Annotated in this window: 89 protein-coding genes, 1 tRNA gene and 1 pseudogene; 33 read left to right on the forward strand and 58 right to left on the reverse strand. The window is 68.6% G+C overall.

All coding sequences use genetic code 11. The features are described 5' to 3' along the window. Positions 1–736 (forward strand): MATE family efflux transporter (locus NBRGI_RS29190; RefSeq protein WP_036561401.1); only part of this gene is annotated, 736 nt, incomplete at its 5' end. Positions 737–806: 70 nt separating this feature from the next. Here the strand turns inward: NBRGI_RS29190 and NBRGI_RS29195 are convergent. From NBRGI_RS29195 to NBRGI_RS29205, 3 genes are all read right to left on the reverse strand, one after another. Further along, positions 807–1,382 carry a TerD family protein gene (locus NBRGI_RS29195; protein WP_014988179.1) on the reverse strand — a complete coding sequence of 192 codons (576 nt, stop codon included), beginning with the start codon at positions 1,380–1,382 and terminating at the stop codon, positions 807–809. Between the two features lie 50 nt (positions 1,383–1,432). Then, on the reverse strand, positions 1,433–1,924 hold the full coding sequence (locus tag NBRGI_RS29200; RefSeq protein WP_029900414.1) for a pyridoxamine 5'-phosphate oxidase family protein: 492 nt from the start codon (positions 1,922–1,924) through the stop codon (positions 1,433–1,435). A gap of 122 nt (positions 1,925–2,046) precedes the next feature. Next, positions 2,047–2,499, reverse strand: a complete 453-nt coding sequence (locus NBRGI_RS29205) for a flavodoxin domain-containing protein (protein ID WP_029900415.1) — start codon at positions 2,497–2,499, stop codon at positions 2,047–2,049. A gap of 637 nt (positions 2,500–3,136) precedes the next feature. Here NBRGI_RS29205 and NBRGI_RS29210 point away from each other — a divergent pair. Further along, on the forward strand, positions 3,137–4,600 hold the full coding sequence (locus NBRGI_RS29210; RefSeq protein ID WP_029900416.1) for a stealth family protein: 1,464 nt from the start codon (positions 3,137–3,139) through the stop codon (positions 4,598–4,600). Here NBRGI_RS29210 and NBRGI_RS29215 read toward each other — a convergent pair. The 6 genes from NBRGI_RS29215 to NBRGI_RS29240 form a co-directional block, all read right to left on the reverse strand. Next, positions 4,548–5,501, reverse strand: coding sequence for a phosphodiesterase (locus NBRGI_RS29215; RefSeq protein ID WP_200882241.1), 954 nt, complete (start codon positions 5,499–5,501; stop codon positions 4,548–4,550). The genes NBRGI_RS29210 and NBRGI_RS29215 overlap by 53 nt on opposite strands. A gap of 183 nt (positions 5,502–5,684) precedes the next feature. Continuing rightward, the gene (locus NBRGI_RS29220; RefSeq protein ID WP_029900418.1) at positions 5,685–6,776 is read right to left on the reverse strand and encodes a glycerol dehydrogenase; all 1,092 of its coding nucleotides are present in this window, start codon (positions 6,774–6,776) and stop codon (positions 5,685–5,687) included. Positions 6,777–6,906: 130 nt separating this feature from the next. Beyond that, a complete protein-coding gene (locus NBRGI_RS29225) occupies positions 6,907–7,677 on the reverse strand; it encodes a MazG family protein (RefSeq protein ID WP_029900419.1) in 771 nt (256 codons plus the stop codon). Further along, the gene (gene mfd, locus NBRGI_RS29230; RefSeq protein WP_029900420.1) at positions 7,674–11,288 is read right to left on the reverse strand and encodes a transcription-repair coupling factor; all 3,615 of its coding nucleotides are present in this window, start codon (positions 11,286–11,288) and stop codon (positions 7,674–7,676) included. Before mfd ends, NBRGI_RS29225 begins: the two co-directional genes overlap by 4 nt. Positions 11,289–11,491: 203 nt before the next feature. Continuing rightward, on the reverse strand, positions 11,492–12,139 hold the full coding sequence (locus NBRGI_RS29235; protein ID WP_014988187.1) for a TetR/AcrR family transcriptional regulator: 648 nt from the start codon (positions 12,137–12,139) through the stop codon (positions 11,492–11,494). A 233-nt stretch (positions 12,140–12,372) separates the two neighbouring features. Further along, positions 12,373–12,987, reverse strand: coding sequence for a TetR/AcrR family transcriptional regulator (locus NBRGI_RS29240; protein WP_036561438.1), 615 nt, complete (start codon positions 12,985–12,987; stop codon positions 12,373–12,375). Positions 12,988–13,317: 330 nt separating this feature from the next. Between NBRGI_RS29240 and NBRGI_RS29245 the strand changes: the two genes are divergently transcribed. From NBRGI_RS29245 to NBRGI_RS29280, 6 genes are all read left to right on the forward strand, one after another. Beyond that, positions 13,318–13,388, forward strand: a tRNA-Gln gene (locus NBRGI_RS29245). Between the two features lie 125 nt (positions 13,389–13,513). After that, positions 13,514–15,004 carry a bifunctional UDP-N-acetylglucosamine diphosphorylase/glucosamine-1-phosphate N-acetyltransferase GlmU gene (glmU, locus tag NBRGI_RS29250; RefSeq protein WP_029900422.1) on the forward strand — a complete coding sequence of 497 codons (1,491 nt, stop codon included), beginning with the start codon at positions 13,514–13,516 and terminating at the stop codon, positions 15,002–15,004. Further along, positions 15,001–15,981 carry a ribose-phosphate diphosphokinase gene (locus tag NBRGI_RS29255; RefSeq protein ID WP_014988190.1) on the forward strand — a complete coding sequence of 327 codons (981 nt, stop codon included), beginning with the start codon at positions 15,001–15,003 and terminating at the stop codon, positions 15,979–15,981. Before glmU ends, NBRGI_RS29255 begins: the two co-directional genes overlap by 4 nt. Before the next feature lie 227 nt (positions 15,982–16,208). Beyond that, positions 16,209–16,469, forward strand: coding sequence for a hypothetical protein (locus tag NBRGI_RS29260; RefSeq protein WP_029900423.1), 261 nt, complete (start codon positions 16,209–16,211; stop codon positions 16,467–16,469). A gap of 349 nt (positions 16,470–16,818) precedes the next feature. Then, positions 16,819–17,478, forward strand: a complete 660-nt coding sequence (locus NBRGI_RS29275) for a DUF4190 domain-containing protein (RefSeq protein ID WP_029900424.1) — start codon at positions 16,819–16,821, stop codon at positions 17,476–17,478. 27 nt (positions 17,479–17,505) lie between these two features. Continuing rightward, positions 17,506–18,168, forward strand: coding sequence for a DUF2461 domain-containing protein (locus tag NBRGI_RS29280; RefSeq protein WP_029900425.1), 663 nt, complete (start codon positions 17,506–17,508; stop codon positions 18,166–18,168). On the opposite strand, the gene egtD is transcribed toward NBRGI_RS29280, so the two are convergent. The 4 genes from egtD to egtA form a co-directional block, all read right to left on the reverse strand. Then, positions 18,169–19,140 (reverse strand): L-histidine N(alpha)-methyltransferase, encoded by a 972-nt coding sequence (egtD, locus tag NBRGI_RS29285; RefSeq protein WP_029900426.1) that lies wholly within the window; start codon positions 19,138–19,140, stop codon positions 18,169–18,171. Further along, positions 19,137–19,970 carry an ergothioneine biosynthesis protein EgtC gene (gene egtC / locus NBRGI_RS29290; RefSeq protein WP_029900427.1) on the reverse strand — a complete coding sequence of 278 codons (834 nt, stop codon included), beginning with the start codon at positions 19,968–19,970 and terminating at the stop codon, positions 19,137–19,139. Before egtC ends, egtD begins: the two co-directional genes overlap by 4 nt. 31 nt (positions 19,971–20,001) lie before the next feature. After that, positions 20,002–21,348, reverse strand: a complete 1,347-nt coding sequence (gene egtB, locus NBRGI_RS29295; protein ID WP_051728119.1) for an ergothioneine biosynthesis protein EgtB — start codon at positions 21,346–21,348, stop codon at positions 20,002–20,004. A gap of 166 nt (positions 21,349–21,514) precedes the next feature. After that, a complete protein-coding gene (gene egtA / locus NBRGI_RS29300) occupies positions 21,515–22,867 on the reverse strand; it encodes an ergothioneine biosynthesis glutamate--cysteine ligase EgtA (protein ID WP_029900429.1) in 1,353 nt (450 codons plus the stop codon). A gap of 190 nt (positions 22,868–23,057) precedes the next feature. Here egtA and NBRGI_RS29305 point away from each other — a divergent pair, with 190 nt between their 5' ends. Continuing rightward, the gene (locus NBRGI_RS29305) at positions 23,058–24,242 is read left to right on the forward strand and encodes an aminotransferase class V-fold PLP-dependent enzyme (RefSeq protein ID WP_029900430.1); all 1,185 of its coding nucleotides are present in this window, start codon (positions 23,058–23,060) and stop codon (positions 24,240–24,242) included. Positions 24,243–24,276: 34 nt separating this feature from the next. On the opposite strand, the gene NBRGI_RS29310 is transcribed toward NBRGI_RS29305, so the two are convergent. Beyond that, positions 24,277–24,840 carry a TetR/AcrR family transcriptional regulator gene (locus NBRGI_RS29310; RefSeq protein WP_029900431.1) on the reverse strand — a complete coding sequence of 188 codons (564 nt, stop codon included), beginning with the start codon at positions 24,838–24,840 and terminating at the stop codon, positions 24,277–24,279. A gap of 104 nt (positions 24,841–24,944) precedes the next feature. Between NBRGI_RS29310 and NBRGI_RS29315 the strand changes: the two genes are divergently transcribed. Together NBRGI_RS29315 and NBRGI_RS29320 are read left to right on the forward strand one after the other, a co-directional pair. Continuing rightward, positions 24,945–25,598, forward strand: coding sequence for a lysophospholipid acyltransferase family protein (locus tag NBRGI_RS29315; protein ID WP_029900432.1), 654 nt, complete (start codon positions 24,945–24,947; stop codon positions 25,596–25,598). 129 nt (positions 25,599–25,727) lie between these two features. Then, positions 25,728–27,374, forward strand: a complete 1,647-nt coding sequence (locus NBRGI_RS29320) for a fatty acyl-AMP ligase (protein ID WP_029900433.1) — start codon at positions 25,728–25,730, stop codon at positions 27,372–27,374. Positions 27,375–27,425: 51 nt separating this feature from the next. Here the strand turns inward: NBRGI_RS29320 and pth are convergent, their stop codons facing one another. Both pth and NBRGI_RS29330 read right to left on the reverse strand, forming a co-directional pair. After that, complete coding sequence (gene pth / locus NBRGI_RS29325) at positions 27,426–28,007, reverse strand: aminoacyl-tRNA hydrolase (protein ID WP_014988202.1); 582 nt, start codon at positions 28,005–28,007, stop codon at positions 27,426–27,428. Positions 28,008–28,030: 23 nt separating this feature from the next. Beyond that, on the reverse strand, positions 28,031–28,630 hold the full coding sequence (locus NBRGI_RS29330) for a 50S ribosomal protein L25/general stress protein Ctc (protein ID WP_029900434.1): 600 nt from the start codon (positions 28,628–28,630) through the stop codon (positions 28,031–28,033). A 323-nt stretch (positions 28,631–28,953) separates the two neighbouring features. On the opposite strand from NBRGI_RS29330, the gene NBRGI_RS29335 reads away from it, so the two are divergent. Further along, positions 28,954–30,573: a peptide chain release factor 3 gene (locus NBRGI_RS29335; RefSeq protein ID WP_029900435.1), complete on the forward strand. Its 1,620-nt coding sequence runs from the start codon at positions 28,954–28,956 to the stop codon at positions 30,571–30,573. Positions 30,574–30,583: 10 nt separating this feature from the next. Here the strand turns inward: NBRGI_RS29335 and NBRGI_RS29340 are convergent, their stop codons facing one another. Both NBRGI_RS29340 and NBRGI_RS49295 read right to left on the reverse strand, forming a co-directional pair. After that, positions 30,584–31,105, reverse strand: coding sequence for a nuclear transport factor 2 family protein (locus NBRGI_RS29340; protein WP_036561410.1), 522 nt, complete (start codon positions 31,103–31,105; stop codon positions 30,584–30,586). Positions 31,106–31,365: 260 nt separating this feature from the next. Continuing rightward, entirely contained in the window at positions 31,366–32,259 is an 894-nt protein-coding gene (locus tag NBRGI_RS49295) for an Abi-alpha family protein (RefSeq protein WP_081878284.1), read from the reverse strand. A 193-nt stretch (positions 32,260–32,452) separates the two neighbouring features. On the opposite strand from NBRGI_RS49295, the gene NBRGI_RS29350 reads away from it, so the two are divergent. Both NBRGI_RS29350 and NBRGI_RS29355 read left to right on the forward strand, forming a co-directional pair. Continuing rightward, positions 32,453–33,844, forward strand: a complete 1,392-nt coding sequence (locus NBRGI_RS29350; protein ID WP_228835797.1) for a hypothetical protein — start codon at positions 32,453–32,455, stop codon at positions 33,842–33,844. Further along, entirely contained in the window at positions 33,835–34,719 is an 885-nt protein-coding gene (locus tag NBRGI_RS29355; RefSeq protein ID WP_029900438.1) for an Abi-alpha family protein, read from the forward strand. The genes NBRGI_RS29350 and NBRGI_RS29355 overlap by 10 nt, the downstream gene beginning before the upstream one ends. A 44-nt stretch (positions 34,720–34,763) precedes the next feature. Here the strand turns inward: NBRGI_RS29355 and NBRGI_RS29360 are convergent, their stop codons facing one another. After that, positions 34,764–36,563 carry an ABC-F family ATP-binding cassette domain-containing protein gene (locus NBRGI_RS29360; RefSeq protein WP_029900439.1) on the reverse strand — a complete coding sequence of 600 codons (1,800 nt, stop codon included), beginning with the start codon at positions 36,561–36,563 and terminating at the stop codon, positions 34,764–34,766. Between the two features lie 278 nt (positions 36,564–36,841). Here NBRGI_RS29360 and NBRGI_RS29365 point away from each other — a divergent pair, with 278 nt between their 5' ends. Next, on the forward strand, positions 36,842–37,690 hold the full coding sequence (locus NBRGI_RS29365; protein ID WP_029900440.1) for an LLM class flavin-dependent oxidoreductase: 849 nt from the start codon (positions 36,842–36,844) through the stop codon (positions 37,688–37,690). On the opposite strand, the gene NBRGI_RS29370 is transcribed toward NBRGI_RS29365, so the two are convergent. Beyond that, positions 37,691–38,626: a 4-(cytidine 5'-diphospho)-2-C-methyl-D-erythritol kinase gene (locus tag NBRGI_RS29370; protein WP_029900441.1), complete on the reverse strand. Its 936-nt coding sequence runs from the start codon at positions 38,624–38,626 to the stop codon at positions 37,691–37,693. It lies immediately after the preceding gene. A 239-nt stretch (positions 38,627–38,865) separates the two neighbouring features. Here NBRGI_RS29370 and NBRGI_RS29375 point away from each other — a divergent pair, with 239 nt between their 5' ends. Next, positions 38,866–39,072 (forward strand): heavy-metal-associated domain-containing protein, encoded by a 207-nt coding sequence (locus NBRGI_RS29375; protein ID WP_029900442.1) that lies wholly within the window; start codon positions 38,866–38,868, stop codon positions 39,070–39,072. A gap of 388 nt (positions 39,073–39,460) precedes the next feature. On the opposite strand, the gene rsmA is transcribed toward NBRGI_RS29375, so the two are convergent. From rsmA to NBRGI_RS29395, 4 genes are all read right to left on the reverse strand, one after another. Next, positions 39,461–40,342 (reverse strand): 16S rRNA (adenine(1518)-N(6)/adenine(1519)-N(6))-dimethyltransferase RsmA, encoded by an 882-nt coding sequence (gene rsmA, locus NBRGI_RS29380; protein WP_029900443.1) that lies wholly within the window; start codon positions 40,340–40,342, stop codon positions 39,461–39,463. Between the two features lie 32 nt (positions 40,343–40,374). Beyond that, positions 40,375–41,526 carry a lipase family protein gene (locus NBRGI_RS29385; RefSeq protein WP_029900444.1) on the reverse strand — a complete coding sequence of 384 codons (1,152 nt, stop codon included), beginning with the start codon at positions 41,524–41,526 and terminating at the stop codon, positions 40,375–40,377. Between the two features lie 155 nt (positions 41,527–41,681). After that, positions 41,682–42,809 (reverse strand): resuscitation-promoting factor, encoded by a 1,128-nt coding sequence (locus tag NBRGI_RS29390; RefSeq protein ID WP_029900445.1) that lies wholly within the window; start codon positions 42,807–42,809, stop codon positions 41,682–41,684. A gap of 245 nt (positions 42,810–43,054) precedes the next feature. After that, positions 43,055–43,882: a TatD family hydrolase gene (locus tag NBRGI_RS29395; RefSeq protein WP_029900446.1), complete on the reverse strand. Its 828-nt coding sequence runs from the start codon at positions 43,880–43,882 to the stop codon at positions 43,055–43,057. Positions 43,883–43,914: 32 nt separating this feature from the next. On the opposite strand from NBRGI_RS29395, the gene metG reads away from it, so the two are divergent. Beyond that, complete coding sequence (gene metG / locus NBRGI_RS29400) at positions 43,915–45,525, forward strand: methionine--tRNA ligase (RefSeq protein WP_268808440.1); 1,611 nt, start codon at positions 43,915–43,917, stop codon at positions 45,523–45,525. A 106-nt stretch (positions 45,526–45,631) separates the two neighbouring features. After that, entirely contained in the window at positions 45,632–46,315 is a 684-nt protein-coding gene (locus NBRGI_RS29405; protein WP_029900448.1) for a TetR/AcrR family transcriptional regulator, read from the forward strand. A 98-nt stretch (positions 46,316–46,413) separates the two neighbouring features. Here the strand turns inward: NBRGI_RS29405 and NBRGI_RS29410 are convergent, their stop codons facing one another. From NBRGI_RS29410 to rsmI, 3 genes are all read right to left on the reverse strand, one after another. Continuing rightward, positions 46,414–47,166 carry an isocitrate lyase/PEP mutase family protein gene (locus tag NBRGI_RS29410; protein WP_029900449.1) on the reverse strand — a complete coding sequence of 251 codons (753 nt, stop codon included), beginning with the start codon at positions 47,164–47,166 and terminating at the stop codon, positions 46,414–46,416. A 14-nt stretch (positions 47,167–47,180) separates the two neighbouring features. Next, a complete protein-coding gene (locus NBRGI_RS29415) occupies positions 47,181–48,113 on the reverse strand; it encodes an SMP-30/gluconolactonase/LRE family protein (RefSeq protein ID WP_051728120.1) in 933 nt (310 codons plus the stop codon). A gap of 139 nt (positions 48,114–48,252) precedes the next feature. After that, positions 48,253–49,113 carry a 16S rRNA (cytidine(1402)-2'-O)-methyltransferase gene (gene rsmI, locus NBRGI_RS29420; protein WP_029900451.1) on the reverse strand — a complete coding sequence of 287 codons (861 nt, stop codon included), beginning with the start codon at positions 49,111–49,113 and terminating at the stop codon, positions 48,253–48,255. A gap of 195 nt (positions 49,114–49,308) precedes the next feature. On the opposite strand from rsmI, the gene NBRGI_RS29425 reads away from it, so the two are divergent. After that, complete coding sequence (locus NBRGI_RS29425; protein ID WP_029900452.1) at positions 49,309–50,934, forward strand: dolichyl-phosphate-mannose--protein mannosyltransferase; 1,626 nt, start codon at positions 49,309–49,311, stop codon at positions 50,932–50,934. Positions 50,935–50,949: 15 nt separating this feature from the next. Here the strand turns inward: NBRGI_RS29425 and NBRGI_RS29430 are convergent, their stop codons facing one another. Together NBRGI_RS29430 and arcA are read right to left on the reverse strand one after the other, a co-directional pair. Beyond that, positions 50,950–51,309, reverse strand: coding sequence for a GntR family transcriptional regulator (locus NBRGI_RS29430; protein ID WP_029900453.1), 360 nt, complete (start codon positions 51,307–51,309; stop codon positions 50,950–50,952). 7 nt (positions 51,310–51,316) lie between these two features. Next, the gene (gene arcA / locus NBRGI_RS29435; RefSeq protein WP_235211142.1) at positions 51,317–52,615 is read right to left on the reverse strand and encodes an arginine deiminase; all 1,299 of its coding nucleotides are present in this window, start codon (positions 52,613–52,615) and stop codon (positions 51,317–51,319) included. 240 nt (positions 52,616–52,855) lie between these two features. Here arcA and soxR point away from each other — a divergent pair, with 240 nt between their 5' ends. Continuing rightward, positions 52,856–53,341: a redox-sensitive transcriptional activator SoxR gene (gene soxR, locus NBRGI_RS29440; protein WP_029900455.1), complete on the forward strand. Its 486-nt coding sequence runs from the start codon at positions 52,856–52,858 to the stop codon at positions 53,339–53,341. Here soxR and NBRGI_RS29445 read toward each other — a convergent pair. The 6 genes from NBRGI_RS29445 to NBRGI_RS29470 form a co-directional block, all read right to left on the reverse strand. Next, the gene (locus NBRGI_RS29445; RefSeq protein WP_029900456.1) at positions 53,310–54,173 is read right to left on the reverse strand and encodes an SDR family oxidoreductase; all 864 of its coding nucleotides are present in this window, start codon (positions 54,171–54,173) and stop codon (positions 53,310–53,312) included. The genes soxR and NBRGI_RS29445 overlap by 32 nt on opposite strands. 70 nt (positions 54,174–54,243) lie before the next feature. Continuing rightward, the gene (locus tag NBRGI_RS29450) at positions 54,244–55,371 is read right to left on the reverse strand and encodes a glycosyltransferase (RefSeq protein WP_029900457.1); all 1,128 of its coding nucleotides are present in this window, start codon (positions 55,369–55,371) and stop codon (positions 54,244–54,246) included. An 83-nt stretch (positions 55,372–55,454) separates the two neighbouring features. Further along, positions 55,455–56,468 carry a GAF domain-containing protein gene (locus NBRGI_RS29455; protein ID WP_029900458.1) on the reverse strand — a complete coding sequence of 338 codons (1,014 nt, stop codon included), beginning with the start codon at positions 56,466–56,468 and terminating at the stop codon, positions 55,455–55,457. Then, the gene (locus NBRGI_RS29460) at positions 56,465–58,282 is read right to left on the reverse strand and encodes a putative bifunctional diguanylate cyclase/phosphodiesterase (protein ID WP_042258020.1); all 1,818 of its coding nucleotides are present in this window, start codon (positions 58,280–58,282) and stop codon (positions 56,465–56,467) included. Before NBRGI_RS29460 ends, NBRGI_RS29455 begins: the two co-directional genes overlap by 4 nt. A gap of 778 nt (positions 58,283–59,060) precedes the next feature. Then, positions 59,061–59,495: an effector binding domain-containing protein gene (locus tag NBRGI_RS29465; RefSeq protein WP_029900459.1), complete on the reverse strand. Its 435-nt coding sequence runs from the start codon at positions 59,493–59,495 to the stop codon at positions 59,061–59,063. Between the two features lie 34 nt (positions 59,496–59,529). Continuing rightward, positions 59,530–59,973 (reverse strand): GyrI-like domain-containing protein, encoded by a 444-nt coding sequence (locus NBRGI_RS29470; protein WP_029900460.1) that lies wholly within the window; start codon positions 59,971–59,973, stop codon positions 59,530–59,532. A gap of 375 nt (positions 59,974–60,348) precedes the next feature. On the opposite strand from NBRGI_RS29470, the gene NBRGI_RS29475 reads away from it, so the two are divergent. The 5 genes from NBRGI_RS29475 (at position 60,349) to NBRGI_RS29495 (ending at position 63,856) form a co-directional block, all read left to right on the forward strand. Continuing rightward, complete coding sequence (locus NBRGI_RS29475) at positions 60,349–61,068, forward strand: uracil-DNA glycosylase (protein WP_029900461.1); 720 nt, start codon at positions 60,349–60,351, stop codon at positions 61,066–61,068. A gap of 70 nt (positions 61,069–61,138) precedes the next feature. Then, on the forward strand, positions 61,139–61,504 hold the full coding sequence (locus NBRGI_RS29480; protein ID WP_029900462.1) for a type II toxin-antitoxin system RelE/ParE family toxin: 366 nt from the start codon (positions 61,139–61,141) through the stop codon (positions 61,502–61,504). After that, positions 61,501–61,818 carry a helix-turn-helix domain-containing protein gene (locus tag NBRGI_RS29485; protein ID WP_029900463.1) on the forward strand — a complete coding sequence of 106 codons (318 nt, stop codon included), beginning with the start codon at positions 61,501–61,503 and terminating at the stop codon, positions 61,816–61,818. Before NBRGI_RS29480 ends, NBRGI_RS29485 begins: the two co-directional genes overlap by 4 nt. Before the next feature lie 116 nt (positions 61,819–61,934). Beyond that, the gene (locus tag NBRGI_RS29490; RefSeq protein WP_029900464.1) at positions 61,935–63,170 is read left to right on the forward strand and encodes a cation:proton antiporter; all 1,236 of its coding nucleotides are present in this window, start codon (positions 61,935–61,937) and stop codon (positions 63,168–63,170) included. Beyond that, positions 63,167–63,856 (forward strand): HAD family hydrolase, encoded by a 690-nt coding sequence (locus NBRGI_RS29495; RefSeq protein ID WP_081878281.1) that lies wholly within the window; start codon positions 63,167–63,169, stop codon positions 63,854–63,856. The genes NBRGI_RS29490 and NBRGI_RS29495 overlap by 4 nt, the downstream gene beginning before the upstream one ends. A 28-nt stretch (positions 63,857–63,884) precedes the next feature. Here NBRGI_RS29495 and NBRGI_RS29500 read toward each other — a convergent pair whose 3' ends face one another. Together NBRGI_RS29500 and NBRGI_RS29505 are read right to left on the reverse strand one after the other, a co-directional pair. After that, the gene (locus tag NBRGI_RS29500; RefSeq protein WP_029900466.1) at positions 63,885–65,111 is read right to left on the reverse strand and encodes an epoxide hydrolase family protein; all 1,227 of its coding nucleotides are present in this window, start codon (positions 65,109–65,111) and stop codon (positions 63,885–63,887) included. 31 nt (positions 65,112–65,142) lie between these two features. Beyond that, entirely contained in the window at positions 65,143–65,577 is a 435-nt protein-coding gene (locus NBRGI_RS29505) for a MarR family winged helix-turn-helix transcriptional regulator (protein ID WP_029900467.1), read from the reverse strand. A 109-nt stretch (positions 65,578–65,686) separates the two neighbouring features. Between NBRGI_RS29505 and NBRGI_RS29510 the strand changes: the two genes are divergently transcribed. Both NBRGI_RS29510 and NBRGI_RS29515 read left to right on the forward strand, forming a co-directional pair. Beyond that, positions 65,687–66,742, forward strand: a complete 1,056-nt coding sequence (locus NBRGI_RS29510) for a membrane protein (protein ID WP_029900468.1) — start codon at positions 65,687–65,689, stop codon at positions 66,740–66,742. A gap of 37 nt (positions 66,743–66,779) precedes the next feature. Beyond that, entirely contained in the window at positions 66,780–67,430 is a 651-nt protein-coding gene (locus tag NBRGI_RS29515; RefSeq protein WP_029900469.1) for a TetR/AcrR family transcriptional regulator, read from the forward strand. 6 nt (positions 67,431–67,436) lie between these two features. On the opposite strand, the gene NBRGI_RS29520 is transcribed toward NBRGI_RS29515, so the two are convergent. The 4 genes from NBRGI_RS29520 to NBRGI_RS29535 form a co-directional block, all read right to left on the reverse strand. Beyond that, positions 67,437–69,476: a CocE/NonD family hydrolase gene (locus tag NBRGI_RS29520; protein ID WP_029900470.1), complete on the reverse strand. Its 2,040-nt coding sequence runs from the start codon at positions 69,474–69,476 to the stop codon at positions 67,437–67,439. 185 nt (positions 69,477–69,661) lie between these two features. After that, positions 69,662–70,831 carry an alpha/beta hydrolase gene (locus NBRGI_RS29525; RefSeq protein ID WP_029900471.1) on the reverse strand — a complete coding sequence of 390 codons (1,170 nt, stop codon included), beginning with the start codon at positions 70,829–70,831 and terminating at the stop codon, positions 69,662–69,664. Positions 70,832–70,903: 72 nt separating this feature from the next. Next, positions 70,904–71,299 (reverse strand): hypothetical protein, encoded by a 396-nt coding sequence (locus NBRGI_RS29530; protein ID WP_029900472.1) that lies wholly within the window; start codon positions 71,297–71,299, stop codon positions 70,904–70,906. A 221-nt stretch (positions 71,300–71,520) separates the two neighbouring features. Continuing rightward, positions 71,521–72,366: a GNAT family N-acetyltransferase gene (locus NBRGI_RS29535; protein ID WP_029900473.1), complete on the reverse strand. Its 846-nt coding sequence runs from the start codon at positions 72,364–72,366 to the stop codon at positions 71,521–71,523. Between the two features lie 197 nt (positions 72,367–72,563). Between NBRGI_RS29535 and NBRGI_RS29540 the strand changes: the two genes are divergently transcribed. Further along, positions 72,564–72,968 (forward strand): nuclear transport factor 2 family protein, encoded by a 405-nt coding sequence (locus NBRGI_RS29540; RefSeq protein ID WP_029900474.1) that lies wholly within the window; start codon positions 72,564–72,566, stop codon positions 72,966–72,968. A 132-nt stretch (positions 72,969–73,100) separates the two neighbouring features. Here NBRGI_RS29540 and NBRGI_RS29545 read toward each other — a convergent pair whose 3' ends face one another. After that, on the reverse strand, positions 73,101–74,357 hold the full coding sequence (locus NBRGI_RS29545; RefSeq protein ID WP_029900475.1) for a cytochrome P450: 1,257 nt from the start codon (positions 74,355–74,357) through the stop codon (positions 73,101–73,103). A 311-nt stretch (positions 74,358–74,668) separates the two neighbouring features. On the opposite strand from NBRGI_RS29545, the gene NBRGI_RS29550 reads away from it, so the two are divergent. Then, entirely contained in the window at positions 74,669–75,589 is a 921-nt protein-coding gene (locus tag NBRGI_RS29550) for an esterase/lipase family protein (protein WP_036561422.1), read from the forward strand. A 168-nt stretch (positions 75,590–75,757) separates the two neighbouring features. Then, the gene (locus NBRGI_RS29555) at positions 75,758–76,297 is read left to right on the forward strand and encodes a hypothetical protein (RefSeq protein WP_029900477.1); all 540 of its coding nucleotides are present in this window, start codon (positions 75,758–75,760) and stop codon (positions 76,295–76,297) included. Positions 76,298–76,351: 54 nt separating this feature from the next. Here the strand turns inward: NBRGI_RS29555 and NBRGI_RS29560 are convergent, their stop codons facing one another. From NBRGI_RS29560 to NBRGI_RS29570, 3 genes are read right to left on the reverse strand one after another with little or no spacing between them, the layout of a single operon-like run. Then, complete coding sequence (locus NBRGI_RS29560) at positions 76,352–76,942, reverse strand: hypothetical protein (RefSeq protein WP_226887161.1); 591 nt, start codon at positions 76,940–76,942, stop codon at positions 76,352–76,354. 9 nt (positions 76,943–76,951) lie between these two features. Then, positions 76,952–77,806: an NAD(P)H-binding protein gene (locus NBRGI_RS29565; RefSeq protein WP_029900478.1), complete on the reverse strand. Its 855-nt coding sequence runs from the start codon at positions 77,804–77,806 to the stop codon at positions 76,952–76,954. Then, positions 77,799–78,239: a nuclear transport factor 2 family protein gene (locus NBRGI_RS29570; protein ID WP_029900479.1), complete on the reverse strand. Its 441-nt coding sequence runs from the start codon at positions 78,237–78,239 to the stop codon at positions 77,799–77,801. The genes NBRGI_RS29565 and NBRGI_RS29570 overlap by 8 nt, the downstream gene beginning before the upstream one ends. A gap of 85 nt (positions 78,240–78,324) precedes the next feature. Between NBRGI_RS29570 and NBRGI_RS29575 the strand changes: the two genes are divergently transcribed. Then, a complete protein-coding gene (locus NBRGI_RS29575) occupies positions 78,325–78,918 on the forward strand; it encodes a TetR/AcrR family transcriptional regulator (RefSeq protein WP_029900480.1) in 594 nt (197 codons plus the stop codon). Between the two features lies 1 nt (position 78,919). On the opposite strand, the gene NBRGI_RS29580 is transcribed toward NBRGI_RS29575, so the two are convergent. Continuing rightward, the gene (locus tag NBRGI_RS29580; protein WP_029900481.1) at positions 78,920–80,857 is read right to left on the reverse strand and encodes a potassium transporter Kup; all 1,938 of its coding nucleotides are present in this window, start codon (positions 80,855–80,857) and stop codon (positions 78,920–78,922) included. A 214-nt stretch (positions 80,858–81,071) separates the two neighbouring features. Here NBRGI_RS29580 and NBRGI_RS29585 point away from each other — a divergent pair, with 214 nt between their 5' ends. Then, entirely contained in the window at positions 81,072–81,728 is a 657-nt protein-coding gene (locus NBRGI_RS29585) for a maleylpyruvate isomerase N-terminal domain-containing protein (RefSeq protein ID WP_029900482.1), read from the forward strand. Between the two features lie 258 nt (positions 81,729–81,986). On the opposite strand, the gene NBRGI_RS29595 is transcribed toward NBRGI_RS29585, so the two are convergent. From NBRGI_RS29595 to NBRGI_RS29645, 12 genes and pseudogenes are all read right to left on the reverse strand, one after another. Further along, a complete protein-coding gene (locus NBRGI_RS29595) occupies positions 81,987–82,994 on the reverse strand; it encodes a sugar phosphate isomerase/epimerase family protein (protein ID WP_029900483.1) in 1,008 nt (335 codons plus the stop codon). Next, on the reverse strand, positions 82,991–84,172 hold the full coding sequence (locus tag NBRGI_RS49710; protein WP_036561426.1) for a Gfo/Idh/MocA family protein: 1,182 nt from the start codon (positions 84,170–84,172) through the stop codon (positions 82,991–82,993). The genes NBRGI_RS29595 and NBRGI_RS49710 overlap by 4 nt, the downstream gene beginning before the upstream one ends. Before the next feature lie 22 nt (positions 84,173–84,194). After that, complete coding sequence (locus tag NBRGI_RS29605; RefSeq protein WP_029900485.1) at positions 84,195–85,241, reverse strand: substrate-binding domain-containing protein; 1,047 nt, start codon at positions 85,239–85,241, stop codon at positions 84,195–84,197. Between the two features lie 27 nt (positions 85,242–85,268). Continuing rightward, positions 85,269–86,282: an ABC transporter permease gene (locus NBRGI_RS29610; RefSeq protein WP_081878283.1), complete on the reverse strand. Its 1,014-nt coding sequence runs from the start codon at positions 86,280–86,282 to the stop codon at positions 85,269–85,271. 38 nt (positions 86,283–86,320) lie between these two features. Further along, the gene (locus NBRGI_RS29615) at positions 86,321–87,823 is read right to left on the reverse strand and encodes a sugar ABC transporter ATP-binding protein (RefSeq protein WP_029900487.1); all 1,503 of its coding nucleotides are present in this window, start codon (positions 87,821–87,823) and stop codon (positions 86,321–86,323) included. Positions 87,824–87,850: 27 nt separating this feature from the next. After that, positions 87,851–87,979: a hypothetical protein gene (locus NBRGI_RS49715; RefSeq protein ID WP_268808441.1), complete on the reverse strand. Its 129-nt coding sequence runs from the start codon at positions 87,977–87,979 to the stop codon at positions 87,851–87,853. A 97-nt stretch (positions 87,980–88,076) separates the two neighbouring features. Next, positions 88,077–89,045, reverse strand: a pseudogene (locus NBRGI_RS49985) (ROK family protein); the annotation flags it as partial. Between the two features lie 164 nt (positions 89,046–89,209). After that, positions 89,210–89,815, reverse strand: a complete 606-nt coding sequence (locus NBRGI_RS29625) for a dihydrofolate reductase family protein (RefSeq protein WP_029900488.1) — start codon at positions 89,813–89,815, stop codon at positions 89,210–89,212. Between the two features lie 235 nt (positions 89,816–90,050). Then, positions 90,051–92,633, reverse strand: a complete 2,583-nt coding sequence (locus NBRGI_RS48265; protein ID WP_036561428.1) for a WXG100-like domain-containing protein — start codon at positions 92,631–92,633, stop codon at positions 90,051–90,053. Between the two features lie 23 nt (positions 92,634–92,656). Continuing rightward, positions 92,657–92,953, reverse strand: coding sequence for a WXG100 family type VII secretion target (locus NBRGI_RS29635; protein ID WP_029900489.1), 297 nt, complete (start codon positions 92,951–92,953; stop codon positions 92,657–92,659). Between the two features lie 115 nt (positions 92,954–93,068). Next, positions 93,069–93,908 (reverse strand): DUF6585 family protein, encoded by an 840-nt coding sequence (locus NBRGI_RS29640; RefSeq protein ID WP_148310986.1) that lies wholly within the window; start codon positions 93,906–93,908, stop codon positions 93,069–93,071. Between the two features lie 118 nt (positions 93,909–94,026). After that, positions 94,027–94,230: a cold-shock protein gene (locus NBRGI_RS29645; protein WP_014988265.1), complete on the reverse strand. Its 204-nt coding sequence runs from the start codon at positions 94,228–94,230 to the stop codon at positions 94,027–94,029. 197 nt (positions 94,231–94,427) lie between these two features. On the opposite strand from NBRGI_RS29645, the gene NBRGI_RS29650 reads away from it, so the two are divergent. After that, positions 94,428–95,009 (forward strand): TVP38/TMEM64 family protein (locus NBRGI_RS29650; protein WP_029900491.1); only part of this gene is annotated, 582 nt, incomplete at its 3' end.

Below are 95,009 nucleotides of genomic sequence, written 5' to 3' on the forward strand. Positions count from 1 at the left end.
TGCCACGCTGCCACTTCGGCCGTGGCCGGTGCGGCGCTCGACCGTGCTGGCCGAGTTGAAGCTCGGTACGCCGATCGCGCTCACCTACGGTTCGGAAGCGGGGATGTTCTCCGTGCTCGCCCTGGTGATGGGCAGCATCGGACCGGCGGCATTGGCCGCGCACAACGTCGTGTACCAGATCATCTACATCGTGTTCCAGGTCGCCATCGGTGTCTCGCATGGCGCCTCGATCCTGGTCAGTCACGCCGTGACCCGGGACGAGTACCCGCACGCGCGCGCCCTGGCCTGGCTCGCGCTGCGGCACGTCGCGGTCGTCGCGGTGCTCACCGGAGCGGTCTACGTGATCGCGCCCGACTTCGTGCTGCGGCCCTTCCTCAGTTCCGAGGACACCGGCACCGTGCAGATCGCGCACACGCTGCTGCTGATCGGCATCGTGCTGCAATTCTTCGACGCGGCGCAGAACATCGGCACCGGGCTGCTGCGCGGACTCAAGGAGACCAACGCGGGCTTCCGGCTCTCGCTGATCGGCTACTGGGGCGTGGGCCTGCCGGTGGCACTGCTGCTGGCCTACCCGGCCGGGCTCGGCGCCGCAGGCGTCTGGTGGGGCCTCACCGCGGGCCTGGCCACCACCGCGATCCTGATGCTGCGCCGCTATTTCGCACTGCTCGACGGGCGCGAGCGCGACCGTCGTCAGGTGGTGCCGGAGGCCACCGAACGGCTCAGCAGCCCTAGCTGAGACCCGGCTCGGATCCGGTGCCCGTGGCAGATCGCGCCGCGCGCACCGGGTCCGAGCGCAGTGCGCGACTTCAGATGTTGACGCCGTAGTCGCGGGCGATACCCGCGAGGCCCGAGGCGTACCCCTGGCCGATGGCGCGGAACTTCCACTCGTTGCCGTGGCGATACAGCTCGCCGAAGACCATCGCGGTCTCGGTCGAGGCGTCCTCGGTCAGGTCGTAGCGCGCGAGCTCGATACCGGTCGCCGCGTCCACCACGCGAATGAACGCGTTGCGGATCTGGCCGAACGACTGGCCGCGCGCGTCGGCGTCGTGGATCGACACCGGGAAGAAGATATTGGTGATGGTCGGCGGGGTCGCGCTCAGATCGACGTTGATCACCTCGTCGTCGCCCTCACCCTCGCCGGTGAGGTTGTCGCCGGTGTGCTCGATCGAGCCCTCGGGCGAGCGCAGGTTGTTGTAGAACACGAAGTGCTGATCGGACAGCACCTTCAGATTCTGCCCGGTGGCCAGCGCGCTCGCGTCCAGGTCGTAGTCCGCACCGGTGGTGGTGCGCACATCCCACCCCAGACCCACGGCTACCTTGCTGAGGTTGGCTGCCTGCTTGGACAGCGAAACGTTGCCGCCCTTCGCCAGTGTGACGCTCATTCAACCGCCTTCGTTCTCGACTGTGAATACCCGGAACCGGTTGGGCCGGTTCAGTTCTGGTTGTCCGCCCAGGCGCGCAACGTGGACACCCGGCCTTCCAGGGCATGCAGTTCGCTCGGATCGAGCACGTTGCGCTGGATGCCCTTGTCGACCTCGAAGGCCGACTGCCGATGGTCGTCGATCGCGTCGACGTCGATGCGCACCGCCGCGTAGTCCGCGGCATCGGGCATCTGCTCCGCGACCACCTTCGCGGTGCCTCTGGCACACAGCGCGACATTACCGCCGCCGAGGATCAGCAGCGCCACCTGCGGGCGTTCCCGCAGCCGGGCCAGCGACCCGCGATCGAACTTGAGGCTGATCAGAATTCGCCGGTCGCCGGCGCGGACCGGCCAGGACACGGGGATCGCGTGCGGCGCCGGATCGGTGGTCACCAGCACGGCGATAGTTTCTCTCGGCCACTGGGGTAGCACGTCCAACTCGGGATGATCAGCGTGATCGGTCGAGTGGTCTTGACGTTGCACAGGGCTCGCTCCGGCCGCCATCTTCGTCACCTCATGGATCGTCACGCGCGACGGGCTGTGCCGCGCTTGCCTAGCCAGTCTAAAGTGCTGGGCCACTTGCTCGCTGGCGCTGCCCCCGATGTCCGAAGGATCTCAGCGGACTATCAGGCCGAGGTGAGGGTAGGTATCGCTAACCCGGACGCCCATGCGCGCGCCATCTCTTTCGCCCGGATATCGGTGGACGCGTCGTGCCGCGCGTGCGCACCGAACTGGGTCGCGCCGCGCGCGATCAGCCGCTGCGCGGCGATCTCACCGCCGCGGTTGAAGGTGTCACCGTAGACGCTGTCACCGAGGCCGAACACCGCGAAGCGCAGGCCGGTCAGATCCGGCGCGCTCGCGTCGAGCTGGTCGAAGAACGGTTCCGCGCCCGTCGGCAGATCACCGTCGCCGTAGGTGGAGCACACGATGATGTGCGCATCGCGCGCGTCCAGATCCTCGACCGCGAACTCGGCCATGTCGTACACGGATACGTCGTACGACGAGAGCTCGTCGGCGACGCTGTCCGCGACGGCCTCGGCCGTGCCCATCTCGGATCCGAACAGAATGACGACGCGCACCGGGCGTGCTCCCTTCCCACAGATTTCAAGGTTGGTGAGGCTATCCTAATTAAGCTCGGCTACAGGCGCCAGCCCTTCGCCACCCGAGTCGGCCCGGCATGACGACGATCACGGTCAGCGCGCCCCGGCAGCCATCGGAAATCGCGCTGTCGGCGCGAAATCGGTACCTGTGCCGCAACATCGCGGCAGCGCGGGCGGTCAGTGGCAGCGGAACGGCAGCAGGTGGGACGGGATGTCCCGATTGACGAAATGTCACCTTGGATGCATCATTCGTACAGCTCCCATTGTTGTCTGGGACATCTTTCTCGCCGGCCGATGACTGTCCGGCCCAGCGTGCTGTATCCCGTGCGCACGCTCGGTCGTTCTCACCGCAGCGGCACGGATCCAGCGCATCCATCTGTAACGCTTTGCGTTCTGCCGTGAGTGAGGTGAAAACGAAATGGTTTACCGCTCGTCTACATACCGCGTGATCAATTCGTCCCTGCGCTACGGCCTGGTCCCCCACTTCTGAATGCGACCGCGCCCGGGCGCGGTACTCCCCCAGCCGAAGTCACGATTTCGGCGGGGACGCCGCTCGGTTCCGGCGCGGTGCCCAGCTGACGAACTCAGGCAGTGCAGCAAGAAGTGGAGAAAACTGATGATGGACATGGGGGCAGTGAATTCCGGAGCGATCGAGATGGCGACCCTGCCGATGGCGGGCAATCTCGTCGTATCCGAGGCGATGATCGAGGATCTGGGCTACCTGCGCTCGGAACTCGCGGCGGCCGAGGTGCCGTTCCTGCTGGTCCGCGACCGCGGGCACCGGCTGATCCTGGCCGCGGACGCGGCGCACCACCTGATGGTGCGGCGGGTGACGGCGGCCGCGATGGCCGCCGGGTTCACCTGTGCCGAGTTGCAGCACAACGTTTTCCGGCTCGGCCGCGACGGCGACCCGGCCCATCACGTCGAACTGGAGCTGTGGGACTACCACGGGGACACGGTCGAGTGCCCGCGCCCGAACGCGTTGACCCGCACCGTCTTCGACCTCGCAGACGTCGAGCAGACGCAGGTGCTGCTGTTCGACCGCACCTGGCCGACTCTGGTCGACATGTTCGCCGCGCAGGCGGACGACGTGAATTTCGACATCGACCTGGTGTTCTCCTGGGTCGACGGCTCCGACCCGGAGTTCCGGGCCCGGCGCGCCGGCCTGCTCGCGCAGGTCGTCGTCGGTGAGGGCGACGACGCGGACGCGCGCATCCGCCAGATCGATGAACTGAAATACGCACTGCGGTCGGTATACAAGAACGCGCCGTGGATCCGGCGGATCTTCATCGCCACCGATTCCGCTGTGCCGCAATGGCTGAGCGATCATCCGAAGGTGACGATCGTCCGTGCGCTGGACCACTTTTCGGACACGAGCGGACTGCCCGTCTTCAATTCCCATGCGGTGGAATGCCAGTTGCAGCACATCGAGGGACTCAGCGAGCACTTCCTGTACTCCAACGACGATATGTTCTTCGCGCGTCCGGTCCGGCCGTCGATGTTCTTCACCGCGGGCGGGGTGAGCCGATTCATCGAGGCGGACACCAGAATCGGGCCCGGCCGCAACAACGAGCGGCGCAGCGGTTTCGAGAATGCCGCACGGGTGAACCGGGAACTGCTCGCGGCACGCTTCGGCCACGTGATCACCCGGCACCTGGAACACACACCGGTTCCGTTGCGGCGCAGCGTATTACTGGAAATGGAGGCGGAGTTCGGCGCGGATTTCGCGCGCACCAGGGCCAGCCGGTTCCGCGCCGCCACCGATATCTCGGTGACCAACTCGCTCTACCACTACTACGCGCTGCTCACCGGGCGCGCGGTGCCGCAGGAAACGGCGCGGATGCGCTACGTCGACACCACGAGCCAGCAGGGACTCGCGCTGCTGGACGGGATCGAACGCCGACGCGATGTCGACTTCTTCTGCCTCAACGACGGCAGCTTCCCCGAGATCAGCGAGGCCGAGCGGGTGCGTGCGGTTTCGGAATTCCTGAACCGGTACTTCCCGGACCCCGCGCCGTGGGAACGGCTCAGCGCACCGTCTCGTCATCCGATTCCGGAGTCGTCGCCCGGCGCCGCATGACGTGCGGAATGCGCGCGGCGGGCGGGATCACGATGCCCTGCGCCGCGAGCGTCGCCCTGGCCTCGTCCGCGCTCGACGGTGACCCCACCGTCGGGCCGCGGTCGATCGGCACCACCGAGTGCACCACGGTGTCCGGGTAGATGTGCACGTAGTTGAAGGCCTGCGCGCCGTCGCGACCGCGCAGGCCGCCCTGCTCCACGCCCAGATCCTGGCTGTAGCAGGTCGAGGACGCCACCGAGACCGGGATGCCCGCGAACGTGGCGCTGGTGGAGAAGTGCAGGTGACCCGCCAGGATCGCGCGTACGTCGCTGCCGTCCAGCACGTCGGCCAGCCGGCGCTGGTCGCGCAACTCCACGGTGACGGCGAGGTCGAGCACGCACGGAACGGGCGGGTGGTGCATCGCCAGGATGGTGCCGAACGGCGCGGGCTCGGCCAGCACCGAACGCAGCCAGACCAGCTGATCGTCGGTGATCTCGCCGTAGTGGTGCCCCGGCACCGAGGTGTCCAGGGCGATGATGCGCAGGCCGTCGATCACGTGCACGCGATCCAGCGGAGCGGTGGAAGGTCGTTCCCCCAGCAGCTTGCGGCGCAGCGTGCCCCGGTCGTCGTGGTTGCCGGTCACCCACACGATGGGCGCGGGCAAACTTCGCGCGAACGGTTCGACCAGCGCCTTGAGCTTGTCGTACGCGCCGGGCTCGCCGCGATCGGTGAGGTCGCCGGTGAACACGATCGCGGTCGGCCGGATCCGGCTGGCCGCGGCCTGCTCGAGCAACTGGCGTAACCGCACGTCGGCGTCGACGTCGCCGTACAAATCGCCGTCGCCGGCGATCAAATGGGTGTCGCTGAAATGGAACAACACATGATCGGGTCGCGGGTGCTCCGCGACTCTGCTGATGTGCACCGGACCGAACGTCCTCCCCGGCGGTTTGCCCGCCATTGGCTTCGGATTCCACCGCCACAATAGCGAAGGCCTACCGACAGGTTTCCCGCCGGACGGTGACGACATGCTTGCGGGAAGGTGAGAATTTCGTGTCGAATCCCGTCGCAAGCGCCTACCAACCATTCGCGGACGCGGGGGTCCGCGTTATCGCCGGCCGAGCGCGTCGGCGGCACGCATGGCGTCCAGGACCATCGCGGCATCGACCTCGAACGGCTCGTTGTGCATCGTCTCGCCAGGGGCCGTGGCCCGCGTCGCGATCGCGGACAGCGTGCTCACCTGGGCGTCGGCCAAACCGACCGCGGCCAGGGTGGTCGGCAGGCCGACTTCGGCGCAGAAGTCGAGCACCGTGTCGATCTCGCCGCTCGGCGCGCCCTCCAGCACCAACTGGGTGAGCACGCCGAAGGCGACCTTCTCACCGTGCAGGTACGCATGGGTCTGCGGGGCGGCGGTCAGTCCGTTGTGCACGGCGTGGGCTGCGGCCAGCCCCGAGGACTCGAAACCCAGACCGGACAGCAAGGTATTGGCCTCGACGATCCGTTCCAGCGCCGGCGTGACGGCATGCTCGCGCACCGCCGCCAGGGCTTGGCGGCCATCGGCGAGCAGCGTCTGGTAGCAGAGCTCGGCCAGCGCGGTGGCGCTGCGGGTGGAGGCACCGCCACGCATGTTGCGCACCCGGGCCGCGGTACAGGTCCGGGCCTCGAACCAGGTGGCGAGTGCGTCGCCCATGCCGGCGGCGAGCAGCCGCGCTGGCGCCTGCGCGATGACCGAGGTGTCCACCAGCACCAATGCCGGATTGCGCCGCACCAGCTGGTAGGTCTCGACTTCGCCTGCGGCGGTGTAGATCACCGACAGCGCGCTGCACGGCGCGTCACTGGAGGCGGTGGTGGGGCAGCTGATCATCGGCAGGCGCAGATCGTCGGCCACGGCCCGCGCCGAATCCAGCACCTTGCCGCCGCCGGCCCCGAGCACGACGGTGCAGCCGCTCTCGCGCACCGCCGCGGTGATCTGCGTGATCTCCGCCCTGGTGCAGTCACCGCTCGAAACATGCACGGAATAGGCGATTTTCGCGTCCGTCAGCGATTGCTCCCAGGTGCCGGCCAGCAGCCGGCGCGCGCTGGCGCCCGCCACGATCAGCACCGGCCCGTCGAGCCCCAGCCTCGTCATCTCCGCCCCCAGTGCGGCGGTCGCGTCGCGTCCCTGCACGTAATGCCCGGGTGAAGAGAACACACTCAGCATCTGTCGACCTCCCGTTCATCGGGCACACCGCCCTCCTGCGGGACCCGCTGGGCCAACGCTACGCCGATCCCGGGAGAGTCCCCGGGGCCGCTACACCGGCAGCGAGGCCTGTTTTCCGGGCTGCCGGGCGCTAACCGGTCCAGTACTTGCGCCAGTCGGCCGCCGTGAGCGGAGCGCGTTCGTCGCGGGCGAGTTCGGCGGCGTCCTCGGTGGCGCGGATGGCGGCGGCGAAGTCGAGGGTGGCTTTGCGCAGGCGCTCTTCGGCGCTGTCGGGGCCGCCCAGATGCACGACGGTGAGCTCGGCCGGGACGAGATCTTCGGGCAGACCGGCTCTGGTGCTGCGACCGCGCACCTTTTCGGCGAGCGCGAGGGCGGGCTGGGCCAGCGCGATGCCGTCGAGGCAGGAGCGCCGGGCCTTCTCCGCGGATTTGCGTTCCTCCCACGCCGATTCCTGGGCGGCGATCTTCTCTTCGAGCGTGGTGTCGGCGGCGAACTCGGGCTCACGGAGCGAGGGGCTGCGATTGACGAGCTTGGCGACCAGCGCCGCGGCCACGTCGTCGACCGTGAATTCGCCTGCGGCCTCGGCGATCCGGGAGTGGAACAGCACCTGGAGCAGCAGGTCGCCCAGCTCCTCCTTGATGGTCTCGGCGTCGCCGTGCTGGATGGCGTCGAGCAGTTCGTAGGTCTCCTCGAGCAGGTACGGACGCAGCGAATCGTGGGTCTGGGTGACCTCCCAACCACCGAAATGCCAGAGCCGATCCATCACCTCGACCGCGCCGGACAAGCCCGCGGCGATCACCGCGGTGTCCTCGCGCGGGGACTCGTCCGGCTCGATGCCGGGCGGCCTGCTGGCGGCGGCATGCCGCGCGGCCCGCAGCACGGCCTCGTCGCGGTCGGTCATCGGGCGGCCGATGCCTCGGTGGCGGTGGTGAGATCGACTGCGCCCTGGGCCTTTCCGTCCAAGGCGAGCAGCAGGTCTGCGACGTACTGGAGCAGCACGACATCGCGCACCCGGTCGGCGCCGACACTGTCCTCGACCCGCGGCAGCGGTAGCGAGATCACCCCGCTCGCCGCGCGATACCCGGCGCTCGGATAGATCCGCTTGAGGCGCATCTGCTTGGAATCGGGCAGATGCAGCGGCGAGATCTTCAAGGTGGTTCCGGTGACCGCGATTTCGGTGACCTCGTACTCGCGGGCCAGCAGCCGCAGCTTCGCCACCGAGACCAGGCGGCCGACCTCCACCGGCAGCGGGCCGTACCGGTCGACGAGTTCCTCGACGACCGAGGCCAGGGTCGAATCATCCTGTGCCGAGGCGAGTTTGCGGTACGCCTCGAGCCGCAGGCGGTCGCTGGCGATGTAGTCCGGCGGAATGTGCGCGTCGACGGGCAGGTCGATCCGGACTTCCTTCGGCTCCTCGGTGACGATCGGCTTGCCGTCCGCCGCGGCCCGGTATGCCTCGACCGCCTCGCCGACCAGGCGGACGTACAGGTCGAAGCCGACGCCCGCGACGTGACCCGACTGCTCGGCGCCGAGCACGTTGCCCGCGCCCCGGATCTCGAGGTCCTTCATCGCGACCGCCATGCCCGCGCCGAGGTCGGAATTCTGCGCGATGGTGGCCAACCGGTCGTAGGCGGTTTCGGTGAGCGGCTTCTCCGGCGGATACAGGAAGTAGGCGTAGCCGCGTTCCCGGCTGCGCCCGACCCGGCCGCGCAGCTGATGCAGCTGCGAAAGGCCCAGTGCGTCGGCGCGTTCCACGATCAGGGTGTTGGCGTTGGAGATGTCCAGGCCGGTCTCGATGATGGTGGTGCAGATGAGCACGTCGAATTCGCGCTCCCAGAAACCGGCGACGGTGGATTCGAGCGCGTCCTCGTTCATCTGACCGTGCGCGACCGCGACCCGCGCCTCCGGCACCAGATCCCGAATCCGCTTGGCCGCCTTGTCGATCGAGGACACGCGGTTGTGCACGTAGAAGACCTGGCCGTCCCGCAGCAACTCGCGCCGGATCGCGGCGGTCACCTGCTTGTCGTTGTACGCGCCGACATAGGTGAGCACCGGGTGCCGTTCCTCGGGCGGGGTGAGGATGGTCGACATCTCACGGATGCCCGCCAGACTCATCTCCAGGGTGCGCGGAATCGGCGTCGCGGACATGGTGAGCACGTCGACGTGGGTGCGCAGGGCCTTGATGTGCTCCTTGTGCTCGACGCCGAACCGCTGTTCCTCGTCGACCACCACCAGCCCGAGGTCCTTCCAGCGCACGCCGGTCTGGAGCAGGCGGTGCGTACCCACCACGATGTCGACGCTGCCGTCGGCCATACCCTCCAGCACCGCGCGGGCATCGGCCGGGTCGGTGAAGCGGGACAGGCCCTTCACGGTGATCGGGAAGCCCGCGACACGCTCGGTGAAGGTTTGCAGATGTTGTTGCGCCAGCAGCGTTGTCGGCACCAGCACGACGACCTGCTTGCCGTCCTGTACCGCCTTGAACGCGGCGCGCACCGCGATCTCGGTCTTGCCGTAGCCGACGTCGCCGCACACCACCCGGTCCATCGGAACCGGCTTCTCCATATCCGATTTGACCTCGGCGATGGCGGTCATCTGATCGACGGTCTCGGTGAACGCGAACGCGTCCTCCATCTCCTGCTGCCACGGGGTATCGGGCCCGAAGGCGTGCCCCGGCGCGGCCTGGCGGGCCGCGTAGAGCTGCACCAGCTCACCGGCGATCTCGCGAACCGCCTTGCGCGCCTTGCGTTTCGTGTTCGCCCAGTCCGAGCCGCCCAGCTTGGACAGGCTCGGCATCTCGCCGCCGACATAGCGGGAGAGCTGATCGAGCGACTCCATCGGCACGAACAGCCGGTCGCCCGGCTGGCCGCGCTTGCCCGGCGCGTACTCGATGACGAGGTACTCCCGCCGGGCGCCGCCGACGGTGCGCTCGATCATCTCGACGAACCGGCCGATGCCGTGCTGGTCGTGCACCACCATGTCGCCCGCGTTCAACGCCAGCGGGTCGACCTGGTTGCGCCGCTTGGCGGGCAACCGCTTGCCTTCGCCGGGCGCGGTGACCCGATTGCCGGTGAGATCGGACTCGGCCACCACGACGAGTCCGGCGTCGTCGAAGATCAAACCGTCGTGCAACGAACCGCACAGCACACCGACCAGCCCGGGCGCGGGCTCGGCGCCGGGGTCCAGCGCCGCGGCGGGCACGTCGGCGTCGGCGAGGCGTTCCAGAATGCGTTGCGCCGTACCGTGTCCGGCCACCACGACCACCGCGCGGCCGCCGGTGGACACGTGCGCGCGCAACGAGGCGAAGATGGTCGCGACGAGTTCGTCGGAGCCGCGCGCGGCGGGCCCGGCCAGCACCGGCAGCACCACCTCGGCGGGGTCGCCGGAGGTGAGCGGGGTGAGCGTCCACCACGGCAGGCCCTGCTGATCGGCACTCTCGTGCACGGTGGACAGCGGGCGGTAACCGGAGGCGGCCAGATCGAGGCCGTGCGCGCCCAACGGCGCGGCCGCCCCGAACGACGCCGCGGTCCACGACGCTTCCAGGAACTCCTCGCCGGTCCGCACCAGATCGGCGGCGCGGGTGCGCACCTTCTCCGGATCGCACAGCAGGACATGGGTTCCCGCGGGCAGCAACTCGGTGAGCAAGCACAGCTCGCCGGGTTGCAGCACCGGGAGCAACGCCTCCATGCCGTCCACCGGGACGCCCTGGGCCAGCTTCTCGAGCATCTCGACCAGCGCGGCGTCGGCCGCGTTGGCGACCGCGACCTCGGCCGCCCGCGCGCGCACCGCGTCGGTGAGCAGCAGCTCGCGACACGGCGGCGCGACGACGACCTCGACCGACACCTCGCTCAGCGAGCGCTGGTCGGCGACCGCGAACGGGCGCAGCTCGGTGATCTCGTCGCCCCAGAACTCCACGCGCACCGGATGATCCGCGGTCGGCGGGAAGAGATCGAGGATGCCGCCGCGCACCGCGAACTCGCCGCGCTTGCCGACCATGTCGACCCGGCTGTACGCGAATTCGACCAGGCGCGTGAGCAATTCGTCGAAGTCCAGTTCGGCGCCGACGCGCAGCACGACCGGTTCGATATCGCCGAGTCCGCCGGCCATCGGCTGCATCAGCGAGCGCACGGTGGTCACCACCACGCGCAGCGGCTCGGGGAAGATCGGGTCGTCGGGGTGGGCCAACCTGCGCAGCACCTCGAGCCTGCGCCCGACCGTGTCCGCGCCGGGCGAGAGCCGCTCGTGCGGCAGGGTTTCCCAGGAGGGGAACTGCGCGACCGTATCGCCCAGCATCTCGGCCAGCTCCACGGTCAGATCATCGGCCTCGCGCCCGTTCGCGGTGACCACCACCAGCGGCCGTTTCGCCGCGATCGTCGCGGCGACGAACGGGCGTACCGCAGACGGGGCCACCAACTCGACCGACGACTTGCCGACCAGCTCGGTGACGGTCTGCAACGCGGCATCCGCACCGGCGACCGCCGCCAGTCCGGCCAGCGGTGGACGATGGGTCGACATGAACAACTCCTGAGCTCAAGCTGCGGTTTCGAGCGGCCAGGGCAAAGTTTAGCTGCCCGCCTCTGCGCGAATTCAGGCCAGACCCAGGTGCTACGACCGCGACGTCGGCGGCCGGCGGGTGGTTGGCCGCCGAGTCGGCCCGTACCCGGTGAGTTACCATGCACTCGCCAGATCAGTCGTCCTGGCGGGCAAGCCGTCGAAGTCTAGGGCACGTAGCGGCGCAGGCGCCTGGCGGCGAACTCGCGGAAGTAGGCGAGCTTTTCGGCCGGGACGATCGAGGGAAGCAGGAAGTACCAGACGCGTTCCATGCGGGTCGCCATCTGGTCGATGGACTCGGTGCCGACGGCGATGATGTGCACGCCCGCGGTCATCTCCTGCAACAGCATGCCGATCACCTCGGCGTCGAGCTCCGGCTGCAAATCGCCCTGGGCGATAGCTCTTTCGGAGAGGACGCGGTAGGTGTCGCCCCACGTCTTGGCGATGTTGTCGCCCTGGGCGCCGCGGTAGTCACCGATCTGATGGGTCAGCTTGAGCATCGCGCCGACCATCGGATCGTTCATCGACAGATCCGCGACCACGTAGGTGATCCCGATGCACGCCTCCAGCGCGGGCACCCGGGGATCGAAGAAACCCTGGCACGAGCTGACCAGCCGCTCGTTGCCCTGGTCGACCACCGCACGCGCCAGCTCTTCCTTCGAGCCGAAGTGAAAGTACAAGGCGCCCTTTGTCACATTGGACTGCGCGATGATCTCGCTCAGACTCGCGTTCGCGTAACCCAAGCGCAGAAAGACATCGGCAGCGCCCGCAAGAACGGAGTCGCGGGTGATCTCCGCGCGCGCTTGCCTAGCCATCAGATCCGCCTGTCATCCTAAAAACCAGCCATCCTGAAGTAGACCGACATCACGAAGTAGACCGACTTACCGCCCGAACAGCACCCAAAGGATGGGTGAACCGTACCACCAGCCGGGCCCTCGGCAGTCAATTCGAGCATTCGACCGGACCCGCTTCGCAATTCGCTGGTTAACAACCCGCGCTCACCCACCCCGCAGGCTCCGCAAGCTCCACCTGCTGCCATCCCCGTGAGTCACTCCTCGATACCGGTGCGCCACTCCGAGCTGAGATGCGGGTCGGCCTCCAGATGGCTCAGCCCGTTCCAGCACAGATTCACCAAATGCACGGCGACAACCTCTTTGGAGGGTTTGCGCTCGTCCAACCACCAGGTGGCCGCGGTGGCCACCTGCCCGACCAGCGCCTGGGCGTAGAGCGTGGCCAGGCTGGTGTCGAAGCCGCGGCGCTCGAAATCGCCGGCGAGGATGTGCGCCACCTGGTTCACCGCCTCGTTGAGCAGGCTGGAGTAGCGGCCCTCGGCATTGCCCGCGGGCTGATCGCGCACCAGGATCCGGAAACCGTCGGTGCGTTCCTCGATGTAGGTCAGCAGCGCGAGCGCGACCTGTTCGAGACGGACCCGCGACCGATTCTGGGTGAGCGAGGACACGATCATGTCCAGCAGCATGGACATCTCACGATCCACCACGACGGCGTACAACCCCTCTTTGCCGCCGAAGTGTTCGTACACCACGGGTTTGGAGACCTGCGCGCGCTGCGCGATCTCCTCGATCGAGGTGGCGTCGTAACCGCGTTCGGCGAACAGCGCGCGACCGATCTCGATCAGCTGCTGCCTGCGCTGGGTACCTGTCATCCGCGGACGCGGCGCCCGCTGCGTCTCGCTCCCCGACATCGCCACTCCGCCTCCCTTCGCTGCCGAACTCCGCCTGACCTAACTGTTCCAGACAGCTCGCCGCTTCGCCCGCTCTCCCCCGCAACTGCGCGTTTCGCGTGCACACTCGAGCTGAATGCGCCTGGTGGGTAACCTCGATCCGGGAGAGCTCGCCGGCCGCGCCGGATGATCCTCGCCCGACTCGGCGTCCGGCGTCGAACTCGGCATTCGCCGAGATGCGGAACAATATGCGAGGATCTTCCTCGTGCCGTGGTACAGCGGCGGGTGTTTCCCGATCCGCCGATGTGACAATCCGCCGTGGTGTAATGGCAGCACCTCTGATTTTGGTTCAGATAGTTCAGGTTCGAGTCCTGGCGGCGGAGCTCGGCAGCACGATGACTATCGTTGGCCCCGCCCATCAGCGCCCAGCGCAGCAGATCCCAGCACGATGAGCGCCCTAGCACGATGAGCAGAGCCCAGCACGATGACAGGCAGCGTAGGGAGATCCATGCCACAGCAGACCGCCGTCGTCGTTCTCGCAGCCGGTGCCGGGACACGAATGCGGTCGAAGACCCCCAAGGTGCTGCATTCGCTGGCCGGTCGGAGCATGCTCGCGCACGCGCTGCATGCGGCGAACGAGATCGACCCCGCATACCTGATCACCGTGGTCGGCCACGATCGTGAACAGGTGGGCGCCGCGGTGGCCGCGGTCGCCGACGATCTCGGTCGCGAGATCACCCCCGCCATCCAGGAGCAGCAGCTCGGCACCGGGCACGCGGTGCAGTGCGCGCTGGCCGCATTGCCCGTCGGCTTCACCGGCGACCTGCTCGTCACCTCCGCCGACGTACCGCTGCTGGACGGGCACACCCTGTCCGCGCTGCTCGACGAGCACCGCAGCTACGCCGAGCGTTCCGCGGTCACCGTGCTGACCTTCGTGCCGGACGACCCGAACGGCTACGGCCGCATCGTCCGCGACAGCAACGGTCAGGTCGTCGAGATCGTCGAACACGCCGACGCCACCCCGGAGCAGGCCGCGATCACCGAGGTCAACTCCGGCGTCTACGCCTTCGACGCGGCGGTGCTGCGCACCATGATCAGCCGGTTGTCCACCGCGAACGCCCAGCACGAGCTCTACCTGACCGACGTGCTGCGGCTGGCCCGCGAGGCCGGTCATCCGGTGCACGGCGCTCGCCTGGTCGACGCCGCCAAGGTGACCGGCGTCAACGACCGGGTCCAGCTGGCGGGTGCGACGAGCACGCTCAACCGCTACATCCTCGAACGGCACATGCGCGCCGGCGTCACCATCGTCGATCCCAACTCGACCTGGGTGGACGCGAACGTGCGGATCGGCCGTGACGCCATCCTGCGCCCCGGCGTGCAACTGCTCGGCGACACCGTGATCGGCGAAGACGCCGAGATCGGCCCGGACAGCACCCTCACCGACGTGGTGGTGGGCGACGGCGCCCGGGTCGTGCGCACGCACGGGGAGGGCGCGATGATCGGCCCCGGTGCGGCCATCGGCCCGTTCAGCTACCTGCGCCCGGGCACCGTGGTGGGCAACGCGGGCAAGCTCGGCGCCTTCGTGGAGACCAAGAACGCCTCGATCGGCGCGCACTCGAAGGTGCCGCATCTGACCTACGTCGGGGACGCCACCATCGGGGAACACAGCAACATCGGCGCGTCCAGCGTGTTCGTCAACTACGACGGAGTGAGCAAGCATCACACCACGGTCGGGTCGCATGTGCGAACGGGAAGTGACACGATGTTCGTCGCCCCGGTAACGGTGGGTGACGGCGCGTATACGGCGGCGGGTACTGTACTGCGCAGAAGCGTTCCGCCCGGCGCACTCGCGATATCCGGCGGGCCGCAGAAGAACATCGAGGGCTGGGTGCAACGGCACCGTCCCGGGACGGCCGCGGCGCGCGCGGCGGCAGAAGCCAACGCCGCCACAGACAATTCCGGTCAGGCAATCGAGCAAAAGGATGGCAAACAGCAGTGACCGCGTCATGGATCGACAACCAGAAGAACCTGATGCTCTTCTCGGGACGCGCTCATCCTGAGCTGGCCGAGCAGGTCGCCAAGGAACTCGACGTCCACGTCACCCCGCAGACCGCCCGCGACTTCGCCAACGGTGAGATCTTCGTCCGCTTCGAGGAGTCGGTGCGCGGCTCCGACGCGTTCGTGCTGCAGAGCTTCCCCGCGCCGCTCAACCAGTGGTTGATGGAACAGCTCATCATGATCGACGCGCTCAAGCGCGGTTCGGCCAAGCGGATCACCGCGGTGCTGCCGTTCTACCCGTACGCCCGCCAGGACAAGAAGCACCGCGGCCGCGAACCGATCTCGGCTCGCCTGGTCGCCGACCTGCTCAAGACCGCGGGCGCGGACCGCATCATCACCGTCGACCTGCACACCGACCAGATCCAGGGCTTCTTCGACGGCCCGGTCGATCACATGCACGCGCAGCTGCAGCTCGCCGAGTACGTGCGCACGAACTACTCGCTCGACAACATCACCGTGGTCTCGCCCGACTCCGGCCGTGTCCGCGTCGCGGAGAAGTGGGCCGACTCGCTCGGCGGCTCGCCGCTGGCGTTCATCCACAAGACCCGCGACCCGCTGGTGCCGAACCAGGTGAAGTCGAACCGCGTGGTCGGTGAGGTCGAGGGCCGCACCTGCATCCTGATCGACGACATGATCGACACCGGTGGCACCATCGCGGGCGCGGTGAAGGTGCTCAAGGACGCGGGCGCCGGTGACGTCGTCATCGCCGCGACGCACGGCGTGCTGAGCAACCCGGCCGCAGAGCGCCTCGCCTCCTGCGGTGCCAAGGAAGTCGTGGTCACCAACACGCTGCCGATCACCGAAGAGAAGAAGTTCCCGCAGCTGACCGTGCTGTCCATCGCCCCGCTGCTGGCCCGCACCATCCGTGAGGTCTTCGAAAACGGCTCGGTCACCGGCCTTTTCAACGGAAACGCTTGACCGCCTCTCCGCGTATTCAGGCCAGATCCAGGCGCTGCATCGGTACCGTCGGCGACCGGCGGTGACGTGGTCGATTCGTTGGCCCGTGCCCGACGAGTTACCCATGTGGGCTCGAGATCAGTCAGTACGCAAGTAGGTCGAAAAGGTGGCCCCGGCGGATGCCCCCGGGGCCACCTTTGTTTGTCGGCTTCGGCGGATCGAACCGATCCGCGAGGATACTGGTTGGTATGGACCGTGAACCGTTGGATACCGATATGGGCGATGACGACCAGGCCGACGAGATCCGCGAGTACGAGCGCAATATCGAGGATCCGCCGAACGACCTGCGGATTCGTTACCGCGAGAACGATGACGACGGCAGGCTCGGGATCGGCGAGGAGCTGAGCCAGGAGTGGACCGCACGCGGGCAACGCGCCGCGGACGCGGCTGAAGACGACCGGCCCGGCGAGGTGGCGGCCGTGGAAATCGTCGACGACGCCGACCTTTGACCGGCGAGTACGTGACCGAGCGGCCCGCGACGCGCGGGCACCGCTCGGCGCAATCGGCGATGACCGTCGGTCGGTCGTGGTACGCATAACGGAGTATTCGGACCACCCGCCCGCTGACCGCGCGTAGCCGAAGCGTTCACGACGGCACGCGAAAGGCGGCGACCGGAAGTTACGAGGAGGGCGCGATGAGCACGCCACACGATCCGAAACCGACCGGCGCCACCCCGGAACCAGCCGATGCCTCGCCCGACGCGCCCGCGTCGAACGCGACGGGTCCGGCTGCGGCGAGTGCCGTACCCCGAAGGACGCCGATCCGGCGCAATCGTCGAGCGGGGCTTCGTCCCCGAGTTTGTCGAAAGATGTTGGCACGCCGGAACCTTCGGCGCAACCGTACACCCCGCCGATATCGCAGCCCGGTGAATGGTGGCAGCCGACCGACGCGCCTGCCGGGCCGCTGGGCGGGCAACCCGGTGGATCGGCACCAGCCGATCAACAGTCCTGGGGCGGCAACCAACCGCCGCCCGGTGGTGGGCAACAGCCTGCCGGGGGCCCGCCGCCCGGCGGGCAATCGTGGAGCCCACCGCCGAACGAGCAGCAGCAGTGGAGCGCACCGCAGCAGCCGTATCCGGCGTACCCGGGCAGCGGAGCACCGCAAGACGCGACGGGCGGCCCGCCGCAGTACCCGCAGGGCGGCATCTACAACTACCCACAATCCGGCGGGCCGCAGCCGGGCGGTTACGGCAACTACCCGCAGCAGGGCTACCAGCCCTATGGCACCCCGCCGCCGCGGTCCGGGTCGCAGGTGTTTTCCATCGTCGGATTCGTCTGCGCGGTCATCTCGGTGTTGTTCTGCCCCATCCTGTTCGGACCGGCCGGCATCATTCTCGGCATCATCGGTCACACCAAGGGTGAGCCGCTGGGCAAATGGGCGGCGATCGCGGCGGGCGTCGGCATGGTCATCGGCTTCCTGGTGGGGTTCCTGCTCTTCAACGGAGACCTGACCACGTAAATTGCTCTGCATGAGCGAGGCGCGGTCATGAGCGGATTCAGCGGGTTCCCTTTGGCGGGCCTGGATTTCTACGAGGACCTGGAGGCCGACAATTCCAAGGCCTTCTGGAATGCGCGCAAAGAGGTGTACGAGACGTCGGTGAAGGCGCCGATGCTGGCGCTGACCACCGAGTTGGAGCCGGCTTTCGGTGCGGCCAAGATCTTCCGTCCCTACCGGGACGTGCGCTTCGCGAAGGACAAGACCCCGTACAAGAACCATCAGGGCGCGTACGTGTCCGTGGCGCCGAGCACCGGCTGGTACGTGCAGATCGGCGCCGCGGGACTGTACGTCGCGGGCGGCTTCTATGGCGGCTCGTCCGAACAGGTCGCCCAGTTGCGCAGCACCATCGATCACGAGGTCCGCGGCCCGGAGCTGGAGAAGATCCTGGCGAAGCTGGTCAGGGCCGGTTACACGATCGGCGGCGAGCAGCTCAAGACGAAGCCGAAGGGTTACGACGCCGACCATCCGCGCATCGGCCTGCTCCGGCACAAAGCCCTGATCTGCCACCGCGAGTTCGGCGCGCCACCGTGGCTGGACAAGCCGCGCGCGGCCAAGGAGATCCGCACCGCCTGGGAGACGATGCGGCCCCTGGTCGACTGGCTCGGCGCGGTGGTGTCCGGCGCGACTACCCGGTCCCCGTTGCTGTCCTGATCACTCGCGGGCCGCGAGGAACAGCGCGAAACGATCGTCCGGGTCGGTCCACACCTGTTCGGTGGCGAACCCGGCGCTGCCCAGTTCCGCGGTGAGCCCGTCGATGCGGAACTTCGCCGAGATCTCGGTGCGCAGTTGCTCGCCCGCGGCGAAACGCACGGTGAGATCCAGGTCGCGGACCGTGACCGTCATGTCTTCGGTGGCGGCCAAACGCATTTCGATCCATTCCCGTTCGGCATCCCACAGCGCGACGTGCTCGAACTTCTCCGGCGCGAAGTCGGCATCGAGCCGGGAGTTCAACACGTGCAGCACGTTCCGATTGAAGGCGGCGGTGACACCGGCCGCATCGTCGTAGGCCGGGACCAGCACGGCCGGATCGATGACGAGACCGGCGCCGAGCAGGAGTTGCTCCCCCGGTTCGAGCACCTCGTAGATGCTGCGGAGGAATTCGGCACGCTCGGCCGGGATCAGGTTACCGATGGTGCCGCCGAGGAAGGCGATCATCCGGCGGCCGCCGCCGGGCAGGTTGTGCAGCGTATCGGTGAAATCGCTGACTACGCCGTGCACGGCGAGGCCGGGGAAATCCGCCGCGATCTCGTCGGCCGCGCCGCGCAACGCCGCGGCCGAGACATCCTGTGGCACATACGTCTTCAACGGGCCCTCGGTGGTCAACGCGGTGAGCAGCAGCCGGGTCTTGGCGGCCGAGCCCGCGCCCAGTTCGACCAGCACCTCGGCCTGGGCCACCCTGGCGATCTCGCCGACCACCCGCTCCAGCAGCGCGCGTTCGGTGCGCGTGGGGTAGTACTCCGGCAGTTCGGTGATCTGCTCGAACAGTTCACTACCGCGGGCGTCGTAGAACCACTTGGGCGGCAACCACTTCGGGTCGGCGGTGAGCCCGAGCCGGGCATCGGTGCGCAACGCGGTGGTGAGGTCGTCGTCGGATAGGTGGATCTCCAGCGTCGGTGCGGTCATCGCGAAAGGCCTTTCGTGCCGTCGAGCAGGGGGGTGATGGACAGGTGGCCCGGACGCGCGGTCACCAGGCTGTGGTCGGGGATCGGCTGCCACCGCGGGTCGTCGTCGTACGGTTCGGAGGACAGCACCGCCTCGGTGTCGGTCACCAAGGCGGACAGGGAGTGGTAGACCGTACTGGCCCATAGGGTTTCGCCGTCGGAGAGCAACAGGTTGAGCCGAGCGTCCGGCACGTGCTTGCGCACCGCGGTCACCAGCAGGCCGAGCGCTGCTTGCGGCGTCTCGGCGAATCCACCGGGCTGTGTCCCGGCGAGCAACTGCTGCAACAACACCCAGAGTGTCGCCGCGTCGGTGGGCGCTTCCGCGTCGAGCAGGCGGATCGTCTCGAACAGCCGGGTCGCGCCGAACCGCGTGGCAGCGACGTCCAGATCGGAGGACACCGCGCTGAGCGCGCGCCGCCAGTCCGCCACTTTGCCGTTGTGACTGAACGCCCACCGGTCCCAGGTGAACGGCGCGCAGGCCGCCCGCTCGATCGGCATGCCGACCGTCGCGGACCGGATCGAGCCGAGCACCGCGGTCGATTGCAGTTGCGGCAGCACCTCTTCCACGGCGGGGTCGGTCCAGATCGGCGCGGCATTGCGGTACCGGCTGACGATCGGCGCCCCGTTTTCGACGGCCCGCCACCACGCGACACCGAACCCGTCGGCGTTGATCGCACCGCCACCGCGCATCTCGCGCGGGGCCCACGCCTGCGTGCGCAGCGAATGGCTACCGCGCGTGAGCATTTCGCCGACGCTGACCACCGGGCCGAGGTAGCCGAGATGGCGGCACATCAGCGACCACCGCCCGCAGGCCGTGACACGCTCACGCTCCTTCCTCGGCGCGCAGATCGCGGGCCAGCCGGAAGCCTGCGAAGATCTGCCGCCGGATCGGGTGATCCCAATTACGGAAGGTGCTGCGGCAGGCCACCGGATCGGTGCCGAACGAGCCGCCGCGCAGCACCCGGTAGTCACCGCCGAAGAAGACCTCGGAGTACTCCCGGTAGGGGAACGCGCGGAAACCCGGATACGGGTCGAAGCCCGAGGACGTCCATTCCCACACGTCACCGATCAGCTGGTGCACCCCGGCGGGCGTCGCGCCCGCGGGATAGGCGCCGACATCGGCCGGTTCCAGGTGGCGCTGACCGAGATTCGCGGTGTGCTCGTCGGGTTCGGTATCGCCCCAGGGGAATCGGCGTTCCGCGCCGGTGGCCGGGTCGTATCGGGCGGCCTTCTCCCATTCCGCCTCGGTCGGCAGGCGTTTGCCCGCCCAGTTCGCGTAGGCCTCGGCCTCGAACCAGCAGACGTGCACCACCGGCTGATGCGGTCGCAACGGCGTCATCACGCCGAACACGCGCCGCCACCAGTGCCCGGCCGGATCACGCTCCCAGAACTGCGGCGCGGTCAATTCCGCTTCCTGGCGATGGGCCCAGCCCCGTTCCGACCACAGCTCGCGACGGTCGTAACCGCCGTCGTCGAGGAAGGCGAGGTACTGCTCGTTGGTCACCGGGGCCGCATCGATCGCGAAGCCGGGCAGCCGAATCCGGTGCGCGGGACGCTCATTGTCCAGCGCCCACGGGTCGGTATCGGTGCCCATGGTGAATTCGCCTGCGGGCACGACGACTTCACCGCCGACGGGGGCGGCGACGGTGGGCACCGCACGCGCCCGCAGCACCGGCTCGCCGGTGCGCAGCTGATGGGTGGCCAGCATGGTCTCGTCGTGCTGCTGCTCGTGCTGGGCGATCATGCCGAACGCGAAGCCGCCGTCCACCAGCGGCGAACCGCGTAAGTCGCTGCGGTCCAGCACATCCCACACCTTGTCACGCACGGTGCCGACGTAGTCGCGCGCCTGCGCCGGGTCCAGCAGCGGCAGTGTGGGGCGGTTCGCCCTGGCGTGCTTGAACGCGTCGTAGAGCTCGTCGATATCGGCGCGGACGGCGTCCCGACCGCCGACATCGCGGACCAGCCACAGTTCTTCCTGGTTGCCGATGTGCGCCAGGTCCCACACCAGCGGGCTCATCAATCGCGAATGCTGTGCCACCAGTTCGGCTTCGTCGATGCAGTCGGTCAGGGTGAGGGTGCGGCGCCGGGCCCGGGCGAGCACCTCGGCGATTCGATCGCGTAGTCGTTCGGTGCCGGAATTGTCGGCGGAGGGCAGGTAATGGACGGTCACGGTAGGTCTCCGGGGTTGGTTCCTTGCGGCTGCGCGCAGGCAGCGGTGCGGCCGGGCGCGCGCATGCGCGGGGCCCCGCGGGCCCCGCTCTGGTCGGGAGTCGGGTGCGTGGGGGCGGGCGGCGGCAGACCGCCCACCGGGCCGCCGTGTCGCGGACACGTCCGGATCACCGGGGTGCTCCTCGACCGCCTACCTCTGTGCTGACCGCGGCGTCCGCCGCGGTGGGTGGGCGGCCGCTGCGACATCGTCGCGCGGCGAGTTCGATCAGCCGGGCGGCCTCGGCGCTGCGCGCGTTGGCCGCGGCAAGAGTGAGCAGTTCGACGGCCACCGCTCGGATGTCGGGATCGGCCAAACCGTATCGGGCCGCGTCGAGCCAATGTCCGGCCAGCGGCGCGGCGACCGCGGTCGCCGCCGCCACCACGGTTTCGGCGGACATCAGCGCGTCGACGACGTGGATCGGCACGGCCCAGGCGTCACCGGGCTGCGCGTCGAGGTAGCGGATCTCCAGATAACCGGAGGCGCGGACCGGCGGGAAGAGCGTGGTGAGGTGATAGTCGAGATCGTCGCGGCCGGGTCTGCGGCCCACCTCGTCGTCCAAGGCGCCGGAGAGCCAGTCGGCGAAGGTCGCGCCGGGCGGCGGCAGCCAGCCGGTGTCGGTGCGGTGGCCGTCGGCGGGGGGCACGTCGTCGTCGGGTCTTCGGACGCACAGCAGCGGCACGTCCAGCGCCCATCTGCTGTAGCCGCGGATCGGATCGGCCCAATCCATCAGCGGGGGCCGGGTCCTGCCGTTGTCCAGGCGCAGCCAGGCCCGCATGCGCTGCGAGGCCCAGTCACCCGGCGGCGCACCGCGCAACGTGGGCGAGCAGGCGAAGGCGGCCAGCAGCGCCGGACCGACGGCATACAGTGCCGTCCAGCGGGCGGCGATCTCCGCCCGATCGGCGCCGGCGTCCACCGCGACCTGGGTCGCCGCGGTATTGCACATCATGAGTTTGCCGTAGGGGCCGATCCCGCTGAACGTCTGTTCCATGGCGCGATAGCGCGGCAGCTGGAGTAGGCGCTTGGGTCTGCGGTCCGCGTCGGCGGCAACGGAAACCGTCCGGATGGACCGGGATTCGAGGAGTTCCCGCAATCGGCGGGCATCGTCGCGGAGCGAAAGACACAGCTGCGCGGCATCAGCGAACGGTGCGCTGGACAATTCGATCTGACCACCGGGTTCGATGGTGACCCGGCTGCCCCCTGGCAACGCTAGCGCCGGAGAATCGGGGGCGATGGACCGTGGTGCGTAGGGTCCGAGGGCATCCGCAAGGGCAGTCAGCTGCGGACGCGGGGCGGCCGAGGGGCCTGACGTCGAACACTCACCCTGCACGGTGAGCCATTCCAGTTCGGCGCCGATCAGCGTGGGTGGTCCCTGCTTGAAGCAGACACCGCCGATATAGGCCTCGGCGGCGGCTCGCGAACCGAGCTCCGGATCGTGGCTTACGCGGCTGACCAGCTCCGAGTGTTCCAGCGTGACCGCCATACCAACCTCCAGTGTGGATCCGAGCGCTGTGGTTTCGTGTCCGCCGTTGTGCTGTTATCGCGACGTTGTGGTGTCGTGCCCCGCGCGTTGCGATCTCTCCAGAGTAGCGAGGGGCACCGACAAGAATCTGACGGAAATCTGAATACGGCGCCCACCAGGCCACCCGGTCACGCCAACTACTGTCGCAGGCATGCTGGATCACGATCGCGTCCGAGCCGATACACCCGGTTGTGCCACCGGCGCCGAACCGGGGCAGGTCTTCCTCGACAGTGCCGGCTCGTCGCTGCCGCCGCGGGTCGTCCTGGACACCGTCATCGCCCATCTCCGGCGCGAATCCGAGATCGGTGGCTACCGCGCGGCGAACGAGCGGCTCGACGATCTCGCGGACGTGAAAACCGCGATCGGCGCGCTCATCAACGCCGCGCCGACCAGCATCGCGTTGAGCGACAGCGCATCTCGGTCGTGGGCCGACTTCTTCTATTCGATCCCGCTGGCCCCGGGCGATCGCATCCTGATCTCGGAGGCCGACTACGCGAGCAACGCCATCGCGGCGTTGCAGCGCGCCCGCGCGAGCGGGGCGACGGTGGAGACGATTTCCAGCGACCACACCGGGCAGATCGATCTCGACGCGCTGACCGCGCTGGTGGACGAGCGGGTGCGGCTGGTCTCACTGCTGCACGTGCCCACCAACGGCGGTCTGGTCAACCCGGTCGCCGAGGCCACCCGGATCGCGCGTTCGGTGGGTGCACTGGTGCTGCTGGACGCCTGCCAGTCGACCGGACAGTTGCCGATCGACGTCACCGCGTGGGACGTGGACGCGCTCTCGGCCACCGGACGCAAATGGCTGCGCGGCCCGCGCGGCACCGGATTCCTTTATGTCCGACCGGAATTGGCCACCACCCTGGAACCTCAGCGGCTCGACCTGCACAGCGCGCAGTGGACCGGCCCGGACGAATACCGGCTCGCACCCGACGCGAGCCGTTTCGAGTTCTGGGAGTGCGATGTCGCCGCGCGGCTCGGCCTCGGCGCCGCCGTGCGCTATCTGCTCGAACTCGGCCCCGAGAACGTGTACGCGGCCGTCGCCGAACGCTCTGCGTATCTGCGTAAGGCGTTGCCGGAGATTCCCGGAGTCACGGTGCGCGACATCGGCATTCGGCACAGCGGCACGGTGTCGTTCACGGTCGACGGTCACGAGCCGATCGCCGTGCGCGACCGGCTCGCCGAGCGCGACATCACCGTGACGGTGAGCCACGCCGGTTCCACCCTGCTGGACATGACCGCGCGCGGACTGACCTCCGTTGTCCGCGCGTCCCCGCACTACTTCGTCGGCTTCGCGGAACTGGACCGGTTCGTCGCCGCGGTCGCCGAACTGTAGTCGGCAGCTCGGCGAGCTTGCGCCGCAAGGTCGTTCAGGAAAGGTGCAGATCCAGCGCCCGGTCGACCAGTGCGCGCAGGTCGACCGTCGGACCCACCAGCGCCAGACTGCGATTGGCCCGCAGCGCGGCGATCCCGTGCAGGTTGGTCCACAGCGCGATCGCTCGCTGCGCCGGATCGGCCGCACCGGGCCCGGCCGCACCGACCAGCGCCGCGAACCGCCCGTACAGCGGCAGCGTGGTGCCGCGCAGGTTCTCCCCGGAGCCCTCGAGCAGGTCGTGCCGGAACATCAGGGTGAACATCTCCGGCCGCTCGCCCGCGAACTCGACGTAGGCCACGCTCATCCGCGCCAGCCGCTCGCGCGGGGGCGCGGCGGCCACGTCCACGGCCGCGAAGCGGTCGATGAGATCGGCGAAGCCGCGGGCCGCGACGGCCGCCAGCAGTGCGCGGTGAGTCGGGAAATGCCGACGCGGTGCCCCATGTGAGACACCGGCGGCCCGCGTGATCGCCCGAAGTCCCAATTGCGCCGCACCCACCTCTTCGAGCAGGTCCACACCCGCGTCGACCAGGCGTTCACGCAGCGGTTGAGTCTCGACCATGCAGACATTGTCTACGGATCGCATCAATTCTCCTCACTTCGGGCGTAGACACTGTCTACTATCGTGCGGTAGACAATGTCTACCAAGTCTTCCAGGAGGTCTCCGTGTGGTACTGGCTCTTCAAGTACGTCTTGCTCGGCCCCGTATTGCGGGTGCTGGGCAGACCCGAAATCGAAGGGCTGGACCAGGTTCCGCGCACCGGGCCGGTGATCATCGCGGCCAACCATCTCGCGGTGATCGACTCGCTGTACCTGGCGCTCGTGCTGCCGCGGCGCGCCACCTTCCTGGCCAAGCAGGAGTACTTCACCGGCACCGGCCTGCGCGGGCGCTTCCAGCGCTGGTTCTTCTCGGTCTCCGGGCAGGTGCCGGTGAACCGGACCGGCGGCAGCGCCGCGGCCGACGCGCTGGCCGCGGCGACCCGGATCCTGGAATCCGGCGGCGTCTGGGCGATCCACCCCGAGGGCACCCGCTCCCCGGACGGGCGCGTCTACCGCGGTCGCACCGGCACCCTGCGGGTCGCGATGGCGACCGGCGCGCCGGTGATCCCGGTCGTGCTCTCCGGCACCGATCGCGTCAACCCCCGTGGCACGCGGCTCCCCCGCTTCGGCAAGGTGCGGATCAGCTTCGGCGCCCCGCGCTACTACCTGCCCGCCGACCAGCACCGCGCCGCGCGTACCGCGACCGACGAGTTGATGCGGGAGATGGCCGCACGCTCCGGCCGGCACTACGTCGACCGGTACGCCGCCACCTTCCGCTGATCCCGCACGCCGACCCGCGACACTCCAGCAACCGCCGACACGCTGGAAAAGGGTTAACGCCACGCGGGAATGGCGGGATAGTGGAGTGCAGGCCGGCAGGCGGCCGGAGCCGGTGATGAGGAGTAGACGTTGAGCAGGTTCACCGACGAGATGTATGCGACGGCGCAGGCGTCGAGCCGGGGGTTGGTGACCGGTGAACCGGAGGCACCGCTGCGCCGGAGCTGGGGCGAGATCCACCGGATCGCCAGACGGATGGCCGGCGGCCTCGCGGCGGCGGGCATCGGGCACGGGGACGCGGTCGGCGTGCTCGCGGGCATGCCGGTCGACATCGCCCCCGCCTGCCAGGCGATCTGGATGCGCGGCGCGTCGATCACCATGCTGCATCAGCCGACCCCGCGCACCGATCTGGTCGTCTGGGCCCGCGACACCGAAACGGTGCTGACCATGATCGAGGCGCGCGCGGTGGTGCTCGGCGCGCCGTTCGAGGCGGCCGAGCCGATCCTGCGCGAGCGCGGCATCACCGTGGTGCGCATCGATCAACTGCACGACGGCACCGACACCGATCCGGTGCCGACCGCCGAGGACGATATCGCGTTGCAGCAGTTGACCTCCGGTTCCACCGGATCGCCCAAGGCGGTGCGGATCACGCACGGCAACTTCTTCGTGAACGCCTACGCCATGTTCGACCGGGTGAAGTTCCAGCTCGACGAAGACGTGATGATCAGCTGGCTGCCGCTGTTCCACGATATGGGCATGGTCGGATTCCTCAGCGTCCCCATGCAGATCGGCGCCGAGGTGGTCTGCGTGACGCCGATCGACTTCCTCAAGCGTCCGCTGCTGTGGGCCGAGCTGATCACCAAGTACCGCGGGACGGTCACCGCCGCACCGAATTTCGCGTACTCGTTACTCGCGCGCCGGCTCAAGCAGGCCGACGACGGCGGGCTCGATCTCAGCAGTGTGCGCTACATGTGGAACGGCGCGGAACCGGTCGACCCGGACACGATGGAGGCGCTGGCCGCCGCCGGTAAACGCTTCGGGCTCAACCCGATGGCGCTCACCCCGGTGTACGGCATGGCGGAAACCACACTCGCCGTGTCGATTCCGGATCCGGGCCTGGGGCAGGTCGTCGACGTCATCGACGCCGATCTGCTGGAGGCACTCGGCAAAGCGGTTCCGGTGCCCGACGAACACTCCCATCACGGGAACGTGCGCAGGCTGCCGACGCTGGGCTACCTGGTCGATCATCTGGAGGGCCGGGTGGTCGACGCCGAACGTCAGCCGCTGCCGTCCCGCTCCGTCGGCGTCATCGAATTACGGGGCCCGGCAGTCACTTCCGGCTATGTCACAGTCGACGGCTTCCGGCCCGCGCAGGACGCCGCGGGCTGGCTGGACACCGGCGACATCGGTTACTTCACCGACGAGGGCCTGATCGTGGTGTGCGGCCGGATCAAGGACGTCGTCATCATGGGCGGGCGCAACATCTACCCCACCGATATCGAACGCGCCGCCACCCGGGTGGCCGGTGTGCGTCCGGGCAACGCGGTGGCGGTGCGCTTGGACGCGGGGCAGAAGCGGGAGAGCTTCGCCGTGGTGGTGGAGAGCAACGACTACCAGAATGCCGAAGAGGTCAAGCGGATCGAGCGCGAGATCGTGCACGCGGTGTTCTCCGAGGTCGGCGCCCGCCCGCGCACCGTCGCCGTGCTCGGCCCCGGCGCACTGCCCAAGACGTCGTCGGGCAAGCTGCGCCGCGCCGCGACCGCGGTCCATCTGCGCTGAGCAGCGCTACCCGAACAGTGTTGGCGGCGCGGTGAATTCGCGCCGCCGACCTCAGTGCACGCGGTTCTGCGCGGCCTCCAGGCCGACCCGGAGCAACAGCTCGACGGCGTCGGCGGCCTGCTCGACGATCACCGGAATCTCCTTGCGCTCCGGTGTCGCGAACGGCTTGAGCACGTAATCGGCGGGATCCTGGCGCCCCGGCGGCCGGCCGATGCCGATCCGCGTGCGCAGGTAGTCCTTGGTGGTCAGCGCGCTGGAGACGGAACGAAGGCCGTTGTGGCCGCCCTCGCCACCGCCGCGCTTGAGCCGGATCTCGCCGAACGGGAGGTCGAGCTCGTCGTGCACGACGATCACCTCGGTAGGCGGCACGGAAAAGAACTTCGCCAGCGCCGCGACCGGGCGGCCGGACAGATTCATGAAGGTTCGCGGCTTGGCGATGAGCACCTGGCGGCCGTCGAGCCGGGCCTGCAACAGGTCTGCGCCGGACTTCTTGTGCACACCGAAACGGCCGCCGACGCGCTCCGCGAGCACGTCGGCGACCAGGAACCCCACGTTGTGCCGGGTGCGCTCGTATTCGGTTCCGGGGTTACCCAGTCCGACCACGAGCGCGGGCCCGGTCACGGAGTCGGTCATCGAATGACCTGATCCAGCAGTACTTACTCGGCGCTCGCGGCTTCGCCCTCGGCCTCGTCGCCTTCCTCGGCCTCGGCCTGCGGCGCGGCGATGACGTTCACGATGAGGGTCTCGGCGTCCACGTTCAGGGTGACGCCCTTGGGCAGCGTGAGCTCGCCCGCGTTGATCTGCGTGCCCGCCTCGACACCCTCGACCGAGACCTCGATGGACTCGGGGATGTTCAGCGCGTCGGCCTCGATGGAGATGGTGGTGGCGTCCTGGGTGACCAGGGTGCCGGAGGCGGCGTTACCGGTGATGACGACGTTGACGTCGGCGCTGACCTTCTCGCCCTTCTTGACGATGAGCAGGTCGGCGTGCTCGATGTAGCGGCGGATCGGGTGCACCACAACGGATTTGGTCAGCGCGAGCTGCTTCTTGCCGTCGATCACCAGGTTCAGCACCGCGTTGGTGCCGTGCTCGCGCAGGATCGCGGAGAAGGCCTGGGCGTTGACCGACAGGTGCTGCGGGTCGGCCTGGTGGCCGTACAGCACGGCGGGCACGTTGCCGGCCCGGCGGGTACGGCGGGCCGCGCCCTTGCCGAACTCGGTACGGACGGCGGCTTCGAGAAGGTTGGCGTCGGACATGACTGGATCTACTCCCTACGGCGGTTCCGGGCTGTCAACAGTGCGCCAGGGACTGTTCTCCGCCCTGGCTTGGTTGGTCTACTCGTCGGGGCAAGAAGATGCGAACGAGGACGGCCGGAAGCCGCGCCGCGTCGATCACGGTGAACGCAAAATCAGGTCTGCGGTCACCCTCGCCGAGACAACCCGAACACCATACCGCAAGGGTTATGCACAGACGGAATCGGGTGACCCGGGCGGTTCCGGGACGCGGGTCGCGTCGCGGCCGATCCGATCGCGTAGATTGGACCGGTTGCCGATCAGGTCGTCTGTGAAAGGTTGTTCCGTTGACCGCCTCCCCCGAGGGTCTCCCCGCCGAGGTTTCCCGACGGCGCACGTTCGCGGTGATCTCGCACCCCGACGCCGGTAAGTCGACGCTCACCGAAGCGCTCGCGCTACACGCCAGGATGATTTCCGAGGCGGGCGCGATCCACGGCAAGGCGGGCCGCCGCTCCACGGTCTCGGACTGGATGGAGATGGAGAAGGCGCGCGGCATCTCGGTCAGTTCGACCGCGCTGCAGTTCAACTACCGCGCCGAGGGCGCCGACGAGGACAGTGTGATCAACCTCGTCGACACCCCCGGCCACTCCGACTTCTCCGAGGACACCTACCGGGTGCTCACCGCCGTCGACGCCGCGGTGATGCTGATCGACGCCGCGAAGGGCTTGGAGCCGCAGACGCTCAAGCTGTTCCAGGTGTGCCGCCACCGCGGCATCCCGGTCATCACCGTGATCAACAAGTGGGACCGCCCCGGCCAGGCGCCGCTGGAACTGCTCGACGAGATCAACGAGCGGATCGGGCTCACCCCGACGCCCCTGTTCCTCCCGGTCGGCATCGCGGGCGACTTCCGCGGGCTGCTGCGCCGCGGCGAAGAAGGCGCGCCGCTCGAATACATCCACTTCACCCGCACCGCGGGCGGCGCGACCATCGCGCCGGAGGAGTCGCTGACCCCGGCCCAGGCCGAGGCCCGCGAAGGCGAAGCGTGGACGACCGCGGTCGAGGAGAGCGAACTGCTCTCGGCCACCGGCCAAGACCACGATCAGGAGCTGTTCCTCGCCGGCCAGACCTCCCCGGTCATCTACGCCTCGGCGATGTTGAACTTCGGCGTGCGCCAACTGCTGGAGACGCTGGTCTCGCTGGCGCCCGCCCCCGGCGCGCGCGCCGATGTGAACGGCAAGGAACGCGAGACCACCGAACCGTTCAGCGCGGTGGTGTTCAAGGTGCAGGCCGGCATGGATGCCGCGCACCGGGACCGGCTCGCCTTCATGCGCATCGTGTCGGGTGAATTCGAGCGCGGCATGGTGGTGACGCACGCGCAGACCGGCCGCCCGTTCGCGACCAAATACGCGTTGACCGTGTTCGGCCGGGAACGCACGACCGTCGACACCGCCTACCCTGGCGACGTGGTCGGCCTGGTGAATGCGACCGCCCTCGCTCCCGGCCACACGCTGTTCGTGGACAAGAAGGTGGAGTTCCCGCCGATCCCGTCCTTCGCGCCGGAGCATTTCGCCGTGCTGCGGGCGCAGAGCGCGGGCAAGTACAAGCAGTTCCGCAAGGCCATCGACCAGCTCGACTCCGAGGGCGTCGTACAGGTGCTGCGCAACGATATTCGCGGCGACGCCGCACCGGTGCTCGCGGCGGTCGGCCCGATGCAGTTCGAGGTGGTCACCGCCCGGATGACGACCGAGTTCAGCGTCGAGACCCGGATGGAGAACCTGCCCTACACACTGGCCCGGCGCACCGACGCCGCCTCCGCGGACGAACTCGGCAGGCAGCGCGGGGTCGAGGTGTTCACCCGCAGCGACGGTGCGCTGCTCGCGCTGTTCAGCGACAAGTGGCGGCTGCAGTACATCGAGAAGGAATTCCCGAAGCTGACGCTGGAGCCGCTGGTCGCGACCGCGGACTGAGCGCGGTCGGTCAGCCTGCCTCGGGTTCGGGCGTCGCCCCCGGATCGCGCTCCACCGCGGAGATGACGCCTTCTTCCCTGGAGATGAGTCCCCACCGGCTCGACGTGAGGCGCAGGCTCGGCAGATCGCTCAGCGACAGCACCACCTCGTAGGTGCGCTCGTAGCCGGTGTGCGAGATGCGCCAGCGGCCGTCGGCGCAGCGCACGTATTCGTCCGAATAGAAGGCCGCACCGCGCAGCAGCATGTTGTGCCCGGGGATGAGCACGGTGTCGGCGAGATACCAGGTGCCGGTGGCGGTGTCGCCGTCGACGTCGATCTCGGGGTGATCGCAGCGATGCTCGGTGATGACGTGTGGACCGAGGGTGTTGCGCATGAAGGCCAGGAACGCGTCGCGCGATTCGAATTGCAGATATTCGCTGTAGGTGGCGGTCGCCTCGGGAATCATGGTGTCCGCGAACTCATCCCAAGATTTCGTGTCGAGGGTGCGTAGATAGCGGAACTTCAATCTGTTGATCGCGGCGATGTCGTCCATTACCGCCCCGCCTGTTCCGGGAGCGCTCGGCTCCCGCCCGTCTGCCACGCCCGCCCCCGGGTCGCCGCGGCCCTGCCCGTCGGTTCCCTGCTCCATCCCTCAACAATCCCATCCGAAGCCGAACGACTTCACGATTTGAAGGATTTGTACCATCCGCGTCTACATTCCGGAGCGCGGCGCGGCCGACCCCCCATTGCGCTCGTGGTCGGACAATCCGACGTACTTTCGCCGTTCTGGGCTGCCGGTAGGGATCCGCAGGATCAGTTCGCGATGGTGAAGCAGGTGCGGCAGAAGTCCTCGCCGAATTCGGTGAGCCGCAAACTCTTGCGCACGATCTTGGGCGCGCGGCCCGCTTTCTTCAGCGCGGCCTCCACCACCGGCTGCACCTCGAGCACCATGTATCGGCTCAGCACGACCGGATCCTCGGAGATCAGGGTCAGGCCCAGCCGGTTGAGGTTGATCAGATAGGGGCGGGAACGATCCGGGTAGCGCACGCCCGCCTGCTCCGGCACCGAGGTCAGATCGCCCTGCACCAGTTCCGAGCCGATGCCGAGCGGCCGGTTGGTGCGCACATCGACCGAGGGCTGCGGGCCGTTCTGCGCCATGAAACGCAGGATGCGCGCCTCGTCGGGCGCCAGTTCGTCCAGGATTCGGTCGTAGGCCGGGTGCACATCCTCGGTGAAGTAGACGTCCGCGGAGCGGGCGAGCAGCGCGTCGCCGCGCCGGCGCAGTTCGTCGGTGCTCGCCGAGCGCAGGTAGGAACCGACGGCGAGGGCTTGCTGCTGCGTGCCGCTGTGATTGCCCGGCCCGTTCGGCGTCGGCACATAGCTGACGATCTCGCGCACCGAACCCTCGGTGACACCGAGCGCGCTACGAGCTATGGAGCGCAACGCATTTCCGGTCCGCTCGGCGATATCGGCGGAGGATTCGCCGTCCAGCGCGGCCTGGGTGATCTCCTTGGTGACCTCGTAGGTGGTGCCGACCGCCCACTGCCCGCCGCGCACCACGGTGCCCGCCGCCAGGCCCGCGGCCCGGAACACCCCGCGAATCAGCCGGGCCTCGTTGCTGATCTGCCGCTGTTCGACATCAGAGCTGCGCTCCACAGCGCGGGAACCGGCTCGAGCGATGTCCTGTCCGGTCCTGTCGTTTGCCACGTCATACTCCGATATCGCCAGGTGAACGAATCCGCCCCACAGATTACTGCCCCCTGTGTCGTTGGTCATTGTCGCGGTAGGACCGAGCAGGCGTGGCATTGCCGACAAACACTGTGACCGATATCTCGACACGGTCCACTGCGGAGCCACCCGCGCGAGCGGATCCGGTCGGTCTCGCCACAATAGAGTCCCGATGCCGACAGGGTGCTACTTTGATGTTCCGGTGAGGCGGCGGTCACCGGAGTGTCGGCAGGAGGGTGTCGTGTTAGAGAGCGTGTTCGGAATCCACCCGACAATCCTGCTCGAGCTATTGACGATCCCACTTTTCACCGGGGTCATCGGGTACATAACCAACTGGACCGGCGTGCTGATGCTGTTCCGGCCGATCGCGTTCCATGGGGTGCGACTACCCGGACTTCGCGCGTTGTACCCCTTCCTGCCCAAACGAATTCAGGTGCTGCCGCTGCTGAGTTATGACGGGCGATTCGGCTGGCAGGGCATCGTGCCCTCGCGTGCGGACAAGATGGCGAGCATCGCCGTCGACAAGGGCCTGGCCAAACTGGGCAGCGTCGCCGACTTCTACCGCGAACTGGAGCCGGACAAGCTCGCCGAACATCTCGCGAGCATCGCCGACGAACAGATCCAGGACATCGTCGAAGAAATTCTCAAACGGGAACATCCACAGCTCTGGTACAACCTGCCGACCCAAGTCCGCGAGATGGTGCACGCGCGGGTCAAGCAGCAACTGCCGGATATTCTGCGTGAGCTCACAGATGAATTGGGCGCGAATATTGATCAACTGCTCGATGTGAAGCAGATGGTGATTCGCTACTTCCAGGCCCGGCCGCAACTGCTCAACACGCTGTTCCAGGTACTCGGCGCAAAAGAGCTGCGGTTCATGATCAACTTCGGCTTTTTCTTCGGCGCGCCGATGGGTGCGATCGTGGTCGCCGTGCTGCACCTGACCGGATGGCCGACCCTGGTCGTGTTGCCGATCGGCGGCGTGATCATCGGCTGGGTGGTCAACTGGGTCGGCATCAATATGATCTTCGCGCCCGCGTACCCGAAGTGGTGGTGCCCATGGCGGCAGGGGCTGCTGATCAAGCGCCAGTCCGAGATCACCGACGGCTACGCCGAATTGGTGTCCAGTCAGGTGATGACCGTCGCCAACATCGGCGACGAACTGCTCAACGGCCCGCGCTCGGACCGGACCATGCAGATGCTCGAGGACACGCTGCGCCCCGCTGCGGACCGCGCGCTCGGCCCTGCCCGGCCCGCCGTCAAGTTCATGCTCGGCAGCCGCGAATACGATGCGCTGCAGTCCACGCTGACCACCGAGGCCATGACCATCGCCCCGATCGCGTTCGCCGATCCGGAGTTCAACGTGCGCCAGGGCAGGCATATCAACCAGTACATCGCCAAACAGATGGCGGCGCTGAAACCGCCGGACTTCGTGGACATGCTGCGCTCGGCCATCAAACAAGATGAGTGGCTGCTTTTTCTGCATGGCGGCGTGTTGGGACTCTTCGCCGGATACGCTCATATCCTGATCTTCGGAACAGGAGTGGCGACCACATGGCTGTAGCGAAACCCGCACCCGGCGACGATGCCGGGGCCGTCGAGCACCATCCCGAGGTCGCCCCGGCGTCCACGGAACTCGCGCGACGGCCGGACAGCGAGGTCTTACGCCGCGACGAATCCCCTTCGCGCGTCTCCTATCCCGTGGCCACCGCACGTGCGGCCACCGGCGTCGCACGGGTCACCTGGAGCGCGCTGACCGGCGTGACCGCCTGGAGCGTCGGCACCGCGGTCGGTGTCGGCGCGACCGTCGTCCAGCGCAGCATTCAGGGCGTGCCGCCGCGAGAAGTGCTGGCCGAGGCCGAATCCGAGGTGCGCGACCGGGTGCGCCGGGCGCTCGGTCTGCCGGAGGCGCCGAACGAGCCTGCCGGACAACCCGTTCCGACGCTGCGCGAGCAGGGCGCGGCGCTGCTGCGCCTGTCGGCGAGCACGCACGGCGAGGACGAGAACCACCCGGCCTTCGCGGGCATGCTCGCCGAGCTGACCCCCGACGAGGCCCGTATCCTGCGCTTCCTGCACATGGACGGCCCGCAACCGTCGATCGACATCCGCACCGGCCGCCCGCGGCTGGGCGGAGAACGGCTCGGCTCCATGCTGACGCTGGTCGGCGAGCAGGCCGGACTGCGCTTCCCGAACCGGATCCAGCAGTACCTGACCAACCTGCGCAGGCTCGGCCTGGTAGAGCACACCCGCGAGCCGGTCGGCAATCCGAACCGCTATCAACTGCTGGAAGCCCAGGCGCCGGTGCGAGAGCTGTTGAAGCGCTCCGGATTCGGCACCAAGGTGAGCTACCGCAGCGTCGCGCTCACCGGTTTCGGCGCGGACTTCGTCCGCACCTGCATTCCGGTCGTCGTGTCCGACGATCGCGCCGCCGGCCACTAGCCGCTCACAAACCCAGGCACCGCCGCGAGGTCTGTGCCGCTGAGCTAAACGTCCTCCGCCAACTCCATCCAGCGTTCCTCGGCGGCCTCCTTGTCCGCCACCACCTGCTTGAGTTCGGCGTTGAGCGTGACGAGCTTGTCCGGGTCGGTGGCGGCTTCGGCGAGCGCGGCGTGCAGGCGCTGCTCACGTTCGTCGAATTTCTCGATGGCGCGCTCCAGCCGGGACAGTTCCTTGCGGGCGGCGCGCGCAGCGGCGGCGTCGGTTACCGGCGCGGGCGACTTGTCGGCCGCCCGCGTGGCGCTCTGCCCTTGTGCCGCACGCTTTTTCAGATACTCGTCGATGCCGCCGGGCAGGTTGGTGAGCTTGCCGTCGCCGAACAGCGCCCAGGTCGTGTCGCAGATGCGCTCGATCAGATAGCGGTCGTGACTGATCACCACGAGGGTGCCTGCCCAGTTGTCGAGCAGGTCTTCCAGCTGCTGCAGGGTGTCGATGTCCAGGTCGTTGGTCGGCTCGTCGAGCAGCAGCACGTTCGGCTCGGCCATCAGGATGCGGGTCAATTGCAGCCTGCGTCGCTCACCACCGGAGAGGTCCCCGACCGGAGTGCGCTGGCGGGCCGGGCTGAAGCCGAGTCGCTCGGCCAGCTGACCGGCCGAGATCTCCTTGTCGCCGAGCATGATTCGCTGCGCGACCTGCTGCACCGCTTCCAGCACCCGCATATCGGTCGGCAGATCGTCGAGTTCCTGCCGCAACCAGCCGATCTGCACCGTCTGGCCCTGAATCCGCTTGCCCGCGGCCGGTTCGGTGTCCCCGGCCAGGGTGCGCAGCAGCGTCGTCTTGCCGGAACCGTTCACCCCGACCAGACCGACCCGCTCGCCCGGCGCGAGTCGCCAGGTCAAGTCGCGCACCAACTCCCGGCCGTCCGGCGTGGTGAGGGTGGTGTCCTCGAGCTCGATGACGACGCGACCGAGGCGCTTGCGCGCGAACGCGGCCAGCGAGACGCTGTCGCGCGGCGGCGGCACATCGGCGATCAGCGCCTCGGCGGCCTCCACCCGGTAGCGCGGCTTCGAGGTCCGGGCCTTTGCGCCGCGGCGCAGCCAGGCCAGTTCCTTGCGCGCCAGATTGCTGCGCCGCGCCTCGCTGGCGTCGGCCTGCCTGGCCCGTTCGGCGCGAGCGAAGATCCAGTCGCCGTAGCCGCCCTCATAGCTTTCGACCTTGCCGCCGACCACCTCCCAGGTGTCGGTGGCCACGGTGTCGAGGAACCAGCGATCGTGGGTCACCACGACCAGCGCGCTGCGTCGTTCGAGTAGATGCGCGGCCAGCCACTGCACGCCCTCGACGTCGAGGTGGTTGGTCGGTTCGTCGAGCACGAGCAGGTCGAGATCTCGAACCAGGGCGGCGGCCAGCGCGACGCGACGCCGCTCACCCCCGGACAGGTTGTCGATCGAGGTCTGCAGGCCGAGCCCCGCGATGCCGATGCCTTCCAGCACCGAGCGGATGCGTGGATTCGCGGCCCACTCGTGTTCGGCCACCTCGTCCGGACTGCCCGAGATCCCGTTCAAATCGTCGGCCAGCCCCGCCAGCACGACCGACCCGACCGTCGCGCCCGCGGGCAGCACGCCGCGCTGCGTCACCACCGCGAGCCGCAGCCCGCCGACCCGACTGACCCGGCCGCTGTCCGGCGGCTCGAGGCCGGTGAGCACCTCGAGCAGGGTGGTCTTGCCACCTCCGTTCAGACCGACGACCCCGATGCGCTCGCCCGCGTGCACGCCGAGTGACACGTTGTCGAGCAGCGGGGTGATCCCGAAGCTCTTGGAGACTTGCTCGAGGTTGATCAGGTTGGACATGGATCCTTCCGGGCTGCGCGGGGGCGGGACCGATACTCGCCCTGAGCCAGGGTACTGAGCGCGTCCACACGGACCTCGACCAGCTGAGCGGTCCGCAGGGGTTGCGTAACGAACGGCGTTCGCCTAAATTCAATGACACGAACAGCGTTCGTCACGAACGAAGTTAGTTCAGTTAGGGCTCCCCGGAAGTACAGCCGCAGATGGGAGCCCCGCGCTCGCCCCGGCGAGGTGCGCGACGGCGGCTCGATCCATTCGCGTTCCCTCCTGGAGGTTCTCCCATGCATGTCGGTCTCGGCCTGCCCATTTCCGATCCCGCGGCACTGCTCGACTGGGCCAGGCGCGCCGACGCCGGCCCGTTCAGCACGCTCGGCCTGCTCGATCGACTCGTCTACGACAATCCGGAACCACTCGTCGCGCTGGCCGCACTCGCTGGCGCCACCAGCCGCATCAAGCTGCAGACCGAGGTGCTCATCGCGCCGCTGCGCGAGCCCGCGCTGCTCGCCAAACAAGCGGCCACCCTCGATCGCATGTCCGGCGGCCGCTTCGTGCTCGGCCTCGGCGTCGGCGGTCGCGCGGACGACCACCTCGCCTCGGGCACCGACCTGCGTACGCGCGGGCGCCGCCTGGACGAACAGCTGGATGTGCTGCGCCGCGTCTGGTCCGGCGCCCCCTACGGCGCCGACTGCGGCCCGATCGGTCCCGCCCCGTCGCGTCCCGACGGACCCGAACTGCTCTTCGGCGGCTTCCAGCCGGCCGCGCTCGACCGCGTAGGCCGTTGGGGCGGCGGACTTCTCGCCGCCGCCGCGCCGTCCTGGGCCGGTGGCCTCTTCGACACCGCCCGGCGCTCCTGGACCGAGCACGGCCGCCCCGGTGCGCCGCGCATCGTCGCCCAGGTCAACGTCGCACTCGGCGATCGGCACCTGATCGAGGCCGCCCGTACCGCCATGGGCGCCTACTACGAATTCAGCGGTCGCGCCTCCTACATGGTCGACGGCATGCTCACCACTGCCGACGACATCCGCTCGACCCTCGCGCAATTCGCGGATCTGGGGGCCGACGAGGTCATGCTCTACTGCTACGGCGACGACGCCGACCAGATCGACCGGCTCGCCGACGTGATCGCCTGATCAGTGCTTTCCGGGCGGCTCACTGTTGAGCACCCGGGCGCCCGCGACCGGCCCACTGGCGGTGCGCACGCTGCGGCACACGCCCGCGCCGGCCAGTTCGGCCGCCACCGCCACCGCGGATTCCTCACTCGCACAAAGGAATGCGCAGGTAGGTCCAGAACCGGAGACCAAGCCCGCCAGCGCGCCGGCGTCGACGCCGGCGCGCAGCGTACGCCGCAACTCCGGCTGCAACGACAGCGCGGCCGCCTGCAGGTCGTTACCCAGCAGCGGAGCCAGCTGTTTCGGATCGCCGAAGGCCAAGGCCTGCATCAACTGCTGGGGTTCACCGAGCCGCGGCGGAGTGCCGTTGGCGCGCAGCCGGTCCAGTTCGGCGAACACCGCGGGCGTGGACAGGCCGACCTTGGCCAAGGCGAGCACCCAGTGAAACGTGTTGCGGGACAGCACCGGAAGCAGGCGCTCGCCGCGTCCGGTGCCGAGCGCGGTACCACCGTGCAGTGCGAACGGGACGTCGCTGCCGAGTTCGGCGGCGATCGCGGCCAGTTCCTCGCGGCCCAGCCCGAGATCCCACAGCTCGTTGAGGCCGACCAGGGTCGCGGCGGCGTCGGCGCTGCCACCCGCCATGCCGCCGGCCACCGGAATGCCCTTGGCGATGGCGATTTCCACCAGCGGCGCCCGGCCCGCCAGATGCGCGAGCCGAACCGCCGCTTTCCACACCAGGTTGGTGCGGTCGGTCGGCACCTGCGCGGCGCCCTCGCCGGACACCCGCACCGCGAGCGAGGCCGCGGGGGCGATCTCCAGATCATCGCTGAGCGACAGCGCCTGGAAGACCGTCGTCAGATCGTGAAAGCCGTCCGCGCGCAGGTCACCGACGCCGAGATGGAGGTTCACCTTGGACGGTGCCCGCACGGTGATGGGACTGGGGACAACTGACAGCACGATGCCCTAGCGTAACGGGTGGGCTCGGCGGTTGCTCGCGTCGATATGCGCCTTTCACCCGATGTGAATCTTTCGGTTACGGCAACCTGCCGCCGGGACCGTCGATCCAGCGATCAATGCTTCGGCAACCCTCGGTCACAGCACGGAACAAAGCCTTGCCACCAATACCCCTTGGGGGTATGTTCGAACTGCCGGGGTACCCCCGGCCCGTATGATCGACCTAAGCGAAGGAGTCGGAGATGCCCAGTTCCACCTACACCGTCACGGGGATGACCTGCGGGCATTGCGTGAGCTCCGTCAAGACGGAAATCGGCAAGATCGACGGCGTCACGAGCGTCGACGTGGACCTCGCCAGCGGCGCGGTCACGGTCGCGAGCACCGCGCCGATCGCGGACACCGATATCGCGGCCGCTGTGGACGAGGCCGGTTACGAAGTCGCCGTCTGACCGCGCGATCGGCCGAAACCGGCCGGTCCCCTGGGTTTTCGGACAACGCGAGCCGGACGGCGCCCCGCCGTCCGGCCGCTGCGTGCAGGCACTGGCATGGCGTATTCCGTAGTGTGCCCACGCGAATCATCCACAGGCTCATCCACATCCGGCGAAGGGTCGCGCCGGTGCCGCGGCCACCTCTCGGCAGACCATCGGCCCAGATCCGCCCACACCCGCACTGAGCTGCAGTTCTCGCGTTACGCGGATCGTCAGGGCAGCCAATCGAATCGGCCGTGAGTCCGCGCCGCAACCCCGGGCTCATACGGTGTCGACCCCGAGTTATCCACAATCCACATCGCCGAATGGGCCGACGGCACAGGATAAACCGACCGGTCCGGCGCGCGGGTCAGGACTGCGCGGCCAGCCGGACGAAAGCCGCGGTGTCCAACGTCTCACCTCGCGCCGTAGGCGCGATGCCCGCGGCGATCAAGCGCCGCTCGGCTTCGGCGGGCGAGCCCGCCCAGCCGGAAAGGGCCGCGCGCAGCGTTTTTCGCCGCTGGGCGAAAGCGGCGTCGACCACCTCGAACACGCGACGACGATGCTCGGCATCGATCGGCCACGGCGGTTCGGCGTAGCGCTCGACCCGCACCAGGCCCGAATCGACCCGCGGCACCGGCCAGAAAACCTGCGTGCCGACCGCTCCCGCACGCCGGACCTTGCCGAAGAAGCCCGCCTTCACACTGGGCACGCCGTAGACCCGGCTGCCCGGCTCGGCGGCGAGCCGGTCGGCCACCTCCGCCTGCACCATCACCAAAGAGACCGCGATGCTGGGCAATTCGGCCAGCAGATGCAGCAGCACCGGCACCGCGACGTTGTACGGCAGGTTCGCCACCAGCGCGGTCGGCGTCGCGGGCAGATCCGCGGCCGCGACGCGCAACGCGTCCGCCTGCACCACCGACAGCCGGTCGGCCAGGGCCGGCGCCCGGTCGGCGACGGTCACCGGCAGGTGCCGCGCGAGCACCGGATCGATCTCGACCGCGACCACCGAATCCACCACATCGAGCAAGGCCAGCGTCAGCGAACCCAGTCCGGGCCCGACCTCGAGCACCACGTCGTCGCGCCCGACCCCGGCCGCCGTGACGATGCGCCGCACGGTGTTCGCGTCGTGCACGAAGTTCTGCCCGAGCTGCTTGGTCGGCCGCACGCCGAGCCGCTCGGCCAGCACCCGCACCTCGGCGGGGCCCAGCAGGGCGGCACTCCCACGACCAGCAATTTCGGCTTCGGACACCCAGAGAACCTATCAACCTCGCCGCTGCGTTCCTACCGCTCGGCCGGGCTCGCCTTGATGCGGTCGAGGAATGCGTCGACAGCGGTCTGCATGGCGGGGCTGATCTGGGTGTGCCTGCCGGTGCCGAGGACGGTCTGGAAGTCGACGCCGTTGGCGGCGAACTGCGCGGCCAGCGCGCCGTGCAGCGGGGCGGGCACGACGGTGTCGGTGACGTTGAGCAGCAACAGGATCGGCGCGTTGTATCCGGTGGTGGGCACGGTCAGGTACTCGTTCAGCGCGGAACGGATGGGCTCGGTGGCGAGCGACTCGTCGAGCAGATCGGCGACGCCGAGCCCGCGCACCCGGTCCCCGATGCGGTCCAGGCACAGGGTGCCGACGCTGTCCAGCACGACCCGGCCCTGCGGGGTGAGGTATTGATCGACGCGCACGTCAGGGTGCGCGGCACGCAGGCCCGCCAGGATGCTGACGAAGAAGCTCATCGCGCCGTCGGCGTCGGGCAGCGGGGGGACCAGCGGACCGGCGAGCGGCAGCACCTTCTCCACGTCGGATTCGGGGTCGATCGCCACGGTGCCGCGGAAATCGAGATCCGGCGCGTAGGTCACCTGCCGGTGCGCGGTGGCCAGCGCGGCCTGGCCGCCCTGTGAGCCGCCGAAAACCGCCCAGGTGCGGGAGAGTTCGGGATGGGCCGCGCGGGCGGCGTGCAGCAGGTCGAGCGTGGCCGTCGCCTCGGTGCTGGTCTCGAGATAGGGATGCGGGCCGGTGTTGAACCGGCCCAGCCCCAGGTAATCCGGCGCGACCACCGCGAAGCCGCGAGACAGGAAGCCCTGGATCAGCGCGTCCTCTTTGGCCCGGCTCTCCGGGTACGGCCGACCGGCCGGATCCGACTGACCGCCGCAGCCCATGCCGAGTCCGGTGGTGCCGTGGTCGTAGGCGATGATCGGCCAGCCCGCGGCGGGGGCGGTGCCGCGCGGCACGAAGAGCGCGCCGCTGGCCGGCCGCGGCGTCCCGTCCGAGCCGCGCATCCAGTACTCGACGACCGAACCGCCCGAGGTGCCACGCCAACCGTCCGGCTGCGCGATCTCCGAGATCAGCGAGCCGGGGGCGGCCGCATGGGCGGGCGCGATCTGCACGAACAGCGCGGCACTCGCCGACAACATCGTCACCGCGACTGCTCGCTTGCACATCTGGACAACTCGCACCGCACACCTCACAACCCGACCCACACCGTCAGCAAACCTGGACGAGTGTATAGATCAATCGGATAGTGCCAGGCCGGCGTGGCGCGGCCGCGAATCAAAGACGAATTCGCGGATCAGGCGAGGGTGACCGGTGTCACCGGTCAGCTGATGCCGAGCCGGCTGGTGCAGGCGGGCCACGCCCCCCAACCCTGGCGGGCGCGAGTGACTTCGGCGATGGCGATCTGTTCCTCACGGGTGGCGAGGTCGGCGCGCGGCGCGTACTTCAAACCGCCCTGACGTTCCCAAGTGCCCTGGTCGAATTGGATGCCGCCGTAGTAACCGTTGCCGTTGTTGATGCTCCAGTTGCCGGTGGACTCGCAGCGGGCCAGCGCGTCCCAGATCGCGCCGTCGCGCACCGGCGGCACCTCGGTGCCGGGCTTGGCGCCCTTGCGCACGGTTTTCGGCTGGGCCGTGACCGTCACCGTCGAGTTGATCGGCTTTCGGTCCACCTCGACGCCGTTGACCATGGTGACCGCGAACGTGACGTCCTGCACCCCGGGCGCGCCGGCGGTCTCTACCACCGACCGGCTCATGTTCATGGTCGGGTCTTCGATCACGTGCTCCGGCGGATCGAGCGGCAGCGTCTCGGTCCGATTCTCGGTTCGCTTGCGCGTCACCGTGATTCGCTGCCCCTCGGTGAGCGGCGTGGACGCCGCGGGCTCGACCGTGTCCTGCTCGAGCAGCGGAACGCCGGCCACCGCGAGGAATTCGCCGACCGTCGGCGCCGCGAGGCGGACATCGACGAAGGAGCCGGCGCCGTCGCGCAGCGCGACCGACCGAGGCGTCGCGACCTGCAGCGCGGCGCCCTCCAGTGGGAGCTTCTCGTTGCGTGCGGGGGAAACGTAGACCTCACGCGGCAGATCGAGCTGTTCGAGCGCCTCACCGGCGGTCAGACCGGTGGTCCACACCTTGCGCGCCTGACCGTCGACCTGCAGTTCGACCTCGCGGGCCCGATTGAGCGTGATGGTCGCGCCGTCACCGATCCGCGCGGCCAGTGCGGGGGCCACCTTGTCGCGCTCGGTGACGGCGAAACCCGCCGCCCGCAGCACGCCGCGCACATCGGTGGACATCGTGGTCTCGAACAGCTTCTCGCCGTCCACGACCACGGTCACCGTCTTACGATTCACGATCGCCAGGCCGGCCCCGACGATCAACGTCATCAGCAGCGCCGCCACGGCCGCGTACAGCAGCGGTGAGCGGGACTGGTTGATCCGCGTGATCGGCCACAGCATCGCAGAGCGATCCAGTGGGACGTGGCGGTCGGGCGACGGATGGGCCATGGTCACAGCACGATAACGAAGGGGTCGGGGGCCGACAACCTAAAGTTGCTTCAGCTGGGGCTTTCAATATCACGGAGCGATATCGACACCGCAGGTTAATCACGAAACGGGGCCAGCACAGTGACGTAGGACACACTTCGCATATCCAGGCCCCTTGCGGGTATGCACGCGCCTGGCGAAATCCGGCGTGTCGGTCAAATGCCGTAGACGCGGCGCGCGTTGGCGGTGCTGATCTTCGCGAGTTCCGCCGGATCCTGTCCCCGAATTTCCGCGAGCGCGCGCACGGTGTACGGCAGACAGTACGGCTCATTGGGCGCGCCTCGAAATGGATGCGGGGTCAGATAAGGCGCGTCCGTTTCGACCAGAATTTGCTCGTCGGGCACGACCTTCGCGGCCTCACGCAACTCGTGCGCATTCTTGAAACTCACCGTGCCGGAGAAACTCAGCACATAGCCCTCGGCCACGCAGGACAGCGCCATATTCGTATCCGACGAAAAACAGTGGAAGATCACGGTGTCGGGCGCGCCCTCGTCCAGCAGCACGGTCAGCAGATCGTGATCGGCCTCGCGATTGTGGATCATCAGCGGTTTGCGCAGCCGCTTCGCCAGATCGATGTGCCAGCGGAAACCCTCGATCTGCGTCTCGATATCGGCGCAGCCGTCCAGTTTGCCCGGCCAGTAGTAGTCCAGGCCGGTCTCGCCGATCGCCACCACCCTGGGGTTCGCGCCGAGCCGTGCCAACTCCGCCTTCGCCGCGTCGTCGAGCGCGTTCGCGCGGGTCGGATGCAAGGCGACCGCGGCGTACACGCGCGAATCCCAGTGCGCGGCTTGCACAGCCCACTGCGCCGCCGCCAGATCGTCGGCGACGGTCACCACCTGCCCGACGCCGACCGAGGCCGCCCGATCCACGATCGCCGCGGTCGAGGCCGCGTCGGTGGCGCCGCAGGCATCGAGGTGGGTGTGCGCGTCGATGATCGGCGCGAGCGGCTCGGGCAGGTCCGGAGCTGGGCGCTTGCCGCTCATCGGACGCTCCCGGCGACCCCGGTGACGGTGCAGTGGATGTTCACGCGAACGAGGAAGACCACGCGGATTACAGTAGACGCACCATGAGCGACGTCGACCGCCCCGCCTTCTACATCACCACGGCCATCGCGTACCCCAACGGTGCGCCGCATATCGGGCATGCGTACGAGTACATCTCGGCCGATGCCATCGCCCGGTTCAAACGTCTCGACGGGTACGACGTCTTCTTCATGACGGGCACCGACGAGCACGGCCAGAAGATGCAGCAGACGGCCGTCGCCGAGGGCATCCCGGTGCAGGAGCTCGCGGCGCGCAACTCCGATGTGTTCGAGGCGATGGACAAGACGCTCGACATCTCCTTCGACCGGTTCATCCGCACCACCGACGAGGATCACCGCGCGGCCAGCGTGGCGATCTGGGAGCGGATGCTCGCCAACGGCGACATCTACCTCGGCAACTACTCGGGCTGGTACTCGGTGCGCGACGAGGCGTTCTACACCGAGGAAGAGACCACGCTGCTCGACGACGGCACCCGGATCTCCACCGAGTCGAAGACGCCGGTCACCTGGACCGAGGAGTCGAACTACTTCTTCCGGCTCTCCGCCTACCAGGACAAACTGCTCGCCCTGTACGAAGAGCATCCCGAATTCATCGCGCCCGCAACGCGACGCAACGAGATCGTCAGCTACGTCAAGGCGGGGCTGAAGGATCTGTCCATCTCGCGCACCACCTTCGACTGGGGTGTGCCGGTGCCGGGTCATCCCGATCACGTGATGTACGTGTGGGTGGACGCGCTCACCAACTACCTCACCGGCGTCGGCTTCCCGGACACCGAATCCGCTGCGTTCCAGCGGTTCTGGCCCGCCGACGTGCACATCATCGGCAAGGACATCACGCGGTTCCACACCGTCTACTGGCCCGCGTTCCTGCTCTCGGCCGGGGTGCAGCTGCCGAAACGCGTTTACGTGCACGGGTTCCTGTACAACAAGGGCGAGAAGATGTCCAAGTCGGTCGGCAATGTGGTCGACCCGCTCGCGCTGGTGGAGAGCTACGGCCTGGACGCGGTGCGCTTCTTCCTGCTCCGCGAGATCTCCTACGGCCAGGACGGCAGCTACAGCCACGAGGCGATCGTCGGCCGGATCAACACGGATCTGGCCAACGAATTCGGCAATCTCGTGCAGCGCAGCACCAAGCTGGTGGCGCGGGACTGCGGCGCCGTGGTGCCGACGCCCGGCGAGTTCACCGCCGACGACCGCGCGCTGCTCGACCTCGCCAACGGGCTGCTCGACCGCTGCCGCACCGAATTCGACACTCAGCAGCTGCATCTCGCGCTGGAGGCGATCTGGCTGACGCTCGGCGAGACCAACCGGTACTTCTCCGCGCAGGCGCCGTGGGCGCTGGCCAAGGCGGGTACGCCGGAGGATCTGGCGCGCGAGGCGACCGTGCTGTACGTGACGCTCGAGGTGCTGCGCATCGTCGCGATCCTCGTGCAGCCGGTGATGCCGGGTTCGGCAGGCAAGATCCTCGATCAGCTCGGCCAGTCCGAGCGCACGTTCGCCGATATCGCGACCCCGATCGTGCCCGGCGTCGCGCTGCCCGCACCGGAGCCGGTGTACCCCAAGTACATCGAGCCCAAGGAGTAATCGCACTCTCGACGGCCGACCCCCTACCGGTGCGTAATCGCCTGGCGCGCATTGGGATAATGCCGGGTTACGGTTGCTCATGGTCGGCCGACGAGGGAGGGCAGTTATGCGCCGGGAGTTAGCGACAGAGGCGACAGCGCGGGTGACGGGCGGCACCGCGGGACCGAGTTCCGGCTTCGCCGACCGGCATCGGGCGGCCCGCGACGCCGTGCTGGTATCGCAGCGCGGACGCCTGATCGAGGCGATGGTCGAATGCGTGGACTGCAAGGGCTATTCGGCCACGACGCTTACCGATATCGTTGCCCGGGCCCGGGTTTCCCGCAGCACGTTCTACGAGCACTTCGCCAACAAGGAGCAGTGTTTCGTCGAGGCAGTGCACACCGGCGTCGATATCGTGGCGAGCCGGATCGCCGAGGAACTGGCGCAGCTGGCGCCGGACGCCGACGCCGCGGCACGGATCGAGTCGATCGTCGTCACCTTCTGCGAAACCGTGGCCACCGAACCGGATTTCGCACGGCTGATCCTCGTCGAATCGTTCAAGGTGAACCAGCAGGCCGTCGACTACCGCGATCTCGCGGTGGATCGCTTCGCCGAGCTGTACCGGATCTTCTACCATCAAGCGCGCCAAGCAGATCCGGCGCTGCCCGCGCTGTCCGACGAGTTGATCGCGCTCATCCCGGACGCCATCGGCGAGCGCACCCGTCGCGTCATCATCGCCCAGGGCCCCGCGCACGTGCCCGCGCTGGCCCCCTTGTTCATCGAGTTCGTCACCACCACGCTGGCGCTCTAGGGCCCTGCCTCGACCGTGGCGGCGCCGGACGGGACTTCGAGACAGGGCCCTGGCCCCGCCCGCCGACGAGTGGCGCGCGGCCACCCGTCGGCGACAGTTCACTTCCAGCGGGCGAGCAGCCGCTCGATCTCGGCGGTGAGGGCGCGCTGCAGGAACGGGCCGAAGCTGATCCGGGCCACACCCTGATCGGCGAGCACCGCCTTGTCCGACTTGTCGGGCAGCCCGACCATGCTGATCGGCAACGGCAATTCGCCGGTCAGCCTGCGCACGTCGGCGTCTTCGCGCGCGCCGGCCGGGAAGAGCACGTCGGCGCCCGCGGCGGCGGCCAGGCGCAGGCGTTCGATCGCCCGGTCCACCCGGTCGGCCTCGTCGCCGTCGGCCCGGATGAACAAGTCGGTCCTGGCGTTCACCACGACGTGCACACCGGCCGCGTCGGCGTATTGCCGCAGGCCGTGCACGAGGTCGGCGTGCTCCTGCGGCGCGCGCAGCCGTCCGCCCTCGCTGTGCACCGTGTCCTCGATGTTGAGCCCGACGGCACCAGCCTCGAGCAGGCCATCGATCAGCTGGGCGGGTTCGAGACCGTAGCCCGATTCCAGGTCCACCGATACCGGCACCTCGACGGCCTCGGTGATCTGGCGGACGCGAGTGAGCGACTCGGCGAAGGTCATGCCTTCGCCATCGCTGCGACCGAGCGAGTCGGCGACCGGGTGGCTGCCCACGGTGAGCGCGGAAAATCCTGCGGCCACAGCGGCTTTCGCGGACCACGCATCCCAGACGGTGGGCAGGACGGCCGGATCGCCGGGGCGGTGCAGCGCGAGAAATTCCTTGGCCTTGTTTTCCAGTGAAGTCATGGGACCATCTTCGCTCAGGGCGGGGTCAAGCGGGTGATCGCGCCGGTGAAGCTGGTGACGTACAGCGCACCAGGATCCCAGCCGGGACCCGCGCCGAAGCGGGCCGAGGTGGCGAACGGGATGCCGTCGGCGACCACACAGGTCCGTGCGCTGTCGGGATCGATGCGCAGGACCCGTCCCGCCGCGTTCAAGGCCAGATACACCGCGCCGTCAGGACCGACGGTCAGATCGTCGGCGGCATTGAGCGGACCGAAGCCGGGCACGGTGATCCGGGCGGGCGCCGCATCCGGCTGGGCCAGGTCGATCGCGGCCAGCGTGGTGACGGGCTCGAAGGTGGTGGAGACGAAGAGTTTGCGCCGGGTGCCGTCGTAAGCGAGGCCGTTCGTCGATGTCAGCTCGGTGACGAACGGACGCGCGCCGACGCCGTCCGCGTCGATTCTGGTGAGCGTGTTCGGCGAGCCGAGGTCCCGGCTCACCACGAAGCCGCCATCGGGCAGCACGGCCAGGCCGTTGGGCGCCGTCAGCCCGCGGGCCACGGTCGCGACGGTGCCCCGATCCAGGTCCAGCGCCTCGATCGTGCCGTCGGCTCGCCCGGCGAAACCGCTGCTCAACGAGCCGCCGGTAGTGAAATACGCGGTGGCGCCGGACACTACGATGCCGCCCGGGGAACTCGCCTGCGCCAGCTCCGTGCGCGACCCGTCCGAGCCCAGTCGGCGCAGCGCGCCGCCCACGCCGGACGCGGGCACCTCGGACAGCAGCATCCCGCCGCGTCCGTCGAACGCCAGGTTCTCGAGAATGCCGTACCCGGCCGCCACGGTCGACGACGCCCACCGCGCACACCCTTCGACCGAGCCGTCCTGGGCGACCACCGAGCCCGTCCCTGCGACCGTGGTGAGCGCGACGCCCACCGCGAGCACGCTGCCGACCAGAACACGGCGCATCGCCATCGAATCGTCCTCCCCCGCAATACCGTCCGTTCGCGGCCCAACCTAGCGGCCGGTGGGCGGGCAGGCAGCAGAATCCGATCCCTTTGTCAGGCTGCCGATTTCCGCGGCCGAGACCTGTCGGGGCGCACAACCGCGCCGGTCAGTCCGCGTCGTCGCGACGCGCGGTCAGCACGGCGTCGTAGAGTTCGTTGCGAGAAACGTTGTGGTCGGCGGCGATTCGGGCGCAGGCCGCCTTGAGGCGCAGACCGTCCGCGGTCAGTGCTTCGACCTCGGCGACCAGATCGGCGGGGTCGGCCGATTTCGGTTGCGCGCCCGCGAGCACGACGGTGATCTCACCGCGCGCGCCGTCGACGGCCCAGGCGGCGAGTTCGGCGAGGGTGCCCCGAACGACCTGTTCGTAGGTCTTGGTCAATTCCCGGCAGACGGCGGCGCGGCGGTCCGGGCCGAGCACTTCGACCGCGTCGGCCAGGCAGTCGGCGAGGCGATGCGGCGCCTCGAAGAAGACACAGGCCCGCGATTCGGCAGCCAAGGTGCGCAACCACTCTCGCCGCTGCCCGGACTTGCGCGGCGCGAAACCGTCGAAGCAGAACCGCTCCACCGGCAGCGCGGACAGGGCCAGGGCCGTGGTGACCGCCGATGGACCGGGTAGGCAGGTCACCGGTAGGTCGCGTTCGGCGCAGGCCGCGACCAGTCGATAGCCGGGATCGCTGACCGACGGCATGCCCGCGTCGGTGACCAGCAGCACGGTACGCCCCGCCGCGATATCGCCGAGCAGCGCCGGAATCCGTGCGGTCTCCACATGGTCGTAGAAGCTCACCACTCGGCCGGCGATCTCCACCCCGAGCGCCTTGGCCAGCGACTTGGTTCGCCTGGTGTCCTCCGCTGCGACGATGTCGGCCGACCCGAGCGCATCGCGCAGGCGCTGCGACGCGTCCCCGATATCGCCCATCGGCGTCGCCGCGAGCACCAGCCTGCCCGACCCACTCGCCTCGTCCGCCACCGTTCTCCCGTCTCACGCGCCGAACACCGAACCCGAGCAGCCTAGCCACCCGTGGCCTGCCCGGCGACCACGCCGACCCCGGCCGTTCGGTATGTGATCGTGACCACGCGCCGGTTACCCGCGTGCTATGTGACCAACACAGCGGCGGGCTCACCGATGCGCGACCTCGCGGGGTGCACAGCATACGATCGGGGCGTGACACAGGTGACCGACCAGCGCGCGACCGCACCGTTCGGGCCCGTGCCCTCCTGGTCGAGCCCCGCGCCACGGCGGCCGTCCCCCGATTTCGGGCCGACCGACACGCTGCGCGGCTGGCTGGTCACCGCGTTCCTCACCGCGATCGCCGCGGTCACCCGGTTCACCATGCTGAACTACCCGACCGATGCGGGCACCCCGGTCTTCGACGAGAAGCACTACGCGCCGCAGGGCTGGCAGATGCTGACCGGCGGATGGGTCGAGGACAACCCCGGGTACGGGCTGGTGGTGCATCCGCCGATCGGCAAGCAGCTCATCGCGATCGGCGAGGCGATATTCGGCTACAACGGCTGGGGTTGGCGTTTCGCCGCCGCGGTCGCGGGCACCGTGCTCGTGCTGCTGGTGATCCGCATCGTCCGGCGGATGGCCAGATCGACGCTGATCGGCGCGATCGCGGGCATCCTGCTGATCGCCGACGGGCTCACCTTCGTCTCCTCGCGCATCGGCATGCTGGACATCTTCCTGGCGCTGTTCGTCACCGCGGCCTTCGGCTGTCTGATCGTCGACCGCGACGAGGTGCGGGCCCGGCTGGCCCGGGCCGACGCGGAAGGACGGATCGGGGTGACCCGGTGGGGTCCCCGGCTCGGCGTGCGCTGGTGGCGCTTCGGCGCGGGTGTCATGCTCGGCCTGGCCTGCGGGACGAAATGGTCCGGCGTCTATTTCATCGTGGCGTTCGGACTGCTCAGCGTCTGCTTCGATCTGACCGCCCGGCGCGCGTACGGCGTGCGTAGCCCCTGGTACGGCACCGCGATCCGGGATATCGGACCCGCGCTGTACGCGCTGGTGCTGGTGCCGCTGGGGCTGTACCTGGCGAGCTACTGGGCCTGGTTCGCCAGCGAGACCGGTATCGATCGCTATATGGCGGGTAACCCGTCCGCGCCGGCGGATCCGATCGGCACCGGCGGTTTCTGGTCGCATATCGTGCCCGATGCCCTGCGCTCGCTGTGGTACTTCAACGCCAGGGCCCTGGAATTCCATGAGGGCCTGACCAATTCGGCGGGCAATCACCACCCCTGGGAATCGAAGCCGTGGACCTGGCCGATGGGCCTGCGCCCGATGCTCTACTACTACGCCGACAACGGCGTCAGCGGCTGCGGGCAGACCCAGTGCGTCAAGGCGGTGATGCTCATCGGCACCCCCGCGATCTGGTGGCTCGCGCTCCCCATGCTCGCGTGGCTGCTGTGGCGCAGCGTGGTACGCCGGGACTGGCGCTACGCGGCGGTGCTCGTCGGTTACGGCGCGGCGCTGCTGCCCTGGTTCCTGACTTTGGACCGGCAGATGTACTACTTCTACGCGGTCGCCCTCGCGCCGTTCCTGGTGATGGGCATGGCCCTGGTGCTCGGCGACGTGCTGGGTTCGTCGCGGCGAATACCGGTGCCGCGCAGCCCCGTCGGCACCTACCTACCGGTGGCGCCCGACGAACGGCACGCGCTCGGACTGCTCGCCGTCTGCCTGTACCTGGGCCTGGTGATCGCGAACTTCATCTGGCTGTGGCCGATCCTCACCGCGCTGCCGATCACGCCGGGCAACTGGCACGACCACCTGTGGCTACCCAGCTGGCGCTAGTGCCTGGACGCGGCACTAGCCCTCCAGCGCGGCCTGCACATAGCGCAGCGCCGCCGTGTCGTCGAGGCCGAGCCGGCGGACGGTGGCGACATAGGCCGTCGCCGCGCGGCCCGCGACATCGCGCGTCGGGTCGCCCGAGGAGGCGATGAAAGAACCTTGCCTGCCCCGGGTTTCGACGACACCGTCGGCCTCGAGCTCGCGGTAGGCGCGCGCGACCGTGTTCGGCGCCAGGCCGAGTTGCGCGGCCAGCGCCCGGACGGTGGGGATCTTCGTGCCCGCGGTCAGCACGCCCGAGCGCACCTGGGCGATGATTCCCATGCGCAATTGCTCGTACGGCGCGACCGCCGACTCATGTGACACCGTGATATTGAACATCGCTCACTCACAAGTCATCCCGGGAAAGTGGACAGGACAGGCAGCGGGGTCCGCCGCGGCCGGAACCCAATTCGGAGCCGGGGATACGCAGTACCTCGATGCCCGCGTCCTCCAGCCGCGCGTTGGTCATCTCGTTGCGCTCGTAGGCGGCCACCACGCCCGGCGCCAGCGCGAGCGTGTTGTTGCCGTCGTCCCACTGTTCGCGCTCCGCGGTGACGCCGTCCAACCCGGTATCGATCACCCGGAGTTTGTCGATGCCCATCGCTTTGGCCGCCGCGACCAGGAACGGATCGGGCCCGCTCATGCTGACCCGGCCGTCGCCGTTGCGCGCGCTGTAGTCCTCGTCGCGTTGAATGGTGAACGCGCACAACGAGTCACGCACTGCGGGGTACATCACCAGAGCATCCTGGTCGACCATCGTGCAGACGGTGTCCAGATGCATGGTCGCCCGATTCTGCGCGATCGGGACGACCAGCACCGTATGCGCGAGATCGTCGTCGAACAGGCTGCGCGCCAGCGCTTCCGCGCCCGCGGGCGTGGTGCGCTCGCCGACGCCGACCGCGACCACGCCGGGCCCGAGCAGCAGCACGTCGCCGCCTTCGATGGGCGCGGTGTGCGATTCGTAGGCGCGACGCACACCGAGGAAGCGGGGGTGGAACGCGTAGATCAGGTCGGTCAGCGAGGTCTCCCGGATCCGGGCGGGCAGCGCGAGCGAGGTGATCGCGACGCGCGGACCGACCCAGAACGACGAGTCCCTGGTGAACAGCAGGTTGGGCAGCGGATCGATGACGAAGTCGGCGCCGTGGTGCATCCGCCGGACCAGCGAGGTGGCGTCCGGGCCGAACGGCAGTTCGTCGAAGGTCATGCCGGCCATCAGAATATTGGCGAGGCCCCTGGCCGGTACGCCGCGCAGAAAGGCGGCGAGCTGATCGGCCAGCGAGTGGCCCAGCCTGCGCGCGTCCACCGCGGCGGAGATGCCCTGGATCCGCGCGGCGCCGCTCACCGCGAGGGTTTCGGCGAGCAGGTCGGCCAGCAGCAGCACCTCGACCCCGCGTTCGCGCAGCACCCCGGTGAACGCGTCGTGCTCCTGCTGCGCGCGCTCCACCCAGGGGATGCCGTCGAACAGCAGCTGATCGTTGTTGCGCGGGGTGAGCCTGCGCAATTCGTCGCCGGGCCGGTGCAGCAGCACCGTGCGCAGCGTGCCGACCTCGGAGGTCACCCTCAATCGCGAGCCGGGACCGTCCGGATCCAGCCCGTCCGCGTCCGAACCCTCTCCGTGCCGCGCGGGCACAGCGTCTGCTCCCATGCTCAGACCGTAGTTCGCCGCGGCCACAAGAGCACGTAATTCCGGCCTTCGTTGCGGTCTTGCCGCGTCCACAGCTAACCGGAGCCCTCGACCACCGCCGCCGGCATTAGTTGACGTATCCCCCTTATGACCAGGCCAGAAGCGGTTCGGACCAGGCGAACGGGAGGACATGCCGTTGTCCCGATTTCGCCCCAGGCACCCCTAACCTCAAGTATTGTTCAGGGGAATGGAGGAGCGTGAATGTCGACAGCCGATTGGCGTGCGAAGGAGCTGACCCCCGGGCAGCTTTCCGAGCGTAGCGGAGTAGCAGTGTCCGCGTTGCACTTCTACGAACGCGAAGGACTCATCAGCAGCCGCCGGACCAGCGGTAATCAACGCAGATACGCCCGTGAGACGCTGCGGCGCGTCGCCTTCATCCGCATTTCCCAACGGGTCGGCATCCCGCTCAGCGAAATTCGCGACGCCCTCGATCAGCTGCCGGAAGGTCGCAACCCCACCCGCCGGGACTGGGAGACCCTGTCCACCAACTGGCGCGCCGATCTCGACGACCGCATCACTCAGCTGATTCGCTTGCGCGACAACCTCACCGGCTGCATCGGTTGCGGCTGCCTGTCGCTCGGCAGTTGCAAATTGGTCAACGAACACGACCGGCTCGGCACCGAGGGCCCCGGCGCCCGCGTGCTCGACGTGCAGCTCAACTGCGCTGCGCGGCCAGCAACCGGGTGAATCGGGCACTCGCGCGCCGCATCACGAATTCGTAGGGGTACGCGAATTTCCGCGCCCACCAATAGCCGAACCGGATGTCGAAGGACGTGTAGATCAGGAACCGGTTGCGCGCCATACCGCGCAGGATCGCCTTGGCCACATGCTCGGGCGCGACCGCGTGCTTGGTGAACGACGCGGTGAGGCGCTGGATGCGCGGCTCCTCCCGGTCGACGCCGACCAGTTCGACGCTGTGCACCAGCGGAGTGTCCACCGCGCCGGGCACCACCAGGTGCACCGCGATGCCGTGCTGATCCAGATCGAAGCGCAGCACCTCCGAGACGCCGCGGATGCCGTACTTGCCCGCGCTGTAGGCCGCGTGCCAGGGCAGCGCGAGCAGACCGGCCGCCGAGGACACGTTCACCAGCGCCCCGCCCTTGGCCGCGCGCACCATGGGCGGCACGAAGTTCTCGATCACGTGGATCGGGCCCATCAGATTGACCTCGACCATGCGCCGCCAGTGCTGGTGTTCGAGGTTCTCCACGGTTCCCCAGGCCGAGGTGCCCGCGATGTTCATCACGATGTCGAGGCTGCCGTGCTCGGCGTGCACCTGTTCGGCGAAGGCGGTGACGGCGTCGTAGTCGGTGATGTCGAAGGCCTTCGCGACCAGCACGACCCCGCCGTCGCGCCGGATATCGGCCACCGTCGTGTCAAGCCCGCCTGCATCGATATCGGTGAGCACCAGCTGTCCGCCCGCCGCCGCGACGGCCTGCGCGGTGGCCCGGCCGATCCCGCTGGCAGCGCCCGTGATCAGCACTTTTGCGTCCCGCACCGTCCTGCGGCCCGATCGCCCCATACCTCGCACCACTGCGCATCCCCATCTCGAATTGCTCGAACCGGCTCACCGCAGGGTACTTGGACCGGGCTCAGCGGCCCAGTACGGCGAGCATTCCGGCCACCGCGCGCGGCCAGGTGTACTGCTCGGCGCGACTGCGCGCCGCCCTTCTGCGCCCCGCGGCCGGCATCGCCAGCACCTCGGTGACCGCCTGCGCGAACGCCGCGCCGCGGTCGGCCGCCACCGCGCCGCACTCGGCGGTCACGATATCGGCCAGCGCCGACGAGCGGCTCGCCACCACCGGTGTGCCCGCCGCGAGCGCCTCCAGCGCGGCCAGGCCGAACGTCTCGTGCGGCCCCGGCGCCAGCGAGACATCCGCGGTGGCAAGCAGTTTCGCGACCTCGGCACGTTCGGAGATGAACCCGGTGAAGTGCACGGCGGGTAACCCGCAGGCCAGGGTGGGTAGCGCCCGCGCCCGGCGTTCCAGGGCCTCCCGGCGCGGCCCGTCACCCGCGACCACCAGCCGCACCTCGGTACCCGTCGCGCGCAGCGCCGCGACCGCCTCGATGCTGCGCTCCACCCGCTTCTCCACCGACAATCTGCCGCAGTGCACGAGCAGCGGATGCTCCGGCACGCCGAGGTCGGCGCGCAGCCTGCCGTCGTGCCGGCGCGGGCTGAACAGCTCCAGATCCACACCGAGCGGCACCAGTTCGACATTGCGCGCCCCGATCCGCAAGAACTCCTCGCGGGCGAATGCGGTGGTGCAGACCACGATGTCGTAATCGGCGGCGGTGCGGCCGTTCGCCACGTCGGCGCAGCGCCGGGCCGCCGCGCGCGGCAGCACCTGGCCGAGCAGCCGGTCGAGCCGTTCGTGCGAGATCATCACCCCCGCCACGTCCCGGCGCCGGGCCCAGCGGCCGAAGCCGCGCAGGGTCAGCCGGTCCGACACCTCGAGCACATCGGGGCGCAGCCCGGTCAGTACGTCGGCCACGCGCCGCGGATCGGCCGCCCGGTAGCCGCCGGTCCACGGAATAGCCAAGGCGGGCAACGTTATCCGGACCACGCCGGTGGGCAGCAGCTCTTCCGAGCGACGTGCGCCCGGCACGATGAGCACCACCTCGTGGCCCGCCGCGACGTAGCCCTCACCGAGGTGATGCAACGCAGTGCGCAACCCACCCGAGCGCGGGCCGTAGAAGTTCGCAAGCTGAACTATGCGCACCTCGCTGATGGTGCAACCAGTCGGGTTACCTTCGGAACCGATGCGCCCAACGCGGCATGAACAGCCGTGGAAGACCCGGCGACCTAATTCGCCGATTGGTGCCAGACCCGGATCAGACCGTGCCCGAGCTGGACGGGCGGTACCGGCCAGAGTTCGGCCCGCACCGCGATCCAGTCGGTGCCGTCGAAACGCACCCGTAACTGCAACGCGGTGGCGTCGTCGGCCGTGGACTCGGTCAGTGCGGCGCACGCGGCCCGGAATCGCACGCTGTCGTCCGGATGCAGGCTCGGGCGTTCGATCGCCCAGCGGTCCAGCGGCGGCGCCGGCGCCGTGGTCCATTCGTAGATGAGGCCGGAGGACAGCGAGACGAAGCCCACGCCATCGCCCGCGCGCCGCGACACCGCTCGCAACATGGACATGTCGACATCGGGCCGGGCGGGCTCGGCATCGGTGAATTCGTGCATCACCGCACGGATCCGGCGGGCCTCCGGATCGGCCCGCGTGACCATCTGGAACGTGCGCACACAGCCGTCGTCACCGATCATGTCGACCTCGCTCTGGTGCCGGCCGCGCAGCGCACTCACCATCTCGAAGTAGTCGATCCGTCCCGCGAAACGCACCATACGACCGAAGGCTTCGGGCGGCGTCCGGATCACCCGCACGTCGGCGGGCGCCCGCGCGAAGACCAATTCCTCCAAACCCGGCCCGTGGTGGGCCAATTCGGTGTCGGCCTGCCAGTCCCACGCGGCGACCCGCGGCTGTTCGGCCGGGCGCACGTCTTGCGGCGCCGCCCACACCTGCACGCCGTGCACCTCGTCGAACGCGCAGCGGATGGGCACCCCCAGCACGAGCAGGCCCTCCGCGCAACGGGTTACGGCAACCGCGGTGTCGACGCACTCCTGCACCACCTCGGTGATGAGCTGCGGGGCAAGGGCATGCAGCTCCCGCCGGATCCGCAGCAGGCTCCCCCAGTCCTTGACCTTCGCACCGTCGGCGACCAGCGTCGGTACCTCGAGCGCACCGTCGGCCGTGCGTCCCAGGGTCTCGATCAGCAGCCAATCATGTTCAGGGCGTTGGTGGTCGGGGTCGCCGGTCATATGCCGGCCGCACCCCGGCTCGCTCGCGGCAGATCCAGATCGAGCGGGATGCGCCCCATCGCCAGATGCGCCTCCACCTCGTCGGCGGGCATCGGCCGCGCGATCAGAAAGCCTTGCGCCCGATAGCAACCGAGGCCGACCAGGGTGCGCGCGGCCACAGCCGTCTCGACCCCCTCGCCGACCACGCCGAGCCCGAACGAACCCGCAAGCCCGATAATGGATTTCACGATAGCGAGGTCGTCGGTGCTGGCGCCGAGCCGCTGCACGAAACCGCGATCGATCTTCACCGCGTCGACCGGCAGCGCCTTCAGGTGCGAGAGCGAGCTGTAGCCGGTGCCGAAATCGTCGATCGCGATCTGCACGCCCATACGCTTGAGCCCGCGCAACGTCACCTGGGTGCGGGCCAGATCCTGCACGACCACGTGCTCGGTGATCTCGAGGCAGATCGAGCTGCCGTCGATGCCGAACAGCCGCAGGATGTCCTCGATCCGTTCCACGAAGTCGAGGCTCACCAGCTGCACCGGCGAAACATTGATCCGCATCACGACATTCGCGGCCAAGCCGCGGCGGCGCCACTCGGCGAACTGCGCGCACGCCGACCTGATCACCCAGCGGCCGAGCTCACCGGCCAGGTTGGTCGCCTCCGCCACGGTGACGAAGGCAGCGGGCGGCAACAGGCCCCTGGTCGGATGCATCCAGCGGACCAGGGCCTCGAGCGCGACCACCCGGCCGGTCCGCAGATCGACCTCGGGCTGATAGTGCAGCAGCAGGGAGCCGTCGGACACCGCGCCGCGCAGATTCAGCTCGACGTCGTCCTGCAGCTCGAACTGGGCGCGCATGGCGTCGGTGAAGACCGCGACGCCGTTGCCGCCGCCCGATTTCGCCGACAGCAGGGCGTGATCGGCGCGCCGCAGCACGTCGGCGACGGTCGTCTCCCCCGGAATGCCGACAGCCACACCGATACTCGCCGCGCGGCTCACCGATTCCCCGCCCACGGTCACCCGCCGCCCGATGAGCTGCTGGATCCGGGTGCCCTCCTCCTCGGCGGCGACCGCGTCCATCGGCTTGGCCGGCACGATGACGAACTCGTCGCCGCCGAGGCGCGCGATCATGTCATCCGGGTCGAGGTGCTCGCGCAGTCGCGAGGAGAGCGTGCGGATGAAGTTGTCGCCCGCGGTGTGGCCGAGAAAATCGTTGAGGGCCTTGAGCCGGTCCAGATCGAGGAAGAACGCCGCCACCGGCCCCGGACTGCCGGGCCGCAGGCGCTCGTCCATGTGCTCGAGCAGCGCACGCCGGTTCGCGAGACCGGTCAGGTCGTCGTGCAGCGCGATGTAGCGCAGCCGCTCCTCGGCCACCACCCGGGCCTGCAATTGCGCGAACAGGGCGGCGATCGCCTTGAGCACGTTGAGTTCCCGGGTGCTCCACTCCCGATCGCCGGTCTTGATGAAACCGAGTACGCCGGTCGACTCACCACGGGAGAGCAGCGGGACGGCTGCGGTGGTGACTACGGGGATGCCGGAGGCCCGCCGCATCGTCTCCTGATAGTCGGCGAACTCCGGCGTCGGCCGCGCGATCATCGGCTCGGTCGCGTGCTCGAACGCGCGGAACACCGGATCGGCGCCCTCGAAGTAGACGACCTCGAGCGGATCCGGGTCGGGCACCTGCGGCCGATGCGGCCACTCCGCGATCAGCACCGAGGCTCGGCGCTCGCGGTCGGTGTGCCGGACGTAGCTGAAGTCCACGTCGAAATACTCGACGAGTTGCGCGAGGACCCGTTCGGTCGCCTCGGCCATGGTCGTGGCGTCGACACCCATCAGCTCGGAGGCGACCTGGGTCACCAATGAGTCGAGCGTCCGCCGAGGCACCTTGTCTCCGATCACGCTATCCACGGGTGTCCACGCCCGGCACCGGACGCCGCCTGCTGTTCGCCGGGGCAGCGGCCGGATCGCTCAGGCATTGCACCAACGCCATGGTCTCATGCTCAGGTACTTCGAGTAGATCCGAGAAACGAAGCGACGCCAGTGTATCCACGGTATGCGGGAAACTCGTGGCCGATACGCTGGGGAGTCGCGCTTTTCGGCTGCTGTGTGCACCCATCGGCTCACCCCACCGTTCCGGGGGCGGCATCCCACGCTCCGCGACCACGCCGCCCGGCTCGTATCGGCGCACCTTGCAATCCATCGGCAACCGCCCGACCAGCTCGATTATCCCACCAGATCGGATCGACCCGGCGGTGATCTTCCGAATCGAGACCCTGCGGGAAATGGCGTGCAATCCCCCCGCTGAGACCGCCAGCAACCCGGGCCCGCGCGTGCGCGGCGCTCGCCTCGACAGCCATACCGTTCCTACTCCGTTGCTCCGCATCCGCACGCGGTCGTCGAACCGGGGTCGACATCTTCACCCGTAATTCTGCTTCTCGGACGAGTTTGCCTAGGGCAGTATCCGTCATCCGACCAGAATTGACCAGATGTCTGGTTAATCTTCCGAAAACTGGGCGCGAGCCCGTAAATCAGCCCTGGTCAGAACCCATCTCGCGATCGAGCAGCATAGCGTGTCGACCGGTCGGTTCTAGCGCAGCTAACTATCAGCAAGTTAAACCAGGATCGAGATGAACAGCTCCACCGAATCGGGGCCCTGCCAGATCTCGATCTCTTCCCGATAGGCGCGGGTGATCTCGGCCGAGGCCGTCGCGTCGTCGACCTGGGCCCACACGTCCTCGACCGGATCGTGGTAATCGCCGTTCGGCGCGAAGCGGGCGTAGACGCCCTTCGGCACCCGGACCAGCACGTCGCCGATCGGCACCGCCTCGGGTTCGCGGTAGTCGAAGCACACCACGGCGTTGTAGTTGCCCGCCGGATCCGGCACGTACACCGTGTACATCGGCCGATCGGCACCCTTACGGTCGCGCAGCCGATCCTTCAAGAACTCGATCAGGTCGCTGTTGCTGACCTTGAAGCTCGGGCGCACCCGCGGCACCACCAGGCCGCCGTAGATCGCCTCACCACGCACCGCGATCGCGTAGGTCATGACCGCGCCTCGCCTGAACACATAATCGCCTCGATCATCGCGCGTCGACCGCCAGGTACAGCTCGATCTTGTACGCGTGCGGGTAACACTCGAAATCGCCGGTGTAGGTCCGTTTGATCTGGTTGTGTTCCTCGGCGTACGCGATCTGGGTCCAGAGGTCGGTCATCACCTGCGGGAAGTTACCGACCGAGGAGAACCGCGCATAGGTGCCGCGCGGCAACCGGGCCACCAGATGACCACGGGTGACCTCGCCGAACGAGGCGCACTGGTAGCCGACGATCTGCGTGTTGTACGTGCCGAGCTCACCGGTGTAGTCGGTGTACGCGCTGGCCAGCGGCCCACCGAGCTCCTGGTGCAGCACGGCCGCCCAGGCGGCCTCGAGATCGTGATCCCGCAGTTCTCCGAGCGCACGCTTGGGGCTGCGCACCGGCAACCCGGCAACCCACGTTTCGTCCCGCTCGACGATTTCAAACTGCATGGAAAGACTCTTTCGAGGTGAATCCGGGGGCGAAGCCCGCATCCGGTCGGTCAGAAAGGCCATGCTATCAACACAGACCGCGTGGTAACGATCACATGTCCGGGTCGTTATCCGTCCTCACCAACCCGCTGAACTGGACAGATGACCGGACAAAGCCGGAATCGAGGCCTTGGTTCGCCGTTGCGAATAAACGCGGAACTTCCGGCGTGCCGCCAGGTCGCGGGCCGCGTCCTGATGCCGGAGACCTCTCCGGCGCTCGGCTTCAGAATTCATCGGCGACTACGGTGGACGGTATGTCACGTCGGGAGTGCAGGACGTCGAGCCGGCAGACAACAGGCCGCCCGTGCCCCGTGGCGCCATGGTCCAGGTGATCGGGTGACCGACGCCTATCGCAGCATCGCCGAACTGGACGCCGCGGTCGCCGACTGCTTCGCCTGCCCGCGGCTGGTGGCTTGGCGCGAAGAGGTGGCGCAGACCAAGCGGGCCGCGTTCCGGAACGAAACCTATTGGGGCCGGCCGGTTCCCGGCTTCGGCCCGGACGACGCCCGGCTACTGCTGGTCGGTCTCGCGCCCGCCGCGCACGGCGGCAATCGGACCGGGCGGATGTTCACCGGTGACCGCAGCGGTGACGTGCTGTTCGCGGCGTTGCACGCGGTGGGCCTGGCCAATCAGCCGACGGCGATCCACCCGGACGACGGCCTGCGCCTGTCCGGTGTCCGCGTCACCGCGCCCGTGCACTGCGCGCCGCCGGACAACAAGCCGACCCCGGACGAGCGAGACCGCTGCCGGCACTGGCTCGCCACCGAATTCGCCCTGCTCGCACCGACCGTCCGCGCCGTCGTCGTCCTCGGCGGCTTCGGCTGGCAGGCCCTGCTCCCCGTCCTCGCCGAAGCCGGCTGGACCATCCCCCGCCCCCGCCCCAAATTCGGCCACGGCGCCCACTACCTCCTCGCCCCCGCAACCCCCGCCCGCGCCCCCCTCCACCTCTTCGGCTGCTACCACGTAAGCCAGCAGAACACCTTCACCGGCCGCCTCACCCCCACCATGGTCGAAGAAGTCCTCACCGCCGCCGAATCCGCCGCCGACCTCGAATAAACCTTCGCGCACCCCACCGGGCGTGCCGAAAACCCATCGAGAAAGTATAGTTATTCCTATACTCGTCGAGGTGACAGATTCGAGCTGGGACGTCTACGTGGTCGACGAGGTTCGCGATTGGATCACACAGTTGGACGAACCCGAATACAGCAGAGTGGTACAAGCCATCGACATACTGGCCGACTTCGGACCCGGACTCGGGCGTCCGCTCGTTGACACCCTGACCGGCTCGAAGTTGCCGAATTTGAAGGAACTTCGAACCGGCACCACCCGCATCCTGTTCGCTTTCGATCCGTGGCGATCGTCGGTGCTCTTGGTCGCCGGAGACAAGGACCGTCAGTGGAAGTCGTGGTATCGGTCAGCGATTCCGTTGGCCGAGTATCGCTATGAGACCTATCTGAAAGAACGCCGAGAGGAAAGGGAGGGTTCGTTGTGACCGGATACGCACGCTGGCAGGACATTCGGAGCGAGTTCGTCGAACGCGCGGGGGGCGAAGAGGCGGTCACAGCGGGCAAGGAAGAACTGCTCGCGGAGATGATCGGGCATCGGCTGGCCGAGATCCGCCGCTCCCGCGGGTTGACCCAGCAGCAGATCGCCGCACGCATGGGGGTCACGAAGGGCCGGATCTCGCAGATCGAACGCGGCCATATCGCCGGGTACGAGCTGCTCGCCCGGTACGCGGGAGCGCTCGGGGGGCGGTTGCGGCAGTCGATTCAATTCGATGACGGGGAAGAAGCCGCTATCGCCTGATGCGGGGGGCGGGCGTTTATGGTGTAGGCGGGGAGTCCGCGGTTGGTCGGGGGTTTGCTCGGGCGGCTTGGACGGAGGAGGGGGCGGCGTAGGCGCCCGGAGTGGACGGAGCGGGCATGCCCAGTGATCAGATGGTGTTTCTGCTGGTGGATCTGGTGCTCATCGCGGTGGCGGCGCGGGTGCTCGGGCGGTTGGCCGAGCGGTTGGGGCAGCCCGCGGTGATCGGTGAGATCACGGCGGGAATCATCGCCGGGCCGACGATTCTCGGGGCGCACCTGTCCGGAATCGTGTTTCCGCACGATACCCGTTCCTACATAGCCGCTTTCGCGAACGTCGGCGTCATGATCTTCATGTTCCTGGCCGGGTTGGAGATCGACCGCGGGTCGTTCGACGGCAACCGGCGCGTGGTGGCGAGCGTGTCGCTGTCGGCCTACTTCGTGCCGTTCCTGCTGGGATGCGCTGTCGCGCTTGCGGTTCTGCCCCGCCACCACGACGGCAGCCAGCTGGTGTTCGCACTGTTCATCGGCTGCGCGCTCGCGGTCACCGCGTTCCCCGTGCTGGCCCGCATCCTGTTCGACCGGGGCATGATGGGCACCCGCATCGGGCAGCTCAGCCTGGCCAGTGCGGCGATCGACGACATCCTGGCGTGGACGGTGCTGGCGTTCGTCATCGGCATGGCCAAACCGGGCGCCGGGCAGCAGTGGCGGCTGCTGCTGTTCATCCCGCTGGTCGCCGCGATCTGGTGGATCGTGCGACCGCTGCTGGCCCGGGTCTCGAATTCCAGTGCGGCGAACCGCAACAACATGATGGTGTTCCTCGCCGTCTCCGGCGCACTGCTCTTCGGCGCGGCCACCGAATGGATCGGCCTGCACCTGATCTTCGGCGCCTTCCTCTTCGGCGTGATCTTCCCGCGCACGCACCGGCCCGTCGTGGAATCGGGTGCACAACTGTTGAGTTCGGTTTTTCTGCCCGCCTTCTTCGTCATCGCGGGACTCCAGGTGGATCTGGGCTCGCTCGACCAGGCGGGCCTCGCCGAACTGCTGGTCGTCCTGCTCGCCGCACTGGCCGGGAAGCTCGGCGGCACCTACGCAGCCGCCCGGTTCACCGGAATCGACAGGCGTTCGGCCGCCGGGCTGGCCAGCCTGATGAACACCAGGGGGCTCACCGAATTGATCATTCTCACCATCGGATTGAGCACCGGGCTCATCGGCGTGCAGCTGTATTCGATCCTCGTGGTGATGGCGCTGGTGACGACCGCGATGACCGCCCCACTGCTGCGCTTGTTCGGCGTGACCGGTAGGCCGGCCGAGCCCGCGCCGGCGACCGGGGATGGGGTACCGTCCGCGTCATGACCGGTCGACCATCGGAAACCACGGCACCACAGGACATCTCGGCGACCCCGGTGCCCGCCGCCTTCGTCGACGTGGACGAAACCCTGGTCCGCGAGATCACCTTCCTCTCCCTGTTCACTTTCGACGCCGAGCGCCGAACCGATGTCGACGGCCCCGCCACGCTCCGTGAGTTCTTCGCACTGCGCGAGCAGGGCATGGGCCGCGCCGAATCCCATCGCTGGTTCTACCGGCTCTGGGCGGGACGTTCGGTCGCAGAGGTCCATGACATCGGCCGAGAGTGGTTCGCCGCGCGGCTCACGACCTCCGAATTCTTCAATCCCGCAGTGCGGCAACGCCTTCAGCTGCTGGCCGGCACCGGCACCCGAATCGTTCTGGTATCCGGCTCGTTCGACGCCGCCCTGCGCCCGATCGCGGCGGCGATCAGCGCCGAGGAGATCCTGTGCACCACCCTGGCCGTCGAGAACGGTTGCTACACCGGTGAAGTCACCGCCACCATGGTCGGCGACGACAAATCGGCCGCGCTGCACGCCTATGCGGCACGCGCGCAGATCGACCTGTCGGCCTGCGCCGCCTTCGGCGATCACCATTCCGACACCGCCATGTTCGACCTGGTCGCCCACCCGGTGATCGTCGGCGACCGGGACCGCTCGCTCGATGACTATCCGGCCGAGCGACTGCCCGGCTGAACAGTTCTCCAGCGGAACGACTTCGGACTCAGCGCCGGTCGCGGAAGGTGCGGCGCAGATCCGCGACCCACGCGTCCGGCACCTCCCACGGGATGAAGTGCCCGCCCTCGTCGTGCGCGGTGAGGTTGACATGGTTGTACCACTCGGCCCGATCGCTGGCGAGCCAGCTCTGTACCCGCTGCTCGGCCGTGGTGACGCCGGGCGGGTTCTCGTGCCCGACGAAGGTGATGCCGGTGGGGGCCTCGATGACCGGAACGCGGTCGTGGTCGGGTTCCCACGGGTAGCGATTCGCGTTGGCGTAGTAGCGGATCGAGGTGCCGATGGCATTGTTCACCCAGAAGATCATGGCGTGGGTGAGCAGGTCGTCCTTGCTGAAGACCGCTTCCACGTCGCCGTCGTTGGCACTCCAGGTGACCCAGCGTTGCAGGATCCAGGCGAGCAGACCGGCGGGGGAATCGGTGAGGCCGTAGGCGAGCGTGCTCGGTTGCAGTAGATGAGCCGCGAGGTGCACCGCGAAACGACGCTCCAGCGAGAGCAACTGCCGGTAGGCCGGCTCGGACAGCCCCTCCGGAATCGGTTGCCCGCCACTGAGATCCCAGGCTCGGTCGCCGCTGAACAGGGTGAGCTTCTGCCCGGAGCCGATATGGATGCCGTGCAGTTCGGCGGCGTACTTGTGGCCGAGCTGGCCGGTGACGAGCGCGCCGACATCACACCCCGCCGCCGCGTACTTCCGGTGGCCGAGCGTCTCGGTCATCAGGGTGTGCCAGAGATCGGCCACCTTCCAGAAGTTCATGTCGGGATGCTTCGGCAGCGGCGTGGAGAAGCCGAAGCCGGGCAGCGACGGCACGATGACGTCGAACGCGTCGGCCGGATCGCCGCCGAACGCCGCGGGATCGGCCAGCGGATCGATCACTTTGGCCCAGTGCCAGAAGGTCCAGGGCCAGCCGTGGGTGAGAATCAGCGGCGTCGGCGCGGGACCGACGCCGGGCTTGCGCAGGAAATGGACCGGCACGCCGTCGATCTCGACTCGATAGTGCCGGTAGGCGTTGATCGCGGCTTCGGCTTTGCGCCAGTCGTATTCGTCGATCCAGTACTCGACGAGTTCCTGGAGGTAGCGGCGGCTGACGCCGTAGCTCCAGTCGTCGTTGTTCACGTCGTCGGGCCAGCGGGTGAGCCGCAGCCGAGTTTCGAGATCGGCCAGTACGTCGTCGGCGACGTGGATCGGCGTGGGGGTCAGCGGGAACGGTTCGGTCATGAGATTCCTTCCGGGACGCCCGCAGCGGCGATCACTGCGCGTCCATGAGCACGGCCAGCCGTTCGAGCGCGGGCAGCGCGGCGGCGATGGCGCGACATTCTTCCGCGGACAGGGCCTCGGCCAGTTCGGCGAGACGACGGACGCGTTCCTGATGCCGGGTCTGCACGATCCGCGCGCCGTCGGCGGTGACTGCCACGAGGGTCGCCCGGCCGTCCGCCGGGTCCGGTGACCGCCGCACCAGCCCGTCTCGTTCCAGCCGCTGCACGAGCTGGGTGATGGCGGGCTGGGTGATCTGCTCGGTCTCTTTCAACGCGGTCAGCCGCAGCGGCCCCCTGTGCACCAGCGTGTGCAGCACCGACAGCGTGGTGAACGTGTGTTGCTCCGCCGTGGGCAACCGGATGGACCGGCGGGTGAACTCGCCCATCACGCGGGCGAGGTTGTCGGCCAGTTCCATCAGGGCACCCATACCAGGAAATGTATCACTGGTTTATTTAAATCACTTATGCAATACCAGATGACTTGCCGACACTCGCAGGGTCGACAGCCTCGCCGCCTGCGCGACCTACTGTGCAGGAATGGCTAACCAGCACGGCCAGCACGAGCGGCGGCGAACGGCGAGCGAGTGGTGGGCGATGGTGCGCGCCTCGCCCTTCCTGCCCGCGATCGTGCTGGTGTTGCTGGTCGGGGCCGCGGCCGGACTCTTCGCCGGGTCCTACACCTACGCGCTGGCCAACCCCACGCCCCGATACATCCCGATCGCCGTGGTCGGTTCCCAGCAGGACGCGCCGATGCGCGAATTCCTCGCCGAGTTGCAGCGCGCCGTGGACGATTCGCTGGACCCGCACAGCTACGCCACCGTCGCGGCGGCCCGCTGGGATGTCGAGGAGCAGCAGGTCTTCGGCGTCGTCACGACGCGGCCCGGCGGCCTCGCGCTCGAGGTCTCGGGCGCCTCGGGGCAGTCGGTGGCGCAGCTGCTGAGCGAGGCGGCGGCGGGCGCGGGCGCCGCAGCACGGGTTCCGGTCGACGTGACCGATATCGTGCCGCTGCAGCGGGGCGATCCGCGCGGGCTGGCCATCTTCTACATCTCCCTCGCCGCGGTGATCATCGGGTTCATCGGCGCGACGCAGTTCAGCGTGCACGCCGCCGCGCTCACCCCCGCCGAACGGATCGGCTTCACCGCCGCCTACTCGCTCGTCGGCGGCTTCGCCATCGCGGCGATCGTGGACTGGGTGCTCGGCGCGGTCCGGCTGCCGTTCTTGGCGTCCTGCGGCATTCTCTCGTTGACGATGTTCACCTCGGGGATGGTGTTCACCATGTTCAACACCCTGGTCGGCCGCTGGGCGATCCTGCCGACCTGGGGCCTGATGGTGCTGCTCGGCAATCCGTCCTCCGGCGGCGCGGTCTCCTGGCCGCTGCTGCCCTCGCTGCTCGGCCATATCGGCCGCTGGCTGCCGCCCGGCGCCTCGGTGAACGCCCAGCACACCGCGGTGTATTTCCGTGCGCACCAGCATCTTTTCCCGTTCCTGGTGCTAGCGGGCTGGGCTTTCGTCGCGTGCGCGGTGTTCTGGATCTGGCGTGGACGCCACCCCGGCGGCCGTTCCCTGGTCAGTGCGCACACCGCCGGAAAATAGCTGCCCGTCCGGCCACCGTGGCAGAATTGAACCCACTATGACTGTCCTGACCAGCGCTGTTCCCGATCGGCTACCGCGCGGCCCGCACCGGCTGAGCCGTGACGAGGTGGTCACCTCGCAGCGGGATCGGTTGTGCGTCGCCGCGTTGGAGGCGATCGCGGAACAGGGCTACGGACCGACCACGATCGCCGATATCGTGCGCCGCGCCAAGGTGGCCCGGCGCACGTTCTACGGTCTGTTCGACAGCAAAGAGGAATGCTTCACCGCCGCATTCGATTTCGTCGTCGAGGTGGTGGCGCGCGAACTCGACCGGGTGGTCGCCGAGTCCGGCGCCCGTGGCTTCCGCGACCTGGTGCGCAGCACCCTCGCCGCCTACCTCGACTTCCTCGCGGCCGAGCCCGCGGCGGCCCGCGCGTTGCATGTCGAGACCCTGGCCGCGGGCCCGGGACTCACCGCGCATCGGGCGGGTGTGCAGCGGCTGTTCGCGCACCGCATGCTCGCCGCGGCGCGGATCGGCGTGCGCGACGGCGACCTCGCGACCGCGCCCGACCCGCAACTGGTCGACGTGCTGACCGGCGGGATCGACGATCGGGTGCGCGCCACCCTCATCGAGTCCGGCCCGCAGGCTCTCCCCGCGCTGGCGCCGGTCCTGAACCGAGCGGCCTTGGCGCTGCTGGGATCCGGCTGAGCACGCTCACCAGCCGGTGTCGCCCGCCACCGGAATGTTCACCCAGCTGGGCTCGTTCGGGTCGAGTTGCAGGTGCTGCGGCTTCAGTTCGCTCTCGTTGAGCAACGGGCGCAACGGAATACTGCTCGGGAAGTTGCCCGCGAACACGTCGACGCGCAGCCGGTGACCCGGTTGCAGCACACCGTCGGTGGCGAAGACACCGAGGTCGACCACGGTCGGTTGCCCGGGCACGATCGGCAGGCGGCTGTCCAGGGTGAGGATCGGATACGGGTCGGTGTAGTCGCCGTTGGGCGAGCGAGTGGACTTCGCCTCGTCCACCGCGCGCAACGACGCGGTGCGCTGGCCGGTGCTCCACACCGTCGAACGACCATCGGGCGCAACGTCGTTCACCGTCACCGTCCAGTAGCCGTCGGTGGCGTCGAGCACCGTGTTGAGGTGCACGGCGATCGGTCCGGAGATCTGCGTCGCCTGACGCACGGGCGCGGTCGTGAACGTCAGCGCGTTCGTTTCGCTGATCCGCGCGTCTTTCGTGCAGATGTCGAAGGCGGCGATGATGCCCGCCGTGCCGTGCGCCGCGTCGCGGGAGCACAGGGTGGACAGGCCGGGCGCGATGGTCACGCGCGCGGGTCCGCCCGGCGCGGCGGTGAGGCTGCCGTCGAAGGCGCTGCCGGGTGCGGTGCCCGAGGACGCCGCGTCCAGATACATACGGCGGTAATCCATTCCGGGACGCGGGAACGACGGCGCGGTGGTCCAGCCGCCGCCCTGCTGCCACAGATGCACCTGGTCGTATCCGTCGATGCCGTTGTCGATGCCCTTGAGCCACTTGTCGAACCAGGCCCGCTGCAGCACGTCCAACGCCGGCGGTGCACCCGCAAGACCAAGGCCCGCACCGGTGGTCACGTGGTAGGTGTCCCCCATGACGAGCTTCTTCTGGTCGTCCGGCACGTTCACCGCGTTGAAGATGCGTGGCGAGGAGTAGGTGAAGATGTCGTGCCAGCCGCCGTAGACGAAGGTCGGCACGGTGATCCGCTCCGGATGCCCGATCCAGGCGGTGCGCAGCGCACTGTCCTCGTCGAGGATGGCCCGCATCTCCGGCTTGATCTGATCGATGCTCGGTGTCGCCAGCGCTTCGATGATGAGGTTGAAGAAGGTGAACGGGTCGCGGACCCGATCGGCCAGCCAGGTCCAGTCGAACTTGCCGCCGATGATGGAGACCAGGTCGGGAATCAGCTTGGTGCCGTCGACCGCGAGCAGCCATTCGGGGATGAACCCGATGCCGAGCGCCCCACCGGGCGCGGCGACATCGCGGATGAGGTCGCTGCCGGGCACGATCGGGAAGATCGCCCGCAGGGCCGCCGGTTGCCGCGCGGCCGTGTGCAATTGGTTGATCGCGGAGTACGAGATGCCGCTCATGCCGATCTTGCCGTTGGACCACGGCTGGGCGGCGGCCCAGTCCACCACCTCGGCACCGTCCTGCTGCTCCCGATCCCCGAAGACCTGCCACACGCCCTGGGAGAAGCCGGTCCCGCGTACGTCGACGACCACCTGGGTGTAGCCGCTCTGCACGAGCTTGCGGTCGACGCCGAACGTCCGCGCGGCGCCGCCGGGCAACGCCCGCATGAGATCGCTGAGACCGCTCATACCGTAGGCCGAGAGGTCGAAACCCTGCAGCATGCGCAGCAGCGGTTCGCCGAGACCGGGTACCGCCAGCGCCGAATCCGCGATATTCGCAATAAGTTTCGTGTACGGCGTGAGATTGACAATGGTCGGCATCGGTTCGGCCACCGGCTGCCCCGACGCGTCCGCGGGCCGGTACACATTGCCTTTCAGAACGGTGCCGTCGCTCATGGTGATCGGCACGTCCCAGTCGATATAGACGTTCGGATATTGCTGCGGGCCTTGATGAGTCGCGATGAATCGCGCGTCGAGCGAATCGCTTTCCGCGACCGCCGGCCCGGAGGTGAGCGATACGGCCGCCCCCGCGATCACCGTGCCTGCGGTGACAATGGCGGCCAGGAACCTCATCGGACGTCGGCGTCTGATCATCCTTCGCGAACCCTCCCACAGTGGGGAACTACTTCGTTCCCCTCAACGAGGGGTTACAGTAACCTCCGTCACTGCGACGCACAATGGTGACCGGGGGCACTTCCCGACATGTGGACACACGCTCCGAAGTTCAACTCGCCGACCCCAATTCCACACCCATGTCGGCTATTTCCGGACGCTTGCGCTCAGGGTGCCGCGAAATACTCGGCCAGGAATGCGGCGAAGGTGTGCCGGGAAATCTGCGAACCCCAATCGCCCCAGCGGAAATCGAAGATGTGCTCGCCATAAGGCACTGCGATCAAACGATTTTCGACGCCGACCCGGCGCAACCGCTCGGCCAGTTCGGCCGATCCCCGGTACGGCGCAACGTGATCCCTGGTGCCGTGCACGATCAGCGTCGGCGGCACATTGGGCCGCACGTAGGTGACGGGCGAGGCCGCCCGGTACCGATCCGGGAATTGCTCCGGGGTGCCGCCGGTGTAGTCCTCGAGGAAGGTGTGCATCCGCGCGGGCAGCCCGCTGTCGCGCCACGCCTGCACCAGGTCCGGAATCGGATAGAAGACCGCGACCGCCTCGACCGCGGTATCGGTCACCGCGCAGCTGGGCGGCACCCGGTCGTCGGCGTAGGCGCCCATCAATGCCAGGTTGCCGCCCGCCGAGCCGCCCGCGATCATGACGCGCTGCGGGTCGATGCCGTAAGTCTGCGCCTGCTGTTTGATCCAGCCCACGGCGCACTTCACGTCCGCGGGCGCCTGATTCCAGGTGGCCGGCGGCGCCAGCCGGTAGTCGATGGCGAAGACGGCATAACCCTTGTCGTTGAGCCATCGGTGCCATTTCGGCGCCTCGCCGCGATCCCCGTGCGCCCAGCCACCACCGTGCACCCAGACCACGGCGGGCCGCGGTCGCGCCGGTGTCCCGGCGGGCAACTTCACGTCGAGTTTCAGATCCTGGCCGTCGATGGTGTGGAAGACGGTGCTCAGTTCGTCCACGGGCGCGCCGACGTTCGCGCCCCCGGTGAAGTACTCGCCGAAGGACAGTTTCGCGTCATGGCGCACCGCGGTCCCCCACGACGCCGCCAGCGGAAATCCCGAGGCCACCACGCCGAGCAGACAGACCAGGCCGGTCACCGCCGCCGCACGGCGCACACCGGTGCGGCTACGCGGCGCGAAGGCGATCAGCGACAGCACGAACCCGGCGACGCCCAGCGGGATCAGATACAGGCCGTAGTCGCTCACCACATGCGTCAGCGCCACGAAGGGCGCGGGAATCCGCACGGCGATGATCACGTACGCGAACAACGTCAGCAACCCGGCCACCCCCGCGGCCAGGGCCGTCATGATCCACCGAATGACCATTCGATCATTAACCCACGACGGCCCGCACCTGCGCGGATGGCACGCCGATCCGGCCGGGGCGGCGGTTTCGGCTCAGCAGTCCTGCCACTCGGCGATCGCGTCGGCCCACTGCCGGTTGTCGGTGAACTCGGCGAATTCGCGGCGATCGATCAACACGTAGATCTCGCCCGCCGTCGTCGTCTTCAGGATCAGCGGCTTGCCCGAGTTGAGCAACCCGCCCATCAATCTGCCGTAGAGCGCGGTGAACTCCCGGCGCAGCGAGACGATCGCCGCCCGCGACAGCAGCAGGTCCCCGTTGTCGCTCCAATCCGCGAGGACGAGCACGTCCTCGTCGAGCTCGATGCGCCCGCGGCGCGGAAACAACGCCCGCTGGCTGACCACACCCGCCGCCTTGTCCGCGGCCGTGTGCTGCCGCAATTCGTCCACGGTGGCCGCGATGTAGCGGCCGCTCCGCAGCACAGTCGTCATCTCGAAACCTCCGGCTGGATGGCAGCGTCACCGGAATTCTGTCGCCGCGAGCGGCTGCGCCGCATCGGCCGCGCGACCGGATCGGGGTACTCCGGAGGACGGAGGTTCGCGCGCCCGGCAGTCCTCCTTACCGCCGATGACGACGGCCCGGCTCATCCGCTAGGAGTACGCGGCGCTGTACCCGGACGACTTGGCCACCTCGCGCAGCAGACACCCCTGAATCAGCGCTGCGCCGCCGCCGCCGGGGCGACGAGAATCGCACGGGCATAAAGGAGTTGGAAACCCAGCCGCTGCACGTTCTGCTGCGACTTCGAGCCGGGCAGCGTGGTGACCACCGCGAGATCGCAGCCCGCGACGGCCGCGGCGGCCAGTCGGGTCGACAGCAGCGAGGCCTGCACGCCACGCCGCCGGAACTCCGGCAGGGTCGCGGCGCCGCAGAGTTGAGCGACGCCGTCGTGCAGGCGCAGGCTCGCGGCGCCGGCCGCGGCGCCGTCGAGCCACGCGATCGAACCGGAAAAGCCACTCGCCCCGGCCATATCGCGCATCGCGTGCGCGAGCACCTCGCGCGGGAACGCTTCGTCGGAGCCGACGCCCTGGGTATCCGGCGCGGCGAACCCGTCGATGAAGATATCCAGCCAGCGATCGAATTCGCCGGACCCGACCACGCGCACCTCGACGCCTTCGGCCGGTTGCGCCGCTCGCCCCGGGGCGAGCGGCAGGCCGAGCACATTCTCGAAGCCGGTCAGCACATAGCCGCGCCGGGTGAGGCGGTCTACGACACTGGGATCGGCCAGGGTCGACACCTCGAACTGCACCGGCGCGCCGCGCTCGGCGTAGGCCGCTTCCACCGCCTCGAGCACCGCGTCGTCGAACTCCTCGCCCATGCCGACGCCGACCACCTTGTCCAGCGGTGAATACGCGCCCGCCCACACCGCGAGACCGCTGCCGATCGGTTGCAGCAGCACCCGCTCGCGCGGATCGCGCCGCGCGGTGGCCTGCGCACCCTCGGCCATCAACGACCGCTCGGCGCGCTCGATACGGGTGGCGAGGTCGATCCCGGCGAACAGACTCAGGTCGTTGGACATGGCTGCATTCCTACCAGCACCGAGTTCGGGGGCGCGCCTCCTTTTCGCGACCGGCGCAATCGCGGTGGCGGTCCCGGAATTCCGTTGCCAAAATGCAGCCTTCCTCGTGTGGCGACGCGCCCGGGCTGGCGCAAGGATGTTGGTGTTCAACACGTTTCGCCCCACGAGGAGCTCTTTCAGTGTCCCAGATCAATCTCGAATTAGTCACCCAGGTGTACCACGCGTTCGGCGCGCGCGACTTTTCGGTCATCGAGCGACTTTTCGACCCCGATATCGAGATCAAGGAGGCCGCACAGTTGCCGTGGGGCGGACGGCATGTCGGGCACGAAGGCGCCAATACGTATTTCGGGACGATGCTGGCGCACATCGACGCGAATGTGGTGCCGCAGAGCATCTTCGCGGCGGGTGACGACGTGGTCATGATGGGCCGCGGGGTCGGCACGACCACCGGTGGCGACGTCGCCTTCGACGTCCCCAACATCCATGTCTGGCACCTGCGGGAGGGCCGCGTCGTCGGCTTCGACAACTATGTCGACACTCCGGCCATGCTGGCCGCGCTCGACGGCGCGCCGCACCCCAACTAGATCGCGCGCCGCGCTCGACCCGCCCAGGGCCGTACCACCCGACTCGGCCCGGGCAGCGCACTCCCGTTGATCCGGGAGTACACCACCGGCCGACGGTTCTTCGAGAAACCGTCGGCCGGTTCGTATTTCAAACTAGGGCAACGGCAACGGGGGCGCGGCGGGAAAGGTGACCGGCAATGCGGTCACCGCGCGATGGAACGGGCCCGGTCGCCAGATCAGCTCGCTCGGCGCGACCGCGAGGCCGATCTCGGGCAGCGCGTCCAGCAGTTGATCGATCGCATCCTGCGCGATCAGATAGGCCAGCGAGCTGGCCGGGCACACATGCGGTCCGGTGCCCCAGGCCAGATGAGATCGGTTGCCCGCGTACTGATTCGCGGCGATCGCGGGATCGGTGTTGCAGGCGGCCATGCTGATCACCACCGGTTGGTGTGCGGGCAACCAGATATCGTCGATCAGAATCGGCTGCCGCGGAAAACTGATGCAGAAATTCGCCATCGGGGGATCGTTGAACAGCACCTCGTCCAGCGCGTCGCGGGTGGACAGACTGCCACCGAGCACGCTGCCGCCGAATCGCTCGTCGGTGAGTATCAGCAGCAGGGTGTTGACGATCAGATTCTGCTGCGGCTCGATACCCGCGCCGTACAGCGTCGCCAGCTGGTGCACCATTTCCGTATCGGTCAGCTCGGCAGGATGCTGCAACATCCGAGTGGTCACGTCGTCGCCGGGCGCGGTCCGCTTGCGCTGCGCCAATTCCAGCAGCGCCGCGACGAGCATCTTGTTTCCGCGGTCGGCGTCGACCCCTTCGAAGATCGCGGCCATTCCGGTCGCGGCCTGCTGCGCGATTTCGGCCGGACAGCCGAGCAGCGCGTTCAATACCGCGAAGGCGAGCGGAAAAGCATACTGGCGCACCAGGTCCGCCGATCCGTCCGCGCAGAACGCGTTGATCAGTGGTACTGCGATCTCGGCGACCGTGTCGTGCAGACCGTATTGGTCGACCTTGTCCAGGCCCGCCGTATTCACCTGGCGATAGCGCGCGTGCTCGGCGCCCGCGCTGCGCAACGCATTCGGTCGCCACTGCATCATCGGCAATACCGGGCAATCGGACGGAATGTTCTGCTGCCAGGTCCGCGGGTCGGCCGGAAAATGGTCCGGGTCGTTGAAGATTCGTACCGCGGTGTAATATCCGATCACCAACGTGGCGGGCACGCCCTGCGCCAGATCCACCGGCACCAGCGATCCGTACTGCGCGCGCATCCGGCGATAGGCGCCGTGCGGATCCGCAGCGAACTCCGGTGAATACAACGACACCCGGGGCCCGTCGGTGTCGATGGGGGAACCGTGCGGGGCTTGACCGGCCCGGCTGTCTGCGGCGGGTGGGGGCATCGTCATTGCGGAGACTCCAGGCGTTCGTACTACAAGCCTCGTGAGAGTAGGCAGCAAACCGTGCACGCGTATCGGAAATCGCCCACAAACCACCGCTGGGAGTGTGAATCCGTGCCAGGCAGAAAGACATTGACGCACCGGCCGCCGGAAACATTTCCCCCGCCACTCCGGACGACATGTTTGCCACCGCCGCACCGCGATGGTTCTATTGGCCCGCGCCGAATGGTTTGTGGCCCGACATCTGATGACGGACTTGGCATCGAGGCAGCCGATCTGCTGAGCAGACCTGTTGTATCGGCGAAAGGAACCGTGCCTCGATGGCTGCCCGTCGGTGTCGCTGGGGTGTTGTCGCACTTGCCGTGGCCGTCGCGGTGCTGCTCGCCGCCGCACCCGCGGCCGCCGAAACCGGCGCGGACTGGACCACACCGCCCACCGGCGCGAACGACTGGACCTGTGTGCCCGCGGCGGCCTACCCGCAACCCGTGCTGCTGGTGCACGGCACGTGGGACAACCAGAGCGCCTGGGACACGCTCGCACCGCAGCTGAAAGCGCATGGCGTGTGCGTGTTCTCGCTCAATTACGGGCACGCGCCCACCAGCATGCGCGGGGCGGTGCCCGGCGTGTTCGGCACCGCCGATATCCGCACCTCGGCCAAGGAGTTCGCCGCGTTCGTCGCCCGGGTACGCGCCGCCACGGGCGCGGCGCGGGTGGATATCGTCGCCCATTCGCAGGGCGGCCCGCTGGCGCGGCAATATCTGCGCTTCGAAGGCGGCGCGGACCGCGCCGCCCCCGCCCGGAACAAGGTCGACCATCTCGTCACCATCGCCGCCACCCATCACGGCACCACCGCGGACGGGCTCGGCTATCTACTACCCACCGGCAGCGCCTCGGCGCTGTCGGACGGCATGATCGCCAGGGTGCTCGGCACCGCCGCCGCCCAGCAGCTGGCGAGCAGCGAATTCCTGCGGACGCTGAACGCCGCGGGCGACACCGAACCCGGCATCCACTACACCGCGATCGCGACCCGGGTCGACCACGTGGTCACCCCGCCGGAAGCGACCTTCCTGCGCGCCGGCGTCGGCGCCACCGTCGACAATGTCTGGGTGCAGGACGTGTGTCCCACCGACACCTATCACCACGGCATCCTGCCGAACTCGCCCGCGGTCGCCTATTTGGTGCACAAAGCGCTCGGGCTGCCGTATTCCGACGACCCGTGCCCGGCCGAACAACCGGAATAGCACAATTCCAACCCCCGATCCGAGGGGCGAAAACCAGACCGAGAACCCGGTTCGAACAGGCAAAACACCGTATGGACACGCCGAGAGCGGCGCGCGCATCATGATGCTACGTCCGGTGCCGTTTGTCGGGGGAACGTCAAAGGAAACCCGCACGGATTGGAAAGACCCATGTTTATCAAGAAATTGGTGGCGACCGCAGTATTCGCCATCGCGGCCACCGGAATCGCCATGGCGACGGCCCACGGCGAAGCGGAATTGGCCGATATCAGCGTCAGCGCGGTGGACGGCCCGATCGGCTATACGACGACACTCGCCGCCGATCACTCCTCGGCCACGGTCACCCTGGCGTCGGGCCGGTTCGTCCTGACACCGGACGCGGTCCAGGTGCTCGCCGACGACGGCGCGGTGGTCGGCGCGATTCCGACGACCTTGCGCGTGGACGCGGGCCGAACCCTTTCCGTCACACCGGCTTTGGCCAGTGACACCGCGTTGACCCTGACCCCGGTGGGCGGGCCCACCCCGGTCGCGGCCAGCTCCCAGGATCTGCCGTTCATGCACACCGTCGGCGGCGGTGGCGCCATCCTGGCCGGCGCGGTGGTCGGCTGCGTGGTCGGCATCCTGATCGGGATCTGGTTCTTCCTGGTCGGCGCCATCATCGGCTGCGCCATCGGTGCCGCTATCGGCGGTTTCATCGGCGCCGTGTCGTAGCCGTTCCCTGGTTCCCGCCCGCAGTCGGGTCCGGTAGCCCCGGACCCGGCTGCGCTATACGCAGTATTCGCAAGCGCCGCTGGCCGGCAGTTGGATGAAGCACTGCGCGCAGACCGCGGGACGCGTCGGCTGCGGCTTGACCTCCGTTTGCACGGCGGTGCTCACCGAACGGCGACCCGCCACTTTCGGCGTGAGCGGCGGCACGCCCATCTCCGCGGGCATGGCCGCGCCGTGGAATTCGTAACACTGCCACCGGGCGTACGCGGCGTGCGTCTCCAGATCGTTCGGGATCGGCAGGCCCGCGAGTTCGAGCACGTACTTGTAGGTGTCGCCGACGGTGTGATTGCGGCGCACGCACAGCGCGGTGAGCGGCGGCTCGCCCGCTTTGTGGCAGCGCCGGGCGATCTTGCGCAGGATCGCGTCCATCCAGGTGCGGGTCGGGGCCGCGGTGTGCACCCCGGACGCCTCCTGCACCCGCTCGGCCAATTCGTTCACGGTGATGAAATGCCCATACCCCGTGGCGATTTCGGAGAGTTCCGCGTGCGCGGCCAAGGCCCACGCCACTGTCGCCTCCCGCAACGACACCGCCGTGCCGTCACCCGCCCGCCATGCTCCCGCCGTCGTGGGTACCGAATTTCTGATCACCGGACCAAGTTATCGCGCCGCCCCCGGAACCGACGAATGACCTGGCAGCGCGTTGCGCACGAAGTCGGCGAAGGAGCGCGGCGGGCGGCCGGTGACGCGGGCGACGGTATCGGTCACCCGATCCTCGGCGCCGCCGCGAATGTCGTCGTCCAGCTGCGCGAGCGCGGCGGCGAAATCCCGAGGCAGGCCGAATTCGATATGCCGAGCGGTGAGTTCGGCCACCGATACCGACCGGTGCGTGACCGCCCGGCCGAGCCGCGCGGTGAGGATCGCGGCCGCCTCGCCGTAGCCGAGGGCCGCGGGGCCGGTCAGAATGTGTTCGGTGTCGTGCGGAGCCGGGTCGGTGAGCGCGTGCCCGGCGACCGCGGCGATATCGTCCGCGTCGATGAACGCCACCCGACCCGTGCCGGTGGCCGTGACGATCTCTCCGTCCCGCACGCCCAGCGCGACACTGTGGTCACCGGTGAAGTTCTGCATGAACCAGGACGGACGCAGCACCGTCCACTCCACCGCGATGTCGCGCACCAGCCCGTAGAGCGCGCCCAACCCGGTCGGACCGGCGGGCACGGCGGACGAGCCGAGCAGCACCACTCGCTGGACCCCTTCGCGCACAGCGGTCTTCAAGAACGGCTCGACCAGCGGCACCGGTTCGTGCACGCCGATCGGGGCGACCAGGTACAGCGCGGACACCCCGGTCGTCGCGGGCGCATGTGTCGCGGAGTCGGTCCAGTCGAATCGCACCTGCCCGGGCGCGGTGCCCGGAGTGCGCGTCGCCAGGCGCAGCGCGACGTCGCGCTCCCGGAGAAACTCCGCGACACGACGTCCCGTGGTCCCGGTCGCTCCGATGACCAGCACCTCACCCACGGTCGCCACCTGAGAAAGCGCTTGTCAGTTCCTCGGCGCCGCCGAGCAGGTCTGCGGCGGCCAACGGGTTCCAATAGTCGCGATAGTGCTGAATTCTGCTGTACCGCACAGTGATCACCGCGACGTAGCGCATGCGGTACGGCTTGCCGGTGGCGACGACGCGGCCCGCCGCCTCGAATTCGACGATCACGACCTCCGGATCGACGCTCTGATGCACCGTCCGAGAGGTGATTTCGCGCAGATCCAGAATCGACGGATAGTCGCGCAGGTATTCCGCGATCGCGGCGCGGCCTACCAGCCGCTCCGGATAGCCGGGCGGGGCGAACGGAAACTCGAGCACGCCTTCGCGCGCCCACAGGTCCGCGAATCCGCTCATGTCCTGCGCGAGCAGCAGCGACAGCGCGCGGTCGACGACTTCACCAGGGTTCAACATCTCTCCCACTTCACGACGGGACGGTACCGTCCCGTCCTAATCTACGCGGGACGGGACCGTATCGTCCACTCGGTACACTCGGCCGATGACTCGACGCACCCCGACCGGCGCCGCCGTCCTGCAACCGGAGATCACCAAGTCGATCACCGAGGCCGTGCTGGACGAACTCGCCGAACAGGGTTTCGCCAGGATGTCGATGGAGGCGGTCGCGAAGCGAGCGGGCGTCGGCAAGAGCGCGCTGTACCGCCGCTGGCCGTCCAAGCTGGAGATGGCGCTCGCGGTGCTCGCGGAGTTCAGTGTGTCCCGCGCGACCGTCGCGGACACCGGCTCGCTGCGCGGTGACCTCCGAGAAACCCTGGACGGATTGCTGGAATGGCTGACCCACCCCCGGTTTTCCCGCATCCTGCCCGACCTCGTCGCCGAAACGGCGCGCAATCCCGAGCTGGCCGAATTCGTCGACACGATGATCGGCACGCCCCGGCGCACCCGCGGTGCCGAACTACTGCGTCGCGCCATCGATCGCGGCGAGCTGCCGGCGGACCTGAACATCGAACTCGCGCTCGATGTCGTCGCCGCTCCGCTCTACTGGCGACTGTCGGTCCGCAGCGCCCCGATCGACTCCGATTACCTCGACACCCTGACCGATCTGCTGTTGCGCGCGCTGGGCGCACCGACCTGAGCTACACCTCGACGCGGGACCCCATGATCACGGTGCGCTCGCCGGGCAGGCCGAAATACTCCGCGGCGTCGGCGCTGATATAGGACGTGGCGATGAACAGATGCTTGCGCCAGGTCGCCATGGTCGGCGCCGGGCCGCGCTTCAGTTCGATCTTCGACAGGAAGTAGGAGGCCCCGTCGACCGAGAGCTGTCCCTCGGTGGACGCGGGATCGAGCAGCCGCAGGGTGTGCGGGATGTTCGGCGTCTCCATATAGCCGAAACGCGCTGTCACATGGATGATCCCGTCGTCGCCGTAGCCCAGCGCGTCGACCTCGGTGCGCGCGGCGTCCGGGACGCGCGGCACCGGCTCGGTCTCGATCGAGAGGATCACCACGTGCTCGTGCAGCACGTGGTTGTGTTCGACATTGGCGCGCATCGCCAGCGGCGTGGTCTGTTTGCCACGGTTCAGGAACACCGCGGTGCCCGGGACGCGGCGCAACGGCGGGCGCCGCTCGCGCAGCTCCTCGATGAACGCGCGCAGCGAGCCCTCCTTCTCCTCGCGCGCCCTGGTGACGACCACCCGCCCGCGCGCCCAGGTGGTCATCACGGTGAACGCGGTGAGTGCGATCAACAGCGGCAACCACGCACCGTGCACCAGCTTGGTCAGGTTCGCCGCGAAGAACATCAGGTCGACCAGCAGCAGCGGGACGGCGCCGAGCAGTACGAGCCACAGCGGGGCCCGCCATTTCACCCGCACCATGTAGAAGAACAGCAGCGTCGCGATCGTGATCGTGCCGGTCACCGCCATTCCGAAGGCGTAGGCCAGCGCGGCCGAACTGCGGAAGGCCAGCACCAAGGTGATCACCGAAACCATCAGCACCCAATTGATCCACGGCACATAGATCTGCCCGATGGTCGACTCCGAGGTGTGCGTCACCCGCAGCCGCGGCAGGTAGCCGAGCTGCGCGGCCTGCGCGGCCACCGAGTAGGCGCCGGTGATCACCGCCTGCGAGGCGATCACCGTCGCCGCCGTCGCGATCAGCACCATCGGCAGCCGCGCCCAGCCCGGTGCCAGCAGAAAGAACGGGCTGCCCACCGCGGTCTCGTCGCCGAGCAGCAGCGCGCCCTGCCCGAGGTAACTCAACGTGCACGCGGGCAGTACCAGACCGAGCCAGCCGTGCGTGATCGCCCTGCGGCCGAAGTGGCCCATATCCGCGTACAGCGCCTCCGCGCCGGTGACCGCCAGTACCACCGCCGCCAAGGCGAAGAAGGCGATGCCGAAATGTCCGGCCATGAAGCCCAGCGCGTAGGTCGGCGACAACGCCTTCAGGATTTCCGGATGCCCGGCGATGCCGCCGATACCGCAGGCCCCGATCGCGCCGAACCAGACGATCATCACCGGCCCGAACAGTCGGCCGACCGCGGCGGTGCCGCGGCGCTGCACCACGAACAGCGCCACGATGATCACCACCGTGATCGGCACGACCAGCTCCGCCAGCTCCGGCTGGACCACCTTCACGCCTTCCACGGCGGACAGCACCGAGATCGCCGGGGTGATCATGCTGTCGCCGAAAAACAGTGCGGCACCGAAGATGCCGACCGCGGCCAGGACGGCGGTGCCCCGGCTGCGGGCACCGCCCATCCGGCGCAGCAGCGTGATCAGCGCCATGATCCCGCCTTCGCCGTCGTTGTCGACGCGCAGGATCAGCGTCACGTAGGTGAGCGTGACGATCAGCATCACCGACCAGAAGATCAGCGAGACGATGCCGTAGATGTTGTCCGCGCTGAGCGGCACCGGATGCGGGTCGCCGGGATCGAACACGGTCTGCAGCGTGTAGATCGGGCTGGTGCCGATATCGCCGAACACGACGCCGAGCGCGCCGACCACCACCGCGAGGCGCGTGGTGGGCAGCCGCTGCGGCGGGAGGGTCTGCACTGCCCCTGGTGACTCGGTGGTCATGGCCTGCTCCTCGTTACGGTGGCCCCTATCGTCGCGCGCGGGGCCGCGTCGGCGCAGTACCGACGCGATGTGCACACCGCATCCGCGCAAAACAGGCCGGGCTCAGACGGCGTCCGCCTCCGGCGGGCCACTGCCCGAAACGGTGCCGCGGTATGCGCGGGTCGCCGCGCCGAATACGCTTGTCCGCCATGGCAGAACGCACTACCGTGCCGATGTGGACCTCTTCTCCCGCACATGGACGGCGTTGCGCTCGGCGGTGGCCGAGCTCCGAGACGAAGACTTCGCCCGGCCCTCTGGCTGCACGGGGTGGTTGGTGCGAGACCTGGTGTGCCACTTGATCATCGACGCACAGGATGTGCTGATCACCCTGGTGACGCCCGCCGATGGTGAGCCGACCCGAGACGCGGTGACCTACTGGGCCGTCGCCGAGACCCCGCCGACCGGCGACGACCCGCTCGACGCGCTGATCGTCCGGTTGGCCGCCGCTTACGAGAAGCCGCAGCTGCTCTGGCTGCACCTCGACGACGTCGGCTCCGCCGCAGGCCGCGCCGCCGAGCTCGCCGACCCCGAACAGCTGATCAGCACCCAGGGCCAGGTCCTCACCACCGGCGACTACCTCGGCGCCTACGTCCTCGAATGGACCCTGCACCACCTCGACCTCATCGCCGACCTCCCCGACGCGACACCCCCGCCCGCGGAAGGACTCGCCCGCACCCGCGACATGCTCGAACAGATCGCCGGAGCCGCCTTCCCCGAGTCGTTCACCGATACCGACGCACTGCTCGTCGGCACCGGACGACGCGTCGCGACCGAGGCGGAGCAGGCCGAACTCGGCGAGCTGGCCGCGAAGCTCCCCCTCGTCCTCGGGTAACCGATTGCGGTAGAACAGATTTCATTACTGGTAGCTCGGATAGTCGATGTATCCGGCATCGGTGTTCGTGTACCAGGTGTCCCGGTCGGTCTCGCCCATCGGCACGCCGGTCCGGAAGCGTCCGCTCACTACGCTGAAAGCTGACGTCGACGGCAGATCACCGACCTGCAACACACCCGCGACGAACTCGACCTGGTCAGCGAAAACGCAGCGGACGCCGCGACCGGCGGCGTCCGCTGCACCCCTCAGTAATCCCCTTCAGTGCTCGTGGCTGAACGCCGCATCGAACGCGGCGGTCGGCGGGGTGACCGCGTTGTAGCCCCGAATGAAGGCCAGGGCTTCGGGCGCGCCCGCTAACCGGTCCATGCCCGCGTCTTCCCATTCGATCGAGATCGGTCCGTCGTAACCGATGGCGTTGAGCGCGCGGAAGCAGTCCTCCCACGGCACGTCACCGCGGCCGGTGGACACGAAATCCCAGCCGCGCCGCAGATCGCCCCAGGGCAGATGCGAGGACAGGCGGCCGCGCCGGCCGTCGCCGCAGCGCAGCTTGGTGTCCTTGCAGTCGACGTGGTAGATCCGGTCCGCGAAATCGAGTATGAACGTGACCGGATCGAGGTCCTGCCAGAGGAAATGCGAAGGGTCCCAGTTCAATCCGAAAGCCGGACGGTTGCCGACGGCGGCCAGTGCCCGCGACGTGGTCCAGTAGTCGTAGGCGATCTCGCTCGGATGCACCTCGTGTGCGAAGCGGACACCTTCGGTGTCGAAGACATCGAGGATCGGATTCCAGCGATCCGCGAAATCCTGGTAACCGCGCTCAACGGTCTCCTGCGACACCGGTGGGAACATCGCCACCGTGTGCCAGATGCTGGAGCCGGTGAAGCCGACCACCGTGCGCACACCGAGTTGCGCTGCCGCCCTAGCGGTATCGGCCAGCTCGGCCGCGGCCCGGCGGCGCACGCCTTCCGGCTCGCCGTCCCCCCAGACGCGGGCCGGGACGATTGCGCGATGCCGTTCGTCGATCGGATGATCACACACCGCCTGCCCGACCAAGTGATTGGACAACGCGAAGACCTGCAGACCGTGGCGTTCCAGCGTCTTGCGCTTCTCGGCAACGTAATTCGGCTCGGCCAGCGCCCTGTCCACTTCGAAATGATCTCCGGAGCACGCGATTTCGATTCCGTCGTAACCCCAGCCCGCAGCCAGCGCACAGACTTGCTCGAACGGCAGATCGGCCCACTGGCCGGTGAACAGCGTGACAGGTCTCATGGTTGCGCTCCTCCGATAGCAGTCCAGCGGCCCGCGTCGGCCGCGCTCGCCTCGACCGCCGCCAGTACCCGCTGCACGGCCAGACCGTCGGCGAAACTGGGTTCGGGGTCTTTGTCCGCCGCGATCGCGACGACCAGATCGGCGACCTCGTTGGTGAAGGTGTGGTCGTAGCCGAGCCCGTGCCCAGGCGGCCACCAGGCCCCGGCATAGGGATGGCGGGGTTCGGTCACCAGGATGCGCCGGAAGCCGGCCAGTTCCGGCTCTTCGGTGTGGTCGTGGAACCACAGCTCGTTCATCGATTCCAGATCGAAGACCAGGCTGCCGCGAGTTCCGTTGAGTTCCAGGCGTAATGCGTTCTTGCGCCCGGCGGCCACCCGGGTGGCCTCGAACGAGGCGAGCCCGCCGCCGGAAAGCCGCCCCAGGAACAGTGCCGCGTCGTCGACGGTGACCGGTCCGCTGCCCGGCCGATCCGGCAGCGGGCGTTCGGTGACGAAGGTGTCCAGCAGCGCGCAGACACCCGTCAACGTCTCCCCCGTGACGAACCGGGTGGCGTCGATGATGTGCGCGCCGATATCCCCGAGCGCGCCCGACCCGGCGCGGGCGCGCTCGAGCCGCCAGCTCAGCGGCGCCGCCGGATCGGCGAGCCAGTCCTGGAGATACTGCGCCCGCACGTGCCGGATGATGCCGATCCGCCCCTGCGCCACCAGGTTTCGAGCCAGTGCCAGCGCGGGCACCCGGCGATAGCTGAAGCCGACCATCGAACGCACGCCGTTGCGGGCCGCCGCTTCGGCCGCGGCGGCCATCGCCTCGGCTTCGGCGACCGTGTTCGCGAGCGGCTTCTCGCAGAGCACATGCTTGCCCGCGCCCAGTGCGGCGATGGCGATCTCGGCGTGGCTGTCACCCGGCGTACAGATATCGATGAGGTCGACGTCGTCGCGCTCCAGCAGTTGCCGCCAATCCCCCACCGCGTGCGCCCAGCCGAGCTGGTCGGCGGCCACCGCGGCGCGGGTGGTATCGCGCCCCGCCAGCGCCGAAAGCACCGGCCGCAGCGGCAGTTCGAAGAATGCGTCCGCACTGCGCCAGGCGTGCGAGTGCGCGCGGCCCATGAAGGCGTGGCCGACCAGGCCGATGCCCAGGGTGCGTCGCGGTGTCGAAGTCGGGCGCTGTGTCGAAGTCATCGGGCTCCGTTCGATTGCGGCGTCAGTAGCCGTTGGCCAGGTACTGGTCCACGTTGTCCTTGGTGACCACCGCGGAGTAGGTCGTGATCTTCGCGGGCACATCGTGTTCGGCGAGATCGCCGAGCGCCTTGCGCTGCCCGAGCAGCCGGGCCAGTGTGACCGCAGAGGAGGCCATGGCCGGGCTGTAGAGCACCGTCGCCTGCAACGGCGAGTTCCCGGTCTGGATCTCCTTCATCGCCTGCGTCGAACCGCCGCCGCCGACCATCACGAATTCACCCGCGCGGTTGGCCTGCTTGATCGCGGCCAGCACACCGATGCCCTGATCGTCGTCGTGGTTCCACATCGCGTCGATCTTCTTCACCGCCTGCAACATCTGGCTGGCCACCTGCTGCCCACCGGAGGCCGTGAAATCGGTGGATTGCCTTGCGGCGATTCGGAATCCGGCCGCACTGAGCGCATCCCGGAAACCGTGGCTGCGTTCCTGCGTCAGTTGCAGGTTGTCGATACCCGCCACCTCGACGATCACCGGATCGGTGATCTTCGCCGCGCGCATCTTGCCGACGATGAAATTGCCCGCGTTGATGCCCATTCCGTAGTTGTCGCCGCCGATCCAGGTGCGATAGGCCAGCGCCGAGGCGAAGACCCGGTCCAGGTTGATCACCGGGATACCGGCCGCCATCGCGCTTTTCGCGATCTCGGTGAGCGCGTTGCCGTCGAACGGCAGCACCACCAGCACATCGGCCTTTTGGTTGATCAGAGTCTGCACCTGCTCGATCTGCCTGGCCACGTCGTTGGTGCCCTCGGTGACGTTGAGCGTCACGTCGCTGAGCCCCTCGGCTTGTGCGCGCGCGTTGCGGGTGATCGCCGCGGTCCAGCCGTGATCGGCGGCCGGCGCGGAAAAGCCGATCTTGACCTGCTTTCCGGCGTCCGCGTTCGCGCCGGTGTTGCCGGCTACCTGGGTATTGGACGAGGTGTCGTTGCCGGTGCAAGCCGCCGCGAGGACGCCGGCGCCGGCGGCCAAACCGGTCAGCAGGACACCGCGGCGGGGCAGAGAATGGGTGGTACTCATCGTATTCCTTTGTGCGTGAACAACAGATCAGGTAAGAGTGGGGACGGCCCGCGCGCGGCCGAAACGCTGGAACAGCAGGACCGCGACGATGATCGCGCCCTTGCCGATCGCTTGGATCGGTTGCTCCAGGTTGTTGAGGATGAACAAATCCTCGATGACGGTGAACACGAGCACCCCCAGGATCGAGCCCGTGACGGTGCCGAATCCGCCGCTCAACAGGGTGCCGCCGATGACCACCGCGGCGATCGCGTCGAGCTCGTAGAGCTGGCCGTTCGTGCTGGCGCCCGTGGTGGTCTGGGCGGTGAGCATGATCGCGGCGATACCGCAGCAGACTCCGGAGATGGTGTAAAGCAGCAGGGTGTGCCTGCGGACGTCGATGCCCGCCAGCCTGGCCGCCTCCGGATTGCCGCCGACCGCGAAGCTCCGACGCCCGAAGGTGGTGCGTTCCAACAGGATCCAGCCGACAACCACCACCACCAGGAACAAGTAGACCAGCAGCGGAATGCCGAGCACCCGGTTCTGCGCCAGGGCGAGCAGGTCGGTGGTGACCAGCTGGGATTGCCGCCCCGAGAGCTGCTCGGCCAGGCCGCGCGCGGCCACCATCATCGCCAGCGTGACGATGAACGGCACCAGCCTGCCGTAGGCGATCAATGCGCCGTTCAGCAGACCGCAGCAGGCCCCGACCACCAGTGCGCTGAACACCATTCCGGCGACACCGTAGGACTGGGTCGCGGTGGTCGTGCACCACACCGACGCCAGCGCGATGATCGCGCCCACCGACAGGTCGATTCCGCCACCGATGATCACGAAGGTCATCCCGACGGTGACGACGCCGATCACGGACGCCAGGGTCAGGATGGTGATCACGTTGCTGGTGCTGAGGAAATCCTCGCCCTTGGTCAGTGCGCCGACCCCGAGCAGCGCCAGCAGCGCGAGCACCAGGGTCGCGTGCTTGCGAATCTCGCTGCGCGCCTTGGCGAGCACGCTGGTCTCGGCTCGGGAACCGTTGGGGGCTGGGGGTTTTTCCGGTGCCGCACGCACATTCGATTCCGTCGTACGCGGTGCCCGTGGCGACGCACTCACAAGGCACTCCCTTCCATGATCATGGCGATGATGTCGTGTTCGGTGAGCTCGGCCGCGGGCGCCGCGTGGATCATGGCGCCGTCGCGCAGCACCAGCACCCGGTCGGAAAGTCCGAGCAGTTCCGGCAGATCGCTGGAGACGAGCAGCACCGCGACGCCCTGGTCGGCCAGCCGGTGGATCTGCGCGTACACGTCGGCGCGCGCACCCACGTCGACGCCGCGGGTCGGTTCGTCCAGCAGCAGTACCCGGCAGTCGTCGAGCAGCCAGCGGGCCAGGATCGCCTTCTGCTGATTGCCGCCGGACAGTTCCCGGACCGGATGCGCCGGATCGGGCGGGCGGATGCCGACGCGGCCCAGCGCGGCGCCGGCGTCGGCGCGTTCCCGGCGCCGGTCGAACCAGCCGAAACGGGAGAACCGCGGCAGCGAGGCCGCGGAAATGTTGCGGCCCACCGATTCCAGCAGGAACAACGCCTGCGATTTGCGCTCCTCGGGGGCCAGCCCGAGGCCGGCCGCCACCGCCGCGGTGGTGCTGCCCGGCCTGATGCGGCGACCGTCGACCAGGATCTGTCCGGAGGACGGCCGGCGCGCACCGTAGATCGTCTCCAGGATTTCCGAGCGGCCCGCGCCCACCAGGCCTGCGAGACCGACGATTTCGCCCGCGTGCACCGCGAACGACACGTCGTGGAACCGTCCGGTCAGCCCGAGTCCGGTCACCCGCAGCACCTCCGGAGCCGTGGCGGCAGGTGCGGGCCGCGGGGCCTGCAACTCCAGATTGCCGCGCCCGGTCATCAGCGCGACCACCTGCTCGGTGCCCGTGGTGCGAGCGGGCAGTCCGGCGGCGACGGTGCGGCCGTCCTTGAGCACCGTGATCCGGTCGCCGATCGTCCGGATCTCGTCCAGCCGATGCGAGATATACACCACCGCAACACCTTCGGTGCGAAGCTGCGCGATGATGCGGAACAAGTTGGCCACCTCGTCGTTACCGAGCGCCGCCGAAGGTTCGTCCATCACGATCAGGCGCGCGTCGTACGACAGCGCCCGAGCGATGCTCACCACCTGCTTGGCCGCGGCGGGCAAGGTACCGACCACGGTGCCCGGGTGCAGCTCGGCATGTCCTAGGCGACCGAGTAATTCGGTGGTGGCCCGGGCCGCGGGAGCGCGGCGGGTGAAGCCGCCGCGTGCGTGTTCATGACCGAGGAAGATGTTCTCCGCGATGCTGAGCCCGTCGCAGAGGTCCAGCTCCTGGTAGATCGTCGCGATGCCGAGGCGAGTCGCGGCCGCGGGACCAGACAGCCGCAAAGGCGCACCGAGCCAATGCAATTCGCCGCCGTCGGGTTGGTGCGCGCCGGACAGCACCTTGATCAGCGTCGACTTCCCGGCCCCGTTCTGGCCGAGCAGGCAATGCACTTCGCCCGCTCGTACCTCCAGATCGACGTGATCGAGCGCCCGTACACCGGGAAATTCTTTGACGATGCCCCGCATGGTGAGCACGGTGTCCATGGCCGGCCTCCTTGCCGACGCCGCGGATCAGGCGACGCTGAAGACGTGATCGCTGATGAGCCGGGCCGCGCCGATCACACCGCCGAGCCCGGCGAGTTCGGACAGCACGATCGGCAGATTGCCGGTCGCCAGCGGCAACGAGCGGCGGTAGACCACGCTGCGGATCTCCGCGAGCAGCGGATGCCCGAAACCCGCCTATCCCCCCGGCGATCACCACCAGCCCGGGATTGAAGAAGCTGACCAAGCCCGCCAGCACGGTGCCAAGGTGCGCGCCGGCTTCTCGAATCATGGTCACCGCCAACGGGTCTCCCGCGGCGGCGGCATCTGCCAGATCGATCGCGGTGAGCGTGCCCGCATTTGCCAGACGTTGCGCGAGGAACGGCGACCGACCAGCGCGCGCGGCGGCCAGTGCCTCCCTGGCCAATGCCGCCCCGCCCGCGTAAGCCTCGAGACAGCCGTTGTTGCCGCAGGCACAGGTCGGTCCGTCGTCACTGATCCGGATATGCCCGATATCGCCCGCGCTGCCGGAGACACCGCGATAGATCCCGCCGTCGACCACGATCCCGCAGCCGATACCGGTGCCCACCTTCACCAGAAGGAAGTCGTCCACCGAAGGTGCTGAGCCCGCGTGCATTTCGCCGAGGGCAAGAATGTTGACGTCGTTGTCCACCAGCACCGGGCAGCCCAGCTCCTGCGCGACCACCTCGCGCACCGGAAAGCGGTGCCAGCCCGGCATGATCGGCGGCGTCACCGGCATACCGTCCCGGAAACTCACCGGGCCCGGCACACCGATGCCCGCGCCGTGCAGCCGACCGGCCACCGCGTGCTCGTCGCGTAGTTTGCCGAGCAGATCCACCGCGCGTTCCAGCACTGCCGCCGGGCCCTGCCGGATGTCGCAGGGCTCGGAAAGGTGGCCCAGCACCCGCAATTCACCGTCGGTCACCGCGACATCGATCGAGGTGGCCCCGATATCCACCGCCGCGAACCGCAGGCCGGACGCCAGCCGCGCGATCGCCGAACGGCGGCCACCGCTGGAGTCCGCGAGGCCCCCCGCCTCGACCAGCCCGAGTTCGGCCAGTCGCGCCAGCTCGACCGCGAGCTTCGACCTGGACAGCTCCATCGGCTGCCCGAGATCCGACCGCGAGCGCGGTCCGTGATCCCGCAGCAGCCGCAATAGCCGCGCCTGGTGGGCATTTTCGGGTCTCGCCGCGATCCGCATCATTCCCTCTTTCCAACGGATGCTCGCGATTCAACCCCACTTTGTCGGGCTGCGTAGTCACTTCCGTCAGATTGATACGAAGTTTGTCCTGTAGCAGGACAAAGTGGGACACGCGGCCGCGCGTCCGCCGGTCTCGGAGTCGACTCGGACCGGCGGACGGGGCGACATCACGCAGGGGCGCCGAGCGGCGGATGCTCGAGCACCCGAGGCTTGTACTCGACCAGCTGGATGCGGCCGTCGAAGGTACGGTGCTCGGTCATCTCCAGAGCGACATCCGGATAGCCGTCGTAGATACGTTCCGCGCCCGTGGCCCCGGTGATCACCGGGAACATCACGACCCGGAATCGGTCGACGAGTCCGGCGCGCAGCAGCGACCGGCACAGGCTCAAGCTGCCGATCGTGCTGAGAATCCCCGAGCCGCTCGCCTTCATCGCGCGCACCGCCTCGACGGCGTCGTCCCGGACGAGCGTGGAATTGGCCCACCGCAACGGCTCTTCCAGCGAAGAGGAGAACACCACCTTGGATGCTTTGGTGAGTTCGTCGACGGACGCCTCTTCCTCCGGCCTGAACTCGTCTTGACCGTCCGGTACCTCGCCTGCGGCAAAGCCCGACATCAGCCGATAGGTGTTCGCCCCCATCAAATAGGTGACCTCCGGCTGCTCACCGAGCCACGCGAGATACTCCGGCCCCTCGAGCCCCCAGAACCCAGGCCACCCCTCCCCCGACGCGTAGCCGTCGAGGGACGTGATGAAGTCGACGAGAAGCTCCGACATGACGATGTCCTTTCCTAGGGTGTTACAAACTCTGACCGGCCGAGCGTCCCGAATTCATCGGCCGCGCCGTGGGTAGCGAGGAAAGAATCGGCGGCGGGGCCGGCGCGGGTTCCTGGTGCGGCTCAGACCCGGGCGCAGGCTTGGCGGCGTCGGCCCGCATTTCAGGTACGGCTTCGGGGCGAGCATGTAGCACAGCGCGGCTGTCGACTCGGGAGCGGGCGCGCCGCTGTGGGCGTCAGCGCGAGTCTCGCCGCCAACTGGGCGCTGGCTCGGCATCCGGCACAGGCGGCGGCGGTGTCGGGTCAGGTTCCGGGTGCAGCTCCGGCATAGGTGTCGGCGTCGGCGTCGGCGTGGTCGGCGGCGTCGGCGTGGTCGGCGGCGTCGGCGTGGTCGGCGGCGTCGGCGTGGTCGGCGGCGTCGGCGTGGTCGGCGGCGTCGGCGTGGTCGGCGGCGTCGGCGTGGTCGGCGGCGGCGTCGGCGTGGTCGGCGGCGGCGTCGGCAGCACAGGCGGCGGCGTCGGCACAGGCGGCGTAGGTGCAGGCGGGGTCGGGGTCGGTCCGGGGGGCGGGGTCGGCTCGGGTCGGGAGTTGGGGGCGTTCCAGATCGAGTCGTCGGGGGGCGTGGCGGCGGTGAACTCCGGGATCGGCGATGCGGCGAAATACCTTGGTGTGTAGGGAATTTTCGAGGTGGTATCGGCGGGTTCAGCGGTCGCCTGGGCGTGTAGTCGGGTGTCGGGTCGGGGTGATGTGGGGCGCGGACGCACTGCATGGTCGGGCGTGGTCGAGGGTGTAGCGGCCTGGTTGGACAGGGCCCGTGGTGCGGCGGAGGGTGTGGCGGCTTGGTCGGAAGGGGTGCGTGGTGCGGCGGAGGGAGCGGCGGCCTGGTCGGAAGGGGTCTGTGGTGTGGCGGCCTGTGCTGTGGTTCGGTAGCGGTCGAGTTCCGCTTGCAGCTCTCGGCGCTGCCGCATGAATTCGTTGATCTGCGTCTGCAATTCCCTGCGCTGCACCATGAGTTCGTTGGGCCGCAACCCCGCTCCCTCGAGCGACAGGGCCCTGTCCGCGAACGCCCCCACGCGCCGCGCGAATGCGTCGTCGGCAGCACCCCACATCTGCTGCGGACTCATCCCCGCCGGGTCCACACCCAACTCGCGCAGCTGCGCCCGCACCGAGTCGGGCACCTCCGCGACGCCGCTTCGCTCCGCACCCGGCGCGGGGTGCCCAGCCTCGGCACCTCGCGTCGACCCGCTCTCGCCGACGCCAACTGTCTCCCGGGCAGTTCCCGGTTCACCCGGAGGCCGCTGCGTCTCATGCGAAACACGCTCGGCTCCAACGCTTTCCAACTGCCCGGGACGCGTCTGCGGCACCGGCTGCGTGCCCGGCTCACCCGGCATTGCCCGACCGCCGTCCGAGCCGTCCCCTGCCCCGGCGCGGTAGTGGCCACGGTCCGGGTGCTGTTCGCCTGGCGCTCGCTGTGCGTCGCGCGCGTCAGCCGGTTCGCTCGATTCGGCCGCCTTCGGTTCGCCCGGCTGGGTTGGTTCGGTCACCACGCGCTGTTCGCCACCGGTCCGCACTTGTTCCTCTCGCACCGGACGGGTTTCGGGTGTACCGGACTGCGCCTGCGCACTCGCCACGATGTGCTGTCCGGCTTCGGACTGGCCGGGACGGCTCGCGGCACGGGAATCGGATTGACCCGCAGCGGTTTCGGGTGATCCCGCCCGACGTGCGCCCGACTCGGAAGCGGACGCAGCACTCGGCCCGGAACGATCAGCGGTCCCTGGCCTAGCCGTGCTGCCGTCACCGACGCCGGCCCGATCCGTGCTGCCGCCGCCTTCCGCTCCCGGGCGCGTGCCATTGTCCCGCCCGAAGACCGGGCGTTCCGGTCCACGGAAGTTCGTTGCGCCAGGCGCACGGCCGGGTAGTGCGTAGCGAATCCCCTTGCTGCCGCCGACAAGTGCGCCGTAAGCGCCACCGCTGGTGAGCATGCGTGGGTCCCAGGTCCATCCGTTTGCGATGCCGCCTGCGCCCCACGCTGCGATCGCCCCGATCATGCCGGCGCCCGCGCCGACCGCGGCACCTTTGAGCCCGCCCGCAATTCGCCCGCCGGGCAATCGGCCCGCCGCCTTGCCGAGCAGTCCACCGGCGGGCCCGCCGACCGCTCCCGCCGCCGCTGCGGTGTAGGCGGTGGTACCGACACGGTTCCAGTCGATGTTCTTACGATGGCCCGCCCCGACCTGGTATCCCTGGATGGCGAGGTCTTGGCCCGCGCCGAGCACGGTGCTGAACACGACATGTTTGGCGGAGAACTTGGCGAGCGCGGCCAGACCGGTCTTGGCGGCGAAGCGCGCAATCGCACTGACCGCCCGCTGTCCCAGCAGTCGCACCGCCAGCCGGGTGACACCGATGGCCGCGGCTTCGACCAGCGGTGCGGTCGGCGGAAACACCCACGCCGCAGCGATTTCGAAGGCCAGCATGGCGAGCGAGCTGATCACCAGGATCTTGGTGTACTCGATCTCGGTACCCAGCGCGTCCGCAGACTCGGCCACGTGCTCCAGGATGTCGGCCAGCTGCTCGAGCGATTCCGGCCCGTGGGCGAGTTCGCCCAACGCGGCCGTCATGGCCTCGATGCCTTCGCCCCACGGGTACGCCCGGATAGTCGCGCGCTCGGCGCTCGCCAAATCCGGTAGTAGATCACGTATTCCGTGTGCGGCGTGCCGCCAGTCGGCGGCGATCGCCCACATCTTGTCTTCGTCGCCGTCGGGCCAGTCCGAGCCGGCGACCCAGCCGAGCCAGTGCAGTTCGCTGGGCAGCGTGATGGACATATGCGGTCAGCAGCTCGGTCGGCCTAGCCCCGGTCCATGCGGGCCAGCAGCTCCGCGGCCCGATACTGCCCGGCGGCGTAGGAGTCGATGGTCGCGGCGGTGTTGCCGATGCCCGCGAAGAGATTGCGTTGCGCCGCAACGTATCCCTGCGGTCCGTCGGCGAACGTGCTCCCGTACCCGTCGCCGCCCCAGGCCGCCCCCTTCGCAGCCAGCGAGCGCTCCAAGTGCGCGAGGATGCCGTTCAGCCGGTCACGCAGGTCGCCCATCTGGCCCGCCGCACCCCGCAGCTGCTCCGGAGTAACCTCGACCTTGGCCGCCACGCTTGCCCCTTCCACCGTTGAATCGATTTCAGACGATGGCACCGTCCGGCGCGCGCCGGAAAGGTCCGTTCCCGGGTATTGACGGATCTTTGATACCGCTGCGGCACAACAGCTCTCACCTTGACGCGCTGTTTACACCGTTCGCCTCGGTCCGCATGCGCTCGGCGAGCTGCCAGAAGATGGTGAAGTTCGGCACGAGGCTCACCGGCAGCGAGGCCAAGACCCGCGCCTGCCCGACGATGTGCACGCTCACCCACCCCTGCCGCACCGCGACCTCCGCGACCTCGGACCACGGGATCGACCGCCCGCCCGCGCCGATCTCGGTACGCGTCATCCAGAGGTGCTCGAAATCGAGCCGACCGCCGGAGCCGAGCGTCCTTGTCGCCTCGGGCAATTGCGCCGCGGTGACGAACGCATCGATGGCCGGGCCCCATTCGTCCGGGTCGGCGATGGTGTGCCGCAGCACAACCGAATCGCCGAGTGTGTCCGTGACGATGTAGCGATGCGAAATCTGGTTCGGTGCAGGGTTGCTCGCGTGTTCGACGATACTTCGTCGCAGCACGGTGCTGTCGTATCGGACGACCCGTGGTGCGCCCCGTACGAACGCCACCAACCCGTGCTCGTACAGGTCCATACGCACCCGGCGGTTCCTACTGTGCAGGTAACCGCGCAGCAGCAGATCCCCCAGCAGCAGACCGCCGAACAGCAGCGTGCCCGTGCTCGCGACGATGACCACGATCGCCGTCCCGCTCGCGATCCCGAGCAAGACCACCAGCACGGCCGACAACAGGCCCACTCCGGCGAGCCTCGACCGCCGCCTGTCCCACTCCGCCGCAACGTAGGCCGCCCGGTGCGAACCGAGATCCGCCTGTGCCGCCACCCTGCCGATCGTGTCGCGGACCTCGCGGTCGTCGTCGGCACGACCCGGCACGGCACCGCTCACTACCCGTCCCATGCCGACCATGGTGCCCAGCCGCAGCGCGGCCGACGGCCTCCTTGACGGAATCCCTACGTCCCGGAACGCACAAAGCCCCGCACCCCAACGGGTGCGAGGCTTTTTCTACCTGCGGAACTCAGATAGCGCGAACGTCCTGGGCCTGGGGGCCCTTCTGTCCCTGACCGACCTCGAACTCCACGCGCTGTCCTTCTTCGAGGGACTTGAAGCCCGAGCCGGAAACAGCGGAGTAGTGCACGAACACGTCAGCGCCGCCACCGTCTTGCGCGATGAAGCCGAAGCCTTTTTCAGCGTTGAACCATTTCACAGTGCCTTGCGTCATTACTTTACTTCACACTTTTCTGTAGATGAGCCGAGCAAATCACTGCGATAAGCCTGGTCTCACCCGACAACCATCGCACGTCTTCCTGAGAAAATCCCAAATTGTGAGCCAGCCAACCCTCGGCGCCGGCCGGCCTGGCGGAAAAACGCCAGGCCGGAGTCGCGAGCCGGACCGCGGTGCGGCAGGGTGGACCCACCATGACCGACAACGACGATCCCACGCGGATCAGCAGGTGGCGCCACGGTGTCCGGCTGGCTCTGTGTGCGGTTTTCCTGCTCGGATTGTTCTACCTCGTCGCGATCGCACGGGTCGTCGACGTCGCGGGCGTGCGCGACGCGATCGGGGCGACCGGGCCGGCCGCGCCGCTGGTCTACGCTGTAGCGGCGGCGCTGCTCGGCGCCGTCTTCGTACCCGGCCCGATACTGGCCGCCGGAAGCGGCTTCTTGTTCGGCCCCGTGCTCGGCACCTTCGTGACCCTGGGCGCGGTGGTGGGCACGGCCACGGTTTCGAGCTTTCTCGGGCGGCGGGCCGGGCGGGAGAGCGCGCGCGGTCTGCTCGGCGCGGAGCGGGCCGACCGCATAGACGCCGCGATCGAACGCGGCGGGCTGTGGGCCGTGGTCGGGCAGCGTTTCGTCCCCGGCATTTCGGACGCGCTCGCGTCCTACGTGTTCGGCGCGTTCGGAGTTCCGCTGTGGCAGATGGCCGTCGGTGCGTTCATCGGTTCGGCGCCGCGTGCCTTCGTCTACACCGCGCTCGGCGCGTCCATCGGCGATCTGTCA

It is taken from the genome of Nocardia brasiliensis IFM 10847, assembly GCF_000710915.1.
GTDB classification, from domain to species: Bacteria; Actinomycetota; Actinomycetes; order Mycobacteriales; family Mycobacteriaceae; genus Nocardia; species Nocardia brasiliensis_A.

Bases quoted from the DNA above. Each gene is read 5' to 3' on its own strand.
- NBRGI_RS29195 (WP_014988179.1), bottom strand. From the start codon at position 1,382: ATGAGCGTCACACTGGCGAAGGGCGGCAACGTTTCGCTGTCCAAGCAG.
- NBRGI_RS29200 (WP_029900414.1), bottom strand. From the start codon at position 1,924: ATGGCGGCCGGAGCGAGCCCTGTGCAACGTCAAGACCACTCGACCGAT.
- NBRGI_RS29210 (WP_029900416.1), top strand. From the start codon at position 3,137: ATGATGGACATGGGGGCAGTGAATTCCGGAGCGATCGAGATGGCGACC.
- NBRGI_RS29220 (WP_029900418.1), bottom strand. From the start codon at position 6,776: ATGCTGAGTGTGTTCTCTTCACCCGGGCATTACGTGCAGGGACGCGAC.
- NBRGI_RS29225 (WP_029900419.1), bottom strand. From the start codon at position 7,677: ATGACCGACCGCGACGAGGCCGTGCTGCGGGCCGCGCGGCATGCCGCC.
- mfd (WP_029900420.1), bottom strand. From the start codon at position 11,288: ATGTCGACCCATCGTCCACCGCTGGCCGGACTGGCGGCGGTCGCCGGT.
- NBRGI_RS29235 (WP_014988187.1), bottom strand. From the start codon at position 12,139: ATGGCTAGGCAAGCGCGCGCGGAGATCACCCGCGACTCCGTTCTTGCG.
- NBRGI_RS29240 (WP_036561438.1), bottom strand. From the start codon at position 12,987: ATGACAGGTACCCAGCGCAGGCAGCAGCTGATCGAGATCGGTCGCGCG.
- glmU (WP_029900422.1), top strand. From the start codon at position 13,514: ATGCCACAGCAGACCGCCGTCGTCGTTCTCGCAGCCGGTGCCGGGACA.
- NBRGI_RS29260 (WP_029900423.1), top strand. From the start codon at position 16,209: ATGGACCGTGAACCGTTGGATACCGATATGGGCGATGACGACCAGGCC.
- NBRGI_RS29280 (WP_029900425.1), top strand. From the start codon at position 17,506: ATGAGCGGATTCAGCGGGTTCCCTTTGGCGGGCCTGGATTTCTACGAG.
- egtD (WP_029900426.1), bottom strand. From the start codon at position 19,140: ATGACCGCACCGACGCTGGAGATCCACCTATCCGACGACGACCTCACC.
- egtC (WP_029900427.1), bottom strand. From the start codon at position 19,970: ATGTGCCGCCATCTCGGCTACCTCGGCCCGGTGGTCAGCGTCGGCGAA.
- egtA (WP_029900429.1), bottom strand. From the start codon at position 22,867: ATGGCGGTCACGCTGGAACACTCGGAGCTGGTCAGCCGCGTAAGCCAC.
- NBRGI_RS29305 (WP_029900430.1), top strand. From the start codon at position 23,058: ATGCTGGATCACGATCGCGTCCGAGCCGATACACCCGGTTGTGCCACC.
- NBRGI_RS29310 (WP_029900431.1), bottom strand. From the start codon at position 24,840: ATGGTCGAGACTCAACCGCTGCGTGAACGCCTGGTCGACGCGGGTGTG.
- pth (WP_014988202.1), bottom strand. From the start codon at position 28,007: ATGACCGACTCCGTGACCGGGCCCGCGCTCGTGGTCGGACTGGGTAAC.
- NBRGI_RS29330 (WP_029900434.1), bottom strand. From the start codon at position 28,630: ATGTCCGACGCCAACCTTCTCGAAGCCGCCGTCCGTACCGAGTTCGGC.
- NBRGI_RS29340 (WP_036561410.1), bottom strand. From the start codon at position 31,105: ATGGACGACATCGCCGCGATCAACAGATTGAAGTTCCGCTATCTACGC.
- NBRGI_RS29350 (WP_228835797.1), top strand. From the start codon at position 32,453: ATGCCGACAGGGTGCTACTTTGATGTTCCGGTGAGGCGGCGGTCACCG.
- NBRGI_RS29355 (WP_029900438.1), top strand. From the start codon at position 33,835: ATGGCTGTAGCGAAACCCGCACCCGGCGACGATGCCGGGGCCGTCGAG.
- NBRGI_RS29360 (WP_029900439.1), bottom strand. From the start codon at position 36,563: ATGTCCAACCTGATCAACCTCGAGCAAGTCTCCAAGAGCTTCGGGATC.
- NBRGI_RS29365 (WP_029900440.1), top strand. From the start codon at position 36,842: ATGCATGTCGGTCTCGGCCTGCCCATTTCCGATCCCGCGGCACTGCTC.
- NBRGI_RS29375 (WP_029900442.1), top strand. From the start codon at position 38,866: ATGCCCAGTTCCACCTACACCGTCACGGGGATGACCTGCGGGCATTGC.
- NBRGI_RS29385 (WP_029900444.1), bottom strand. From the start codon at position 41,526: ATGTGCAAGCGAGCAGTCGCGGTGACGATGTTGTCGGCGAGTGCCGCG.
- NBRGI_RS29395 (WP_029900446.1), bottom strand. From the start codon at position 43,882: ATGAGCGGCAAGCGCCCAGCTCCGGACCTGCCCGAGCCGCTCGCGCCG.
- NBRGI_RS29405 (WP_029900448.1), top strand. From the start codon at position 45,632: ATGCGCCGGGAGTTAGCGACAGAGGCGACAGCGCGGGTGACGGGCGGC.
- NBRGI_RS29410 (WP_029900449.1), bottom strand. From the start codon at position 47,166: ATGACTTCACTGGAAAACAAGGCCAAGGAATTTCTCGCGCTGCACCGC.
- NBRGI_RS29415 (WP_051728120.1), bottom strand. From the start codon at position 48,113: ATGGCGATGCGCCGTGTTCTGGTCGGCAGCGTGCTCGCGGTGGGCGTC.
- NBRGI_RS29430 (WP_029900453.1), bottom strand. From the start codon at position 51,309: ATGTTCAATATCACGGTGTCACATGAGTCGGCGGTCGCGCCGTACGAG.
- arcA (WP_235211142.1), bottom strand. From the start codon at position 52,615: ATGGGAGCAGACGCTGTGCCCGCGCGGCACGGAGAGGGTTCGGACGCG.
- soxR (WP_029900455.1), top strand. From the start codon at position 52,856: ATGTCGACAGCCGATTGGCGTGCGAAGGAGCTGACCCCCGGGCAGCTT.
- NBRGI_RS29445 (WP_029900456.1), bottom strand. From the start codon at position 54,173: ATGGGGCGATCGGGCCGCAGGACGGTGCGGGACGCAAAAGTGCTGATC.
- NBRGI_RS29455 (WP_029900458.1), bottom strand. From the start codon at position 56,468: ATGACCGGCGACCCCGACCACCAACGCCCTGAACATGATTGGCTGCTG.
- NBRGI_RS29460 (WP_042258020.1), bottom strand. From the start codon at position 58,282: ATGGGTGTCGACGCCACGACCATGGCCGAGGCGACCGAACGGGTCCTC.
- NBRGI_RS29465 (WP_029900459.1), bottom strand. From the start codon at position 59,495: ATGACCTACGCGATCGCGGTGCGTGGTGAGGCGATCTACGGCGGCCTG.
- NBRGI_RS29470 (WP_029900460.1), bottom strand. From the start codon at position 59,973: ATGCAGTTTGAAATCGTCGAGCGGGACGAAACGTGGGTTGCCGGGTTG.
- NBRGI_RS29490 (WP_029900464.1), top strand. From the start codon at position 61,935: ATGCCCAGTGATCAGATGGTGTTTCTGCTGGTGGATCTGGTGCTCATC.
- NBRGI_RS29495 (WP_081878281.1), top strand. From the start codon at position 63,167: ATGACCGGTCGACCATCGGAAACCACGGCACCACAGGACATCTCGGCG.
- NBRGI_RS29500 (WP_029900466.1), bottom strand. From the start codon at position 65,111: ATGACCGAACCGTTCCCGCTGACCCCCACGCCGATCCACGTCGCCGAC.
- NBRGI_RS29505 (WP_029900467.1), bottom strand. From the start codon at position 65,577: ATGGGTGCCCTGATGGAACTGGCCGACAACCTCGCCCGCGTGATGGGC.
- NBRGI_RS29510 (WP_029900468.1), top strand. From the start codon at position 65,687: ATGGCTAACCAGCACGGCCAGCACGAGCGGCGGCGAACGGCGAGCGAG.
- NBRGI_RS29515 (WP_029900469.1), top strand. From the start codon at position 66,780: ATGACTGTCCTGACCAGCGCTGTTCCCGATCGGCTACCGCGCGGCCCG.
- NBRGI_RS29520 (WP_029900470.1), bottom strand. From the start codon at position 69,476: ATGATCAGACGCCGACGTCCGATGAGGTTCCTGGCCGCCATTGTCACC.
- NBRGI_RS29525 (WP_029900471.1), bottom strand. From the start codon at position 70,831: ATGGTCATTCGGTGGATCATGACGGCCCTGGCCGCGGGGGTGGCCGGG.
- NBRGI_RS29530 (WP_029900472.1), bottom strand. From the start codon at position 71,299: ATGACGACTGTGCTGCGGAGCGGCCGCTACATCGCGGCCACCGTGGAC.
- NBRGI_RS29545 (WP_029900475.1), bottom strand. From the start codon at position 74,357: ATGACGATGCCCCCACCCGCCGCAGACAGCCGGGCCGGTCAAGCCCCG.
- NBRGI_RS29550 (WP_036561422.1), top strand. From the start codon at position 74,669: ATGGCTGCCCGTCGGTGTCGCTGGGGTGTTGTCGCACTTGCCGTGGCC.
- NBRGI_RS29555 (WP_029900477.1), top strand. From the start codon at position 75,758: ATGTTTATCAAGAAATTGGTGGCGACCGCAGTATTCGCCATCGCGGCC.
- NBRGI_RS29570 (WP_029900479.1), bottom strand. From the start codon at position 78,239: ATGTTGAACCCTGGTGAAGTCGTCGACCGCGCGCTGTCGCTGCTGCTC.
- NBRGI_RS29575 (WP_029900480.1), top strand. From the start codon at position 78,325: ATGACTCGACGCACCCCGACCGGCGCCGCCGTCCTGCAACCGGAGATC.
- NBRGI_RS29580 (WP_029900481.1), bottom strand. From the start codon at position 80,857: ATGACCACCGAGTCACCAGGGGCAGTGCAGACCCTCCCGCCGCAGCGG.
- NBRGI_RS29595 (WP_029900483.1), bottom strand. From the start codon at position 82,994: ATGAGACCTGTCACGCTGTTCACCGGCCAGTGGGCCGATCTGCCGTTC.
- NBRGI_RS49710 (WP_036561426.1), bottom strand. From the start codon at position 84,172: ATGACTTCGACACAGCGCCCGACTTCGACACCGCGACGCACCCTGGGC.
- NBRGI_RS29605 (WP_029900485.1), bottom strand. From the start codon at position 85,241: ATGAGTACCACCCATTCTCTGCCCCGCCGCGGTGTCCTGCTGACCGGT.
- NBRGI_RS29615 (WP_029900487.1), bottom strand. From the start codon at position 87,823: ATGGACACCGTGCTCACCATGCGGGGCATCGTCAAAGAATTTCCCGGT.
- NBRGI_RS29625 (WP_029900488.1), bottom strand. From the start codon at position 89,815: ATGTCGGAGCTTCTCGTCGACTTCATCACGTCCCTCGACGGCTACGCG.
- NBRGI_RS48265 (WP_036561428.1), bottom strand. From the start codon at position 92,633: ATGTCCATCACGCTGCCCAGCGAACTGCACTGGCTCGGCTGGGTCGCC.
- NBRGI_RS29640 (WP_148310986.1), bottom strand. From the start codon at position 93,908: ATGGGACGGGTAGTGAGCGGTGCCGTGCCGGGTCGTGCCGACGACGAC.
- NBRGI_RS29645 (WP_014988265.1), bottom strand. From the start codon at position 94,230: ATGACGCAAGGCACTGTGAAATGGTTCAACGCTGAAAAAGGCTTCGGC.